The sequence below is a fragment of the Bacteroidia bacterium genome (genome assembly GCA_020852255.1).
In the GTDB taxonomy this organism is placed as follows: Bacteria; Bacteroidota; Bacteroidia; order JADZBD01; family JADZBD01; genus JADZBD01.
Genome location: JADZBD010000004.1, coordinates 1 through 115,343 on the forward strand (window position 1 = coordinate 1; position 115,343 = coordinate 115,343).

The following is a 115,343-nucleotide window of genomic DNA, read 5'->3' on the forward strand; positions in this document are numbered from 1 at the left end:
ATTGCCCAGAATAAACCCACCGCTGCAAGATGGGGCTGTATTTGCTTTTGAATAAAGAGAGGAAAACAGCATCACCAAGCTACTAATTAGGTAGAGCGCTGATTTTCTGATAATTACACAGGGGGGGGGTGAATTTTACATTTCCCATGACCTGAAGATTTAAGCAATGATACAAAATGAGAATGAAAATCAAAAGCGAATCTACTTTGAACCTTAACCTATCTTTGACTGGTATGAGGCACCTGCTTCTCTGTTACATTTTTCTGAGTTCTGCCCTATCCTTTTCCCAGAATCACTCCCTTATTGACTCTCTTCAGCAAATTCTCAAAACCGCAGGACAAGACACCGTGCGTGTGAACGCCTGGAACACTATCGGGTATGAATACCGGAGAATGAGCTGGGATTCTACCTTTCAATATGCCTCCAAAGCGCTGAAGCTTGCACGGAAGATCAAAGACCGAAAGGGAGAAGCGCTGGCGCTGAACAATATCGGAATCTCCTTTCACTTCCGGGCTCTCTATGATTCTGCCTTAAGCTATTATGGACGTGCCCTGAAGATCCGAACCGAAATTAAGGAGATGAAAGGCATTGCCTCCTGTCATACAAACATGGGAATCATTCAGTATCTCAAAGGCAATTATGATACTGCCATGGGAAGGCACCGTAAAGCGTTCCAGATTCAAAAACAACTGAAAGATACTAACGGGTTGGCCAATACTTCCAATAACATGGCCAGTGTGTACCGCTACCAGGGGAATTATGAAAAAGCACTTGAGCTCTTTATTCAGGCTTTGCATTTCTACGAGCGTTCAGGTGATCAGGCCGGAAGATTATATGCCCTGAATAATATCGGAATTATCTATGCCTCACTGGATCAACATGAAAAAGCAATTGCTACTTACAAAGAAGGTATTGTTGTGGCAGAAAAAACAAGCGATAATTTTATCCTTGCTGTTCTCTACACCAATCTCGGAATCGAATTACTGGATCTGAAAAGAACCGGGGAAGCTATCGTTTACTTTGAAAAAGGCTATAGGCTGGCCAAAGAAATAAATACACATCAGGGGATGGCTACCTGCGCCACGAATCTGGGGCGGGCGTATCTCGATATGAATCAATTGCCTAGGGCAGCTGCATACGTAAAGGAAGCCCTGACTTATTATAATAAGAGCGGCGAGAAACAAGGACAGGTAAGTGCTATGAACCTGCTTGCACAGGTATATATCGCAGGCAAAGATCGCGGCAGCGCCGAACAACTTCTGAACCAGTCCCTGAAGATCTGTAAGGAGGTAGGATTAATGGATCATCTGGAAACCGTTTATTTTCATTTGTATACCATTGCAAAAGAGCGGAACGATTCTAAAACAGCACTCACCTGGTTCAAGCTTCACTGCCATCTTAAAGACTCTTTGCTCAACAGTAACAATTCCAATTCCATTACAGAGCTGCAGGCAAGATTTGAGACGGAGAAAAAAGAAAAACAGATCCTGCTTTTAGAAAAGGAGCAGACACTGCTTGGTACTCAATTGGAAGAACAAAAAAGTTCACTGATCACAACCAACATCACACTTCTGGCTCTGGGCCTCCTGATTGCGTTGAGTGCCCTTCTGGTAGCAGTAGTAATACGTACACTGAAACGAAGAAAAAAGATCAACGAAGAACTTACGCACTTAAATATTTCCATTCTTTCCAAAAAAGAAGTGATTGAACAACACAACGAGGAAATTCAGCGTAATTTGGTTCTCGCCGGTGAGATCCAGGCCGGCATCCTCCCCCGCACGGACGTATTACAAAAACACCTGAAGGAGTATTTTCTGCTCTTTCAGCCCAAAGAAGCTGTAAGCGGCGATTTCTACTGGGTGAAAGAGGTTACCGATGGTATTCTTGCGGCTGTGGTAGACTGCACCGGTCATGGAGTTCCGGGAGCATATATGTCGGTTATGGCCTATGAGTTTCTGGAGGATATTTGCAGAAAAAATAATAACCTATCCCCGGCCGGTATCCTGAATGCTTTAAACAAGAGGTTGTTTGAACAGCAAAAGGAAAGCAGTTTTTCGGAAAACCCCGGGCTGGACATAGGTATTGTTCTTATTCGTCCGGGAAGAAAAGAAATTATCTACAGCGGCAGCCGGCAGCCCCTTTGGCACCTAAAACAAGGAAGTACAGAACTGAAAGAGGTGAAGGCAGACAAGAAGTTTATGGGACTACATCCCGACACGAATTTCAGCGAAATACTAATTAAAACCGAATCGGGCGATGTATTGTATCTGTTCTCTGACGGATACGCAGATCAGATTGGTGAACAGAGTAAAAAAAAGATGCTGGCACAGGTGTTCAGAGAGAAGATAATCCAGGGCGCGGGAGAGTTGGCGGATATGAAATGGCAGGAAAAATTACTTGCTGAGTTCTTTGAACAATGGAAAGGAAACAGGGAGCAGGTAGATGATGTAACTATTTTAGGAATTCGTCTGTGAAAAAACTATTTCTTTTTCTTCTGTGCGTTTCAATCTCATCTCTGTGGGCAGGGGAAAGTATTGTCGATTCATTACTGAGAGTCATTCCTCAAACTGCGAATACACAAAAAGTAGATTTGATTGCTGATCTCGTATACGAATACGAAAATCTTGGAAACTACAGTGAGGCGGTGCGAATGGGAGACTGGGGTCTCCGGCTGGCCGATTCACTCGGGTATGCACCCGGAAAAGGAATGCTGTATAACCATCTCGGAGCTGTATATAAAGCCAGAGGGGACTTTCAAAAAGCGCTGAAATATTTTCAAAATGCCGAACGCATACTTACTGAAATCAGGAGTGAGAGAGGCCTCGCCTCTTTACGTCTGAACCTCGGTAATCTGTATAATTCCCTGGGGAAAAAAGATAAAGCAGAAGCGTATTACCTAAAATCACTGGAATTTGGAAAAAAGGCAAATGATCCCCGGATAATGGCAGTGTGCTATTCCAATATTGGTGCCCTGAAGCACATGGCAAATAAGCTCAATGAAGCTGAATATTTTTATAACCTTTCGTTAAAATTAAAAGAATCAATAGGCGATTCGGCCGGAGCGGCAACATTGTACAACAATTTAGGAATTGTTTATTTCGATAAGGGGGATTTTAAAAAAGCGGAATCGTACTACCAAAAATACTATAATCTGGCCGTTCAATTCGGGATGAAGATTGATGCCGTAACTGGCAAACTCAATCTCGGCGAGATTTATACATATCTCGGAAAATTCGATGAAGGAATTCGTATTCTGGAAGAAGGACTGCAGGATGCCGTTAACTTACATGCCCGGGAGCTTGAACAAGCGGCCTATGAAACGTTACAGATTGTCTGGGAACAAAAGGAAAATGCCGGCAAAGCACTGTTCTATGCTGAACAATTACGTAATCTGAAAGATTCCCTGCTCAACGAAGAAAACGCTCAGACCATGGCCGAACTGGAAACCCTGTTCGAGACGGAGAAAAAAGAGCAGGAGATTAACCTGCTGACCAAAGAAAACACCATCCGTGATCTGGAATCTAAAAAAGCAGATGCCGAACTGACCCGAAAGAACACCTTGAAGTATGGTTCTATCGCCGGTGTTGTGCTGCTTTTCTCTTTGCTTTTCTTCTTCCTGAAAAGTTCAGCGGATCAAAAAAAGAGCAATCAGCTGATGGAAGAGAAAAATAAAGAGCTGGAATTCCAGAACACAATCCTGGAACAGAAAAACGCGCTGATACACGACAGCATAGAGTATGCAGGGATCATTCAACGAACGCTTTTCCCATCTGATGAAGTGCTTCTGAAAGAATTTGGCGGCATTCGCCTGGAAAGAAAACCCGATCAGCCGATCGCGAACTATGCCTGCGCCATTGAACGTACAAACACCTCGCCGGTTCTCTTCTTTGTGCAAAGTCATTTACACGGCGTGTCGGGATCTCTGCACGCCTTGAGGGTGTATCACGAACTGCGCAACTATTGCTTTACAAATCTGACATTCGATCCGAAAAAAGTGATGGATTATATTCGAAAGCACGGTTCCGCTCAATGGAAAGCCGTGGCGGCGTATAAGCAATCTGGATCGCCTGAATTGAGATTAAAGGGCCACCAAGACTTAGAGGATAAATTGCGGACATTGTAATATATTGATTTTCAATATACTTGCCTACCTGTTGACTAATCCGTACCTTTGTACTCTTCCCCTATGAGCGACGAGATCAAACACGAGTGCGGGATTGCGGTGATACGGTTGCTCAAACCCCTGCACTATTACCAGGAAAAATACGGAACCCCGTTCTATGGTTTAAAAAAGCTGTACCTGCTTATGCAGAAACAGCATAATCGCGGGCAAGACGGAGCCGGAATGGCTACCATAAAACTGGACGTAGCTCCCGGCCGGCAATACATACACCGTCTGCGCGCTACCGGTTCCGGTGCCATCCAGGATATTTTTTCAAAGATCAATGGCAAACTGGATGAAATCAAAAAAGCCAAACCGGAAAAATTCAAGAATACAGATTGGATTAAAAAACATGCTCCCTTTGCCGGAGAAGTGATGCTCGGGCATCTACGTTACGGCACATATGGCAAAAACAGCATGGATACCTGTCATCCTTTTCTGAGGCAGAATAACTGGCAGACCAGAAACCTGGTAGTGGCCGGAAATTTTAACCTCACCAACGTGGATGAACTTTTTGAAAAGCTGGTTGAGCTCGGTCAGCATCCGCGTGAAAAAGCCGATACGATCACCGTTATGGAAAAGATCGGACATTTTTTAGATGAGGAAAATGAACTTCTCTTTCAGAAATTCAAAAAAGCCGGTCATACCAATGCCGAAATCTCCGGACTGATTGCTTCTAATCTGGATGTTGCCGAAGTGCTGCGCAATGCTTCCCGTAAATTCGACGGAGGATATGCCATGGCAGGACTGATGGGGCATGGTGATGCGTTTGTACTCCGTGATCCGAACGGCATTCGCCCCGTGTACTGGCACCAGGACGACGAGGTAGCCGTGATCGCCTCCGAACGCGCCGCCATACAAACCTGTTTCAACCTGCCATTTGAAGACATCAAAGAAATAGAACCCGGACATGCCATCATCATCCGGGCCAATGGAAATGTTACGCAGGAACTGATCAACGATCCCGGTGAAAAACGCTCCTGCTCTTTCGAAAGGATCTATTTCTCTCGTGGGAACGATAAGAACATTTACCAGGAGCGGAAAGCACTGGGAAGATACCTGACCCCGGCGGTGGTGAAAGCCATTGACAACGATATTGACAACACTGTATTCTCCTTCATTCCCAATACCGCCGAAACCGCCTTCATTGGTTTAGTGGATGGGATCAATATGCATCTCGATACCATCAAACGGCATGAGTTCATACAGCTTGGCGGGAAGGTAGCGGATGAAAAGATGATGGCACTCTTGAACCGTCGGCCACGCGTAGAGAAAATAGCTGTAAAAGATATTAAGCTGCGCACCTTCATTACCGATGATTCACACCGTGAAGATCTGGTGGCGCACGTATATGATACCACCTACGGCGTGGTGCGTGCAACGGATAACCTGGTGGTGATCGATGATTCTATAGTGCGCGGAACCACACTTAAGAACAGTATTTTAAGAATTCTGGACCGCCTGGGGCCAAAGCGCATCATTATAGTTTCTTCAGCTCCCCAGATCCGTTATCCCGATTGTTACGGCATTGACATGGCCAAGATGGGCGACTTCGTAGCTTTCCAGGCTGTTATAGAACTTATCCGGGAAAGAAACATGGATGAACTACTGGATGAGGTTTATGAAAAAGCGAAAGCGCAAATGGCAAAGCCCCGGGAGAAATCCCAAAATGTGGTGAAAGCCATTTACGAACCGTTCACTCCCGAAGAAATTTCTGCCAAAGTTGCTCAGCTGCTTACTCCAAAAGAGATGAAAGCGGATGTAAGTGTAATTTATCAATCCATTGAAGGCTTACATCATTCTTGTCATAAGCATACCGGTGACTGGTATTTCACCGGCAACTACCCTACTCCCGGCGGCCATCGCGTGGCGAACCGGGCCTTCATCAATTATATGGAAGGGAAGAATGTGAGGGCGTATTAATCACTTCCCTCTGAAATCTATTCTGTAATAAAAGATCGGCATAAAGCCCAACTGGTATTCTTTAATAATGGGATTCTGAGGATCCCCGGAATACGTTAAGCCCAATTCATTTTCTACACCGAATGCATTCACAAGATCTACGCCAATTTCATGCGTTAGCTTTGACCGGTTGATTTTCAGGCCAAGTTTAAAATCAAAACGGAAATAATCATTAAAGCGCTGAGAATTTCTCAATGAATCATATTCCACAATTTCCCCCCAGAAAATGGAAGCTGCAGTATCCGCAGGGGTAAAGCGCTTGCCTCCGGAATAGGTAGATTTTATGGCAGTAGTTAAGGTGGTGTTCTTACTCTTCCCAAATTTAAATTCCTTCCCAATCAGAAAATTAGTACCCCAACTTCCATCAAAATCTGAGTTGCGCTCCTTTCCATCACTCCCTTTATATAACGCCTGGTAAACAGACGCATTCACCATCATGTACCACTTATCTGCAAATCCTTTTTCATAGGTTATTTCAAATCCAATATTATCCGCTGTGCCTTCATTTACGAGATAACCGGGGAAAAAACGGGAAAATGTACTGCCCTGGTTTACCAAAGAGAAAGAGGAAGGGAAAGTATCTATAGGCACATCAAAAAGATGTTGATAGTAGCATTCTGCCTTCAGGGTAGCGGATTTACCAATAAAACGCTGATATCCTAAAACCGCATGATGACTGTTGGTGAATTGCAGTTCTTTGTTATGCAAATAGTATTTCCCCGCTGAATCAGTGATCTGTGAAAGCGTAATATATGCGGGAATAACCTGGCTATGCAGCCCATATCCCAACGTGAGCGTATTCACCTTTGCAAACGAATATTTCATTCCCGCACGGGGCTCAAGAGCAAAATCTCCATTAAGTGAATAGTACGTCCCATGCAATCCTGCCGTGAAGGAGAGATGATCTGTGCGCTTATATTTCCACTGAAAATAGGGCTGTGCCATGATCCCCGTCTCCTTTGCATCATTTCTGCGTATCCAATAGCCTGCCTGTTCAATAAACAGGGAATCATACATATCATGCACCCAATGATCTGCAATCACCCCTGCTTTAATACTGTGGCTGGCGTTGAACTTCTTGTTGTAGGAAACATTCAGAGATATTTTATCTGATAAGTATTTGTAATCCAGTTTGTCAACCATGGTATCCATTACACCTGTGAGCGAATCGCGCGTGAATATTGTATGAATGGCGCCGGAATACGATTTGTAGTACGACAGAACTCCCTTGAAGTATGTTTTTTCGTTCAGCGATTTGGAATAGGACATACCTATCAACCCCATGCCTGTAGTAAAATACTGATCACGGTTATTATCACCGTATGTCTCTACCTCATCTCTGTTTTTATCACTCAGGATAATATCAATGTCGCTGTATCCCCCTACTCCAAAAAGGGAAAAATTATTGTTTTTCTTTCCGGGGAAATTCAATTTAAACGAAAGGTCCTGGTACTTCGGGGTAGCATTGGTGCCAAGATTGATATTCAGGGCGTCAAAAAAAACAAATGTAGAGTACCGATATGCCAGGAGATAAGTGGATCCGGATTTCTTCGAAATGGGTCCCTCTAAGAATAATTCAGTGCCCAGCAGTCCGAACTGAGCGGAGATCTCGTGCTTTTCATTATTCCCATTACGCATTTTGATATCAAATACCCCGGCATTCGCATTGCCGTATTCAGCCGGAAAAGCACCCATATAAAAGTCGGAAGCTCCGAAAACTTTATTATTCAAAATGGAGATAGCACCTCCTGCAGTTCCGGCCACGGCAAAGTGATTGGGATTGGGAACGTCCACCCCCTCGATACGCCAAAGTAAACCCATAGGAGAATTTCCGCGAATGGTAATATCATTACGGGAATCATCAGATCCGCCGACACCGGCAAAATTAGAAGCCATCCGCCCGGGATCACCCCGGCTGCCCGCATAGCGGTTGGTTTGCTCAATGTCAAATACTTTCACGCTCACAAATCCCATTTCATTGTTGGCGTCTTCCTTTTGTGTCCCTGTGATCTCAACTTCGCCGAGGTTGGTCACGCTTTCCTCCATTTCAATATTCAGAATGGTTTCCTTCCCTGCATCTACAATAACATTCTGGATCAACCGATCCTGGTAACCGATAAAAGAAATGCGTATCACATAGCGACCCAGCGGAACCTTTTCCAGCCGGAAGTTGCCGTTTATATCCGTATTTGCAGAAATCTTCAATGTTGAATCCCCCACAATTTTCACTGCTGCTCCCGGAATACCCATTTGCGACTCCTTATCTACCACTGTTCCCCGAATCGTTTGCGTGATCTGAGAATAAAAAGTCTGCTGGAAGGCAAGAAGGCAGGAAAGGAATAGAACTATTTTCATGGAGTGGTTTTTTCAAATATACATCAGCTATTAAAATAAAAAAGGGCCCGAAAGCCCTATTCTTACTCTGTGAGGTCAAATCCCTCCAAAAACTTGGTGGTATAATTGCCTTTTAAGAAATTTTCGTCCTTCATCAGGCGTAAATGGAAGGGGATGGTGGTTTTAACTCCTTCCACCACAAATTCCGACAGTGCTCTGTACATTTTACTGATGGCTTCATCCCGAGTCTGCGCCATGGTAATGAGCTTCGCGATCATACTGTCGTAATTGGGCGGGATGGTATAGCCTGCGTAAATATGGGAATCTACACGAACACCGTGTCCGCCTGGTACATGCAGGGTAGTGATTTTACCGGGGCAGGGGCGAAAATTATTGAAAGGATCCTCTGCGTTGATGCGGCATTCGATCGCATGCAACTGAGGATAGTAATTTTTTCCCGAAATGGGGACCCCGGCTGCGATCATGATCTGTTCACGGATGAGGTCATAGTCAATCACTTCTTCTGTGATGGGATGTTCCACCTGGATGCGGGTATTCATCTCCATAAAATAGAAATTCCGGTGCTTATCCACGAGAAATTCGACGGTGCCTACTCCTTCATAATTCACGGCCTGACCGGCTCTGATCGCAGATTCTCCCATTTTGTCTCGCAATTCAGGGATCATGAATGGAGATGGTGTTTCTTCCACCAATTTCTGGTGACGGCGCTGAATGGAACAATCTCTTTCCGAGAGATGGCAGACCTTTCCGTATTGATCTCCGGCGATCTGTATCTCTATGTGCCGCGGTTCTTCGATATACTTTTCCATATACATGGCACCGTTGCCAAAAGCGGCTTCGGCTTCCTTGCTGGCGGATTCAAAGTGAGCGGAAAATTCCTCTTCCTTCCAGATAATCCGCATTCCTCTTCCACCGCCACCGGCGGTGGCTTTAATGATCACAGGATATCCGATATCTGCGGCAAGGCGTTTCCCTTCTTCTGCATCTGTCAGCAATCCTTCAGAGCCGGGCACGCAAGGAACGCCGGCTTTTATCATTGTTGCCTTGGCATTCGACTTATCCCCCATTCCATCTATCTGTTCGGGAGTTGCACCGATGAATTTGATCTTATGTTCTGCACAGATCCTGGAGAACTTTGAGTTTTCACTCAGGAATCCGTAACCCGGGTGAATAGCATCTGCATTGGTAATTTCTGCTGCCGAAATAATGCTTGGAATATCGAGGTAAGATTCCTTGCTGGGAGGAGGTCCTATACAAACTGCTTCGTCTGCAAACTTCACATGGAGAGATTCCTTATCCGCCGTGGAATAAACCGCAACCGTTTTGATTCCCATCTCACGGCAGGAACGGATGATACGCATAGCGATCTCACCCCTGTTTGCTATTAAAATCTTTTTAAACATCGTTTCGTCTTCTAAACTCAGTTACGCCACATCCGTCCGCTCCATTCACAGCCTGTTAATTCGGCTCAACCAGGAATAGTGGCTGATCGTATTCCACTGGAGTAGCATCATCTACCAGCACCTTCACGATTCTTCCGGAGATCTCCGCTTCAATTTCGTTGAAAAGTTTCATGGCTTCAATAATACATACCACTTTCCCGGGTTTGATCTCATCCCCTACATTCACAAAGGCAGGTTTATCAGGGCCTGCCTGGCGGTAGAAAGTGCCGATCATGGGAGATTTAATAGTGATCAGCTTGCTGTCGGCTTTCGGAACCGTTTCTTTCTTTGATTCTGCCTGTTTGTTATCCGCAACCGGCGTTGCTGTTGCAGGAGCCACCTGTTGCACGGGTGCAGCAGTCATAACCGGTGCTGCCTGCATAAAAACAGGAGCGTCCTGACCCTTATTTTTTCCATTACCGGTTTTAATGATGATCTTGAAATCTTTGTTCTGCAGCTCCACTTCGCTTACGCCTGACTTGGCTACAAACTTGATCAGATCCTGGATCTCGCTTAGTTTCATTGGATATTGGTCTTTGGTGTGTGACATATTCAGTAGGCCCATTTTAAATAAATGGCACCCCATGTGAAACCTCCTCCGAACGCAGAGAAAATGAGTTTATCTCCTTTCTTCAGCTGTTTCTCATAATCCCATAAAAGCAGTGGAATGGTTCCTGCTGTGGTATTTCCGTATTTCTCAATATTCATCATTACTTTTTCCGGTCCGATTCCCATCCTTTCGGCGGTGGCATCAATGATCCGCTTATTAGCCTGGTGCGCCACCAACCAGGCGATGTCGTTCCCGGTGAGTTTATTTCGCTCCAGAATTTCTGCCGAGATATCGGCCATTCCCTTCACAGCATACTTAAACACAGCCTGCCCCTCCTGATAAATGTAATGAAGCTTTTTGTCGACAGTTTCATGGGAAGGAGGCAAAACAGAGCCCCCCGCTTTCTGATGGAGATGCACGCGCCCCGATCCATCCACTTTCATCACCGAATCCATAATTCCGTATTCTCCGGTAGTTGGCTCCAGCAACACCGCACCGGCGCCGTCTCCGAAAATGATGCAGGTAGCACGGTCGGTATAATCAACAATCGCTGACATTTTATCGGCACCTACCACGAGCACTTTCTTATACCTTCCGGTTTCAATAAATTGTGTGCCGGTAGTAAGCGCGAAGAGAAAACCCGAACAAGCAGCAGCCAGATCGAATCCCCATGCGTTTTTCATCCCGAGTTTATCGCAGATCACGTTAGAGGTAGAAGGAAATACATAGTCCGGTGTTACAGTTGCTACAATAACCAGATCAATCTCCATCGGGTCAAGGTTCTTTTTCCGGAGCAGGTCGCTGATTGCGCCTACTGCCAGATCCGATGCACCTTTTCCCTCACCCTTAAGAATTCGCCTCTCCTTTATGCCAGTTCTTGTTTGAATCCACTCATCATTGGTAGCAACCATTTTCTCCAGTTCCTTGTTGGTCAGCACATAGTCGGGGACATATCCTCCAACGGCAGTGATTGCGGCTCTAATTCTGGTCATATTACTGAAAAGCTTTACTGATGAGTCCTGTTAAACCCGCTTCCGCCACTTCATAGGTTAGTTTCACCATATTCTTAATGGTTTTGGCGTTGGATATGCCATGACCGATAATCACTGTGGAATTAATTCCCAGAATGGGTGTACCACCGTAATTCTCGTAATTGAATCTTTTGAAATAATCGTTGAGAAGCTTATGCTTTGCCATCAGCGTAAAAATGGCTTCTGCTTCCTTGAGTACGATGTTTCCTGTAAATCCTTCACAAACGATCACATCTGCTTTGTCATTGAACAGATCCCTTCCCTCCACATTGCCGATAAAGCAGAAATCCTTTGATTCCTTCATCAAATGGTGGGCCGCCTGCGTTACCAGGTTACCTTTTTCAGCTTCCTCACCAATGTTGAGAAGAGCCACCTTTGGATTTTTGATCTTATAGACGTGTTCCGCGTAAATAGATCCCAGGATACCGAACTGATAGAGTACATCGGGTTTGCAATCGGCATTAATTCCCACATCGAGTATAAGGCCAAATCCGCCGTTTTCTTTGGGAAGCACAGAGGTGATGCTTGGGCGAATTACTCCGGGGATCGTTTTCACGGAAAACATGGAACCCACCAGCATTGCACCGGTGTTGCCTGCAGAAGCAAAACCATCCAGTTTCTTTTCTTTCAGCAGACGGAAGCCAACAGCGATAGACGAGTTTGGTTTTTGTGAAAAGGCTTTAGTCGGATGCTCCCCCATCCCGATCTGGTCAGGAGCGTGTACAATTTCTAACGCAGAAACATCGGCATTCTCCTTTGCCAGGCGCGAGCGGATATCTGCCTCATCACCGATCAGCACCAGCTTTACCGACGGAGGCAGTTCCTTCAGAGCCAATGCTGCACCCCCGATTGTAGCATCAGGTGCGAAGTCGCCTCCGAAAATGTCAAGACCGATTCTCATACCGGGGGATAAGGAGAGCCTTTAAGCTTTCTCCATTACCACTTTCCCTTTATAGTAGAGTTTTCCCTCGTGCCAGTAGGCGCGATGGTAAAGGTGTGTTTCTCCGGTTGCAGGACACACCGCCAGTGTAGGCGCAGTAGCGGTATAGTGCGTTCTGCGCTTGCGGCTACGACTCTTGGATAATCTTCGTTTTGGATTTGGCATGACTTTGTTTTTACGCTACGCGTTATTTAATTTTTATTGACTTCAGTTTATCCCAGCGCTCATCTCTCCCTTCGTCATCTCTTGCGCCGAACTCTTCCAGTTTACTGATCATTTCCCTGTCGCAAAGCGACTCGTCATTCAACACTTCACACGCTACCTTGCGCACCGGCAATGAGAGTTGCACATACTCATTCAGGTAGGGTGCCAGGTCGATCTCCGATTCGGAAGCCGGAAGGGCAATAATCTCCCCATCCTCTTCACGTGTTTCGTCTCCGCCCAGTTTAACAACCAGCTGATGTTCTCCATTCACCGGGAGTGTGCAGGGAATGCCGCAACGGTCGCACTGTGTCCGGAAAGTTCCGCTGATGGTAAAATTGAGCACCAGCATCGTACTTTGCCTTATCAGTTCCAGATCCGCAACAAGTTCCCCTTCCCTTATTTCTGGTGTATGGAAGGCTTCAAAGAACGAATTTCCTAACTCAAACTCAAAGCGGTGGGTTCCAGGCTTTAATCCCGCAAATGGGAGAACATATTTCTTTCCTAATCCCACGCCGCTTCATTTTAAAGGGTCGCAAAAATAGCCTAATCTTTTCAGACCCCAAAAGGGGGCATTCAAAAACCTGGCACGTGAAATTCGGTAAAAAAACGGCAGAAATGGCCATTTTTAACGAAAAAATGGTGCATTTTCGACGAAAATCGCTAAAAATCAGAGATAAATCTTGAAAAGAAGGATAAGTCCCACTCCCAGTGCCATAAGAAAAATATAGAAACCGAGGTATCCGCTTTGCACATAACGGATGATCCCGGAACTCCAACGGACCAGAGAGCCCATGCCGTTTACGATGCCGTCGAAAAACTGGGGATCGGCAACGAGGGAAAGAAATCTTGAAATCTTGTCTAAGGGTCTGGTAATTATAGCGTTATAAATTTCATCTACATAATACTTATTAAACACCACTCTGCTCATAACACCCATTTCCTTTTCGGAGGCAGGAGGAATGATTTCCTTTTTCCGGAATGCCTGGAAAGCAAGATAAATAGCCAGGCCGGCGCAAGAAAGCGTAATTGCAAGAATCGTCCATTCTGTAGTATGGCTTAGGGAAAGTGGAATCATCCTGGAAACCGAATCGCTGAATACGGGTTGCAGGAAATCACCGAGCAGGTGAGGCGCTCCAAAAAGATGGGGAATGCCTACCAGTCCGCCAAGCACAGAAAGAACAGCCAGAATTATAAGCGGGATGGTCATTGATGGCGGCGATTCGTGAATAGGATGTTTGGGGTCTTCATGTCCTCGGAACTTTCCAAAGAAAGTCAGGTAGAACAGGCGGAACATATAGAAGGCGGTGAGCATACTGCCAATCACTCCGAGCAGCCAGTAAATAGGGCTGTGATTAAAAGCATGTGCGAGGATCTCGTCTTTCGAGAAAAATCCGGAGAAAGGAGGAATTCCGGAGATCGCGATGGTTCCAATGGCAAAGACCATGAAGGTAGTGCGGATCCTTCCTTTGAGTCCTCCCATTTTACGAATGTCCTGTTCATGATGCAGGGCATGAATCACACTGCCGGCGGCAAGGAAGAGAAGCGCTTTAAAAAAGGCATGTGTCATCACATGAAATACTGCGCCGGTATAGGCGCCCACGCCGAGTCCGAGGAACATATATCCCAACTGCGACACGGTGGAGTAAGCCAAAACCTTTTTGATATCATTCTGGAATACACCTATAGTTGCGGCAAACAGCGCGGTGATGAGTCCAACCACTGCTACGAATTCCATTCCGGTTGGAGCCAGTGTATACAAGATATTGGAACGAGCTACCATATAGATACCTGCGGTAACCATGGTGGCGGCGTGAATGAGCGCGGAAACCGGTGTAGGGCCGGCCATGGCGTCGGGGAGCCAGGTATAGAGGGGAATCTGCGCACTTTTTCCCATAGCGCCGATGAACAAAAACACGGTAATGGCGATCAGGGTGGGATCATCTGTTCGCATTCCTTTAAGTCCGGCAAAAACTTCAGAATATGTTATCGAATTGAAGTTCACCCAAATCATAAGTATACCGATAATGAATCCCAGGTCACCGATACGATTCATTACAAATGCTTTTCGGGCGGCGTTGTTATATTCCCGGTTTTTGAACCAGAAGCCGATCAGGAGATAAGAACAAAGACCTACTCCCTCCCACCCCACAAACATCAGCAGGTAATTGTCTCCCATCACCAGGAGAAGCATGAAGAAAATGAACAGGTTGAGGTAAGCGAAGAAGCGGTTATGTCCCTCATCCTCCTTCATATACCCGGTTGAATAAACATGGATCAGGAATCCGATTCCGGTGATCACAAGGAGAAAGAGAGAAGAAAGCGGATCAATGAGGAATGAAAAATTACTGACAAAGTTGCCCGCCTCTATCCACGAAAAGAGGTGAACCGTGTGCGCATGTTCTCCGGCGTCCAGCAGTTCAAAAAACACACCCAGTGAAACGGCAAAGGAAGCCAGCACCGCCAGGCAGGCTACCGCACCTGAAATTCCCTTACTCATCTTTCCTCCGAAAAATGCGTTTACTGCCCATCCGAGGAGGGGAAACACAGGAATAAGCCAGGCGAGTGCGATCATGCGGTGAAAGAGTAGTTACAGAACTGATTTACCATTTAAGTTTATTGAGAAAGCTGATATCAGTGGTGCCGATACTGCGGTAGACCATCATCAGTATCGCTAGTCCTACGGCTACTTCCGCCGCGGCCACCACCAGAACAAAAAATACGAAGACTTGCCCGGCCGCATCACCCAGGTAATTGGAGAAGGCCACCATAAGAAGATTCACGGCGTTCAGCATCAGCTCCACGCACATAAAGACAATAATGGCATTGCGGCGGATGAGTACGCCCAACACGCCTATACAAAAAAGTACCACACTCAGGGTGATGTACCAGTTGACCGGCAGTGCGATCTTTGCAATTACAGGTTCCATACGTTCTATTTCACTTCCCGTTTTCCCAACAAAACAGCTCCTACCATTCCGGCGAGGAAAAGTACAGAGGATATCTCGAAGGGAAGAAGAAATTGCTTGAATAACACATCGCCCAGGTTCTCGACCAATCCAATTTGCTGCCCGCCCTGTATTGTCATTTCCGCATTGGCTCCCACGGCTCCGGATAAAACCAGTACCAGAAGTCCGGCCGGCAGTGCGAATAACAACTTGGTCATGAATTCCCGCCTGGGTTCACTTTCTTTATTCAGATTCAGCATCATAATCACATAGAGGAACAAGACCATAATAGCTCCCGCATACACCATAATATGCACAGCAAAGAGGAATTGTGCATTGAGGAGAAGATAATGTCCCCCTATGCAGAAAAAGGTCATGATCAGGTAAAGCACGCTGTGCACCGGATTACGTGAAAGCACCACCATAAGCGCGCAGGCGATGGCCAGAAACGAGAGTCCGTAAAAAGCGTATTCCGTAAGCAGGTCGGCGTTCATCAGCGGTTATGTGCGTATCGGTTATTTTTTTTGAATTCAAGAACATTGGCCGTTTGTCGTTTTGTTACATCCGTCCGTTTGTCGGCAGAAACACCTTCCACCAGGATATTTTTCCCGAACACCAGGACTCCTCTCTTATAGAGGGCGGGAGGCATACGGTCCGTCAGAAAGATGGCTTCTTTGGGACAGGCTTCCTCACAATCGCCGCAGAAGATACACCGGAGCATATTTATCTCATAAACGGCGGCGTACTTTTCTTCCCTGTAAAGGTTTTCTTCACCGGGCTTACGTTCCGCCGCGGTCATGGTAATGGCTTCAGCCGGACAGGCTACGGCGCAGAGGCCGCATGCGGTACAACGCTCTCTTCCCATTTCATCCCGTTTTAGCACATGCTGTCCGCGGTAAGTAGCTGCGAATGGACGCTTTACTTCCGGGTAACTCACGGTAGCTTTCCGCCTGAAAAAGTGGCTCAGTGTAATTAGCATACCGCTGAAAATAGCCGGGAGGTAGATGCGCTCCAAAAGCGTCATTTCCTTTTTCACCACTATTATCGATCGGTTGGTCAGGTTTGCCATCACAATTGCCTTAATAGTATTATTGCCCCCGTAATAAGAATATTCAGAACAGCGAGCGGAAGCAGCACCTTCCATCCGAGGTTCATCAGCTGATCGTAACGGAACCGGGGAAGTGTCCAACGCACCCAGAGGAAAAGGAAAATAAAGAAACAGACCTTCATCATCATCACTCCGAAACTCACCACGCTGATCCACAAAGGATCGGTCACATAATTGTAGATAACCGGGAAGTTGTATCCGCCGAAGTAGAGCGTACTGATCACCGCAGCGGAAATAAACATATTAATATATTCCGCGAACAGGTAGAAGCCCAGTTTCATGGAGGAGTATTCTGTATGATATCCTCCGACCAACTCCGATTCGCATTCAGGAAGATCAAAGGGGGCGCGGTTAGTTTCCGCAAAGGCGCAAATAATAAAGATCAGGCAACCAAGGGGCTGATAGAGAACGTTCCAGTGCCATCCCAGCTGTTGCTCTGCGATTTGCCCTACACTGAGCGTGCCGGTGATCATGATCAGCGCGATGAGCGAAAGCCCCATGGCTAATTCGTAGGAAATCATCTGTGAAGAAGCGCGCAACGCACCGAGCAGTGAATATTTGTTATTGGAAGCCCATCCGCCGATCATAATTCCGTATACGCCCACAGATACCACGCCCAGTAAATAGAGTATTCCAATATTTACGTCTGTTGTCTGGATAGGATAATGAGTTCCGTCCGTGGCAACATAATCCTTTCCCCATGGTATAACCGCTCCGGTCATCAGGCATGTAAACATGGCGATTCCCGGACCGAGAATGAATAAAAACAAATTCGCCCGGTTGGGAATAAACTCTTCCTTCATAAACATTTTCACTCCGTCGGCCATGGGCTGCAGAATACCAAAAGGGCCTGCGCGATTCGGACCAAGACGATCCTGGAGGAAGGCGGCTACTTTTCGCTCCGCATACGTAGTATACATTGCAATCACCAGAGAGAGCGTGAAAACTCCCAGCACCAGCAACACCTTGTATATTAAAAAACTCAGTTCCATTCCTATTTGTTATTGGGATCCAGAGCGCCCTCACCCAATTGAATCCTTTTCCCTTCCAGGTTTTTGCGCGGTTTATCTGTCTTTTTGTGGCCCTCTTTCAACTCGTAATGATTTGCGGAGATCACGGAGTGGCGGTCTATGTGGCTGGGACCTTCAATGACCCAATCCGAGGTAAGCTTGTGTTCGAAGCGGCAGGAATTGCAGATCCAGCCCGGTTTGCCGTCAAAGGTCTGCACTTCGCCCCACTGATCTTTACGCGCGGTAACGCGCAAAACTTCCTCTCCTTTGTACCATAGGCGAACTTTACCGCAGCACTTATCACAACTTCTGTGCGCATCCACCGGTTTTGTAAACCAAACCCTGTTCTTGAAGCGGAATGTCATGTCGGTAAGTGCGCCCACCGGACACACATCAATCATATTTCCGCACATTTCGTGTTCCACTGCATTTTTAATGTAAGTTGAGATCTCCGCTACGTCCCCGCGGTACATTACACCGTGAACCCTTCCCGGGCACAGCTGATCGGCCACTTTAACACAGCGGTAGCAAAGGATGCAGCGGTTAACGTGCAGCTTGATATATTTTCCGATATCCGTCATTGGAAATGTCCGGCGCTTGAACTCATAGCGTGTACGGGCCTTTCCGTGTTCATACCCCAGGTCCTGCAAGTGACATTCGCCGGCCTGATCGCAAATCGGGCAATCCAGTGGGTGATTGATCAGCAGAAATTCCACCACACCGGCTCTTGCCTCCTGAAGGTCGGGTGCGGTCATGTTCTGCACTTCCATTCCGTCCATCACCGTTGTACGGCAGGAAGCCACCGGCTTGGGCATTGGGCGCGGGTCTTTTTCAGATCCCTTCGTCACTTTCACCAGGCAGGTACGGCAGTAGCCTCCGGAAGTTTTCAGATGAGAGTAATAACACATGGCCGGCGGTACTACATTTCCTCCGATCATGCGTGCCGCATTCAGGATGGTGGTACCATCCGGAACCTCTATGGTTTTGCCGTCTATTGTAACTTTTGCCATCAGGCTTCCTGTAACTTATGAATGCGGTAATAATGTTTCACGTCCTTTATTCCTTTAGGGTTCTTCACGTATTCTTCAAATTCTGCTCTGAAATGGCGGATAGCGGAGGCTACGGGCCACGCGGCGGCATCGCCCAGCGGACAAATGGTTTTGCCTTCGATCTTACTTTGAATGTCCCACAGCAGATCAATATCCTCCAGAGTACCGTGCCCGTCAAGGATCTTATGCAGGATTTTCTCCATCCATCCTGTTCCCTCGCGGCAGGGTGAACACTGTCCGCAGGATTCATGATGATAAAAGCGGGAAAAATTCCACAAATTCTTTACGATGCTGGTATCCTCGTCCATTACAATAAATCCTCCGGAACCCAGCATGGTGCCGGTGGCGAAACCTCCGTCGGCCATAGATTCATACGTCATCAGGCGCGGTTCTCCCTTTGCTGTTTTCAGGATCAGATCCGCGGGCAGTATGGGAACAGAAGATCCTCCGGCAACCACCGCCTTCAGTTTCTTTCCGTTTCTGATTCCACCGCAATATTTTTCTGAGTAGATGAATTCTTCCACGGGCACACCCATTTCAATTTCATACACTCCCGGTTTGTTGATATGACCACTGGCAGAGATGAGCTTCGTGCCTGTGGATTTTCCAACTCCGATCTTCGCATATTCATCACCGCCCTGCATTACGATAGGAACCACTGCTGCAATAGTTTCCACATTATTCACCACGGTAGGGCATCCGTATAATCCTGCCACTGCAGGGAAGGGTGGTTTGATACGCGGATTGCCTCTTTTACCTTCGAGTGATTCAAGCAATGCCGTTTCTTCCCCGCAGATATATGCGCCGGCTCCTACCTGAACATACAAATCGAGCGAATAATCAGTTCCCAGAATATTCCTGCCCAGCCAGCCGGCGGCGTACGCTTCTTCGATCGCCTTTTCAAGAATACGCGAAACATAAAAATATTCCCCGCGGATATAAATGAAAGAGGTATTTGCACCCAGCGCGTAGCTGGCAGTAATCATTCCTTCCACCAGCAGGTGAGGGATTCGTTCCATGAGGTACCGATCCTTGAAAGTACCCGGTTCTGATTCGTCTGCGTTGCAGACAAGATAGCGCGCCACTCCCGGAGGTTTGGCCAGGAAACTCCATTTCATTCCTGTTGGGAAGCCCGCTCCTCCTCTTCCGCGAAGCCCGGATTTCTTCACCTCTTCAGTGACGGCGTCGGGCGCCATCGTTTTCAGGGCTTTTTCCACAGAAGCATATCCCCCCTGTTGCCGGTATACTTCGTAACTCTGTATACCCGGCACATCGTTGTGTGTAAGAAGCAGTTTGCGGCTCATTGGTTCCGGGGTTCAGGAGTATCAGTATACGATTTTCTTTTTCCGTCCTTTTTAAAACGATCCATCAGCTGATCCACTTTGTCCAGGGTAAGATTTTCATAATAATCTGCTCCTACCTGCATCATCGGCGCGGTTCCGCAGGAACCCAGGCATTCTACGGTTTTAAGGGTGAACATCCCGTCCTTGCTGGTTTCACCTGGTTTGATGCCATATTTCTTGCCGAAATGAGCCACTACATCCTCAGCACCCAACATCCAGCACGAAGAAGTACGACACACCTCTATTACACACTTCCCGACCGGTTTCAGGTTAAACATAGAATAAAAGGAGGCCACTTCGTACACCTCCACCGGCTGGATGCGTAACAATGAAGCCACATAGTCCATCACTTCCGGGCTCAGCCAACCGTCGAATTCCGCCTGCGCGATATGCAGTACAGGAATCAGCGCTGATTTCTGCTTCCCTTCCGGATACCTCCGGATGATCTTCTGTACGAGCTCGAGTGTCTCGGAATTGAAAGCTATATTTCTGTTACTCATTTTCCAGTATTCGTATCCTGCTCTATATTCATCTGTATCCTTCCCTGAAGACAGGGGTCAGGCATCCAGCTCGCCTGCGATTACATTCATTGAACTCATGGTAAGGATGGCATCGCTCAGCATACCTCCTTTAATCATCTCCGGATATGCCTGGTAGTAAATGAAGCAGGGTCTCCGGATATGCATACGGTACGGGGTTCTTCCCCCGTCGCTTACCAGATAAAAACCTAACTCACCGTTACCGGCTTCAACAGAGTGATAGACTTCCCCTTTCGGCACCTCGTTCTCTCCCATCACAATCTTAAAGTGATAGATGAGCGCCTCCATGCTGTTATAAACTTCTTCTTTCGGAGGAAGGTAAAATTCGGGCAGAACCGCGTGAAAATCTCCATCAGGCATATTTTTGATCGCCTGTTCTATGATGCTGTAGGATTCCCACATTTCCTGCTGGCGTACCATAAACCGGTCGTACACATCGCCGTTGGTTCCTACCGGTATTTTAAAATTAAAATCGCTGTAGGAGGAATACGGATTCATAACACGTACATCGTAATCCACACCTGCGGCACGAAGGTTAGGGCCTGTAAATCCATAGTTCAGCGCACGTTCGCCGGAGATCGGTCCCGCACCGATAGTCCGGTCCATAAAAATACGGTTCCGTTCCACCAGGTTGCTGAACTCCTTCATTTTAGCAGGGAAATCCTTCATGAAGCGATGGATTTTTTCCCAGGCCTTGGGAGAGAAATCCCGCTCCATTCCGCCGATACGGCCAATGTTTGTAGTAAGCCGTGCTCCGCAGATCTCTTCAAAGATCTCATAGATCTGTTCTCTGCTCTGGAAGAAATAAAGAAACCCTGTCATGGCACCGGTATCAACTGCGATCACGGTATTACAAATGATGTGATCTGCAATGCGGGACAGTTCCATAATAATAACACGCAGGTATTCTGCACGTTTAGGAATTTCCGCTCCGATCAGTTTCTCCACCGTCATGTGCCATCCCATATTATTTATTGGAGAGGAGCAATAATTCAAACGATCCGTAAGTACCGTAATCTGGTAATAGGGTTTCCGTTCTGCGATTTTTTCAAATGCGCGGTGTATATATCCTACGGTTGGTTCCGCATCGAGAATAATCTCGCCGTCCATTTTCAGCACATTCTGGAAAATCCCGTGCGTAGCCGGATGTGTGGGGCCAAGATTAAGAATGGTGTATTCTCTTTCCTCTCCCGTACGAGGATCAATGAATGTATTCCTGTTTGTATAAACCTCCTCGCTCATCGTCCGAACATTGCATCATTTTTATCTGACCGACCGCCGTCCTCTACTCGGTATTCCTTACGCATTGGATAATAATTCATTTCATCCATGTTCAGAATCCGCTTCAGGTTGGGATGTCCGGTAAAGCGTATGCCGAAAAAGTCGTATTCCTGTCGCTCCTGCCAGTTGGCAGAGGCAAAAATACCGGTGAGGGAAGGTACGGTAGGATCCGAAACCGGAAAAAATGTTTTGATCCTGATCCGGTGGTTTTTCGGAAGGTTATGAAACTGGTACATTACACCTAATTCCTTTCCTTTCTGTTCAGGAAAATGCAAACCGCAAAGGGTAGTGAGAAACCGGAAGCCCATATCGGGGTCATCGTATAGGAAACGGGCGATCTCCTCTATTTTATCCCGCTTCACTTCAAAGACCGGAAAGTCATAATCCATTGATGAGGCCAGAATGGCATCGCCAAACGTTGCTTTCAGTCTATCGCCTACCGATACAAGAAGTTCGCTCATTATTCCAATCCGTATTTTGACATCAATTGCCTGTAGGCCTCTGAATTTCTTCTGCGGAGGGATTCCTTTCCCACCAGATCCTGAATACGCAGCAGTCCTTCGATCACCTGTTCCGGACGCGGAGGACAACCGGGGATATAGACATCTACCGGGATGATCCGGTCAATTCCCTGCAACACACTATACGAGTCAAAAACGCCTCCGCTGCAAGCGCAGGCACCCATGGATAAAACCCATTTGGGTTCTGCCATTTGTTCATAAACCTGTCGCAGGATAGGAGCCATTTTTTTTGCAATCGTTCCCATCACCATCAGAAGATCCGCCTGGCGCGGTGAAAAACTCAATCGCTCCGAACCGAATCTTCCAAGATCATAGGTAGAAGCCATGGTTGCCATAAATTCAATTCCGCAACAGGAAGTAGCAAACGGCAGAGGCCAGATCGAATTTTTGCGGGCCAGGCCCACCGCACGGTCAAGAGAGGTAGCAAAGAATCCGGTTCCTTCAACACCTTCCGGTGCCGTTACAACATTATAATCCGCTGGTTTAGAAAGCATCGTCATAAACTACTCCCACTTTAAAGCACCCTTTTTCAAAATATAAAAGAAACCGACCATAAAAAAGAGGATGAAGGTGGCCATTTCAATGAATCCCAACCAGCCCAAATCTTTGAATTTCACCGCCCAGGGATACATAAAGATGACTTCCACATCAAACAATACGAAGAGGATGGCTACTAAAAAATATTTGATAGAAAAAGGGATTCGGGCATTTCCATGCACAGGAATACCACATTCAAAAGTGTCATTCTTTACCTCTGTTTTACGTTTCGGACCCAGCACATGAGTTGCAAAAAGGGCGACCACCACGAAGCCGGCGGCAACAATTGCTGTAATGACAATAGGGAGGTAAGCCGTTAGTGAATTTCCTTCCATAAAGGAGTGAAATAGAGCTACAAGTTTAATGATTACTCCGCTTGGATTGACAGGGGGGAAGGTTTTTTAGACCAGGTGGCTCCTGATTAGGATAAATCCTTGTAAAATAGGGGGTTAACCTACGTTTTTCCCATTCATCTGCATGATCTCCGTCAGGTTCTTACGAACGAGGTCGGGAACCTTGCAACCGGAGGCCGGATAGCCGACAGGAATGAGCAAAAACGGCTTCTCATTTTCCGGTCTCTGAAGGATACGTGCGAGAAAATTCATCGGACTTGGAGTGTGTGTAAGGGCCACAAGTCCTGCCTGATGAACAGCCATGAGTAAAAAGCCGCAAGCGAGCCCCACACTTTCCTGAACATAATAATTCTGTCGTTTCTTTCCTTCAATGATCTCATAGGGTCTTTTAAATACCACGATCAGGGCAGGAGCGATTTCGAGGAACGGCTTTCTGAAATCAGTTCCCAGGGGTTCCAGATCTTCCAGCCACTCCTCGCTCATGCGGTTTTCATAGGATGCCTTTTCTTCCCTTTCCGCTTCCTCCCTTATTTGCCTTTTGATTTCCGGATCGGTGACCAGGTGAAAATTCCATGGTTGTTTATGCGCGCCGGAAGGAGCGGTTGATGCGGTACGGATGATATCTTCAAGAACCGAAAGAGGCACCGGCCGGTCGGAATAATCCCGCACTGTTCTTCGCGTATCGGCCCATTGATAAAATTCGCGTGCCCGGTGTATCATTTCATCCTCGGGATATTCACGGTGTACAAAGGGGATCAGGGGAAGTTTGTGAGAGCTCATGCTCAAAGGAACTGCAATTAAGTTAAATTTACAATCTTTGTCCTGTGAAACGGCTGATCATCTTCGCTTCCGGTGAAGGAACGAATGCGGAACAACTCATTCAGCATTTCCGGAAGAATAAAAAAGCGGAAGTGCTATGGGTGATAACCAACCGGCTTTGCGGTGCGGTTAAGCGTGCATTACAGGCAGATGTACCGGTACTGATTCTGGACCGGCGAGATTTTTTCAGGGATCCGAAATTTATCCGGTTTATTCAGAAACAGCAGCCGGATCTGATCGTGCTTGCAGGATTTCTATTGCTTGTGCCGAAAGAGCTGATCGCTGCATTTCCCGGAAAAATCATCAACATCCATCCTGCCTTGCTTCCGAAGTACGGGGGGAAAGGCATGTACGGTGAGAATGTTCACAAAGCCGTGATCGCCGCAGGAGAAAAAGAGAGCGGGATCAGTATTCACGAAGTAAACGAAAAATTTGACGAAGGCAGAATACTGTTTCAGGCCGCGTGTGCTGTTGAGCCGGCCGACACCCCGGAGACCCTCGGGGCCCGCATTCACGCGCTGGAGTATCTTCATTTCCCTGCTCAGATCGGCAAAATTCTCGGCGTTTAATCCATCCCTTTCTTTATTAGCTCTTTCCCGAAATATCCCGGGAAGAATTGATCGTACCATTGTCCGGTATGAAAAACACAATACGCTTTGGTATTTTCTCTGTTAGCTATTAAAGGACCCGGTGGCGCTGTGCGGACCTAAAACAGGTAGTAAAAGCAGATAGTTCTCAGTTTTCTATTTGATCACTGCCCCATCCACCGCTCCATCACCCGGCGTTACAAAACGCAGACTTCCGTCCGGATTTTCCGCCATCAGGATCATACCCTTCGACTCAATACCGCGTATCTTCCTTGGCGCCAAATTCACAAGAACACTTACCTTCTTCCCAACAATTTCTTCCGGTTTAAAGAACATTGCTATTCCGGAAACCACGGTACGCTGATCCAGACCGGTATCCAGTTTAAGCTTCAGCAACTTGTCGGCACCCGATACTTTTTCTGCTTCGAGTATTACTCCTGTACGAATGTCCATTTTAGAAAAATCATCATACGTGATTTCCTGCTTTCCGGGAAGGATTCCCTCCGGTGCGGCGCTGGTTTCGTTCATTCTTTTTGTTTCGAGTAGTTTGTTCACCTGTTCCACAATCGCAGGATCTTCTATTTTTTCGAAAAGCAACTTGGCTTCTGCTATCCGGTGCCCTTTGAGCAGCAGATCGGTACGGGCAGCATCCGACCACCGGTAACCTTTCAATTTCAGCATTTCTCTCAACTTGTGTGCGGAGAAAGGCATAAACGGCTCCATCAGCAGTGACAATCCGGCGCAGATCTGTAGTGATATGTTCATAACCGTTCGCACTCTTTTCTCGTCTGAGGACTGTAACTTCCATGGTTCGTTATCGGCCAGGTATTTATTTCCGGCACGCGCCAGATTCATGAATTCAGTGAGTGCTTCGCGAAATCGAAACGCCTCCAGTGAGGCGGATATCCGTGACGGAAAGGCGGCGATATCCTCCAACAACAAGAGATCGTTCCGGGTGTATTCCTCCGCTCCGGGAACCTCTCCACTGTAGAATTTATGTGTAAGTACGAGCGTTCTGTTCACAAAATTTCCGAGAATAGCAACCAGTTCACTGTTGTTTCTCGATTGGAAATCCTTCCAGGTAAAATCATTGTCCTTCGTTTCCGGTGCATTGGCGCACAGGACGTAACGCAGCACATCCTGCTTGCCGGGAAAATCCCTGAGGTATTCGTGCAGCCAGACCGCCCAGTTACGGGAGGTAGAAATCTTATCGCCTTCCAGGTTGAGAAATTCATTGGCCGGAACATTGTCGGCCCACCGGTATTCGCCGTGTGCCATCAGCATAGCGGGGAAAATAATACAGTGAAATACAATATTATCCTTCCCGATAAAATGGATGATCCGCGAATCTTCTCTTTTCCAGTATTTTTCCCAATCAGCAGTAAGTTCCCGGGTTGCAGATATGTATCCGATAGGTGCATCAAACCACACATACAGCACCTTGCCTTCGGCTCCAGGTAACGGAACTTTCACTCCCCAATCAAGATCACGGGTCATAGCGCGAGGCTGAAGTCCGGCGTTTAACCATGATTTGCACTGGCCAAAAACATTACTCTTCCATTCCGGATGACTATTAATATACTCCCCGATCCGAGTCTGCATTTTATCCAGCGGAAGAAACCAGTTCTTTGTCTTTCTCATCACCGGTTTTTCCCCACTCAATGTAGACCTGGGGTTCAGAAGTTCCGTAGGGCTCAGGGATGTTCCGCACTTTTCACACTGATCTCCGTACGCGTTGTCGTTACTGCACTTCGGACAGGTTCCCACAATGTAACGGTCTGCAAGAAACTGTTGTGCCTTTTCATCATAGTACTGTTCGGTTACCTCTTCGGTAAAAACTTTTTTATCATACAGTGTTTTAAAGAAGGAAGATGCCGTTTCATGATGGGTCTTACCGGACGTTCGGGAATAAATATCGAAGGCAATGCCGAATTCGCTGAACGAATCCTTCATCATCTGGTGGTATTTATTCACTACCTCTTGCGGAGTAATATTCTCCTTACGTGCTTTGATTGTGATGGGAACGCCATGTTCATCGGAACCACAGATAAATTTTACATCCTCCCCTTTCAGGCGCAGGTAGCGCACGTAGATATCCGCAGGCAGATAACAACCGGCCAGATGACCAATATGCACCGGACCATTTGCGTACGGTAATGCTGCAGTTATCAGATGTCTCTGAAATTTCACACCGCAAAGTTAAGAATTTCAGTGTGTTATGATAAGTTCAGGCAGGAATATCCTTGGTAAACGGAAGATTCATACTGGTAAAATCAGGCGGGAGCGGTCTCGTCGTGTTCAAAGCAATCCAGCAATATCTCCTGATTCATTATCTCCTTCTTGAGTTTTTCACAATAAAGACTTTGCTGCCGGGGCGAATAATGTGTGCATGTGGTACACATACGCTGACGTCGGATCACCCCGTCCTTACGGAGTCCGGTTAACGCTTTAACCAGACAATCGAACATGCGAGACTTCTCTTCAGTGGAATGACCGGCGAGTAAATTATGAAGCGGTGATGAAAAATGTTCCAGCTGGCCGGCCATATGTTTACCCTGCCTGGTCAGTTTAATATAAAAACTTCTGGAGTCTGCAGAGGTGGGCTCCTTTTGGATCAGTTTCTTTTTTACCAGCGTTTTCACCACTTCGGAGATGGTGGGTTTGCTCATGGCGAACTCCTCTGAAAGACACGTAATGGTGCAGTGGCCGCGATCATGGTAATTGAGAAAAATCAATAGCTGTACCTGGATCGGACTGAGCTTGTGCTTTTTCCCGGCTTCCCAAAGCATCACCCGAAAGGATTCCGAGATGCGCTCCAGTGCTACTACAATGCGCGCATCGAGATCGCGGAACTGCAGAGAGGGATCATAGGGGGAGGTCATGCGGGAATAAATTTATAATAATCGGCGGAATATCTGAAGACCTGCTTACTTTTGATTATGATTTTGCCACCATACCTCACCAGGGGAGATACGGTACATCTGGTAGCTCCGGCGAGGAAAGTCACTGAAACTGAGATAGCCGGAGGGATTTTACGACTTGTGGATGAAGGATTTAATGTTGTAACATCGAAAAATTTCTACAAAGAATCACACCAGTATGCGGGTACCGATGAGGAGCGGACGGCGGATCTGCAGAACGCGCTCGACGATCCCGGGGTGAAGGCCATTATATGTGCACGGGGAGGATATGGAACACTGCGGGTCCTCGACACGCTTGATTTCGGAAAATTTAACAAACATCCGAAGTGGCTGGCGGGTTTCAGTGACATTACGGTGCTTCATGCCCGTCTGCAGAGATTAGGATACGCCAGTATTCACGGACCACTGCTTATCAATTTTTCTAAAGATGAGTATGCAGCGGATCTGCTGATGGAGATGTTGAAAGGCGGGAACACAACGATCAGTTCCCCACCCCATGACCTCTCGATACCCGGTAAGGTGAACGGAGTAATCACCGGAGGAAATCTATCCCTTCTTTACGCCCTTCAGGGCAGTGCCGACATGCCGGATCTGAGGGGAAAAATTCTTTTCATTGAAGACCTGGACGAATACTTGTATCACATGGATCGCATGATGCGTTCTCTTTGGCGTTCAGGTACCTTTAAGGGTGTTGCAGCGGTAATCATAGGAGGGATGAGCGATATGAAAGACAATCCGGTGCCATTCGGTAAACCCGCAGAAGAAATCATCAGGGAAATGTTGGAACCCTTAGGTGTTCCTCTTTGTTTCGGATTTCCTTCAGGTCATATTTTACCGAACACACCCATTAAGTTCGGCGTTGAAGCTGAACTTTCAGTTTCGGAAAAGGGCGGAATCCTTCGGTTTATGAAATAAAAAAAACCCGGAATCTCTCCCGGGGTCTGTCTGATGTTCGAATAGCTTACTTGTCAAATTTTGTATATCCGGCGGGGATGCTAAACAAACCGGCATCAACCGCTTTCTTTTCCACCTTCGTGGCATCCATAGTCTCAGTTACTTTGCCATCCATGGCGCTCAGTGTGGAGTACATCGGAAACATGCCGTCCATTCCGGGAATCTGCTGGAAATAAACCGAAAACTTGTCTTTACGATTAAGCACCTTCAGCATTTTTGAGAAAAAGTTGAATTTGCCTGCCGCCACCCAGTGGCTAACGATCGTATTCTCCGTGGAATTAGTCACTTTATATTCCACGCACTTGTACCCATTGATGGTCTTGGTATTCTTGGTCTTTTCTACCTTACACTCTCCTGCCGGCTTGGAAGGCGCCGGTGTTTTCTGTTCCAGGTACATTTTACGCTCGTGGCTCAGAGAGGTCATGGTTCCCGCCTTCAGGTCGATCAGAAAAGTACCTTCTACTTTTCCTGTCTTACTGTTCAATTCGTCAATACGTACCTTATCACCCTTAATGTAGTACAGGTAGTTAATGGTATCGTAGGCCGTTTTCTTGCTGAAGGCGATGGTACCTTCGAACTGGGCAAATGCTCCTAACGTAAAGGCAGTGAGGAGCAGAATGGAAAAGATCTTTTTCATGAATTTTTTCTGTTTGGGGTTACTAAAGTACTATTTTTTTCAGTGGTGGCAAGAACCGTACCAGCCGGCGGAAAGAGGCCCGGCTTTAAACCCTGCATGTCTCATAAGTGTTTAGTAATCCGACAGTTATTTGGCTCGGAGAAGGGTTCTCAGAACCAGACGGATTTGAAATGAGATGACTTCCTTATTTCGAAGAAAAAACATGACAGAACATCTGGAACTGGGAAAGCAGGGAGAAGATCTTGCCTGTGCCTGGTATGAAAAAAGGGGCTACAAAGTGATGGCCCGGAACTGGCGGCTGAAAAAACTGGAATGTGACCTCATCCTGAGCAATGATCTGTTTGTGGTATTTGCCGAGGTAAAAACACGGAGCAACATCTCATTCGGGGAACCTCAGGTATTTGTGACACATGAAAAGCAGCTCAATCTTCTTCGTCTTGCCAATTTCTATATGCAGATTCACGCTATTGACAAAGAAGCGCGGTTCGACATCGTTTCCGTTGTGCTGGGGTGTGGAATCGAAAAAACCGAGGTTTTCGAAGACGCTTTTAATGCTGTTAGCGTCAATATGAGGGGAAAGCGGAGGAATTAAAAGTTACCTTTGCCGAATGGAAAAAGATGAAAACAGATCGGAAGGCAAAGGCCGGAGATCAGATGGCGGAAAACGAAAGGGAGCGTTCGGCAGAGATAATAAAAAACCATTCAGGAAAAAATTTGAGAGCGGCGGCGACAGAAAACCTTTCAGGAAAAGCTCTGACCGCGACGGAGATAAAAAACCTTTCAGGAAAAGTTTTGGCCGCGACGGAGATAAAAAACCCTTCAGGAAAAGTTTTGGCCGCGACGGAGATAAAAAACCCTTCAGGAAAAGCTTTGACCGCGATGGAGATAAAAAACCTTTCAGGAAAAGCTTTGACCGCGACGGCGATAAAAAACCCTTCAGGAAAAGTTTTGGCCGCGACGGCGATAAAAAACCCTTCAAGAAAAGCTTTGACCGCGACGGCGATAAAAAACCCTTCAGGAAAAGCTTTGACCGCGACGGAGATAAAAAACCCTTCAGGAAAAGCTTTGACCGCGACGGAGATAAAAAACCTTTCAGGAAAAGCTTTGACCGCGACGGAGATAAAAAACCCTTCAGGAAAAGCTTTGACCGCGATGGAGATAAAAAACCTTTCAGGAAAAGCTTTGACCGCGATGGAGATAAAAAACCTTTCAGGAAAAGCTTTGACCGCGACGGAGATAAAAAACCTTTCAGGAAAAGCTTTGACCGCGATGGAGATAAAAAACCCTTCAGGAAAAGTTTTGACCGCGACGGAGATAAAAAACCCTTTTCAAAATACCAGCAAAATGAGGGATCCTTCAAAAAGAGGTATGAAAAACGAGGGGATAAGGAGACATTCAAGGAACAAAAAAAGGCTTTTCTGAATGAGGAGTATAAAGCAGAGGAAGGGGAGATTCGCCTGAACAAATACATAGCACATGCGGGAGTATGTTCCCGTCGGGAAGCCGATGAATTAATTAAAGCAGGGGCGGTGAAAGTGAACGGCGAAGTGGTTACCGAAATGGGATTCAAGGTAAAAGCCGGGGACGTTGTGAATTTCGGAGGCGAACCGTTAAAATCGGAGCGTAAAGTATACCTTCTGTTGAACAAGCCAAAAGATGTTATAACCACCACCGATGATCCGCAGGGAAGAGACAATGTGATGAACCTGGTGAGGAAAGCCTGCCGGGAGAGGATCTATCCGGTAGGAAGACTGGACAGGGCTACAACCGGGGTCTTACTTTTCACGAATGATGGTGAGCTCACCAAAGTACTTACCCATCCCAAACACCGCGTACCAAAAATGTACCATGTGGTGCTGGATAAAACACTGACCAAATTTGATTTCGAAGCCATTCAGAGCGGGGTAAAACTGGAAGATGGGGTGATCGCTGCAGACGTCATTGACTATATTGGCGACGGCAGCAACAAGCGCGAAATCGGTCTGGAGATCCATTCCGGGCGAAACCGCATTGTACGGAGGCTCTTCGAACATCTTGGTTATAAGGTGACTAAACTGGACAGGGTCATGTTTGCCGGGCTAACCAAAAAAGACACACCCAGAGGAACCTGGAGGTTCCTTACAGAGAAGGAGATAGGCTTTTTAAAGATGTACCGGCCGAAGGAAGAGCGAGCAGGCGGTTAATGGCCGGCAGACTGTAAATGAAACCTTTTGTTGATAATCCCGTTCAAGTTTTACCTGAACCTGCTGTCCGCATGAGCATTATCTACCCCGAAATTTGCCTCTGCATATGCAAACACCCGGAGACCTGCCTCCTCCCCGCTCCTTCAGTTGGTTACGCCTGCTGAGGCGTTTGCTTCTTTGGTTACTTTTTTCATTTCTACTGCTCCTTGTCGCTGCATTCATCCTGCTCAAAGTGTATGAGGATGATATAAAAAACTACGCCATTGGGGTAATGAATGAACGGCTGGCCACGCCCGTGCTAATTCATCCCGAAGATATTGACGTAACCTTATTCTCCTCCTTTCCTTACGCCGCGGTCGACTTCCGCAACATGAGTGCACTGGACGCCTGGGATGGAAAAAAAGATACCCTTTTTCGCGCCGGTCTCATCGCTCTGCGGTTTAATGCCCTGCAGCTGTTCAAGGGTGACCATACGTTCAGGGAACTTGCCATTGAAAACCTGGATTTTAACCTGAAGATTGACTATAAGGGCCGGAATAACTTTTCCATCTTTAAAGAAAGCAGAGATAGTAATGCCGCAGGATCCTTCCGTATTAAACTCGAAACCATCCACCTCAGCAATTCGCGTATCCGGTATACGGATCAAAGAGAAAATTTTCATCTTGACATAAAAACCGGGGTAACTGAAATGTCCGGCGATTTTACCTCTGCTCAATACGAACTAATGGTTCATTCCAATCTGCTGATCCGTGAACTGCGGTCCGACAGCACCAGCTACCTTGAAGATAAACCGGCGGATCTGGAATTTACCTTCGACGCATTACAAAATACCTACACTATCCGCGAAGGATCTGTTAAACTGGCAGATCTGCTGCTGCGTGCAGAAGGATCTTATAGCACAGGAAAAAATACGGATAACATCCGGGTGACCCTGAAAGGAGAAGAAATGGATATTGCATCTGTGTTGTCATTGTTACCATCCCGTCTTACTGAAAAAACAAAAGGTTACGCTTCTGATGGTGATTTTTTCTTCACCGCCGAGATCAGCGGTGATCCCTCTCGTCCCGTGGTCGCCTCCTCCTTTGGTATCCGCAACGGCACCATCACAGAAAGGGAATCTTCTGTAACACTTGATCACGTAGAACTGAACGGGGAATATATAAACAGGGACTTGAAGGATGCGAAAAAGAACCTCACCATTCCCGCCGAGTTGAAGATCAGGTCCTTTTCTGCCGGGATCGGCGGCGGAAAGATCGCCGGCAACCTGCGGATTGGAAATTTTGATCACCCGAACGCTGCATTTACACTGGAGGGCAGCATTGGACTTAAAGATTTGCAGGGCTTGCTCAAAATAGACACCCTGCAGGATATTTCAGGAAATCTAAAACTAAACATACGCTACGAAGGTCCGATGAAATCTGGTGCAGGATTCACAGTGAATGACCTCGATCACATCCGTACTTCCGGAGATATGCAGATCAGCGACGGTGAGATCAGCCTGAAAAATTCAACACTTAAGGTCACCGGCCTGAACGGAGAATTTAAACTTCAGAATGAAGACGTTATAGTGAAGGAGTTCTCCTGCAAAGCTCTCTCGAGCGACATTTTACTCAAGGGTGAATGCCGTAATCTGGTTCGCTATGCCCTGAGTAGTGAACATCCCATGACTGTTGACGCAATTTTCGTATCGCAGTTTCTTGATCTGAATGAACTGCTGGCCAATAAAAATGAAGAAACTATTTCAGATACGGCTTATCACCTCGCGTTTCCGGACCAGGTGAATCTTAAACTGGAGACACGCATTGCCAGGACTGTTTTTCGCCAGTTCGAAGCCACTCAGATCAAAGGTGACCTCCTCATGCGCGACCGCAAGCTGATTATGGATCCGGTGAGTTTTAAAACCATGGACGGAATCATCAATACCATGCTTATGGTAGATGCCGACCGGCCTCACGACATTCTTATCACCCTGGATGCCGACCTTCAAAGCATCAATGTCAATAAACTTTTTGCGCAGATGGAAAATTTCGGTCAGGATTACCTCACAGATAAACACCTCCGGGGTTTCGCTACCGCTGATCTGCAGCTGGCTTCGGTGCTGGGAAAAGATCTGCGCATCGATCCGGACAAAGTGTACGCCAGAGGAACTATCACTATTGAGCGCGGTGAACTGATCGGATTTGGTCCGTTTCTGGAGATCGCGGACGATCTGAAAAAAGATGTACTGATGCGTGAATTCATCGAAACCGACGAATTCAGGAAGAAAATGGAGCATATACGATTCACAACGCTGGAAAATGAGATTGAGATCCGCAAGCAGAAGATCAGTATACCGAAAATGGAGGTGCAGTCGAGCGCGATGAACATCACCTTCTTCGGGTCTCATACGTTTAACAATGAAATTGATTATCATTTCAGCTTTCTGCTAAGTGAGGTAATGACGAAGCAGAAAAAACGGCGGGAAGAGAAAAACAAGGAATTCGGTGTAGAGGAAGATGACGGCACCGGGAAAATCCTCTACTATACTATGGTGGGTACAACCGATAAGTACGAAGTTAAAAAAGACTACACCTCCAAAAAAGAAAAGCGAAAGGAGGATATAAAAAAAGAAAAAGAAAACCTTAAAGAGATCCTTAAGGAGGAGTTCGGATGGTTTAAAAAAGATTCGTCGGGGAAGAAAAGTCCTGATCCTAAAAAGCAGGAGAAATTCATCCTGAAATGGGAGGAGGATCCCAAAAATCCGAAAAAAGACGCTGAGGAAGACGAAGATTTCTAACGCTTTCCGCTTCTGAATTTTCCCTATTTTTACTCTGTGAGCATCTATTCCCGGAAGCAGCGCTGGAAGATTGCGCTTTTCGTTACTGCGGTTGTAATTGTAGGGATCTCCCTGTGGTACACGAACCTGCTCGTAAGGAAAATCGCAGACGAAGAACGCCAAAAAGTGGCACTTTGGGCGGAAGCAATTACACGAAAAGCAAACCTCGTACGTTTTACAAATGATCTGTTTGATAAGATCGAGGAAGAAGAACGCAAGAAAGTAGAACTGTGGGCCCTGGCCAATAAGGAACTCAGTAAAGATCTCCAGGACTTCACGTTTGTGTTTGAAGTGATCAGGAATAACGTCACCATTCCCGTGATCATTACCGATGAGAACGGAAAGGTGACCCTGACTAAAAACCTCGACAGTGCTACAATAAAATCGGACGCTGCCCTATCCCAATCTCTCCTGCGGATGCAGGAACAGCATGTTCCGATAGAGATCGACATTTACAAAGGCCGCAAGCACCGGCTGTATTACATGGATTCACGGATTTTCTCCGAACTGAAAACCGTATTCGATGAACTTATTAAAACATTCATCAGCGAGGTGGCTGTTAATTCTGCTTCTGTTCCCGTAATTTATACCGATTCCACCCGCCGCAAAGTCATTGATTTCGGAAAGCTTGACAGTGCGAAGATGAAAGACACCCTGTTCGTTCATCAGCAGATAGAAAAAATGGCAGCTCAAAATCCTCCCATAGAAATCAACCTGGGAGATAATAACCGCCAGTATATTTTCTATAGCGAATCCTTTCTGCTGACTCAACTGAAATATTATCCGTACGTTATGTTCGGTGTGATCGGACTTTTCCTGCTGGTTTCTTATACTCTCTTCAGTACCGCCCGGAAAAGTGAACAGAATCAGGTATGGGTTGGTATGGCAAAAGAAACGGCTCACCAGTTAGGCACCCCCTTATCCTCGCTGATCGCCTGGATAGAGGTACTAAGGATGAAAGGAGTCGATGAAAGCACGCTTAAGGAACTGAAGAACGACGTAAACCGGCTTGAAACCATTACAGAACGCTTCTCAAAAATCGGTTCCATGCCTGTGCTGGAACGGCATGATATGACTCAGGTTATGGAACGATGTCTGGAATATCTGCGAAACCGTACAAGCCGCAATGTAACGTTTGCTCTGCAGCCTAACGGACCCGGACCTTTCATGGCTGCCGTGAATGTTCCCCTGTTTGACTGGGTTGTTGAAAACATATGCAAGAACGCAGTGGACGCAATGGACGGAACAGGAGCAATACGCATCGAACTGACCGATCAGGTACAATATGTTTATATAGATATCTCGGATACAGGCAAAGGAATTCCTAAATCGAAATACAAAACGGTATTCGAACCCGGATTCACTACCAAACAGCGGGGATGGGGCTTGGGATTGTCGCTGGTAAAGCGCATCATTGAGAATTATCATGACGGCAAGGTGTTTGTAAAAAGCTCTGAGTCAAATAAAGGAACAACCTTCAGGATTGTATTACACAAGTAGGCGGGGAGAATAAAAACACAGAGTTACAGATAAAAACATCCTTCCCATCTCCACGATTTATTTTCATATTCCCTTCTGCAAACAGGCTTGTCAATACTGTGACTTTCATTTTTCTACACAGCTCCGGCAGAAGGAAGAAATGCTCCGGGTGATGCGGCGGGAGCTGCTGAACCGGAAACAGTATCTCAGCGAAAAAAAAATCAGCAGTGTTTACTTCGGAGGTGGCACTCCTTCCCTGCTGCATGCGGGTGAGATCATGGAGCTTCTGGATCTGGTTCAAAAAGAATTTACGCTTGATACCGATGCAGAAATCACGCTGGAAGCCAATCCCGACGATCTTAGTGGTACAAAGATCACCGAACTTAAACAGACTTCCATCAATCGCCTCAGCATCGGCATTCAAAGTTTTTTTGATGAGGATCTGAAATACATGCACCGTTCTCACAACGTTTCCCAGGCAGAGGCTTCGGTAAAGAGGGCGCAGGATGCGGGATTTGAAAACCTTACACTGGATCTCATCTACGGGTTTCCGCTGCTCAGTGATGAGAAATGGAGAAAAAATATGCAAAAGACTGCGGAGCTCGGTGTACCGCATTTATCCTGCTACAGCATGACCGTGGAACCGGGAACAGCCATGGACAAACTGGTCCGTAAAGGAAGAAAGCCACCGATGAATGAAGAACAATCGGCACGGCAGTTTGAACAGCTGATGGATTTTGCCGATACGGCAGGCTTCATTCACTATGAGATCTCCAATTTCGGAAAAGAAGGATATTTTTCGGCACATAATACAGCGTATTGGTCAGGTGTGCATTATTTAGGAATCGGACCCTCCGCACATTCGTTCGACGGTAACTCGAGGCGATGGAACATTGCCGACAACATGAAGTACATACATTCAGAGGGACAGGAATACGGGGAGGAAATGCTCACTGAGAAAGATCAACGCAACGAATATATCTTAACCAGACTCCGGACCAGAGATGGGGTGGATGAATCAGCCGTGGGCCACCTGCCCGAAAAGGTGGAAAATCTGATCGTAACAGGCCGGATGGTTCGTAAGGGAAATCGCTTAACTTTAACAAGGAGAGGTCTGCTTATCGCTGACCGGATCGCCTCTGATTTTTTTGTATGAAACTGAGTGTAACCATTTCGGGAAGAACTTTTCAATTCGATAGTGCCGCCGGCACTGACATTTCCATTCCCCTGCGCGCTGCGGATGATAATATTACTGCCTGGCACGTTTCTCCACCCCGGTTTGAACCGGTACGTATGGGTAACTGGGTGGGCGATGTGAATCACGGGGCCAGCGTGAATTTCAGAGATATTTTCTTTAACCCTCACGGTCACGGAACACATACCGAATGTGTGGGACATATCAGCCGGGAACTATTCACCATCAACCAATGCCTGAAAGAATTCATATTCCTTTGCGAAGTGGTGAGCATTACGCCGGAGAAGAAGGGCGATGATCTTGTAATCACCGAAAGTCAGGTAAAACGCTGCAGGAAAAACAGGCAGGCCCCGGCATTTGCCATTCGCACACGCCCGAATTCTGAACGAAAACTTCGCTTTCAATATACCGGTACCAATCCTGCCTATCTGCATCCTGAGGCCATTGCCCTGCTGGTTGAACAAGGTGTGGAGCATTTGCTCATTGATACACCTTCCGTGGATAAAGAAGAAGACGGAGGACAACTACTGGCACATCGCGCATTTTGGGAATATCCCGCGAATACACAATCGCACCGGACCATTACCGAACTTATTTATATTCCTGATACTGTTCCCGACGGCACTTACCTGCTGCATTTGCATATCGCCTCGTTTGAAAACGATGCCAGTCCGGCCAAACCGGTGCTTTATCACCTGGCACAATGAATATTGAACAGATCAGGCAATACTGTCTTGCCAAAAAAGGCGTAGAAGAATGTTTGCCGTTTGGTCCGGACACGCTGGTAATGAAAGTTGTAGGCAAAATGTTTCTGCTGGCCGGACTCGATGAACACCCAGTTGAGATCAATCTAAAATTTGATGCGGACAAGATGGATGAACTTCGCGCAGCCTATCCATGCATCATTCCAGGCTATCACATGAACAAACGCCATTGGAATACCGTTATCTGTGACGGATCAGTACCTGATGCACTTATCCGCTCCTGGATAGACCGCTCCTATGAGTTGGTGACTGAAGGACTAAGTAAGAAGCTGAAATCTGAACTCCGGAAACTTTAAAAACTCTCCCCCGGCCCCCTCCCTGAGTCCTCAGAAAGGGGTATCCGGAGTGAGTCTGAACACCCTGGATCCCGACTAACCCGGGTGTTTTTCCGCTTTATCAATAACCCCATGTTGATAGCGAATGTCCTCAGTATGACGATAAAGCAGAACGAGGGTTTAACTTCGTACTCATGAAAAAGATAACTGCCTGGTTTATAAATGGCTTACTGATCGTGGTTCCTGTTGGCATCACTGTTCTTGTGGTTACCCGTATCATCTACTGGATAGAAGGCGTGGTGGGAAAGGTGGGAGGGATCATCAACTCTGTGATTGATCCCTGGCTGATTCTCCTGATTTCACTGGTGGTGATCCTGGCAGTTGGTGCCTTAGGGACAACCCTCTTTTTCAAACCCTTGCTCACATTTCTGGATCATGCGCTGGAGAAAACACCTGTCGTAAAAACTGTTTACTCCTCGATCAAGGATATTTTCAGCGCCCTTGTTGGGAGCAAGAAGAAATTCAACAAACCGGTGATGGTGGCGGTGAGTGAGGACAAAACCATCCGGCAAATCGGATTTATTACCAGCGAAGATCTTTCCCACCTTCACATTCCCGGCGCTCTGGTTGCAGTATATCTTCCCACCTCCTACTCCTTTGCCGGCAAGGTGCTTATCGTGCCTAAGGATTATATTGTTCCAGTAAATGCACCCCCAGGCGATGTCATGAAATTCGTGCTCAGCGGCGGGATAACAGAGGCGGATTGAGTTCTGAATTGGCACTGATTTTGTATCTTAGGCAAGACTAAAATCACTCCCATGAAAACTATTATACTACCCCTCTGCCTGTTCGTTGCTGCCGGTGCTTTTGCACAAAAAAACAAAGTGGATGAAAAGAACGAAAAGATCGGCGGCGGGAATAATAACGCCCTTGTAGTTTATATTTATGAGAACACCCCTGATAACATTCTGAAAGAATGGAAATCGCTGATGCGGGATAATGATGCGAAAGTGACCACCAAAGACGGTGAACAGTTCTCCGACAACGCCGTCATCAAGCGCGTCAATGGAAATAATACCATGGATGTTTATGCGCGTGCGGAGACCGGAAAGGACGGTGAGGTAAAGCTCATCGTTGCCTTCAATCTGGGCGGGGCCTTCCTGAATTCAAAGGAGCATAGTCAGCAATATAAGGAAGCGGAAAAAATGCTGCAGGAATTTGCCAATAAACTTACCAAAGAAGCCATTGAGGCGCAACTGAAAGCAGCGGAAAAACTGCTTGGCAACATGACAGATGATCAGGAAGATCTGGTGAAGAAAAATAAAAATCTGAAAGAAGATATTGAAGAATACAAAGAAAAGATCAAAAAAGCTGAAGGAGAGGTCGTAACGAACGAAGAGATGCAGAAGAAGAAACTTGCTGAGATCGAAGTGCAGAAAAAAGTAGTGGAGGACATTAAAAAGAAGAAAGCGGCGGTGGATTAAGTCACTCCGGTGTTATTTCACCAGCGCACTGATAAAAGAACTAACCTGTTCTTCCGTATTCAGTTCCCCGAATGAAATCCGGACCGAATGCTGTATCTCTTCGTCCGGTACCCCCATGGCCTGAAGAACATGCGAAGGCTCCGGGTTAGCGGAAGTGCAGGCGGAACCAGAGGAGAAAGCGAATTCTGGCAATTTTACGATCAGCCTGCTGGCCTTTTCCGGAGCATAAACCAGATTGGAGGTATTGGGGAGCCTCACACCGGAAGCATTTACACTTCCTTTACCGGAGGCAATGAGCTCCTTTTCCATCCGGTCGCGCCACTTTTCATATACCGCCGCATGCTGAAGCATCTCCGGCAGGCGTTCCACAGCAGCGCCTAACCCTACAATCCCGGGTACGTTCAGTGTGCCGCTTCGTAATCCTCGTTCATGTCCGCCTCCGAAGATCAAGGGCGATAGGGTCACCCTGGGGTTCTTCCTCCTGGCATAGATCATTCCCACACCCTTCGGCCCGTAAATTTTATGTCCCGACATACAGCAGATATCTATTCCCAGTTCATGAATATCCACAGGTATCTTTCCCCAAGCCTGTGTGGTATCGCTCATCAGTATGCTGCCCTTGCTGTGAACAATTTCAGCGATCTTCTTCAAGTCCTGAATCACCCCGGTTTCGTTATTGGCCAGCATGATGCAAACCAATAGGGTCTTATCCGATACTGCTTGTTCCAGCTCATCGGGATTAATCCTTCCACTACGATCAACGCCGAGGCGGGTTATTTTCGCGCCCTTTTCGCCCAGGTACCGGCAGGTATCCAGCACGGCTTTGTGCTCCGAACCCACCGTAACAATCTCCCGGCCTTTGGAAGCATACGCTTCGTAAACACCGCGAATCCCCAGGTTGATCGCCTCGGTGGACCCGGAGGTAAAAATGATCTCCTGCGAGGAACATCCTATACTTGCTGCAATCGTTTCCCGTGCCTGTTTCACCGCCCTTTCCGCGTGCAATCCATAGGCGTGAGTGCCACTGGAGGCATTACCGAAATGAACGGAAAAAAAAGGAAGCATCTTCTCCAGCACCCGCGCATGAACGGGTGTGGAGGCGTTATGATCAAAATAGGCGATACTATTCAATGATAAGTCTTCGCGAATCGGATCCGTAATCTGAGATCAATGTCACCAGATACATTCCCGGAGTCATTCCGTGCAGACTCAGCACATCAGTTCCGCTGCGGATTTCGTGAACAAATAAAGTTCTTCCGGAAAGATCACTGATCAGCAGTTTTCCTTCGGCTGTGGTTCCCGGAATCCATGAAGTATAGAGCCAACTGCGAGCCGGATTGGGATAAATATGAAAATTGTTGCTGTTTACCCATTCATTCATCCCGGGATTGCAACTGATAAATACAATGTTGATGGTATCTTCTGAGGTGCAATTCAGCATATCGGAAGTTGTACAGATATATTGGCCCGGTGCTGTCACATCAATAAACTGTGTGGTGTCGCCTGTGTTCCAGGAATAGGATGCTCCGGGCATTAAGGGACCAACGGAAACGGTATCTCCCCAGCAGGCGGTATCGTTGGGAAGTGCCTGAAGGGAATTAAGGAATGCGCTCTGTGTAACGAAAATGGTATTGGGACTATTGTTACTGGTATCCACCGGATTGGTGGCAATGATGCGCACACGGTAAAAAAATCCGAAGTTCACGTTTTGAGGAAGGGTGGCGAAAATAATGCCGCTGGTAAACCAGGTCATCTGGCCGATCTGGACCGGGTTGCCCCAGTTTCCCCATTGATCCGAGAGTTGTACTTTAAACTGGTTTCCAAAGCTGAAACTACCCCCGGTGACCGTGAAAGGAACGATCACCTGGCTTCCCGCACAGGTTCCCAACTGAAGGACAGAGTCGCAGGTAACACTTGGCTGAGCGCCAGCGAAGATGCTGAGCATGATGGCAATAGAGAGCAGACGGATTTTCATAGCATATTTATAGAGGGCTAAAAGTAATAAGATTCCTTATCTTTAATTCACAAAATTCAGGCGTATGAAAAGTTCTCTATTTGCGGTGCTGCTCCTGTCCGTCAGCCTGCAGTCGCAAACGCTTACCTATGAACAGGTAAAAGCGGAGATGGAAAGCTATTTTCTTGAAAATCCCGGTGCCAAAGGCCAAAAACAGTTCGATCGCTGGAAGTATTTTACCGAAAACCGGTTAAACGAGGACGGAACCTTTCCCGATCCGGAAATTCTGCTGAGGGAATGGACACTTTACAAGGCGGAACATGCCCGCGTGATGAGTACCCAAAGCACAGCAAACTGGCAGCAGTGGGGTCCCAATCCTTCCTTCAGGGTGGGAAGAACCCAGTGCTTACGCCAGGATCCCGGCAACCCCCTTACCTGGTACCTGGGAACACCTGCTTCCGGTTTATGGAAAACAACCGACGGGGGCATAAACTGGACCGCACTCACGGAAAACATGCCCATCCTGGGTGTTTCGGATGTGGCCATACACCCTCTTACTTCTTCCACCCTCTATATGGCTTGCGGTGATGCCGATGCCGGAACACTGAACAACGTGTACAGCACCGGAGTCATGAAAAGCACAGACGGGGGATTAAACTGGAGCACCACCGGTTTGAATTGGAATTTTTCAGCCTCCCGGAGGATCGGAAGATTGATCATCAATCCTGATTCCGCGAACGTGCTGCTCGCAGCAACCTCCAACGGAATTTACAGAACCCGCGATGGAGGAATCACCTGGACTCAGGTTCGCACCGGAAATCATGAGGACATTGAATTTCATCCCCTCAACAGCGGGATTGTGTATGCCGGCTCCTCCAGTCAGTTTCTTCGTTCGGCGGACGGCGGATACACCTGGACAGCTATTACCTCCGGTGTGCCTGCCACAGGAAACCGGGTAATCGTAGCCGTAACCCCCGATAATCCGCTCGCTGTTTACTGCATTTTTGCGAGCTCCTCGGCCTTCACCGGCCTGTATAAATCCACGGACGAGGGTCTGAACTTTTCCACCCTTCCAAGTACAGGTGTCTCCAGCACCGTAGGGCCGTTTCCCTGGTACGCGCTTACACTGGCTGTTTCTCCAAGGGATGAAGATATGATTGCCATCGGGGGCGTACTGGCAACCCGAACAATTAATGGAGGAACCAACTGGAGTAGCTGCGGAAGCGAAAACGACTACCACGATATGATGTTCTGGAAAAACAGTAAAGATTCCATGTTTATCTGCAATGATAAGGGAATCTATCGCATCAATAACCTTACGTCCACACCTACCGGAGTAACAAATTTCAATGCCGATCTGAATCTGATCATGGCTTATAAGATGTGTATCTCTCCGGCACAGCCTGATTGGGCTTTTTGCGGAACACAGGATAACGCAACGTATAAACTTAATACTGGTACCTCATCATTTTCCGGTGTCATTTTCAATGCAGACGGAGGTTACTGCGTAACAGATGCCGCCACAGGAAATTTTGTACTTGCGCAAAAAGAATATGGCCAGCTCTTTAAATCCACCACCGGCGGCGATGCCTTCAGCTATTCTGCATGCTCTCCTCCCTCGATGGCCAACCAGGGTTATTTTGTTACACCCGTGGGTCTTCATACTCAGAATGCACAAATCGTTTACGCCGGATATGATGAGGTATGGAAAAGTACAGACGGAGCAAGTACCTGGGCTACCGTTTCTTCTTTCCCGGGCAGTACCGATCTGCGCGAGATGACGGTTGCACCTTCGAACGGAAATGTGGTGTACGTTTCCACTGGATCCAATCTATGGAAAACGCCCGATGGCGGAACCACCTGGATTGATCTGACCGGTACTTTGCCCTTCACCTCCTCCCTTTTGGATATTTGCATTCACAGCACGGATACCTCCAGGATCTGGATTCTACGCGGAGGATTTACCGCAGGTGGAAAAGTATACTACTCTTCCAATGGCGGATTGAACTGGACCAACGTAAGCGGAACACTGCCGAATGTTCCTGCCAACTGCCTCGTACATGAGAATAACTCGGTAGACGGCTTATACCTGGGAACGGATCTTGGCGTTTATTACCGCGACAATACCATGAGCGACTGGGTTTCCTATTCGACCGGATTGCCCGTGGTAATTGTTAATCAATTGGAAATCCAGTACAGTACAAATAAAATCGTGGCAGGCACGATGGGAAGAGGAATCTGGATCTCTTATTTGTATCAATTTACCGTTGGCCAGGAACAGGAGAAGGACTCAAAATTCATAGTTTTTCCCAATCCGTCCGACGGAATATTCACCGTTGAAAAAGAAGGCTTAGCTACTGTGTATAGTATGGATGGCAAGATTGCTGCTCAACTATTGCTTACTAAAAATCAAAATAAAATCAATCTGCAGTCGCATCCCGCGGGTGTCTATCTTCTCGAAGTGCTCTCGAATGGTCATATCTACCGGGAAAGGTTAGTGCTGCACTAACCCTACTTGCCGACCTGAACACGTATTCCTTCGGAGTGAGACGTAAACTCCGGCGCGTACATACACTGGATGGTGGTGATACCATTGCTGAAATCGCCGGAATGAGAAACTACCAGCGGATATTCAAATACGTACGTTCCTTTGCTCAGGCGGTGGAAGAAAAAATTCGTAGCCGCATCGCGTGTGCTCTCGTAATAGTATAAACCATCCTGCCAGCGTGTTCCGCTGAAAACATTGGTAGGTTCAAAACCTGAAGCGCGCATATCTTTCATGTGCACATATTCCATGTCTCTGTCTACCCGCAACTCAATCCGCACCTTGATTTTATCCCCGATCTTCAATATAGTTTTTTCGGTAACAGGTGTAATCACCGGACCGGAAGCCGTATTTCTCTCCACAAATAACTTTTTATTCAGTTTGAGCGGTGTTTCGTGAGGGGTGATTTTATCCAGCTGCTCGAAATATTGCCAGTATACTGCGCCCCAACTCACCCCTTCATCTTTTTTGGTGATTTTAATGGTGCCCATATCCCGCTTGATATCTCCTCCTGTCCAGGAATGCTTGAAATAATTGCTGCCTTCCTCTACTTTCAGGTCGGGTATGGATTGCTTATCCACTTTCATATTTCCGAGCATTATTTCTACACCTGATTCTGTGCTCAGCCAGTCGGTGCCTCTTAATAGAAGCGCATAAACCGCCTCGGTGGTGGCCTTGGTTGTTTGCCAGTTCTGCGTTTGTTTGCTTTTCAGCAGCCATACTTTGAGATCATCTACTGCCTTCTGGTCTTTAGCCACTTCGTCAAAGGCTTCTATGAGTAAGGCCTGGCATTCAATCGGGGCCTCATACCAATAGAATCCGGAATAATTCTCCTTCCAGTACATTCCCATCTCCTCGCTGACAATAGCGTTATCTTTCAGTGATTTCATGATATCCTTTGGCACCATGCTCTTCTCGTCGAACCGGTACAGGCCGAGGGCGATCATTCCCTGCATATAACGACCCTTGTTCAGCCAGTATTTCGCCGCCTGGCCTTTGTAGTAATCAAAAGCCGCTTTGTTACCTGAGGATACTTCAACGTCCATGAAATAAGACCGGGCATACAGATACTGAATTGCGAAATAATTCAGATGATCCTCGTGCATGTGTGCCTTGTCGTGCTTCAGTATCCAGCGGTAATCCTCTGCAATCCGGTTATCAAGGTAGCGAACACCGTCTTTAATCATATTCCAGGTCTTGTAATCACTACGCATACTTTTAACTCCAAGATGATCCAGGTGACCAAAGCCGGTGATAATGTGCTGCGTGATGTAGCGGTCGTCGGGAAATCCTTCAAACCAGGGCCAGCCGCCGTTGCTCATCTGCATTTTCTTCAGTTTTGTAAAGGCCTTATTCAATTCGGCCGACATGCGGTTCAGATCGAAAAGCAGGCCCACTCTTTTTTTCCTTTCACTTTCGTCTTTAGCATCCAGCACCCAGGGAGTTTCTTCGAGAATAGCCGACTTCAGTTCCTGATTCTTCTGAAGATTCGAAAGAAATGCGTCCGGAGATTTTGACTTCCACGCATCGAATACTGCTTTTACTTTTGGATGAGAATTCGCAATATGCGAAGCAATGCTGTTTGAATAGAATCGGGAAAAGGTTTGCTCCGCACACTCGTAAGGATATTCCATCAGGTATGGCAGGGATTGTACAGCATACCATGCCGGGTTGGATGTAAACTCCAGAGTAAAGCGGTGATCTCTGAGAGTGGTACTTCCTCCGTTACGGTTCATGAATTTCTCAAAGGTGAAGGTTTTACTTTGCTTGCTTCTTACAGGGAGTGGCATAGATTCGGTAACCAGCATCCGGTTGGTGAGTACAGGCACTGCCATTTCCTCTCCGTCAGTAAACTTTCCGGCTTTTGCTACCACTTTGTATGTGATCGCTCCATATCCTTCGGGGATCTCGAGATCCCAGGAAACAGATGTACTCTTTCCCTTCCCGGCGGTAAATGGCCGCTCGCCAATGGTAGAGAAATTCCCGTGGATGGCCATCATTACTTTCGGAGTAATTTCCTTCATACTGAGGGCATCGTACAGGATGAGATCTGCCGTACCACTCATATCCCCGGCAGAAAGATTCGTGATCTTCGCTGTAAAAGTGATCCGGTCGTTCTCCCTGAAGAAACGAGGTGCGTTGGGTACTACCATTAACTCTTTCTGAGTGACCAGTTCCTTTGTAATTTGTCCGAACTTAAGGTCCTTCGTATGGGCAAAACTCATCACTTTCCACTTTGTCAGTGACTCGGGAACAGTAAATTTCACAACCAGGCTTCCGTTTTCATCCGTTTGCAGATCAGGGTAGAAAAAGGCTGTTTCGGCAAAATTGGAACGCGCTTTCACTTCGGTATTCTCGCCTCCTGATGTTTCCGGTGTGTCATTTGCAAATGTTGCGGTTACACTTCCCAGCGTCACTTTGCTTCTTTCTTCCTCCATCTCCTTCTTCTCACTGGGCGCCGGTGCACCCCCCGTGGATTTATCGGCCTTGTAAAATCCATTCTTTCGCGGAGCGCTGTCTTTGGTGTTAATGCTAACCTCATCCATTTGACGCAGGTCATTGTCGCCCTCGTATGAATCATAGTAGTAATAATCATAATATCCGTAAACGGAATAACCGAACCAGTTGAGTTTGTCATAATACCGCACCGGATAATACGGATGATAGTTCCATTCCTGGCTGTACTGATTCCAGTCGTTGGACCCATAGCTGCCGGATACGTTCCACATTTTGGTTCCGCTCATGGATGCATAGACTGAAAAATACCAGTAATTCGGCCGGAAGGCATCCAGGGAAGCGTCGTACATAGCCGTTACCATCTCCGCCATAGCCTTTTCACCCTTCGGTCCTTTAATACGGATCTTCCACTCTTCTTTTTCCCCTGGTAACAATTTGTTCCTGAAAGTTTCATACTCAATGGACAATTCCTTGTTCGTCCACGGCACATTTATATTAAAACTGCGGGAGTAGATCCTGTTGTTATACATCGTATAAAAATGTACCGCAATATTCCCACGGTACTTTTCCAGAATGGGAATTTCCAGCCTGCGCTGTCCTTTCGGAAGTTTCATCCACTCGTTCCGGATTATTTTCCCATCCTGCTCCACCTCTGCACGAAGCAGAATCGTTGCTTCGGCTGTTCCCAGCAGGATTACTGCCTTCTCTCCCGGCTCCACTGTCTCCTCCGTAAGATGAGCCCAAAAGACTGCGTTCGTCGGGATCTGGTTCACCCCGGGATTCACTACAGTGATCACCCTTTCCTCCTTGACCACTTCTCCGAATTTATCCGTTGAACTGAGTTCAAAAAGATAAGTGCCCGGACTCTGCAGAACATAATTCAGGAAATTCTGAACTTTTGCTGTTACGAAACCGGTGTCTTTCCCGTCTTTCTTTCCCATAAACGACTGGAATCCGGCCTGGGTGATGTACTGCACCTGCCTTGATCTCAATTCATTCTCACTCCCATAAGCGTCTAAGGGAAAATCCCGTTCAAACTCACCCGAAGTGATTAGCTGTTGGTCCGGTACGGGCCAGTAGCGGTCGCGGTATGTTCGCCCCGGAGTTACAATACGACTGACTTTTACAATTCCTGAGGCTGCAACAGGATCCCCGCTCCGGTTGGTGGTGAGCACATTCAAATGACTCACCGACTTCCCGGTAACCAGTAAATCGGGAATATGCAGCGAAAGCATCAGGCTCGAATAGGACGCATCCACCCAGGTGCTGGTGCTTTGGGTCTCTCCGTTTATATCCGTTATGTCTGCATACACTTTATAAGAATAAGTGGGAGAATATTTTCGCAGAACCGAAGGATCCGGAATAAGTTCAAAGGGGATTACGAACCCACCCGTGTCATTGGAGGTAGTAAAACCACTGGTAATCTCCATTTCAGGAGAGCTGGGAGCGTATCCACGCCAGTAACACCACGAAGGGAACCGGGCCGATCTTACAACACGGTATTTCACATTAGCACCATCTATCCTGGCTCCTGAATACGCTTTTGCCAGTCCCTCGATCGTTACTTTATCGTTCAGACGGTACTCTCCCTTCAGTTTGTTGATGCTCACTTCGAACTTTGGCCGCTTATATTCCTCCACGGATACACTTTTAGCGCTGTATCCGTCCTTGATCTGCATCGTGCCGTTAAGAACGCCCATAGGAGCCGTAAAAGAACCGGAATATGAACCGTACTCATTCGTGGTTAACTGCAGCGTGGCCGCTATCTGATAATTCACATCATAGAGTGAAACACTCACGGTTCGGTTGGGAAGAATGCGGTTGGTATCACCATCCGATTCCAACATAATACCTTTAAAATAGATGATCTGTCCCGGCCGGTAAATTCCGCGGTCGGTGAAAATAAAAGACCGCGTATAGAAATGCTTCTTTTCGGGATAATGCTTATACTGATAATAGGTGTGTTCCGTCTGGATCATATCCGTTCCGTTTCGGAACTCCATATAAAAACTTCTTCCATTCTCTGTTTTCGGGGGAACCAGGAAATAACCGTTTGAATCGGTTGTGTATTTTTCTCCTTTGATCCATTCGTAATTCCGGGTAACATTATTATATCGCTCATACATCAGCTGTCCTGAAGCTCCCTTCATCACTTCCCCGCTCATGCGCTGCTGCACCGTAAACTCAACCGAATAATCTTCCCGTGTGCGCGACACGTAGGCTATATTCGACACCCAGCAGGTACCGTACGATATCGCTTCGCCTTTGTAACTGAAATTTTTGGATGAAGATGCGAGCAGCAGATAATATCCTTCCTTAAGTGCCGGAATCCGGATCTCTGCAGTATGGATCTGGAAATCACTATCGTTCGGCACCGTTTGCTCCCATGCATTCAACACCGGAAGTTTTACCAGCTGATCCATCAGTTCTTCGCTGTAGTACTTATCGCGGAGACGATCGAATTTCTGCGGATCAATCTGTACCACCCGCAAGTAAATTTTGTTCATATTGCGGTGAGTGAACAGCGCACGGAAAGGTGCCAGCGGTGTGTTGACTTTTTCAGTCCGAAGATCCATTTCTTTGCGCAAAATAGTTTGCTCAAGGGCAGTGCAAAGACCAGCCCCGTGGGAGTTCGGATGCCTTTTTGCCGCCGAACGGGCTATATCCAGCGCCTTCCTGCGATCCCAGCGATACTGGTCGCCCTCCAGGGGTTTGTATTTAGCACTTCTGTTGCCAAACCAAATAGCAATTTGATATGCAACTTCCGAAGAAGACGGATCATTGTATACCCGCTTCTCGAGCTCGTACAATGCCTCCAGATACAGCGAATCACGAAACTCTGAGGTGTGATGATCGCGGACAAATTGCAGGCGTTTTAAATCCACATCCACCCGCTGTTCGGGTGTGCTGTCGGCTGCATGAAAGTTCAGCAATTGCTGGAAAAGTATCATGGCGTCATACTTCCTCGACAACGAATCGGTGTTTTCCAGCCTGAAACGGGGAAATTCATCCGACGGACGAAAATAATCTTCAGAACTCAACTCAAAAGTCTGTGCCGGCTTAGTGATATCTGCTTCCTTGTTAATGTAAAAGTCGAGTGCCCGGTGTGCGAGAAAATCGTAGAGGGTAGGACGCATCTTTCGTCCTCCGGAATCGTAATTATAAAGAACCGGTTCAAAATATCCCACCGGTGTGCGCTTAAGTGAATCTGTGTTTTCAAGCGATGCCCGGTGGTGTTTGAAAACCTGATCAACCAGATGACTGAGATCCCAGGTGGCTACATCCTCTGGCTTAAAATTAACCGTAACACTTCGCTCAATAAATTTCCACCGGTTCGACTGATAATAGTTCCAATATGTTTCAGCAATGATCGAATGCAGCATATTTTTCAGCGGAAACTTCGATCCGTTTAACTCTTTCTGCAGATCATTGAGTGCCCTTTCCTGGTCAAACTCCTCCACATACCGTTCAAACTTCATGCGATGCATGATGGATTTTATAACCTGTGGATCGTTTTTATCCTTTTTGGCCTGACTGTAAATCATTTCCACACGTTCAAGCGCTTTCCGGTAAAGTCCCTTGGTGGTGAGAGAATCTACCCGTTTCCACTCCTTTTCGTAACTGCTTCCTTTCGGAAACTTGAGTGGTTCATCCCCCGGGTGGCGCGGACCCACGAGTCCGATGGAGGCAAATACAGTGGAAACAAACAGGGCGTAGAGATAGAAGATCTTAGGAAAGCGCATAGGATCAATACATTAGGTAAGTGAGTGTGTGTTTACCCTTTAGATGCAAAGAACGGGGTTATTCCATAAAAAAAGGGTGCCGGAGCACCCCCATTTGTACATTTATTAAAAGGTCTTACTGAAGAATCCATCTTTTCCCGCTGGTTAACCCGTTTTCGCCTCGCACCATTACATAATACTGACCCTTAGGAAGGGTGCTAAGGTCAAGCGAAACACTAGATCCCTGTTTCATTTCTTTCCAAACCGACCTTCCCAGTACGTCGATCAGTTCGATCTCATGATTTCCCAGGTCAGAAAAATTCATCGTCAGTGAGCCGTTAGACGGGTTCGGACCCATGCTCCATTCACCCGCAGCGAATTCCAACAATCCGGTCGGAGGAGTGGCACAGCAGTTCCCGCCCTGGCTCAGGTAATAAGGGCCTCCCCAGCATCCATATTGCGTAAGGTGATAACGCATCAGCCCGTTAAACTTGGTTTGGAAAAAATGTACGATCTGGTCCGGTGTATTGCATCCGCCCTGATTCACATTGGTAGTGCAGCTGTAATTGCAAATGATCGAAGCAGAACCGAAGGGGTTGTTATAAGTAGCCGGGGGATAAATGGTGATGGTATCAATGGGATTCGCCACCCCGGTGATCACGGTGTTAAAAGGCGGATTCAAACTGCAATGGTTGTTGCCGGCATCAAACCCTGCGTACCACACACCGGTTACATTTCCTGCATAGGTTCCGGTGATGTTGATGCGGGAAAACTCATAGGAGACGATACCGATCTTGAGGTTAGGAATATTCTGATCCACGTTGATGTTCAGTATGCCACCATCATAGTTAGAATAAATGGCAATGTTTCCGTTGGGATTGCAGATGGAAGTGGTTTGGGCGAAGGCAAATCCACTCAAAATTGTAAGTAGGAAAGTAGAGATTTTTCTCATGGCTTGGGCTTTAAAGTAAAGATACAAAAAGTGCCGGGGATCCGCTTCAGTCTCTCTTTTTCCGGAAGAAGTCTTTCAACAGCTGCGTGCATTCTTCCGCTTCCACTCCTTTGATGACCTTTGTTTTGGGATGGAGAACCGGATGATGAAGTAGAGTATATCCCTTTTTAGGATCAGCGGCACCGTAAACAATTGCTCCCACCTGGCTCCAGGCCAGCGCACCGGCACACATCACGCAAGGTTCCAGTGTGATATAAATCGTGCATTCATTGAGGTATTTTCCTCCCAAATGATTGGCCGCAGCCGTAATGGCTTGCATTTCAGCATGCGCCGTTACATCATTTAGTCTTTCCGTGAGATTATGACACCGCGCAATGATCTGTCCATGGCACACCACCACAGCACCCACGGGCACCTCATCCGCATCGAAGGCCTTCTGAGCCTCCCGAAGGGCTTCCTTCATAAATCGCCTGTCATCCGTTTGCGAAAGTATGCCCATGATTTCCTTGGTTATCGTTTCGTTTCACTTCTTCGGAATCCTAACCAAGGAAGCTGAATCATCCGGTCTATTTCTTCCATATTATCCCGGGATGAAAGTTTGGGTCTCAAAGTTAAAATCGTTTTAGAAACGCAAAGTGAACAAATAATTTGCCGGAGAATCCGTATTTTCTTACATTAGTGTAAAGCTACGCTATTTACCAAAGACCCTCCCCTATGCCTGCAGCAGAAAAACAATGCACCATTGTTCCCAAGGAAAAGATTCCTTACCTGGAATTCCCCAATGCTGAAATACTGCAGAACCCTGAGGAAATTAAAAAACGCCGTTCAGATCTGGAACGCGCCTTATCGCTGGGCAACCTGGAATATGTGAAGGTGAAAATTACATTTCAGGATAACATCGGGTGCAAGGCTGTAGAAACCACGGTATGGGGGCTTACTGATAAAAGAGTGATCCTCAAGAGTGGAGCAGTCATTCCAATTCACCGGGTGATTGCCATCACCTGATCTATACACTCGTTATTGTGTATACGTAAGATATTACAATCTATTATTCTGATTTTCAATAATTTAAATGATATTCACTCATTTGACCGGATAAGAATCCGGATAATTAAATTAGAGGATCCTGTGCTGAGCATCTAGGTTTGTGTTATAAAACCAAGCACATGAAAAAAGCCGTTCTTACTTGCATCACCGCATACACCCTGTTGATCCTCACCTCCTGTTTCAAGGAACCAAACAAAGTCCCCGGCGGTGATCGCCCTGCGGGATGGTTTGAATCAGTAGATGAGTTTTGTGACCATGTAAAACCCCGCCCGTACATCTTTTCTGTAAACAACCAGAATGGCGGAAGCTTCACCACACCAAAAGGAACGGTGGTGACAATTCCGTCAAATGTATTTGTTACACAAACTAACGGACCGGTTACCGGCGATGTACTGGTTGAATTCCTGGATGTATTTAAGAAGAGTGACATGCTGTTACTAGACATGGGAACGGAGTGGGCTAACGGCGGCGCCTTGGAATCTACCGGAGAATTTTTCGTCCGGGCCACGCAAAATAATGTTCCGGTTATTCTCAACGGAGTTAATCCTATACAGGTTGAACTACCTGCCTTTAACAATCCCATTGATACCGGAATGACTGCCTTCGACGCGGCTCCTGACACAACTGGTCAGAACCTGGTGTGGTGGAATTCGGGACAAAATTCGCTTGTTGCAACACAAAGCAGTTACATTTTTTATCTGTATCAATTCTCGTCTCCGGCTTCCAACGGAACCATGTGCAACAGTGATCAGCCCTGCTTCCAAAATGTACCCATGGCTACCCTTACTATGGTTCCCACAAATAGTCCTGCTGAATTCGGGACGGAGGTGTTTCTGTGTTTTACCGGGGTAAACGCCATGGTTCATGTTTATGGCGCGCAAAACTTTCCATACAGTTTCGCTCCGGTTGGTTACCAGGCTACCCTCATTGCAATTGGGGCGAAGGATGGAAAACTGTATTCTTCTTTCACGCCGCTTACCATCACAAACAATATGACGGTGAATTTCACTCTAACAGAAACCACCGAAACAGCTTTCAAAGCAGCTATAGACGCGCTCAACTAATTACCTCTGCATTTTCGGAGGCGGCCCGGGGAAAAGATGGGGATCTTCCCGGGCTTTTTTTACCGTATCTTTGCAAAAATCACATTCATGAAACCCGTATTATTCTCTGCTTTTTGTTTTCTGCTAACTGCTTCATACAGCCAGGGAAGCTGGATTCAGAAAACGAACATTCCCCCTTCCGCACGGAACGAAGCGACTGCTTTTTCAATTGGAAATCTGGGATATGTAACGCTCGGGTCTACTACAGGGCTGGCAACCGATATTTGGGAATACGATCCCTCCGCCAATACTTGGACCCAGAAAGCTAATTTTCCGGGCGCCGGACGCAACAGCCCGGTTTCCTTTTCCATCTCCGGAAAAGGTTATGTGGGTACCGGCGGCACCTACAATGATTTCTGGGAGTTTGATGCTGCCGCTAATGCCTGGACCGTACGAACCAATTTTGGCGGAGCCGGCCGGGAGGGTGCAGTAGGATTTTCCGTGAACGGCAAAGGATACATCGGTACCGGAGGAAGCTATCAGAATGATTTGTGGGAATATGACCCTGCTTCCAATGCCTGGACTCAGCGTGCCAATTTACCGGCCAGTGCGCGTTATCACGCCATTGGATTCGGCATTGGTAATTATGGATACATCGGAACCGGCTTCGGCGGAACATTTTATTCTGACCTCTGGCAGTTCAATCCGGTGGCCAATACCTGGTCTCCCCGTTCGCCGTTTCCATTGGCCGGAGTGGATCGTTCAGAAGTTTTCGTAATTGGTATGGCTGCATACCTATGTGCAGGATGGAACGGCTCCAGTGCGCAGAATTATCTCTATGAATACAATTCGCTTACAGATACCTGGTCTGTACAAACTTCACTTCCCGCCAATGCCCGTTACAACGCCATTGGTACGGCCATAGGAAATAAAGGATATGTGGGCGCAGGTTACAGCAACTTAAATGATTTCTGGGAGTTCACACCATCCGTTATTGTAGGACTGGATAACGAGGAGTCACTCATCACTTCTCTGACACTTTTTCCAAATCCTGCTTCTTCGTCTCTTCATGTGGTCCTGAATCTCAGAGAGCCGGGTAGTTGTAATCTGGCGGTATCTGACCTCAGCGGAAAGCTGATTGACCGTGTTGCATCCGGTAAAACATGCGGAGCAGGCGAGCATACGTTTACTATTTCCGTAGAGTCTCTTCCGGCCGGGGTTTACTTTCTTTCAGTGCAGGCCGGGAATTCATCTGAACAAAGAAAGTTTATTGTAAGATGAAGACGTTACTGCTGCTGCTCTCCGGAGTCATTTTATTATGCCCGGAACTGCTTTCCCAAACTTCCGGTCCGGCCGGCCCTGGCTCCGCAGTCAACACGATGTGTAGTTTTTCGTACAGCAGCATGGTGGGATATACTCCTGCCACCAATGTAATGAGTTCAGACAATGTGTATGCAACCGCGTCACATTGCGATTGCTGTGATCAGAATACCCAGTGTTTGTTTGCCACTAATTTCGGATTCAGCATTCCCCTTTCTGCCACCATCAATGGCATCGTTGCGGAAGTAGAGAAGCGGTCCGGACCGAACGGACAGATGCAGGATAACCCGGTAATGATTCTGAAGAACGGAACCGAGACCGGCACCAGTCATTCCCTTCCCGGCAACTGGGGTTACACAGATCAGTATTACACCTACGGCAGTTCCACAGATCTGTGGGGTGCCACATGGTCGCCGGCTGACATCAATAACTCAGGATTTGGCCTGGGATTTGCCTCCATCAGTTACACCTGCTTCGGAAACAATCAGCCGCTGGTTTCTTATATTGATCATGTACGGATAACCATTCATTACACGGATTTAAGTACCGGTATCCATTCTTCCCAAAGCAGCGATGAGATACGTGCCGGAGCCGACCGAGATGGCTTTTTCGTTTACCTTCCGGCTGAAGGAATTATTAAGCTGGTTATTACCGACCTGTCAGGCAGGCAGCGAATGCAACAGGATATCTCAGGTAAAGGATATCATCCTGTGTTTTGTGAGGAACATGGCATGTTTCTTTTGCAGGTCATCGGCACGAACGGTGTTGCTGCCTTTCGTGTATTTCGCTGATTTCACTATCTTTACGTCCCTTTAAAAGGGTCCTGTAGTCCGCCGTGGCGGATGGGCAGAGCAGTAAAGCTCTCTAAAAAATCTCAAATATTGGTCCTGTAGCCGAGAGGTTAGGCAGAGCTCTGCAAAAGCTCCTACACCAGTTCGAATCTGGTCGGGACCTCAATATATCAATGAACGATGAAAGCGCTTTTGGGCGCTTTTATCATTTTTGTATCTTTATACTGTTCCAGGCATCCCCCTCTGTTTCTCAGATTACGAACCTGTGCATGAAATAAGCACTTTAAGTTCGCCTTTGGTTCACGCCATAAGAAGGATCTTTTCCGTTAACGTGCGGCATCATACCTTTTTGCTTATTCTTTGGGCCTCCAACGCCAACTGGAGTTTTTCCCAAACCACCGGCGTAAACCAATATGCGTGGATCACTAACGGTCCGGTGTATTGCATTGAACCCTCTCTGAATGGTGTGTATGTTGGGGGAAACTTCACCGATGTGGGTCCACCCACCGGCCACTTCGTTTTTCTTGATTCCACATCCGGTTCGGTGCTTCCCGGCCATCCGAAAATCTCCGGCAACATTTATTCCTGCATTGAAGATTCCCTGGGCGGCTGGATCATTGGTGGTGAGTTCCTCTATAAGAATGTTAGAAATCTTGCCCGGATCAGCTCAACCGGTCAGGTGGATACGAATTGGTTTCCGAATCCTGACGGACCAGTGTACTGCATCTCCAGAGGGAAAAAACGCATTTACTTCGGCGGAATCTTCGCCAACGTGGAGGGTGAATCCCGTACCAATATCGCCGCCATTGATACCAATGGCACACTTGACCTCAACTGGATACCTCAGTCTGATGGCCCAGTTTATGCACTCATCGCTGACACAGCAAATGATCTTGTTTACGCAGGAGGTGATTTTTCACAGATCGGGGGTGCGGCCCGAAGCAATATTGCACGGCTTGATACCATCACCGGATCTATACTTGGACCTGCTTTTCCATACATTGATTATTCCTTTTTGGTGAACGGTGTCATTCACTGTCTGGCGTTAAGGAATGATACCTTATTTGCCGGCGGCGATTTTACAGAAGTAAACAATTCTCCCCGTCAAAGGTTTGCCGCCTTCTCCACAGCCAATACCCTGCTCGGGATCTCGGTGTCCTGTAACGCAACGGTGTATGCACTCGCGTTGCATGATGGTAATCTGATCCTCGGAGGTGCCTTCAGTACCGTCAACAGCACCATGCGTAACCGCATCTGTATGTTAGATATTGGGTCCGGAATGCTTACCTCCTTCAATCCATACTTCGATGGCCGGATTATGACGCTTCAATGCAATGATTCACTGATTTATGCGGGTGGAATCTTCGAAACGATAAACAATATTCCCCGGAAAAATCTTGCCGCGATCGGAATGAATTCCGGTACACTTTCTCCCTGGAATCCTCATATGAGTAATGCGGTACGATGCCTGCTGGTGCAAAACGATACGATCATTTGCGGTGGAGAATTCTCCAGTGCCGGAGGACTTTCGGTACAGTACATCTTTGAATTTGATCCGGTTACCGGGCAACCTACGTCTTTCAGCCCCGGAACAAATGGTCCCGTAAATACTGCTTTTCTCAAAGATTCCATGCTGTTCCTTGGGGGACAATTCTTCGAAGCATCCGGCCAATCCAGGATGAATCTCGCCATCTACAATGTTAACACCGGCGCACTATCCACGCAAGAGTTCCCGGTTAATGGTCCTGTCAGAAAAATTACGGCATCGGGAAATGAGTTATTTCTGGGCGGAAATTTCACCATGGTAAACAACTTACCCAGAAGCAATGCAGCTTCCATTGATCTTAATCTAAATCAGGTTACAATGTGGGCACCGGATCCTAATGGAACGGTGAATGATATTATTGTATCCGGCGACCGGATCTACATCGCAGGATATTTTTTGCAAGTAAAGGGTTATCCGAAAAAAAGGATAGCCTGCGTGAGCAGAACCACATCCTATCCGTTGATGAACTGGAGTGCTGATTTCAATGACGGCGTATACGACATTGTAATCCATAATGGTCACTTATATGCCGGAGGATTTTACACGCTGATTAATGGTCAATCCAGAAACTATCTGGCTCGCCTGGATACCTCCAATGGCGCCTTGAGCACCTGGAACCCTAACCCAAACCAGATCGTTCATTGCCTGTTTTTGCATGGAGATAGCCTTTTAGTGGGAGGAAGATTCAACTCCATCCTGAACACCTGGAGACCGGGTAGTGCGGAGATCGATCTGAACTCTGATCAACTTACTGCTTTTTTCACTCCAACGGATAAATATATATATAGTATGTTGTATAAGAACGGGAATCATTACCTCGGTGGCAATTACGCTGAAATATGCAGCATGTATCATCCGCATTTTGCCGTTCACTACAACGCATTGCTCACGTCGGCTCCTCTGTCAGCCGGGAATGAAAATGATATTCTTGTTTATCCGAATCCAAGCCAGGGTGTGGTGGTGGTAACACTTTCAGGACCTGTACCCGATCATGCAACAATCAGCATTTCGGATCTTTCCGGACGCCTTATCGTGAAACAGGGTATTTCTCCCGATAAAACCTCTCCTGAATTCAGGTTAGACTTAAGTGCATTCAGCAACGGAGTCTATTTCTGCACGATTGAAGGCGATTCACTTCGGAAGGTGTGTAAATTGATCATCCGCAAAGATTAAAGACAAAGAGACGCGGCATCACCCCAAAAATAACAGTACGCACTGGCACTGCATTTATTCCTTCACGATGAATTTCATGATCTGTTTACCCTCTGTGAGGATACGGATGGTATAAATGCCTGCAGGTAGGCCGCTGAGGTCAGCGCTGAAAACTCCGGTAGCGTTTTGATATTCCTGAACACCCTGTCCGAATACATTTAAAACCTCTATATCCACACCGGCAGGAAATGAACTGAGGTCAATTGAAAACAGACCCTTGCTCGGGTTGGGGAACACGATTAGATCCTTCGGATAAATATCTGCGGCCACCTCGGTACTGAGATTACCCGTGATTAAAATATTATCAATGGCAAATGAAGGATTGGTACCATACCCAGAGCTTGTGAATCCGAAGCGCAGGCGTAAATCCGTTTGATTTAAAATTCCGGGAACCTGTGCAGAACTAATCGTCTGTGCTGCCCAGTTCGGATTACCACTATATCTTGCAACAGGCGATGTAATATTGGTCCAGCTGTTACCCCCGTCCGTGCTGTAATCCACAAACCCGTAACTTGCCAATAAGGGACCCGTTTGTCCCTGACACAGCCAATCAAACTGAATTGTTACTGCCGGCTGCCCAACAGTACTGAATCCGGAGGTCATGGTAGCATATACCGTTTCACCTGAACCACTTCCAAGGATCACATATACCGCACAATAATCTCCCGACAGATCGTCATACACATGCAGGTAATTGCCTCCTCCCTGATTGGGGGTATTGTCTACACAGGTGTAGACATTGTTCACCACCCAGGTGTTGAATGCATTGCCCATCTGTAAATTCCATCCGGCATTGCCGTTGGTGAAATTATTCTGGTAAAGAGTGGTTTGAGAAACTCCTGCCAAAGACAGGAACAAAAGGGCGGAGAAAAGAGTCTTCATGAGAACGGGCGTATGCGGTGGAACATGTAAAGTTAATGAAGTAGAGCAATATATGCAAACCGGGAGCTTGTCATCTGTCAGAATGAGTAAGATCATATCCAAAGAGTATACGTGCAATACATTTGCATTAAAATATATACCATGAAAACGCTCTTTACAGTATCCTTGTTTTTGATCGGGATGACCGGAGTTTCCCAAACTATTCCGAACGGTGGTTTTGAAAGTTGGAATACCGTCACGTTTCTGAATCCCTCAAACTACCCTCAGACCTCTAATTACGACGGATACCGGTACGGATTGCCTGTTAACACCACGCGCGTTACAGATGCTCAGCTTGGAACCTATGCCGTGAATATGGTTACGGTCTCCAACAGCACGGATACTATGTTCGGGTACTTTGTGAACGGAGATCCCGGTACACTGGAAGGTGGAATTCCAATGAATCAGATTCCTACTTCCCTGACCGGATATTACAAGTGTTCGGTTCCGGCCGGAGATACCGCTATCTTTTTGCTTGTATTTAAGCAGGCCGGCAATCCCATCGGCCAATACATCTATAAATTCACTGGCACCCAAAGCACCTATGCTCCCTTTTCTATTCCTGTTTCGCTACCGGGCAATCCGGATTCTGTTATTGTTGGGGCAGCCTCCAGCAACGCGTTTCAATGGCAGGGTATTCCTGGAAGCATGCTGCAACTCGACAATCTTTCTTTTACCGGGGTTAGCAACCAGCCCCCACTGCTCAACGGAAGTTTTGAAAACTGGGCCAATCAGAACATGCATTTCCCCTCGCAGCTTACAGTGGGAGGTGATACAGCAGTGAGAACTACGGATGCCTATGCGGGAACGTATGCCATCAAACTTACAACGATGGATTACGGAAATAATAACTACGGACAATCTGCGGTAACAAACGGGCTTTTTACTGACAACGGCGTACAAGGAGGCCGGCCATTTTCTTTAATGACGGATACCATTTGCGGGTACTATAAATACCTGGTGAACGGAATCGACAGCGCTGCGTTGTGGGTCAACATCACCTCCGGAGGAAACCCGGTGGGTGGAATATATACAGGTCTGCCGCCCGTCTCAGTGTATACCTATTTTGAATTTCCGCTGATATCCGGCTCAATGCCTGATACCCTGCTCTTCTTCGCCGGCTCTTCTTCTAATAATACCACACAGGCCAATGTAGGCAGTCGGCTTTATCTGGATGATGTGCGTCTGAAAAGCCAGCCTGTTTCAGTTACTTCCACAACGCATTGGAGAAAACAGCTCCGGCTTTCTCCGAATCCCGCAACGGATCATACCCGTATAGAATGGAACACCGGATCGTCCGAACCTGTGGTAATCACCCTTTCAGACATTCAGGGAAAGGTGATCTCTGTATTTTCATTGCCCGGGAATACCCCCCACATGCTGCTAGACCTGAATGGATTTGAAGCCGGAGCATATCTCGTAAATGTAAAAACTCAAAGCACCAGCCTGAGTAAAAAACTAATCGTGAACGGACACTAAACCGTTCGGTTTCTTTAAGGAACAGATTGTACCTTTGGGATGCTATGCCGTTCCGGGTACTTCTGTTTCTTTTTCTTTCTTCCCCCCTTCTCTTTTCCCAAACCATACCGGATTCTCTGTACCGGCAGATCAAAGGAGGCACAGATTCTGTACGTCTGAAAGCGCTGCTTCAACTCAGCAAAACACATTCGTCCATTTTCCACGATTCCGGACTTTGGTATGGCAAGAAAGCCCTGGAACTTGCGACCGATCTGGAGGACCTCAAAAATCAGGCCTGGGCATTGAATTACATCGGGAGTACTTTTTATTACCATGGCAATTACGACAGCGCCCGTAAATACCACGAGGAAGCACTGGACATTCGTTTAATCATCGGAGATAAAAAAGGATTAGGTGCCTCCTACAACAACCTGGGAAATATCTATGACGATGAAGGTAATTCTTCCGTTGCACTGGAATATTATCAAAAGGCCCAGCGCTATTTTGAAGAGATCGGTTTCCTGACCGGGATGGCCATCACTTATAACAGTATTGGGAATCTCTACTATTACCGTAAAGAATTCGTGAAAGCCCTGGACTACTTTAAACGCTCTTATGCAATCCATGAAAAGGGCGGAGATACACTCGGGTTGATCCATACCTGGAATAACATGGCCATCATCTATGACGACCTGAATGAAAAGAATAAGGCACTGGATTGCTACCTCCGCTCTTTGAGCATGGCTGAAAAATCCGGTTATACGGACGCCATCCTGACCTGCTATTCGAATCTGGCTCAGATCTACATGAATAATGGTGATTACAAGGTTTCGGAAGAATATACCCGAAAAGCCCTGAAAGCTAATGAGTCGTATGGTGACTCCACCCAACTGATCTCTCTGTATACCAATTTTGCAATACTCCACCGAAAGAAGGGAAATCTGGATTCTGCCATCTATTATTGCCAGTTGTCACAATCTATTGCCCTGCGGAATAAACTTCGCTCCTCTGTTGCCTACAATTACCAGTTTATGGCTGAGGTATTGGCCAAACAGGGCAAGTTTAAAGCGGCGTACGATATGCACAAGCTCTTTTCGCTGACAAACGATACCGTACTGAACGAGGAGAACAGCCGGCAGGTCAGCGAAATGGAAACACGGTTTGAAACGGCCAAAAAGGACAAGGAAATCATAAAAAAGAATGCGGAAATAAAAAAAGCAGAAGCCGAAAGTGCCAGCAACACCCTTCAACGGAATGCACTCCTTGGAGGGTTGCTCGTACTATTAGCTTTCACCATCTATATTGCGAACAGCTACATAAAGAAAAAACGGGTACACCGGATTATGGCAGAACAAAAACATATTATTGAAGAAAAGCAGCGCGACATTCTCGACAGCATTTACTATGCCCGGAAGATCCAGCGCTCTCTTCTGCCAAATGAGCACTACATGTTCCAAACTTTAAAACGGCTGAAACCATGAAACGTTTGGGTCTGTTGTTGATCATGATTGCTCATGTGTTCTGCTGCTACAGCAACAACGAACATAGAACAGATAGTCTGTTAAAAAGACTGGAAACGGAACAGGTTGACAGCAATAAGGCAGATATTTTCAGAAGGCTGTATCGGTTAACGGTGAATTCTGAACCTGAAAAGGCTAAATACTTTCTTGAGCAGGGACTTACCCTTTCCCGGAAAGCCGGGTTGCTAAAGCGGGAAGCCATCTTCCTGAACGGCTTGGGAGAATATTACAGGAGGAAGGGTGATTTTAAACAAGCAGTCAGCTTTTACATGCAGTCGCTGGCATTATGCCAAACACATAAATTCAGGCTGGAAGAATCCTGGGCATTCAACAATCTGGGAGAAGTGGCCCGGATGAAAGGAGATTATACCACTGCCTTGAAGCAATATCAACAGAGCCTGCGTATCAAAGAAGAGCTGAATGATCAAAAAGCTGTTTCGAGCACACTGAACAACATCGGATTAATCTTTCTGGAGCAAAAGAAATATAAGGAAGCACTATTGTATTTTGAACGAAGCTTAGAAACCCGGGCCAAGCTTGGTCTGCGTGATCAGTTAGCCACTAATTACACGAATATCGGAAGAATCTATTATGAAAGCGGAAACTACCTTCTTGCCCTCCAGTACTTTCAAAAAAGTCTGGAGTTAGACAGGGAATTCAACATGCCGGATGAGGTGATGATGGATTTGAATAATATCAGTGAGATGTATGTGCATTTGGGAAAAAGGGATTCCGCATTGATCATTATCCGGGAGGCGTTAAAAATTGCCATAGAACTCGGAGATACCTACACGGAAACCCTGATCCGCGTGAATGTTGGAGATCAGCTGATGGAACGTGGAGATGATAAAGAGGCCATCGTGCACTATGAACGGGCTATTTCACTCGGGGAGCATTCCGGCTTCCGGGAGTTGCTGAAAGATGCCTATCGCGCACTCTCCGAATTATATTACAAGTGGGGCGATCACGAGAAGGCTTTCACCCTGCATCAGCAGTATACTATTCTGAAAGATTCCATTTATAATGCAGAAAATCTGCGCATCGGGAACGAGATGCAGGTCAAATATGAGACGGAAAAGAAGAACAAGGCTTTAACAGCTAAAAAAGCAGATGCCGAAGTAGCAGTGGCCGAAAATAAGAAACGCAGTCTTGAGCGGAACATGATGCTGGGAGGGGTAGGATTAGGTATTGCTTTGGCCATTTTTGTTTTCCGAAGTTTCCGGCAACAGCAAAGAAACAATAAAATGCTTCAGGAGCAAAAGGAGATCATTGAAGAAAAACAAAGGGAGATATTGGACAGCATTCGTTATGCCAGGAGGATACAGCAGAGCCTGATGCCTACGGAAAAGAATATATCCAGGCACATAAGCAGAACGAAATCCTGAATAACGGGTTCAGAAAAAGAAATACTTACTGCACCACCACCCTTTTAAGGGCCACTTCCTTGTTTCCTTCCATGATCTTACAGAGGTAAATACCTGAAGGAACATCTTTACGGTACAAGGTGAAGTGGGTTGCACCTGAAGGAATGATTTCTTCAGTGAGCTTACGTCCATCGGAACTATACACGGATAGAAGACCATTCTTCAAAGGCTGTGAGAAGGTGAATAGCGCCTCTGTTTCCATGGGGTTAGGGAAAATATTAACCTGCAGGCCTGATAATTCATTCAGTGCGGATGGCCCAGGCGTATATTCCCAGAACATCTGAGAGCCTCCGTTCGCGTATCCTGTTCCTACATAACCCTTATTTCCGATCACGAAAGTTGCCTGACAACAACTGGGAGGACCGCCAAAATTGGCTACCTGTGTCCAGGTATTCCCTGCAGGATCATATTCCCACCAGTCGTTCATGTATGTGTTCGGATATCCCGTTCCGATATATCCTTTCCCTGCTAAAGCAAACCCTACCGCTGCCCTCCTGGCATCAAAGAAATTTGCACGCTGGGTCCAGATGTTAGTTGCCTGATCCCACTCCCAGAAATCCTGACGGTTTAAGTTTCCATCGAATCCTGTTCCATAATATCCTTTGGTGCCAATAGAAAATCCAACACCCCAATGCGAAGCAGCACCTCCGAAATTCTGCCGCTGCGTCCAGCTATCTGTTACAGAATTATACTCCCAAAAGTCGTTTCCACCCGCATTACCCATTCCCACATATGCCAGACTTCCGATCACAAACGCTTGTGCTCCCGTACAAGACGGCCCGCCGTAAGGTGCCTTCACTGTCCAGGTATTGGTGCTTTGATCCCACTCATAAGTATCAGGTGCAGAGCCGGTGGTAACATATCCTTTGGTGCCAATAGCAAAAGCCACATGAAAATATTTTGAGACCGGGCAGTTAGCGCGTTGTGTCCAGCTATCCAGGGTCTGATCCCACTCCCACAACTCATTCCCGGAAACATTCCCACCCATGATATACCCTTTGGTGCCAATAGAAAATCCGGCAGCCTTTTCACGGGCAGCTCCGGCAAAGTTACTCCGCGCAACCCAGGACCCCTGGGCTAATACAGATGCTGACATAAACAGGGATGTAAGAATGGATAGCACTTTCATAACGGGACTTTTTTTTCAAAGGTACTCCTTTTCCTTTGATTCTTTCATGGTTTGTACCTTTGTGGTATGAATCAACCGGATCTCATCACGCGAAAGCTGCGAAAAGCCGTTTGGGAGGCACAGGAAACCTTTTCCCTCATTTCTCCAAGCGACAAAGTGATGGTATGCCTCTCCGGTGGAAAAGATAGTTTCACCCTGCTTGACATGATCCTGCATATGCAGCTGGTCATGAAACACTCCTTTGAAATTGTGGCCGTAAATCTGGATCAGAAACAACCCGGCTTTCCGGCTCATATTCTTCCGGAATATCTCCGTCAAAAGAAAGTATCCTTCCGGATCCTGGAACGCGATACCTATTCCATAGTCAGAGAAAAAATACCTGAAGGAAAAACCATGTGCAGCCTCTGTTCCCGGCTACGGCGCGGAACACTTTATTCCGCTGCAGAAGAAATGGGTGCTACCAAGATTGCACTTGGACATCACCGTGAAGATGTCCTCGAAACATTCTTCCTGAATCTGTTCTTCTCCGGAAAACTGGAAGCCATGCCGGCAAAATACCGGACAGATGACGGAAAACACGTGGTCATTCGTCCATTGGCTTATTGTAAGGAAGAGGAGATTATCGCTTATGCTGCACAACAACAATTTCCCATTATTCCCTGTAATCTTTGCGGTTCACAGGAAAACCTGCAACGCAAAGTGGTAAAGAAAATGATGCAGGAATGGGAAGAGGAATATCCGGACAGGAAAGAAGTGATGATGACTGCGTTGATGAACGTTCACTCATCACATCTCTATGACAGTTCCAGGTATGATTTTGAAAAACTGAAAGAAATGATCAGCGGCTGAGCACTATCTTCTGCACGTAAGGCCGCTCCGCTCCCTCGATCACCACAAGATAAGTTCCTGCCGGCATTCCGCCCGAGAAAATCTCCAGACTACCGTTTCCTTTCCACCCCGATGACCATACCTTGCTGCCGCCCGTACTCATAAGGCTGACTTTTAGAGACGTGCCGGGAACGAGACTTCCGGAGTTGACCTGAATTTTATCCGGCGTCACCGCCACGGAAAATCCGAATGGCGACGCATACTGGGTGCAGCATTCTCCCGTGGTGAGCGTATAATCTACCCGTAACTGAATATGATCTATACAAATGGTGGGCGAAAGTGCCGAGGAGTTATTTTTAATAATATAGGCCAGACCGAAATCCGGGCTGTTCACCTCATTTACTGTAAAAGGATAACCCCAGAGATCGGTTGCACCACCGTAAGTAACCACTGAATCCGTGCTGCCAAATACGTTGGGAACTGCATAATTATTTCCCACCACAGCCCAATTCATGGGAACCAACCGCATGACAGAGTCGGATGCAATGCCGGGAATATCGGCGCTGCGCTCCACCTCCACTGTTATGCCGGTGATGAGTGCGTTCAGGGGGATGCTGAAACCGAAACCATGTGCATAAAAATAGCGGGTATAAAAACAACTATCGTTCTGACAATCAGGGCGCAGCTCCAGTACCGCGTTCACACACTGATCATCACTGGCATTCGCATTCTGGATAGTAGCATAGTATTCACCGGGGTAGCAGGAACAGGGTGGCCGGTTCTCTGTGATGGTAGGAGCGGCCGGTCCAACGGTCTGTCCAAACGTAGGGGCCATACCCAGAAGGAAAAAAGATGTAAAGATCACTTTCATACTGGAACGTTTTGCGACATCTAATATACAACAATTACCTTTGCCCTCCTTATGAACCTTCTGTCGGTAGAAAAGCTTTACAGGAATATGAGCGAAAAGATCCTCTTCGAGGATATAAGCTTTGGCGTTGAGAGCGGGGAACGTATTGCTATGGTAGCCAGAAACGGGGCCGGAAAAACAACCTTGCTGAAGATCCTTCAGGGAAAGGAAACGGCCGACCGGGGCAAAGTGGTTTTCCGGAACAATCTGAAGGTCTCCTTTTTGGAACAGGATCCCGTTTTCCCCGCACAGTGCAGTGCGTATGATGCCCTGTTCCGTTCGGATAATGCTTTGCACCGTGTAGTGAGCGCTTATGAGAAAGCCCTGGCGCTACACGAAGCGGATCCCTCCGATAAGAACAGCACACTGCTGGAATCTGCACTCAATGAAATGGAATCAGCCAATGCCTGGGATTACGAAGCGCGTGTGAAGCAGGTTTTATCGCATCTGAAACTTCTGCAGCTCGATCAGCCGGCGGCTTCGCTTTCAGGAGGAGAACAAAAACGGCTCGCACTGGCTAGAGTGTTGCTCGAGGAACCGGAGTTGCTTATTATGGATGAACCGACCAACCATCTTGATCTGGAAATGATCGAATGGCTGGAAGAGTACTTCAGGAGAAACGATGTTTCCCTGCTGGTTGTTACCCACGACCGCTATTTTCTGGACAATGTATGTACCGCCATCCTGGAACTGGACCGTGGACAGCTGTACCGCTACGATGGCAACTATGAATATTTCATTCAGAAAAAAGCAGAGCGTGAGAGCAACGAAGCATCCGCACGTGCCAAAGCGGAGAACCTATACCGGAGGGAACTTGAATGGATCCGCAAATCTCCGCGGGCCAGAACCACGAAATCACGCTCTCGCATTAACGCTTTCGGAGAACTGGAAGAACGGCTGGCAGAGTATAAAGAGGAAGAAGAACTGGCGCTCAGCGTAAAAATGACCCGCATCGGGGGAAAGATCCTGGAGTTGAAAAGCGTGACGAAAGCATTCGGTGACAAAAAGGTGCTGGCCGGATTCGACCATGTATTCAAAAAAGGAGAGCGTATCGGTATTGTGGGAAAGAACGGTGTAGGGAAAACCACTCTCCTGAATCTCATCACCGGTAGCGAAACACCGGACACCGGCACGGTCAGTGTAGGGGAAACCATCACGTTCGGCTATTACTCTCAGAAGGGGATGGTGCTGAAGGAGGAAAAGCGCGTTATTGAGGTGGTGAAAGACGTAGCTGACCACATTCCAATGGCCGACGGCAGCTCCCTGACTGCTTCCCAGCTTTTACAACACTTTTTATTCTCTCCCGAAATGCAGTACACATTCGTTTCCAAGCTCAGCGGAGGAGAAAAGAAAAGGCTGTACCTGCTTACAGTGCTTATGAAGAATCCGAACTTCCTGATACTGGATGAACCAACCAATGATCTGGATCTGGCGACCCTGAGTACGCTGGAAAACTTTCTTTCAGATTACAATGGATGCCTGATGATCGTTTCTCACGACCGGTACTTTATGGATAAACTCTGCGATACACTTTTTATCATGGAAGGAGAAGGCCGGATCACTCATTTCAACGGTACCTATTCTGAATGGCGGGCGAGGGAAAAAAAGGAAGAACGGACGACACCGGTTTTGGAAAAAGAAAAAAGAGCGGTGCCAGCGACTAAAAAAGGTTTGTCCTACAAAGAAAAATTCGAGATGGAAACACTCGAAAAGGAAATGCCGGTGCTGGAGCAGAAAAGAAAAGAGCTGGAAGTTAGGCTCGGCTCCGGAATCACGGATCATGCCGAACTGCAGAAGTTATCAGCTGAGATCGGGAAGATCAGTGAGGCGCTGGACCGCCAGCAACTCCGCTGGCTTGAACTTGCAGACCGCACCGCCTGACCTTCTCCGATCCGGGGGATGTTCCCTTACATCTTTGAATAGATGATTCGCACGGTATATACATGATCGCGGGATACATCGGAAGGAATCACCCTTTTTCCGTTCAGCCGTTCCATTATCTGCGCATTAAAATCCTTATCTCCGCCCTGGATCTCCAGAATTTCAATCAGGTCTTTTTCATTTACCCGGAAAAGAACCGTAGCTGCTGTTTTTCCGGTTTCCAGATCATAGCGTTCACCAGAGAGCTTCTTAAGGATCTGATCGCTCATGCGAATCGCCTTACTTCCGAGTTTTCCTTCGCCGCCGGCATAGGAAACCAGGCTAAAAGATATGGCCAGCAGCAGTGACATTAGTGTTTTCATGGTATTGATTTTTGGGATGTTTAACTCATTCACACCCATAGGACGTATACCCCCCCTGAAATGTTACACCCGAGAAATATTCTGATTTACCCGTTTTTCTTTTCCAGCACCTCTACCCGCTTAACCAGGTCATCCAGGTTCCTGAAATGGATATAGGACTTACGGTACCGGGTTACCTCAAATGCGGGCGATCCCATGAACGCCTCTCCCGGCTTATTTATGCTCTTTGAAATACCCGACTGGGCGGCGATAACGGTATTATCGGCCACTTTCAAATGGCCAACAATACCCACCTGTCCGCTGAACATACAGTTCTTCCCGATCTTGGTGGATCCCGCGATCACACCTGCAGCAGCGATAAAAGTATTCTCTCCCACCTCTACGTTGTGGGCAATATGGATCAGGTTATCAAACTTGACTCCCTTGCGCAGAATGGTGGACCCCAGGGTAGCCCGGTCAATGGCACAGTTGGCCCCGATCTCAACATCATCTTCAATAATCACATTACCGATCTGGGGAATTTTTTTCTGTTCGCCGAGAGCAAAGCGGAAACCGTCACTTCCGATCACGGTCCCGGAATGAATAATGCAGTTCTTCCCAACCACACAATCAGCATAAATCTGTACCCCGGAAAAAATCGTAGTGTTGTCGCCTATATGTACTCCCTCTCCTATATAGGTGTTGGGATAAATTTTCACGTTGTTACCTATGACCGCTCCGTCGCTAATTACGGCGAATTCACCCGCATAGAGATCCTTACCCGTTTTGGCGCTACCGGCAATATGTGCTTTCGGAGAAATACCCTTCTTATTCAGTTTGATCTGCGAATACACTTCCAGAAGCTTCGCAAAAGCAGATTCCGGGCTTTCTACCCTTACCAGCGTACAGGAAACAGGACCGGTTAGCTCATAGGCTTTAGCGACAATCACCAGGGAGGCTTTGGTTGAATACAGGTACTGGTTGTAGAGGGGATTCGCCAAAAACGAGATGGTTCCCGGCCTCCCTTCTTCAATTTTTGCCACTCCTGATATCTTTACCCCATGATCGCCCTCCACGGTACCGTCAACGAGTTCAGCGATTTGTTTCGCAGTGAATTCCATGTATTAAAGGTAGCGCTTTTAAACGGTATTCAGCGCACGATCATCAGCCGGCGACTGATCCCGGTATCTGTTCTGATAAAATAGAGTCCGTCGGGAAGTCCCGAAATGTCCAGCGAGGCAGAATTCATTTTTCCTGACCGGATAACATTCATCTGCTCTCCCGAAACATTGAGGATCTCCAGCACCTGAAATTCTTTTCCGGCAATAAAGGTCACATGCGACTGCGCGGGATTTGGAAAGACCTGTATTAAAGTATTCTCGCCGGTCTCCGCTATTCCTACCGAACAGTTGGAAGTACCAATAGTGGGCGATGTGGATATGCTGAAAGGTCCGTTGCCGTTCGGACAGCGATGAAATGAAACATCCGCAACAAGATTACCGAATGAAAGGGAATCAATGATCGTTCCGCTGGCATAGGAAAGCATCAGCTGTTCCCCGGACGACATGAGTTTGAAATTCGCATGTAGTCCCTGCTCGTTTCCTTCCTCATCGCACCAGATAATAAGGTAGCCACCGGCAGGAATCACTGCATTCACAGGAAAAGCCCACTTGGCAGGCGTAGTAAAGATATCCGTCATATATAGTCCGTCGAGCCCAATATTCGAAGGAGTGTTATTATACAATTCAACCCAGTCCTCATAATCACCATCGGGATCCGTAGTGTAGGTTACGTTCTGGCTCATGAATTCATTGATCGTAACTTGTCCGGGCAAAGCGGCGGGTACGGTGATCAGTATGGTGTGCCAATTGTGTTCCGCCCGTTCCGGAGAGAACAAACCGGCCGTGTTGTTTTCAGCATAAATATAATACTGTATCTCCCCACCCTGTGCCATCACAAAGGCACCATAAATACCATCATTGGCGGCACCATCCTGGTGTAACCCATCATCCATCATATTCACGTAAGTGAATTTGTCCGGTGTAGCATACCTGTAACCCAGGTGCGCATAGGTGGGATTATTCAGCGAAGCGGTAATCCAAACCGTATCATTGGAGGCCGGTGCTCCGGGAGAATAATTAATGTTGCTGATAGAAGGCGGTACAGCAGAAAAATCTGCCAGGCCGCTGATATAAGATGAACGGGCATTCATCAGCCAGGAGATACCGGGAATGGACGAAGGAAAAGACGTGATAGTTGTGGTCAGGTTATTAATAAAGTCGTTATAGGTATAGAATTTATAAGGATCATTGGTATAATATGGTCCAATGATTCCCTGTAGCGTTTGACCCGTAGTGTAATAGGAGTTATTCACGAAATTCTCATTATTCAGCGTCCGCATATGCGCGATGTACATTCTCTTATACTTCGGGTTCTGAAGAATTTTCTGGATCAGGGGCCTGTTGGAATTGGTGCTGTGCAGGAGGTGATTCATGGTTTGCATCTGGGTGGGAGACAAGCTTCCGCTTCCCGTATTTGAAAAAACCCCGAAGGCCATATTCAGATCCCACACCACAGAATTCATCCGGCCGTTATTATCCCTCACCAGGTAATAATTCTGGGCAAAGGCTCCGCTGTAACTGTCGAGATGAACCAGCAGATTACTAAAGGCCAGCATCCAGATCGCCCGGTCTACATCCAGGTTCTTATGCATGTTAGCCGCGTTATTCTGCAGCGTATCGCACAAACGCGTCAGATCCTTCCAGGCATAAGAGGATTTGAGTTCATAATAGGGATAATAGAGCGTGCTGTCGGATCCAAGATATTTCAGATTGGGTCCTGAGGTACTGGAAACCTGCTGCGGGTTGCACTTTACGATGGTATTCCCGGAAACATAAAAATGATCGCTCACCCAGTCTTTGTTTACCGCTTCAGCATTCACATACACTCCCCGTAATCCTCCATTGATATATACCTGGGCAAAATTAGCCCTCGGGCAGTGCATATAATTTTTCAGAATGTCATAGGACAACACCTCACGGACGATGGAAGGGTCGCGGTAACAATTGTTCAGCTTAATATCCTGGATGCCCTGGTAGTTTTGTGATAAAACAGAATTCAGCTCTATATGTAAAGGGTTTTTATTGTTATTTGAATTATACGAGCTGTTGCCTTTGTATTTTACCCCGCAGGAATCAAAACGAGTTCCGTTCACCACCACTGAATCTGCTATGATATATCCTTCGGCACCCGCCTTAGCCGTATCCATCCGGTAATCCCAGTTGCTGAATCCAAAATAGATGCGGATATCCTGCACATTGTTGAGATCATAAAATGTGGTTTGCGCCCCTGCCGGCAAAATACCAGCAAACAAGGATAACAAGGAGAAGATCCGCAGCATTCGCTTTCGTTTACCCAAATTTAACTATTACGCTTCAATTCCATGTTTCTTCTTACAGCGTGATAATCAGCCATATATAATAATCTCGCATACCCTTCCGGGTAGTAAAAGCCGGCCGGCTTCGTCTAAAATTCCCCTCAATCTCAGTATCTTTGCTTTTTACCAGCATCTAAACCTAAACCAATGAGAAAACTCTTTACAACACTTACCGTTCTTGCCTGTGCGGGGCTTTCCGCGCAGACCTCCTTCTGGACAGAAAACTTCGGATCCGGCTGCAACCGGGGAACGATTGTTACTTCCTATACCGGAAGTAACGGAGCCTGGACCCTTACCAACGGAACAAACCAGACTTATGCAAACCAGTGGTTTGTAAGCGCTACAGCCGGAGGAACGGCGGTGAACCAATGCGCATCGTCCTGTTTGCTTACCAGCAACACCAATCCCACACTTCATGTAGGCAATCCGGCAGTATCCATTCCCAACGTAATTAATATCGGTGCGGATACCACCTCAACCTATCTCACAGGGCTTTTCTGCGGTATGGGAATTTGTTCCACTACTGACCGCCGTGCAGAATCGCCCACGATCAATTGCACCAACCGTACAGGGATAAGCGTTACATTTCTCTACTATGAGAACGGAGAAACCACGAACGATGATGCGACATTCTGGTATTACAACGGCTCTTCCTGGGCACAGCAGAATGCACTTGCAAAAACCACACTTGGAAATTGTGTACCGATGGGACAGTGGACTACGATAACTATTAATCTTCCCGCTTCCGCCAACAACAATCCGAACGTGAAGATCGGATTCCGTTGGGTGAATAACGATGATGGGCTGGGAAATGATCCTTCCTTTGCTGTGGATGACATCAGCGTATCCGGCATGTCTACTATCGGAATGATTCAGACAGATCTGTCACATGTGAATGTATTCGCCGCAGGAAACGAAATTTATGTGGAAAATGCAGGCAACTTTGAGGTGAAAGGTGTTTATGATCTTGTTGGTAAAGAGATTTCTTTCAACAGGAACGGCAATATCCTGAGCGTAAACGCTCCCTTGGGGATTTACTTTGTTGAACTTTACACTGAAGGACAGCGTTTGGTTCGCAAGATCATGATCCGTTGATCCCTTCTCTCTTTATGTATCAACCCCGGCCTCATCCGCCGGGGTTTTTTATTGCGCTTTTTACTTCTAAAGCAATGGAAACTGCCGCAGGAAGCGGATGTCATTCTCGGAAAACAGACGCAGGTCGTTCACTCGGTACTTCAACATCGTAATGCGCTCAATACCCATTCCGAAAGCATAACCCGAATAAACGGCTGGATCAATCCTACAATTCTCCAGTACTGCCGGATCAACCATCCCACATCCAAGGATCTCCACCCAACCGCTGTGTTTACAGATGTTGCATCCCTTCCCACCACAGAAAGGACAGGAGATGTCCATTTCCGCACTGGGTTCGGTAAACGGGAAAAAACTGGGACGCAACCGAATCCTGGTCTCAGCACCGAACATCTCGCGTGAAAAGAAGAGCAAGGTTTGTTTGAGGTCGGCGAAAGAAACATTCTTATCTACATACAATCCTTCCACCTGATGAAAGAAACAATGGGCTCGCGCGGAAATGGCCTCATTACGAAAAACTCTTCCGGGAGAGATCGTGCGAATGGGTGGCTTTTGCTTTTCCATTACCCGCACCTGCACTGAAGAGGTGTGGGTTCTCAGAGCAATATCCTTCTCAATGAAAAAGGTATCCTGCATATCGCGCGCGGGGTGATCTTCCGGGAAATTCAGTGCGGAAAAATTATGCCAATCGTCTTCGATCTCGGGTCCTTCGGAAACATTAAAACCAATGCGCGAAAAAATGCGAATGATCTCTTCCCGGATCAGTGAGATGGGATGGCGGGTTCCGGTTTCACGAGGCTCTCCAGGAAGAGTGAGATCATGCTCCTTTCCTTCTTCGCCTCCCTGTGTATCAAACTTCTCCTTCCATTGGTTGAGTTTCTCCTGCGCCTTGTTCTTCAGGTCGTTCAGCTTCACTCCCACTTCACGTTTAAGTTCCGGCGATACATGTTTAAACTCATCGAAGAGCTGCGACAATTTTCCTTTGCGGCTCAGCATCTTCAGGCGAAATTCTTCCAGGTGCTCTTTGGATTCCACCCGGAAGTTATCCACTTCAGACATCAGCTCTTTAATGCGTTCAAGCATGGGACAAAACTACGGTTTCTTAAGAATTTCCGCCTTCAGGATACGGATATCGGTCAGCGGCCGGTTGTTATCGTCCGTTGCGGCCTGCGCCATGAGATCCACGATCTCCATTCCCTCTACCACTTCTCCGAAAACTGTATAGGATCCGTCCAGGTGCGGGGTTCCTCCAAGCGTCTGGTAAAACTTCTTCTGCTCCGTCGTATACATGTGGGGAGGAATCTGTTTCAACTCCTCCGCTATGAGTTTCTCCAGTTCCGCATTCAGCGCCTTCATACTGTCAGGAATGCTCATGTTCTTTTTATATCGCTCAACAAAAAGTTTGTTCGCCGGATCACGGATAATATTATTGGTTGCCAGAAAACGATCATTGCGTTTGCTCTGTACACCCAATAAACTATCGTTCCACGTTTTTCCGATCACAATGTAGAACTGACAGCCTGAGGACTCCCGGTTCGGGCTGATAAAGTCGCTCTCCCTCGCTGCTCCCACCGCGCCTCGTTTATGATATAGCTGCGGAAGAATTTCTGCCGGCACTGTGTATCCCACATCCCCGTCTCCCAGCAGCACTCCGGGTTTTGCATTTTTCGATACGGGATCACCGGCCTGGGCAACAAAATTACGGATCACACGATGAAAAAGCAGACTGTCGTAATGTCCCTTCTCCACCAGCTTAATAAAATTATCCCGGTGAAAAGGGGTTTCCTTAAACAACCTGATCTTAATATCACCCTTGGTTGTTTTGATGAGAACAAGCGCCTCTCCGTCATTTATAACAATTTCATTTACAATGGGTTGAGGGTTACTTACAGGTGTTTTTAAATCCTGCCTTGTGCGGCAACCTGGCCCGGCCAGAAGCGTCATATAGAGCAGAAGCTTAAGCAGCTTGTTCATTACCGGTTAATTTTATTAAATTTGTTGTACAAAGCTAACATTTACAGGACATTAGAATAATACAAAGGATCATGAAAAATATCTTTACATCCTTCCGCACGCTGACTCTTTCCGGTCTTCTGTTGCTATTTGCCACGGCCAACATCGGGTGTTTACGTGAGACAGACTGTACGGCCGTTATAACAGTTGTGTATGCTTCTACAGGGCAACCGGTGGTGGGTGCCACGGTTAAGCTGGATTGTAACAGTTGTCAGCAGACAGGCACATTACAGGAAGACACACAGATCACGGATGGTTCCGGGAAAACGAACCATGTATTCCGCTACCCTGCCGTACTGGATGTCACCATTACTTCTCCTGCCGGAGGAGCTACTGGTGTAATCAAACTGGAGGAGGGAGAAACAGTAGAGAAATCATTTCAGATCTAAGACGGATCTCGTTCCCTGAAGTAATCAAGAACAGCCTTTTTTAATAAATCAGATTGCTGCCCCGGTGATAGCCGGGGCAATTTCTTTTTCGTTTTATAGTGAGGCCAGCCGTCCTGATCCACCTTCTCCAGTTCATAATATCCGTACTTCGCAAGAATCCGGCATGTAGCAACGTGTAGCATATCCATCTTCTCCTCCTTGCTGAGGGTGCGCTGTGCTGCGCCCATTTCCTGCACTCCTATCAGGAAGAGAATGCCATTCAGATCGAGGTCCGCGTTGAACCGGAGGTTCAACTTTTCAACAAGAAGGGTCCAGTGGTCTGTTAAGTTTTCGCTCATGCCCCGCTAAGTTACAAAAGGAATTTGCCCTAATTTTCCGTCGTGAATTATCTTGATATTCTTTTCGTTGTTCCTCTGCTATGGGGACTTTACAAAGGCATCACCCGCGGGCTGATTGTAGAAGCCGCTACGCTGGCTGCATTCTTTCTCGCGGTTTGGGTAGCAATACATTTCTGCGACTGGCTAACGGGATTGCTCAGCGCGAAATTCGGAGCCGTAACTGAATACCTGCCCCTCATAGCTTTTGCCGTTTTGTTTCTCGGCGTGCTGGTGCTGGTGTTTTTTGTTGCGAAAATGGCGGAACGAACCGCAAAGTCCGGCGGACTCAGTGTGATCAATAAACTCTTTGGAGCTGTATTCGGGATGCTGAAATTCGCACTCATTATTTCCCTTTTCATATTCATTTTTGAAGCAGTTGAGCGCAGTTATCCCATGATAAATCTTGAAACAAAGCAGGGATCACTGCTGTATGAACCCATTTCGAAAGTTGCTCCTGCTGTTATCCCGGGGTTAAAAGAAACAGAGATAACCCGGTATATTCCGGTGATGCCTGATACGCTCCGGGTGAACGTGCCGGTTACTCCGCCGTAACCGCGTCAATTCCAGGAAGGGAACCCGATTCAATATATTCCAATAGTGCCCCCCCGCCTGTGGAAACATAGCTCACTTGCTTCCCCAACCCGTATTTATTAACGGCCGCCACGGAATCTCCGCCGCCGATAAGTGAGTAGGCTCCTCCGGCGGTAGCTTTTACAATTGCGTCCGCCATGCTTCTCGTTCCGCTTTCAAATGCACTCATTTCAAAAACGCCCATCGGTCCGTTCCATAAAATAGTTTTAGATGCAGCAATTGCCGATGCAAACTGAAGGATACTCTCAGGACCTATATCCAGCCCCATCCATCCTTCTGGGATATTCAGTACCGGAAACGTTTTCACTGCTGCGTCGTTCGAGAATTTGTCGGCACACACAGCATCCACAGGCAGGTGAATGTGAACACCTTTTTCTTTGGCCCGGTTCAGGATCTCCCTTGCCGTATCAAGGCGATCGTCCTCCACAAGCGATTTTCCTATATTGCCTCCCATGGCTTTTGCAAAGGTGAATGCCATTCCGCCGCCGATGATAATGTGATCCGCCTTGGTCATGAGTTGCTCAAGGATCAGGATTTTATCCGATACTTTTGCCCCTCCCATAACAGCAGTGAAGGGCTTTGCGTTTCCATTCAACACATGTGCGATAGAACTGATCTCCCCGTTCATGACGTAGCCGAAACATTTGCGACCGGGGAAAAACTTCGCAATCACTGCGGTACTGGCATGCGCCCGGTGCGCCGTACCGAAGGCATCGTTCACGTAAATATCTCCCAACGCTGAGAGTTCCCGTGCGAAGGTTTCGTCGCCCTTTTCCTCCTCCTTATGAAAACGTAGGTTCTCAAGCAACAGCACCTCTCCTGCCTTCATTGCGCCGGCCGCTTTCCTTGCCACTTCACCTGTGCAATCAGCCACAAAGGTTACATTCGCACCCAGCAAACGAGCAGCAGCATTCACAATATGTTTAAGAGAATATTTCTCCTCCGGCCCGTTTTTGGGCCGGCCCAGGTGCGACATAAGGATGGCACTTCCCCCGTCAGCCAGAATCTTACGGATCGTGGGAACAGCAGCGCGAATACGGGTGTCGTCGGTTACTTCGAACTTTTCATTCAGGGGTACATTGAAATCCACGCGGATCAGTGCTTTCTTCCCGCCGAAGTTAAAATGGTCAACGGTAATCATTGGTCTTGGTCTTGGTCGGGCAAAAGTATCAAAAGTATTGGCAAAAAGAAGCTGATCTATTTCAGGGAAATGTATCTTTGAAAATGCGTTTTCGGGATGTAACAGGACAGGAAGAACTCAAACAGATTCTCCGCCGATCGGCAGGGTCGGAGCGCATTGCCCATGCACAATTATTCCAGGGACCAGAAGGGAGCGGTATGCTTCCACTGGCGCTCGCATTCGCTTCATATCTCTTGTGTGAACGTCCGGACGTCAATGACTCCTGCGGTGAGTGTGCTTCCTGCCGGATGACTTCAAAGCTGGCACATCCCGATCTGCATCTTTCCTTTCCGTTTTCCGTTAAAAAGGAATTTCCGGATTGCGACGCTCTGCTCAGGGAATTCAGGGATGCGGTACTTGCCCAACCCTACATGGCATACCATGACTGGATGGAGCTCCTCGACGGCGAGAATAAACAGGGAATTATTCCGGTAAAGGAAAGCGAAAATATTCTGCGTAAACTTTCGCTGAAAAGTTTTGCAGGCCGGTATAAGATCCAGGTAATCTGGCTTCCGGAGAAAATGAACACGCAGGCTGCTAATAAACTGCTGAAGCTCCTGGAAGAACCTCCGGAATCAACGCTTTTTCTGCTGGTAACAGAACATGAAGAACAATTGCTGCGCACCATCGTATCCCGCACACAAAGCATTAAGGGTGACCGCCTTCCGGATGAAGAAGTTAAAAACTACCTGCTGACACGCACCTCGCTTTCCGAAAAGGAAGCAGAAAATATTTCACGCCTTGCTGCCGGAAACCTTCGCGATGCTCTATTCATTGCCTCAGAAGGAAATGCAGGCGAAGACAACCCGTTTGCCCGCTTCCGCGACTGGATGCGGCTCTGTTACAAGGGTGACGTACCTGGAATTCAGAAATGGGTTCTCCGGGGATCTGAATTTAGCAGGGAATCATTAAAGGGATTCCTCGTGTACTCACTTCACATGATACGTGAGTCTCTTGTACTGAATTACGGCGATGAAAAGCTCGTTCACCTGAGCGGAGAAGAAATGGATTTTCTACGGAAATTTTCCGCCTTTATCCATAAAGGGAATTGCCGGAAAATGATGGAAGACCTGAATGAAGCAGCCGTACAACTGGAATGGAATGCCAACGCCAAAATCCTCCTTACTGACCTGTCGCTCCGGCTGCGCGACCTGCTAAAAGTTCCCGACCCGGGAACTAAAATCAAGGCCTAAGGCATGCCTGCCCTCTCTTTTTTTTATGTATTTTCGCTATCCCTGAAGAAAAAGGAAGGAAATCATGGGATGCGGTGGATGTGCCGGAAGCAGAGGATGCTCAACTGTAACTAACGGATTACCAAAGGCTTGCGGTACCTGCGGAAGCGGGAGCTGTAACAAGCTGAACGTGTATGACTGGCTGGCAAACATGGAATTGCCTGCCGGGCAGAAAGCATTTGATGTAGTAGAAGTCCGCTTTAAAAACAGCCGAAAGGAATTTTTCCGAAACGTGAATAACCTGCCTTTGTCCATGGGTGAAGTTATAGCAGTAGAAGGAACCAGCGGGCATGACATCGGAACTGTTTCGGCTTCCGGAGAAATCGTTAAACTTTTGTTGAAGCGTAAAGGAATTAATTTTGATTCCTCGGAGATCAGGAAGGTATACCGGATAGCAAAACCAGCAGATCTGGAGAAGTGGAAAGAAGTGCAGGCGCTGGAGGTAAAAACGATGTACCATGCAAGAACCATTGCGGTCAAACTGGGTCTGCAGATGAAAATTTCTGATGTAGAGTATCAGGGTGATGGGATGAAGGCCACGTTTTATTACACAGCTGACGACCGTGTGGATTTCAGGGAACTCATTAAAGTACTGGCATCTGAATTCAGGGTGCGAATAGAAATGCGTCAGATCGGGGCACGGCAGGAAGCATCCCGCCTGGGGGGCATCGGTTCCTGCGGACGAGAACTCTGCTGCTCCACCTGGTTAACCGATTTCCGGACGGTTAATACCGGTGCGGCCCGTTACCAGCAACTTTCTCTCAATCCGCTTAAGCTTGCCGGTCAGTGCGGAAAACTCAAATGTTGCCTGAATTATGAACTGGATGCTTACATGGATGCGCTGAAGCATATTCCGGAGAGCAACATTAAACTGCAGACACAGAAAGGACCTGCCTTCCACCAGAAAACAGATATTTTCCGCGGCATGATGTGGTATTCCTATGAAAGTGAACCCTCCCGGTTCATTGCGCTGAGTGCCGTTACTGTAAAAGGAATCATTGAAATGAACAAGGGCGGACAATCTCCTGCGGAACTGGTAGATGAAATACAGGCTTTCCGCGCAGTAGAAAAATCAGCCTTACCTGATTTTGAAAATGTAGTGGGGCAGGATAGTCTGACTCGCTTTGATCACAAGAGAAAAAAACACAAGGGCGGTAAAAACCGTCATAGAGGCGGGCAGGAAAAACAAGCAAAGTCCAAAGGCGGACAGGCACAAGAACAGAATAAAAATCAGGGCAACAGGAATCACCGAAATCGCCGCAATAACCCGAACCGCAACAAACCTCCAGGCAAGTGACCAGGAAATTGTCTCTCCTTCTCACTGTTTCCCTGCTGATCCTGAGTTCCTGTGATCCGCTGAGGGTTTATGAAGAAAATAAAGAAATTGAAGGGGATTCATGGAAAGCTTCAGACAAAAAGATTTTTGAATTCCGGATGGAGGATACGGTGAGCCCCTTCAACGTTTTTATCAATGTACGCCATCGCGGCGATTACCCCTACTCCAACCTGTACTTGTTTATTACTACGCACAGACCCGACGGAAAAATGTCTGTTGATACAGTTGAATGTATGTTGCAGGGTAATGAAGGAAAATGGCTGGGAGACGGCATTGGAGATTTGTACCATAATCGTTTGTTTTTTCGCTCCGGTGTGCGTTTCCCTGTAAAAGGAGACTACTCTTTTACCTTTGAGCAGGCGATGCGCACAGATGAACTTCCGCATATTACAGACATCGGCATGCGGGTTGAAAAAATGCCATAGCCCGTTAGAAAAAACGACGGACATCTGTTTCCCCGGGCAATGTTGCCACCCCCCTGAGATATTTCAGAAATAGTTCTGAATAATAAGGAGAAATCAAGGCTCCCTTCGTTCCCAAGCCATTGAATATGTGCAACTGTGAATGTGCAGGATGCGAGCCGAGCATAGGTGTGCGACCCACCGCTGCCGGCCGTACACCGGCTTCGTGTTTGAGAACAGTGAACTCACGTGTAACAAGATATCGCAGTTTTTCCAGCAATTCTTCCTTCGCCTTTTCCTCCGGTTCATCATCCAAACGGTGCCATGAAAACGTAGCGCCCACTTTATAAACATCCTTCCCTTTCGGAATAATGTATACCCCCTTATTGATGACCTCATTCAGGTTAAGTCCGGGAATATGAACGGTGAGTATCTCGCCTTTTACGGGAGCGAATCCCGCCTCCGTAAACCAAGGATTTAAAAATCCCTTGTGTCCTTCACAGAAGATCACGCCGCTGTATTCTTCTCCCTTCCAGCGAACGCCCCCCGAAATCAATTCCATCTCTTCATGCCGGAAAGGGCATTCTAAAAGTATTCCGGCCTGTCGCCACTGTTCTCCCGCACATTCTATCAATCCCCTCATATCAAGTATACCGCCTGACAACACACGTGCATATCCGAATGGAGTGCGGATACCGGAGTCATGTTCAGTTCGGAGACATGCCTCTTCAGCAAATCCTTGCAGTTCCGATACACGCTTTTCTTCCCAGAACGCACGATCTCTTTGATCGCCAAATATCTTTACCAGCGGTGTCGGGTTGTAAAAAGTTTTACCAAACTGGCTTTCACACCATAAATAGAATTCCCGGGCCTTCTGCAACATGTCGCCGGCCTGCTGAGGTAAGGCAAGGCGTTTCAGCACCACGGGATTGACAATCCCACCCGCAATTCGGGAGCAGGAACTCAAGGAAGGGTCATCTGCCACACGAAAATCAATGCCTTCCTGAAACAGCCTGCATCCTACCACCGTACCGGCCAGCCCCCTGCCAACCACCAAGTATCTTTCCCCGTTCATTTTCATTGGCGAAATTACGCTATCTTTAGTTCCCCTGATGAGCAGTGAAAGAACAAAGCAGGTACTTGGAAAACGGGAATATGTGGACTTTCCGGACCTGGATCTTTTTGGGATTAACGCCAAAATAGATACCGGGGCCTATACCACGGCCTTGCATTGCCACGGGGTCCGGTTGAAGAAGGCGGGTGAAAAAGAGTTACTATGTTTTACACCCCTGGGCAAAGGTGAGGATGCGGGAGCCCGTGAGTTCTGTGTTACTGAATTTCACACCAAGTTAGTGCGTAACTCTTTCGGCGACAGTGAAGAACGTTACATGATTAAAACACGGATCCGCATCGGCAGAAAAACCATTCGTGCACTGATCTCACTCTCCGACCGGAGCGGGATGCGTTATCCTGTACTCATTGGCCGTAAGCTGTTAAAAAAACGCTTCCTCGTGGACGTAGAACTGGAACACGCGGGGCGTAAACTGAAAAAGAAAAAATCACGGTTATGAATATTGCCGTTCTCTCCCGAAATCCAAACTTGTACAGTACCCGCCGCATTGTGGAAGCAGGAAAAAAGCGTGGACACTCCATGCATGTACTGGATCACACCAAATGTGTTCTCGTTTTGGAAAAAGGACATCCGCATGTTTTCTACAAAGGCGAAGAGGTTAAGAGCGTTCAGGCCATTATTCCCCGCATAGGCGCCTCCGTTACTTTCTATGGTTCTGCGGTGGTGCGTCAATTTGAACAGATGCATATTTTCTCTTCGGTGGAATCCCAGGCCCTGGTCCGTTCGCGTGATAAACTGCGTTCACTGCAGTTGCTTGCCAAGGCCGGTATTGATATGCCCAAAACGGCGTTTGCCTCCAGTCCGAAAAATATTGACAACGTGATTCAGCAGGTAGGCGGCGCACCCTGTGTTATTAAATTGCTGGAAGGAACACAGGGTATCGGAGTGATTCTGGCGGAGACACATAATTCCGCAAAGTCAGTGATCGAAGCATTCCTGGACGTAAAGGTGAATATTCTTGTTCAGGAATTTATCGCCGAAGCGAAAGGGGCCGACATCCGTGCGTTTGTAGTAGATGGCCAGGTAGTAGGCGCCATGCGCCGCAAAGGTGCACCGGGTGATTTCAGAAGTAACCTTCACAGGGGAGGAAGTGCAGAAGTGATTAATCTGAGTGCTGAAGAAAAAGCTACAGCTATTAAATCGGTGAAGAAACTGGGACTGGCGATTGCCGGTGTTGATATGCTTCAGAGTAAACGCGGTCCGTTGGTAATGGAGGTGAATTCATCTCCCGGATTGGAAGGTATTGAGGGCGCCACTAAAGTGGACATCGCGGGAAAGATCATTGAATACGTAGAACGCAACGAATTTCATCCTCATCTCTGATACATGCCGGCCGTAATTATTATCAATAAGCAGGCGATCGCACCCGGTGAAAACAAAGAGGTTACTCTGAATATTTACCGTCTTCCCACACGCACAGTGATGGAAATTCCGGTACACGTATTCAGGTCAAGTGAAGAGGGCCCCTGTGTGCTGATCTCCGCGGGTTTGCATGGCGATGAGATCAACGGCATTGAGATTATACGTACTCTTCTCCGTGAGGGGCATTTTACCAGGCTGAAAAAAGGCAGCGTGCTTGCCATGCCCATCATCAATATTATATCTTTTCTAAGTGGTTCACGGGAATTGCCGGACGGAAAAGATCTGAATCGCTGCTTTCCCGGCTCGGTTAGCGGATCACTTGGCAGCCGGATCGCGTATGATCTCATGCAACAGGTTATTCCGCAGATTGATCTCGGAATTGACTTTCATACAGGCGGCGCCAAGATCAATAACTTTCCGCAGGTACGGTGTACGTTCGATGAAGAGAAGAATCTGGAATACGGAAAATTATTCGGAGCACCTTTCGTAATCAATTCGGCCCTCCGTGAAAAATCGCTGCGGGCGGAAGCTGCGCGGCTGGGGAAACCTATCCTGGTTTACGAGGCAGGAGAATCCATGCGTTTCAATTCGCTGGCTATCGGCGAAGGGGTGAGCGGATGTCTGCGGCTGCTTCATGGGTTGGGAATGTTGGATGCTGAAACTGCACCAAACAACACCCGGATCCTTATGGAATCCCGATGGATTCGTGCGGGAATGTCAGGGCTTTTTCGTACCCGTAAAAAATATGGAGCTCCGGTAAAAAAAAATGAAGTGGTAGGGTGGATCTCCGATCCCTTCGGCGAAACTGAACTCGAACTGCTCGCTCCTTCCAACGGTTACATCGTGGGTATCAATAACCAACCGGTGGTGAATGAAGGAGATGCCCTTATCCATATCGGAGTAGAGTAAAGAATACCGGCTGAAAAACTGAAAAATGCTTGAAAATAAAAACAGCAGAACCGAATTAAGTGCACTGGGAGAGTTCGGACTCATTCACGAACTCAGCAAACACGTCACAATAAAAAACCAGAGCACGCTCAAGGGTATCGGCGACGATTGCGCGGTGCTGGATCATGGCGGGAAGAAGCTTTTACTCACAACGGACATGCTGCTAGAGGGAATACACTTCGATCTGGCCTATGTTCCGTTAAAACATCTTGGTTATAAGGCCATCGCAGTGAATGTATCCGACATCTGCGCCATGAACGGCACACCAGCCCAGGTGCTCGTGGCACTGGGTATTTCCAACCGTTTCTCACTGGAGGCAGTAGAAGAGCTTTACAGCGGCATGCTGCTGGCCTGCGAAAAATACGGAGTGGATCTGGCCGGCGGTGACACCAGCGCGTCCCGCAGCGGACTCACGATTGCAGTCACTGCGATCGGAACAGGGGAGGAAGGAAAGATCGTTTACCGGAGCGGGGCCTGTGAAACCGACCTGATCTGTGTAACCGGGGATCTTGGTGGCGCGTATATGGGACTGCAACTGCTGGAGCGGGAAAAATCCGTTTTTCTCGATAACCCGAAAGTACAGCCGGATCTGGACGGGAACGATTACATACTTGAACGACAACTGAAACCTGAAGCCAGAACAGACATGATCACTCTGTTCCGTGAGCGGGGTATTCTACCTACTTCCATGATAGATATCTCCGACGGTCTGGCCTCTGAACTACTTCACCTCTGTCATGCCTCAGGGAAAGGTTGCCAGGTATATGAGGAAAAGTTTCCCCTAGATCATCTGACTTCGGAGCGTGCGAAAGAATTCGGACTGGATCCCACTCTTTGCGCGCTCAGCGGCGGTGAGGATTATGAATTACTGTTCACACTCCCTTTAAAACAATTCGACTTTATCAAGAATGATCCCAATATAACAGTCATCGGCCACGTCACTTCACAGGAAAGCGGCTGCAACATGGTTACACGGGGCGGAAGTCTGGCAGAGATTACCGCGCAGGGCTGGGATGCTTTTCTCAGGAAATAATCAGGCCGGCTGTTGTTCGGCAACCACATCCCGGAAGCGCCGGCGGGCAGTTTTACTCTTTGCCCAGGACAGAATATCAAAGTACTCAAAAACCGTACGCTCGAAAGGGTCCGCTTTCAATTGTTCCAGCGCTAATACAAAATCATGGTAAAGTTCTGTATTCTGACTTCCGTTGCCATCCTTCATCAGGCGGTTCATAAACTCAAGGAACACCGTCTCAAATTTATATACCCGCTTGCGGGTTTTCAGATAACGTTGCGCTGACTTGTAGGAATACGGGATGAGATCGTCATTGCCCAGCTCCAGATGTATCACCAGATCCATAATTCTGGCAAAACAATGAATATCCTGACTCTCTGCAATGTCCTGATCATTCAGCAGGGTGTTCACAAACCGAAGTGCCTTGTTATACTCTTCAATGCCAAAATAAGAAACGGCCATATTTAGTAAAAAATAGCCCCGGCGCGTAGGATTGATTTTCCCCCGATATTTTTCCAGTCCTTCCTCAATTTTCGGAATCAATGCAATGGATTTTTCAAATTCTCCCATTGAGTTGTGCAATGTAATGGCGATACTGTTGGCAGAAGAAAAAAGTTTTATCTCCAAATCCTCGTTGTGGGAAAGATCGAACGTTTCCGGAACCGCATTCAGCTTGGCCAGATTGGCAAATGCTTCCGGGTAATGTTTCAGCTGTGTTCCGACATAGATGGCATTGGTAAGAATAGAAAAATAAATATTGGGTTCTTCCCTGAAAATATCCGGATTCTGCTCGATCAGGGCGATATTCTTCTTCAGATGCTCATAACAGGCCGGATGATCGTCTATCCCAAAATAATAGGCCGAAAAAATATGATGAAACAGGTACTTGGTCTCCTGCGTAAGCGCCTGCCCTTCCGATTGAAGGAGGGGGTGAGAAATAATCGCACGAAACTTTTTGAGATCTTCCGTGCTGCGTGCCTTTCCCGCCTTATGAAGCAGCATGAAAAAGCGGCTCTTGATATTCCAGAAATCGTTGAAGTTTTTGATCTTCCGGGCAATGTCCTCGTCCTCACCCATAAGGTTATTGATATCATCGTCTGTTTTTCCCGAATAATTTTCGGTCTCAATCAGGCGCTTCTCCCAAAGACGGATCGCCGGCAGGGACTCATACCGCTCATATTTTAATGCCGTTTTTCTGGCACCCGACAGTACACGGGCACACTGGTCATACAGCGTTTTCTTAAATAGTATCTCTGCGTAATGAAGATCACGTTTCAGCCGTGCGTCAATAGAACTCTGTGTATGGAATGCATCCAGACTCCGGAGTACACTTTCATAGAGCCGGTTTTTCGCAATAGAAAAATTATTCAGGACGGGATCATGCTCCAGTTTTTCAAAAATGGCCGCTTCATCATATATGTTTTGCTCTGAAATGAGATCAAAAAGCAGGGCGTATTTGTTTTCCTCCGCTGAAACATGGCGTGATGCGAATAACTTGAAGTTCCGCTTTTCAGCTTTGGTAAGGGAACGGATAAGTTTGTGCAGATGATCGCTTGCTTTGTTAGACATGTTAAAATATACGTTAATTTATGAATACAATATGAAAATGCCCGGAAAAATGCCACTACCAAGTAATATGAGAACTCACGCTGTTTTATGGCATTTATGCTTCATTATTTAGACTTTTGCATTGATTTTATCTTGTTTTTGCCAATTACTTTCAAATAAGGTACGAAACAATTTCTTTAAAAGCCACCAATTTCCTTAAAATACGGACACGTGCGATTGAATTTAAACATGTTAATTTAATGAACATTTCGATCAATTGAAAGCAAATCAATATATCTAATTGTTTATCAATGATTTAAATGTTTCCAGATACGTCGGATATGTTAAACTACCTGAAAAGTGCACTTGGAAGCCGGAGAGGACGGGTAATAGATTTGAAGTAAGAGTCGCAGAAAGGTTCACCGGAAACAATATGGGGATGTTGTTAAACCGGTGAATCGAGCGGCTCGCCTGAACATCCTCCCAACTAATTAATTGCAATATGAAAATCTTAACGACATTGCTTTCGTGCGTAGCTCTAAGCGGCTTTTCACAATCCTTTGCTACCGACTATCTTGATATTGCCAATATTAAGGCCATGTTTGGAAGCTCGGGCGTTCTTTTCTGGAATGGCTCTACCTATTCTTTCGAGGTACCCAAAGACAGCGGGAAGCATACCTTGTTTGCCGGCAATCTCTGGATGGGCGGTATTGATGCACAAGGCGCTCTTCATGTAGCAGCACAAACCTACCGGCAAATGGGCGCTGACTATTTTCAGGGACCAGTAATGAATAATTCAGCCTATTCCCCCTCTCAGGATCTGCTGTGGGATAAAGTATGGAAGATCAATAAAAGTATGATAGATAGTTTTAAGCTGGGATTATATACAAACTTACCTCCGGTGCTGCAAAACTGGCCCGGAAACGGAAATGTTTCTCTCGGTCAGGCTGCTCAACTGGCACCGTACAAAGACGTCAACGGAGATGGAATTTACAATCCTTCCAACGGTGATTACCCCTGCATCAAAGGAGACCAGGCAGTATATTTTATTTTTAATGACGACAGAAATAACCATACCGAAAGTAACGGCCAGAAGATTAAGGTTGAGGTACACGGAATGGCATATGCGTTTAACGATACAGTCTATCCGCATCTGAAAAATACGGTATTTCTAAACTACCGAATCATTAACAGATCCGCTCAGCCTTACTATTCCTTTTATATCGGAATGTGGAATGACTTTGACATAGGAGATTCTTCTGACGACTTCATAGGCAGCGATGTAAAAGGGAATTACTTCTTCGGATATAATGGAGACAATAATGATGGGACCAGTATCGGATACGGGGCGTCGCCACCGGCTCAGGGAACCGTGTTTCTGAAAGGCCCCGGAGCAGATTTAGGTGATGGTCTGGACAACAATCACAACTGCCTCATTGATGAACCATTCGAACAATGTATGATGAACTATTTCACTTACTATAACAATGATTTCTCCGCAATTGGGAATCCAACATCGGATACTGCATACTATCGCTTCACCCACGGGATCTGGAAGGATGGATCGAATATGACCTATGGAGGAAATGCCTACGGGGGCGTCACCGTCTGTTCCTACATGTTTCCGGGAAGTTCCGATCAATCCATCGGCTGGGGAACCGGCGGATCCTGCACGAATCCATCCGTACAGCCTCCCTGGGATGAAACCTCCAGCGGAAACATGCCTGCTGACCGGAGAGGAATTGGCTCCTGCGGGCCCTTTACCTTCAACGCGGGAGAAGAATTATGTCTTGATTTCGCTTTTGTATTTGCCCGAGGTCCCAATGGTAATCTTTCGAACATAACGCTACTTTCTTCGGCCGTTGATACCATTCGCTATTTCTATACAACTAACAACCTTGACACCTGCGGATGCTATAGTGGTCCTCTTTCAGTCGTTGAGACCGACCAGCCCATTCAGTTGCGATTGGCCCCGAATCCTGCCGGTGATCTATTAACAATTGAAACAGATCATGTGCTCTCTTCGCTCCTTTACATTTATGATCTCCAGGGAAATATCCTTTTGAAAAAAACAACAGAGACTCCGGTAACCAATATTGATATCCGCCACCTCTCACCGGGTGTGTATTTCATCAGCATTCAAAACAGCAAAGGCACCGTTGCAAAGAAATTTATCAAAGAATGAGATCAAGCCCGCTAAAAATCTGTTCGTCTCACCCTCCTGATAAAATAGAACAGAGGTATCAGGAACCAGGCCAGCATGGCAGTCATTGACAGGATCATTCCGCTGGTTTCTCCAAAAAAGCTGTTGATCACTGCACCGGTATAACCCATCAGAGCAGATATATCCAGCTGAAGGAGAATAAAAACCCTGGAAAGGTCAATAGGATTCAGTAAGGTGAGCACCACTGCAGGTGTTTCCAGCGGGTATTCACTGAACGCTACAAAAAACAAAAGGATCAGTCCATCGTAGATCACTGCAGTATACAGCCAGAACAGAATCGCCAGACCGAAACCCTTTACCCTGTTCTCATTCAGCAGGGCAATACAGAAAGCCACGGCAGAATAGATCATCGTCAGCATCACACCGGAGAGGATAAGCGCGAGGAAATTCCATACCTCCCCCGAAACCAGCAGCCCGTACACGGTAAAAGGTATGAATACCCCCAGAAAAAAACCCGCTGCCAGTGAAACTGACATCCCGAAAAACTGTCCCAGAAAAATATCTGTTCTCTTCAGCGGTTGCGCCAGCAACAATTCGATGAAATCTCTTGAATGATAATAATACATCACCGAAAACACCGTACTCACCATTGGCGTAATGATGATAGTAATCTGCATAAGGTTCACAATCGCCTTTGATAAACTCCCTGAAAAGCCCAGCAGTCCGGTTGCGGACAACAAAAAAAACAGAAAATACATCAGGGTCCACCGACTCCTGAGGCCGTCATAAAAGGTATATTTAAATATTCTTCTCAATGGTTCTGCGTTTCTCTGGCGCTCAGCATGCGGGCGATCGCCCTTTCCAGGGTAGATTCCTTCTGAGTAATCTTTAACTCTTCCGGACTACCACGGTAATACACTTTTCCGTCCAGCAGAAAGATGATTTCCTGCGACAGCTCTTCCACTTCATTCATCAGATGGGTAGTAAGTAATATCGTTTTCCCCCTGTCACGCTCCTTCAAAACATAGTCCCTGAAAATGATTCTTGAAACGGGATCAAGTCCGGCTGTCGGTTCATCAAATATATACAGGTCGGGATTGAACATTAACGCCATCACCATATTTACCTTCTGACGTGTTCCGCCGGACAAGTGTCCCAGCTTTTTTGACAAAAAGGGAAGCAGTTTCAAGGCTTCCGTGATCTCCTCTCCCCTCGCTTCTGAGTTCCTGAGGTCCGCCACCATTCTGAAAAGTTCACTTACCGTCAGATTCTCCGGAAAACGTGCCACCTGAGGCAAATAACCAATGTTTTTTCTGTAATCCCACCTGCCGGCGATCTGCTCCCCGTTAACAAAAATGCCTCCTCCGTCCGGCTTAACCATTCCCAATATAGACTTGATCAGCGTTGTTTTACCGGAGCCATTTGGTCCCAGGATGGCGACTGATTTCCCTCCTTCCACACTGAAACTGACATCCTTTAAAACATGCAGCTTCCCAAAACGTTTGCTGACATGACTGATCTCTACCATTTTATTTCCTTCATTCGTGGTGCTTGATCCAGCAACAGCTCCGGGGTGAGAACGGGGGTGATCTTCTCTGAAACATCCAGCAGATTAACAAACAGGCTTCTCATGAGTATAACCGATGCAGGCACTTCCTCAACAAGATAAGTAAATAACTTTACCGGTCGGTGCGGAATATCACCCACTCCGTCCTTATTCATATCATATCCGGAATAATCCGACCAGTAATTTTCCGCGAAATTATTCCGGTTATGCGCACTATTCGTTACCACTTCAAACGTATTGCTCATAAAATTATTCAGGCGGATAGCATTCTCCTCACAGTTCCCGAGAATCTTCAGCGCCCAACCGTTATTGATAAAATAATTATTCGTGATTGAAGTCCGCAAAACTCCCTCGGAGTAAATTCCGACCGGGTTACGCCGGAATATATTGTACCCGATATAACTATCTGAAATGTCCTTTAGCAGAATTCCATTGGAGATGGAGCTCCAGTTGTCCGCAAAAACATTTTCCTTCATGACAATCTTCTTTGAATACATTACAGCCACCCCTGCCCCATTATCGGAAAAACTATTTCTTCTGTATTCATTCTCCCCTGAGAACATGAAATGGAGTCCGTAACGAACATTCTGACGGCTGATATTTCCTGAAAAACTATTTTTCTCTGAAAATTCAATGTAAATCCCATCGCGGTGGCGCGTGATATAATTTCCGGATACTACAATCCCGTTACAGGTAAATATCTGTATTCCATTGCCATTTCTTGTTTCGCTCTTCGCTGAACCTCTGATAATATTTCCGGTCAGCCGGCTTTTCTGTACATGACTGAGGTAAATGCCGAAAAAGCAATTCAGCAGAATACAATTCTTAACCACACAGGATTCCGACTTTTTGATAAGGATCCCTGCCCTGTCTTCCGTGTAACTGACACCGGTATTCCGGATCACCAGGTTTTCCAGAGTTACTGAATCAGAGAATACCTTGAGTATAGTTCCTCCATTATTTCCGTCCAGGTACACCCGGCCTTCTCCGCGAATGGTGATGGGCCGGATAATTTCCGTGCCAAGCAGCTGATATACGCCGGGTAAGAGGGTAATCACATCACCCCCGGAAGAAGCATTAAGCGCATTCAGAAATGCCCTGGTGTTGTCTGCTTTCCACTCACGGGCATTTAAACATGCCGAGAGCAAAGTTCCGACTATCCAAAAAGCGATCTTCTTCATGATCCGTGATGCTTTTCCGGATGATCATTCTGAGAAGCGCTCTCTTAAATTTACCCAGTCCAGTTTCTCGCCCTCTCCCCGCACATCTATTTTGTCGCGCTCATGAGAATTTTCATATGCTGATAAAAAAGCGCCCATAGGACTGGGAACATCCTTACTGATAAGATAACTCGCACGGGAAGCATCAATCCATTCACCGGGCCTGGTACAATCCGTGGTCAGGATATACTTAAAATCCATATTTCCCTTATTATACCCGCTATTCAGAAACCAAATCATACACTCCACCGAGTCAAATTTATAAATCTTCCCCTTCATTGTGACCAGTTCGCTTCCGAACTTATGATCACTAATAATCATGGAACAATGGGCACACTGATCGTGGCCGTAACGTATAGCTTGCGGCTCAGCAGTACACCCATAAAGGAAAAACAGCGAAATACATCCCATAAACTTTATCCATGCAGGTAGGTGAAACAGCTTCCCCATACGCGTCGCAGGAAGCGAGAGAGCGGAAAGACGCCCCTTTTCCTGCATGGAGATATCCTTTTGTTGGTGTTCTGAACCAGTGTCTACCGGTGCGGATGATTCCTCGTGGGTAGGTGTACGATACGCCATAAATACAGACAATCCGGAAATAAAAATGGCGAAAGCGAAACAAACTCCTCCCGTATAAGGGTAGGATCTGGCGGTAATATTCAGCAACTGTTTCTCTCCGAAAAGGGGTGGCTTATATGTTGCCCCCTCTATACGAATAGGAGCACGCGGATCAAGGTCACGTCCATAATCACTTTCCCAACGGTTCAGGTCATAGATTCCCGCAACTCCCAACACAACCGAGACCGTGAACCACACAGCCATTCCACTTCGCTTTCCAACAAGGGCGGAAATCGCGCCCAGCACCAACAATGCGATCAGAATGTATTTCATGTACTGAAGTTCCGGAATGGAGTCAGGTTCAATACGTTTCATCCCGATATAGTGGTTGAGCAGATTTATATTTTCCAGGTCGTTCTCACCTGCACCGGTAACGGTATTGTAGTGAATAAACATCGTAAGCCCTTCCGGATATTGCGGTGCCTCCAGCTCAATCTGCCAAATAGGTGTGATAAACACCGGGAGGATAAAAAACAAGGAAAGAATAAAAAATGCCCTTGAAATAAAATTGGCCTTTTTCTCCGCAATGATTTCCATAAATTTCTCTATTTAAAAAAAGAAGCAGGAGTTTTCTCTCCTGCTTCTAACCCAACCTCTATTGCCCCTCGTTCAGGCTCCATTTCAGGGGAGTGTTTGCGCTCTGATCAGACACTCTGATATATCCCTGCATTTCCTGGTGAAGAGCCGAACAAAAATCTGTACAGTAGAAAGGATACACGCCCGGAGTCTTCGGCTCCCAACGGAGCGTGGATGTTTCTCCCGGCATAATCAGCAATTCCGAATTACCGGCTCCCTTGACGGCAAAGCCGTGAGGAATATCCCAGTCCTGCTCCAGGTTGGTTATATGCCAGTAAACAACATCACCCACCTTGATTCCCTCGATATTATCCGGGGAGAAGTGCGAACGTATGCAAGTCATATAAATATGAACTTCATTACCCTTCCGCACCACTTTGGATTCCTTCTCAGTTTTGGTTACATATTCGTGATGATTCTCCTCCAGCTTATAAATCTTTGTGCTATTTTTCATGATAAGATCTGCCGCACAAGCCTGCGCGTAATGCGGTTCTCCCACGGTCGGAAAATCAAGCAACAGTTTCATTTTTTCCCCAGAAATGTCAATCAGTTGTGCCGACTGCGTTAATTCAGGACCGGTGGGGAGGTAGCGGTCTTTTGTGATCTTATTCAGCGCGATCACATATTTCCCCTTTGGATTTTTGCTGTCACCCTCAGGAATACAAAGGTGTCCTATAGAATAATATGTAGGAATGCGATCTACAACTTCCCAGGTGCCCAGTTTCCACTTCACAATCTCTGAAGAAAGGAACATGGACGTATAACCGTAGCCCTGGTCATCAAACTCGGTGTGCAATGGTCCGAGCCCGGGCTTCTGAACTTCTCCGGCAATTACCGCATCGTATTTCAGTACAGGTATACCATTCACTTCCCCATCGAATGCTTTGCTGTCTATCGCTTTGATCATCTTTTCGAAAGAATATACCGGAATCATGGCTGCGAGTTTACCGCCGGCGCAGATGAATTCTCCGGTTGGACTCACATCTACGCCATGCGGCGATTTCGGACAGGGCATAAAATAAACTACACCCGGGCACTCCTTCGGATCAAGCAATTTCTGATTCTTCAGCAGCTCCGATACCACCAGGTGCTTATCCTCCTGCAGCACATTATGGCAATAAGGCGTATTCATATCCTTCACCTTCCCGGCCTCCAGATACTCAATCGCTTTTTTCCAGTTTACAGCCAGGATAAAATCCTTGTCATTCTGGCTGGCATTGGCCTCGAGCATGGTATTGGCCTGCTCGCTGTTATAGCAGGTGAAAAAGGTCCAGTCTTTGGAAACACCCTTGCCCGCGCGATTTTTATCATAATCGAATGGCGGAGCCAGGATCTGAACCGCAAGACTCATATTCCCTGTCTTATCATCCACTTTAATCAGAGAAATCAATCCGTTGAAATTCTCCTTGTAAGTGGAAATAGGCACATCCCGGTTATCCGGCACAGGTACGCTGAAACGTCCGCCGGCCACCAGGTACTCCGTGTTCTCCGTGCAATAGGGAGATGGGTGGTTTCCTCCACTATTAGGAATTTCAATAATCTCTGCCGTTTTAAAAGTTTTCAAATCAATCCGTGCAATCCGCGGGGTGTTGTTTTCATTAATAAACAGCCAGCGTCCATCGGCATTCCCTCCGGTTTTGGAAAGTACAGGATGGTGTGCATCACCCCAGGGAACAAATCCATGCGAAGTCATCAACATGGGCTTGGTTTCTTCGCTGTAACCATATCCCTTTTCTGCATCCTGCGAAAAAACAGGTATTACGCGGAACAGGCGTCCGGACGGTAGCCCGTAAACGCTCACCTGACCGCTGAATCCCCCGGAAGCGAACATATAAAAGTCGTCGTATTTCCCCGGTGCTACATACACTGCATCTGCAGCATTACCGGCACCAGCGGCCAGATTAGTTTCTTTCTCACCGCATGCCCCGATCAGTACCGAGGCGAAGGCAAAGATTAAAGCAATTTTTCCTGTTGATCTCATAATGATATGTATTTATTTATAATTTTTATTTATCCAACGATCTGAAATATTCCAGAATGTTTCTCGCCTCCTCTTCCGTAAGACTTTGATTGGCCATTGGAGCCATGTATTGGGCGAGCAACTCTTTAGCCACAGGATCTTTTTCTGTCATCTCCACCGGGTTCAGGATCATATTCATCACCCACTCCGGCGTGCGCCGTTTTGTTACACCCTGCAACGGAGGGCCAACGTGTTTGGCATCCCATTTATGGCAAGCCGTACATTTATTCTCATATAATGCCTTCCCCTTTTCGCTCATTTCTGTGCTGATATCCCCAAGCGAAACAGTTTTAACAGGTCCGATCCCCTTGTTTGACATAGGATCAGTGTTCGTCGGAGTTTCGCCAGACACTGTTGTTTCTGTGGTATTGACCGGTGCCGGGGTTCCCGCGTTTTCACCACAGGATGAAAATAAATATACTGCCAGTCCGAAGACTCCCCCCACTACTAAATGCGCTTTGCTTTTCATAATCACTCCGTTTTTACGGTACGAAGTACGCAACAGCGCGATAACTGAAAGATGACTGATGTCAGCCGGAAAAATACTTTTTCGTAGGATACCCGAAACGTGAGTTCAGACAGAAGACCTTGCCACCAGTTCCTCCGGATTCATTATGCGAATCTTTTTCCCCGAAAGCTCTATGAGTCCGTCCTTCTGAAAATCAGACAGAACTTTAGATACTTGTTCTTTTGTTGTGGCTGCATACTCCGCCCATTCGGTACGACTCAGCATCGCGCCCAGGTGGCCGGTCGGATCCACCCCAAACTTCTTCCTCAGCTGTAACAGCGCCTGGGCCATTTTTTCCGGAACCCTCATCTGAGCCAAATTCATCTCCCTTTCTTCCGAATCCTTTAATTCGTTAGCCATGAATAATAATAAAGTGTGAGACAGCTGGAAATTATTCATGAGTAACCGCATAAAATCTTCCCGTTTGAAACCACACACCATACTATCCTCCAATACAATCCCCGAAACAGGATAGCTTTCACCATAAATTCCGCGATGTCCGAAAATATCGCCCGGAGCAGAAAATCTCAGTATAGTATGCCTGCCCTCATTACTTACCTTTATCACCTTGGCCTTGCCGGAAAGAATAAAATAGATTTGCGAGGACGGGTCGCCCTGTGTAAAAACAGCCTGTCCCTTACTAAAGAACTCTGTCCGGCGGGATGCGTCCATTTTCCGCAGCTGCTCATCATCTGAAATTTCCCGTACAAGGCATTTATTCCTGCACCGGAGGCAGGAAACCGTTCCGGCAACTTCCTTCTGGGCGATCATCTCGGGTGGGTAAACTTTCATGCTTGATCATTTATCTTTCACGCCGTTTATAGAGAATCATGATTAAAAGCAGAAACCTTCATGACCAAAGTTACCTGCCCTACTCCTCTCCGGCATACATCAAAGGTATTTCTGGGCGTTTTTTCGTCAACTGACAATGGTCATGGTACAGTCTACCATTCGTCAGGTACTTTGCACCCATCAACAATAAAATCTGTTATGGAAACTGAGGTTACAGGCAAGGCGCACCGCATGTTGTTTTTAAATACTCTGGCATTCACACTGTGTTTTGCAGTATGGATGTTTAATGGGGTTATGGTAACATTTTTGGTAGACAAAGGGATCTTTTCCTGGGGCCCGATAGAAATAGGCTGGTTGCTGGGAATACCCGTGCTCACAGGTTCAATATTCCGGCTACCTGTAGGAATACTCACTGATAAGTTTGGAGGAAAATGGGTTTTTATCGGCACCCTGCTGATATGCGCACTACCGATGTTTCTCATGAGTTTCGCGACCACGTATCTCCATTTTGTCTTGCTTAGTTTCGGCATTGGCCTGGCGGGAACAGGATTTGCGGTGGGAATCGCTTACACTTCCGTTTGGTATCCGAAAAAATGGCAAGGTACTGCACTGGGAACCTTTGGAGCCGGAAATGCAGGTGCAGCCATCACCACACTGCTGGCTCCTACATTACTTTTACAATTTACCTCCAACGGAACAGACCTTGAAGGGTGGCGGCTTTTACCTAAAATATATGCACTTGGCCTTGTAGCTATGGCAGTGGTAATGATCATTTTCGCGATCAACCGGAAACCTGAGACCAAATCACAAACGCTGACGGAGATTTTACAGCCGCTGAAGAGCATCAGAATGTGGCGGTTTGGTCTGTACTATTTCCTTGTATTCGGTTGTTTTGTTGCATTTGCTCAGTGGCTGGTGCCATATTATGTGAATGTATATGGTACCTCACTGGTTGTTGCCGGACTTTTCGCCTCGCTGTTCAGTTTGCCGTCCGGGGTGATAAGGGCTTTGGGCGGATGGATGAGTGATAAATGGGGAGCACGCATTGTAATGGTACGCGTATTTATGTTTTCCATTGCCCTGAGTGCCCTGCTTGTTTTCCCGCGTATGGATATTTTCACACCTGGTAAAGGGATTATCGCAGGGCAGAACGCCACCGTAGTTTCGGTTTCTGATACGCTGATCATTACAGATAACCTGCATTACCCCGTAAGTAAGAAAAAGGAGGTGTTGGATGAAAAAGCTGCCAGCACTTATTTCTTCCCCCATAAGATCAGCTGGCAGGAACCCGTGGTGAAGGAAGGAGATGCCGTAAAGAAAAAACAGTTGCTGGCCAGGGGAACTTCACATATCCATTTCAGCGCCAATATGTGGGTGTATTCCGTACTGGTGCTGATTATTGGTATTGTATGGGGTATTGGAAAAGCCGGTGTTTATAAGTTTATTCCGGATTATTTCCCCGGGCAGGTGGGTACCGTGGGAGGAATGGTGGGGGTTATCGGTGGTTTGGGAGGATTTGTATGTCCTATTGTTTTCGGATATCTGCTGGAATGGACCGGGATCTGGACCAGTTGCTGGATCCTCATGCTCCTGGTTTCCCTCCTTTGCTTTATCTGGATGCGGAGAGTGGTGGCTTCCGTTGTGCGCAAACACGCCCCATCCATCGCAGAGGACATGGAGCATCGCTCGCACTAATCGCTGACACGGGGCTTAACAGAGAGCTGATTCTGCACTATCTTTACTTTTATTACAGAATCAGTGCACACAATGCTTTCGGGGGTTCATAACGTATACCGGTGTGTCATCTGCGCATTTTGCATTTGCGCCTGGCTTCCTGTTACCGGACAATCCTTTTACTTCCGGTACTATAACGTAAATGACGGAATGCCCTTTGCGCAAGTGAATGCCATCCATCAGGGGATGCAAGGATATCTCTGGACCGGTGCCTACGGCGGACTAAGTCGTTTCGACGGAAGAAAATTTGTTAATTACAGCCCGAAGAACGGACTCATCACTTACTCTGTAAATTCCATCACAGCAGATGATGCCGATAATATCTGGATCGCCACGATTGCAGGAGTAAGCCGTTTTAGCAACAACCTGTTCAAAAATTATACGAAAGACCAAGGCCTTCCCAACGTATATGTGAATGTAATCATAAAGGATCAGAAAAACAGGATATGGGCCGGAACGCAGGGGGGGCTTGCCTATTTCGACGGAAAACGGTTTGTGACCTACTCTGATAAACTCCTCAGAGCAAATGCCCGTATTCTTTCTCTTCATGTGAACGGAAGCGGAGAGTTGTGGGTAGGCACCGGCCAAGGGGTTTTTCGTATCAACACGCTCACTTTAACAACGGAGGAAATGTTCAGAATGTCCGACGGCCTTTGTGATTCGGTTATTACCGCCATTACTTCGGATCAGACCGGAAGTATCTATCTCGGGACACCAAATGGTATCAGCATTCTTCGCGACGGAAAAATTCAGTCTATTCCTGCCGCCCCGGGCTTTCCGGACAACTCGGTTTCATCACTTGTTTACGACCCGAGAGGAGGTGTTTGGATAGGAACCGCAGAAGGGCTGTGCCGGTTAGAAAAGAACATCTTTATCCCGTATCACATTGAAGGACCTTTTGGCGCCAACCGGATCCTTTCGCTTTTTACGGATCGAGAAGGAAATCTCTGGGTGGGAACATCCAATGGCTTGTATAAACACTCCGGTGCATTGTTCTCTACCTGGTCGGTTAAAGATGGCTTATCCGGCGCGTATGTTTTTCCTATTCGTAGAGATGCACGAGGCGCGCTCTGGATCGGTTCCGATGATGGGTTGAACTGTCTGGAAAATGGTAAACTCAGGGTGTATAAAAAACAAGACGGACTGGCCGGTAATGCGGTGAATGACCTTGCGTTGGGGACAGATGGTAAAATATATGCGGGAACCAATCAGGGTCTTAGTGTGTACAATGGAACCGGGTTCCGGAATTATTTCGGAAAAAAAGACGGGTTGATCAGTGATTCGGTGAGTGCCGTCCGGTTTGACCATCTGGGCCGTCTCTGGTTAGGTGGTCACTGCGGGTACACATTAATGGAAAATGGAAAATTCTCACGGTATCCGCTGCCGGTTAAAAAAAACCGTTTCGATATCTGGTTCCTGTTCGAAGATTCTAAAAACCGGATGTGGATCGGAACATTTCAGGGCGGATTGTTCATGTACGACGGTGCGATACATGACATGGCTGAAGAGCTTAGTATTTCAGACGAATCCTGTCTCGCGGTAAGTGAGGACGAAAACGGAAATATCTGGATCGGTTCACTGCGCGGGCTGTACATGTGGGATGGAAAGAGTATCCGGCATATTGACGAATCGAAAGGGCTGAATTCCGATCTGATATATGTTCTGGGTGCTGATAAGGATCCGGCCTATCTGTGGATCGGCACCAACCAGGGTATGAATAAACTGAACCTCAAAAAATACCTGGAGGATGGTAAAGTGGAGATCACCGATTACGGAAAGGAAGACGGATTCATTTTCAGCGAAACCAACAGCAACGGATTCTGGAAAGATGAGGACGGGAGTATCTGGTACGGTACGGTGGGAGGAGTGATCCGCTACGATCCGAAATATTTGCCGCAGAAGGAACTGGAGCCGATCACACATATTACATCTGTACAATTATTCTATAAGGATACAGCGCTGACGGCTAATTCCGAACTATCCTACGATCAGAATCACCTCGCATTCAGCTTTATCGGCATCCATTTTGCGAATCCTTCAAAAGTGAGATACCGCTACCGTTTGCACGGTTTTGAAACAGACTGGTCACCGGTAACGGCCATGAACGCGGCCAATTACAGCAGTCTGCCCCCGGGCGAATACCGCTTTGAAGTGATGAGCCGAAACAATAACGGACTCTGGAATACATCACCAGTAACTTATTCCTTTACCATTCTTTCACCCTGGTGGAAAACATTATGGTTCCAGACTTCCCTCATCCTCTCCGTACTTCTGGCAGGTTACTCTGCTATACGTTTCCGGATCCGGCAGGTTCGACAGCGTGAACAAAACAGAACACGCCTGGCCGCGATGGAACTCAAAGCCCTGCGAGCTCAGATGAATCCTCATTTTATTTTCAATGCACTGAATTCCATTCAGCATTTCATCATGCACAGTAATGAGGAAGGCGCCACAAAGTATCTGAACAAATTCGCGCGTCTCATCCGCACGATCCTGAATAATTCCGAACGCTCTACTGTAACGCTGGAAGAAGAAGTAGAATCGCTACGTTTGTATCTTGACCTGGAGGTGCTGCGCTTTGAGAATAAATTTACCTGGGAAATTGTTGTAGACCCTGAGCTGAATCTCGACTTCTATGAAATTCCCACCATGCTTATCCAGCCGTATGTGGAAAATGCTATTTTGCACGGACTGGTTCCCAAACCCACCATAGGGCACCTGCGCATTGAACTCCGCCTGGATGAACACCATATAGTCTGCGTCATCACCGATGACGGTATTGGAAGAAAAGCATCCCGAACGCTGAAAGAGCGCTCCATGAAACAAAAACATCAGAGCTTCGGCATGAAGATCACCCACGATCGCCTGGAGCTTCTCAACAATGTTCAGCAATCCAACCTGAGCGTTAATATTACCGACCTGGAAAATGATTTCGGAGAAGCTACCGGAACACGGGTGGAGATATTCACGCCAATTGCCTAACTTTAACGCATGATCCGTACCGTTGTTGTTGAAGACGAAAAAAAATCGCGGGAGGTAATCCTCTCTCTGATACAGAAATATTGCCCTGAACTGCATGTAACCGGGGAAGCATCCTCCGTTAAAGAAGCCGTGGAAGTGATTAAAAAAGAAAAACCTGAACTGGTATTCATGGACATTCAGCTGGCCGACGGCACCGGATTTGATATACTTCAGCAGGTACAGGGAATTGATTTCTACCTCATTTTTGCAACTGCCTTCGACCAGTACGCCATCAAAGCCATCAAATATTCGGCGATTGATTACCTGCTCAAGCCGATTGATGGCGACGAGTTGAAAAATGCCGTAAAGAAGGTCATTGAAAAAAAGAGCAGCTCCTCAAATGTGGATAACCTTAGATTTCTTATCAGTAATCTTAAAAAAGGAGAAGACGAGTTTTCGCGAATTACCCTTCCCACCGGCAATGCTTACGAGATTGTAAATATCAAAGATATTATCCGCTGCGAGGCCTCCGAATCCTACACGTATTTCTTCCTGTCCGGTAAGAGAAAATTTCTGGTCACACAAGGTCTGAAGCATTATGAAGATATTTTGCCCGGAGACGCTTTCATTCGAGTACATCATTCCCACCTGATCAATATGAATCACGTTGTCCGTTATCTGAAAGAAGACGGAGGATACGCTGTAATGAGCGACGATTCCCGTATTGAGATCTCCCGCCGTAAACGGGAAGCATTCCTGGAAAGGCTTAATAAGGCCTGATATTCAGTTAGTTACAGTGTAGTGAGTAGCAACGGGTTCCAGTTATTCCGTGCGCTTTACCACTTATTGGATTTTCCCTGCCACTTATTAGAAACCATAAACTATACCCTGAAAGGCGCCGTAATATTGTGTAAGGTTAATTTGTTTGTGATTTCAATACAAAAGGAAATGTTCAGAACCGAAGCCATAATAAAAAACGAAAGGAAGGGCAGCCGATCGTTTGGGGTTTGCGCCGGGGTACTGAACAAGAGCGAAAGTTCTCGGAATTGGCCGGCCACACATGGGGATGTGGTTAACAGGCCGGCCAACCCGTTCCTTTTTTCATCGCCCCTTCAGTTAAACGCAATATAAAGTAACATGGAACAGAAAGTAAGAAACGCGTACGATGACTCAAGGAGTCGCCGTATTGCAAGACACGAGAGACACATCATGAGGGTGAAAGCCTTGAAGGAAGGGCATTACCGTTCTACTGAAAAGAACGCTCATGACGGTGTAGACACCATTATCGGGATCCTTGGCGTAGCCACAGCAGGACTCGTAATGTATGCCGTTCTCAATGTGATCTTCTGAACATTGATGGCAGGGAGGACAGGCTGGTAGGTTTAAGGGGATGTTGCTTATCATGCCGGTCCTCCCGCATCAGTAACACAGACCGAGGTACAAGCGTTACCTCGGTCTTTTTATTTTTTCCCAAAACACTTTCGAAGAAATCCCCTGATCCCTTTCTCTGAGGTAACCGGACTTTCAAAGAAACCCATGTGCCCGGCATTTTCCAGCAACAACACCTCCCCTTCACGGCATTTTTTAGCCTGAGCCTGTATTGAAGTACACGGAATAATCACATCCTTTTTGCCTGCGATAAAAAGAACGGGGAATTCCAGCTCCGGAAGCATAGCGATATAATCCGTACGGATCTTCATTCCCTCCAGGGCGGCAACGATGGCCTGCGGCGAGGTATTTCCGGCGATTCTTTTCAGCTGTTCGAGTGGCTCTGTCATCAGCGGTAGATTTTCTGGAGCAAACAACCGCTCGAGAAGCTGAAAAACGAACGCCCTTTTATCTGCCTTAACTGCCGCAATCGCCCTGTCGCGATCGGTCCTCTTTTCCGGAGCATCTGCAGCAGCCGTAGAATGAAACAGGATCAACCCACTCAGATGATTCCTGAACCGTGCGGCAAAAGCCAGCGCTACATAACCTCCCATACTGTGCCCGCAGATCACATATTTCCTCAAACTCAGTTCATCCAACAGCATTTTCACGTGGTCTGCCATGGCATCCATGGAATGCACATATCCGATGCACTCTGAATCTCCGAAGCCGGGTAAATCTATCGTGATAATGCGGTAAGAACCTGATAATGCCTTCGTCAGCGGCTCCCATATCACCCTTGATTCCGGAAAACCATGTAAAAAGACCAGCACCCGCCCCTTTCCTGAGTCAGAATAGCCGATTTTTCTACCAAAAAGTTCGATCATTACGGGTATAATTCTCCTGCTGTAATTACGGTACAATTTATGTATTTTTGGTCGATAAAACCATCCCGTTCCATGCGATCTGTTTTACGCTCCTTCCTCTGCTCGCTGATTCTGCTGAGTGCCACCCTGTCCGTTCAGGCTCAGACGGCCAAGAAATACTATTCTGCCGGAAAGAAATTTATGGAAATGGGTAATTGCCAGGAGGCTGTGAACAATTTCACGAAAGCCCTCGAAATGGATCCCCAGATGGAAGATGTGTATATCTCCCGTGCTGAATGTTATGAAAAGATGGACAAAAAGACGGAGGCGGCGGAGGATTACCGCCTGGCAACCACCTTTGCCCCAAAAGAGGAAAAATACTTCTATAACGCCGGCAGGCTTTATTTCGAAATCCGTCAGTTCGAAAAAGCAGACGAAATGCTTAAGAAAGCCCTCTCCCTTAACAAGAACTATCTTGATGCAATAGAGTACAGTATTTACACCTTGCTCCAGCTGAAAAAATTCACACAGGCCCTTACGCTGGCGGAACAGGCAGTAGATCTTAAGAAGAGTGGACTCACCTATCTGAACAATGCCATTGTTCTTGACAGTATGCAACTGTATGCAGAAGCAGAAAAAAAGTATAAAGACGCCAAATATTACGATTCTAAACTGGTGATGGCCTATGTGGGATTAAGTAACACTCAGGTTAAATTAAAAAAGCTGGATGATGCGATGAAAACCTGCCAGACAGGAATGGAAAAATTTGTTCCTGCCCGGAAAGAGATTCTTTTCGCCCGAAGTCAGGTGTATGCCGCCAAAGGAGATTATCTTGCCGCTGTAAACGATCTTACACAAGTCATCCTGGCCGATGATAAAAGTGTAATCGCCTTTATGACACGTGGTGATTACTACCTTAAACTGGCCATGTATCCCAATGCTGTAAACGATTACACCAAGGTGATTCTGATCCAGGAAAAAAACGCGAACGCTTATTTCAAGCGCGCTCAGGCCTACGAGCAGATGCAGAATTACAAGGAAGCGGTGAAGGATTATAATAAGATCAAGGAGATTGCGCCAAACGATCAAAATGCCATGAATTATCTTGTGGCAGCAAAGCAAAAACTCTTTGAGCTCAACAGGGAAAAGAATAAGCCTGAGATCGTCATGATCAGTCCGAAGGCCGACAAAAAATTTGTAGTTAAGATCGGAGGAGATAAAAAAGAAATGATGGTGAAGGGTACCATCACCGATGAAAGCAATATCAAAAGCATTACCGTGAACGGTAAGGAAGCCAATTTCCGGAACGATACCAACGTTACTGATTTCATTGTAACAATGGATGTCACAAAGCTCGAACAGCTGACTGTAATTGTTACGGATGTTTATAACAACGTACTTGAACAGCTGTTCGCCGTTGAATACACTGAAACCGGGAAGCCGATTGTTGCCCTGGTTGCTCCCTACACTTCATTCGACAAAGAAATTTATCTCGACAACTCAAACTCGGAACTTTATATCGAAGGTCAGGTAAAAGACGAAAGCAAGATCGAATCCATTCGCATCGAAGGACAGAATGCAAGCTTTGACCCTTCCGCACAGGATCCCAAATTTTCCGCCACCATCAGCATCTCCAATAAAATGAAGATCACCGTTTGGGTAAAAGATGTCTACGGGAATGAAACCATTGAAGATTTTAAACTGAACCGCGAAGGTGCCACCATCTCTGCCAATAACCCCATGGGTGTAACCTGGCTCATCTTCATCGAGAACAGCAATTACAAAAACTTCGCCTCGCTCGACGGCCCCTCAAAGGATGTTACACTAATGAAAACGGCCCTGGCCAACTATAAATTCAGCAATATTGTACATAAAAAAGATATGACCAAAGCCGAGTTGGATAAATTCCTGTCCATTGAGCTTCGTGACCTGATCAAGGCCAATAAGGTCAATTCACTGATGATCTGGTATGCAGGGCATGGAAAATTCCAGAATAATACCGGATACTGGATTCCGGTAGACGCTAAGGTTGATGAGGAATATTCCTATTTCAGTATTGCCACGCTTAAATCCTATATGCAGTCCTACTCACTCGTTCATACCCTGGTGGTAACGGATGCCTGCGAATCAGGACCTACCTTCCTGGTTGCCATGCGGGCGGGCACTGAACAGAAGATGTGCGACGACTGGACAAAAACAAAATTCAAGTCCGCTCAGGTATTCACTTCCGCCGGATTTGAGCTGGCAGCCGATAATTCCCAGTTTACCAAAACCTTCGCAAACACCCTGATTAATAATCCCGACGGGTGTATCGCTATAGACAAGATCGTTGAAAAGGTGAAACTCGCTGTAAAAGCGAAAGGTATGCAGGAACCCAAATTCGGTAAGATTTCCGGACTGGAAGATGAAGGGGGCACTTTCTTCTTTATGAAAAAATAAACGTAGCTTCATGGCCTGATGAGGCTATTTGGATCATACCTGCTGCTTTTATTTTTTACCTCCCTCTGTTTTGCCCAGACCTATTCCTTCACGAATTATACTGTTCAGGATGGATTAGCCCAGTCCAATATTCTTGGACTTGTACAGGATAAGAACGGATACCTCTGGATGGGAACCGAAAGCGGAGTATCGCGGTTCGACGGGAAAACATTTCTTAATTATACGGCGGATGAAGGATTAGCGGAGAATAATATCAGCAGCATGCTGATGGATCGCAGCGGAGCGATCTGGTATGGTCACAATACCGGTTCCATCACACGCCAGGCCGGCCGGACATTTACTAAAATCGAGAATCCATCCTTCCCTGATGAGAAGAGCGTCTATACCTTCTTTCAGGACAAGCAGGGGCAATTGTGGATTTCCTTCATTCCCTACGGTGTCGTGGTGATTAAGGATCCGGCCGGAGATCTGTCTTCTCCATCTAATGTGATTGTTTACCAGGATAAAGACCTCGGAGAACAGGTTTACGCCATTGCCCAGGATCCGAAGGGCATAATGTGGTTTCACACACGTTATGGCATCAAACACCTTAATCCAAAGAACGGCAAGTTTGAATATTATCCGTCTGCCGAACTCTCCGGAGCGCAAACAACAGCGTTCATGATCGACCGGAAAGGAAATTTCTGGATGGGACAGCCTTACGGCACACTGAAAAAATTCGATCCTGCCACCGGAACGATGACACATTACACTCAGGAACACGGTTTACCACCTATGTCGGTAAGCGAGGGAATGGTCGGAAATTTTGTAAACCTACTTTTCGAAGATTCAAGAGGTGATATCTGGATTGCGGCCTGGGACAGGGGAATCAGCCGCTTCCGGCCTGCAGCACCCGATGGCCGTCCTGCATTTACCAACTTCAGTACCGCAAACGGTCTTCCTATTAATAAAATCCGCAGCATCACAGAGGACCGCGAAGGGAATATTCTTATGGGAACTTTCGGCAATGGACTATCTGTTTTTAAAGGCGAGAAATTCATTTCCTACACTACGGTAAATGGCCTGGTGAATAACCAGGTTTGGGGAATACTAAAGGACAATAAGGGAAGATACTGGTTCAGCACGAATGAAGGTCTATCTATCTATGACCCCGGAGCTACGGAGGAAAAAATATTCACGAATTATAAGAATATCGAAGGGGCGTCCAGCAGCAGCATCCGCCCTATTGATATTGACAAAAACGGAAATATCTGGATGGGAACCTGGGGAAGCCGGATTATTAAGTATGATATGTCGCGAAACGCATTCACCCGTAACTTCCCGCTGAATGAAGTGGTATTCAATCATATCACGTGCCTGAAAGTGGATTCAAAAAACCGTGTGTGGGTGGGAACTCCCGTGGGACTCACTGTACTTGATCAGCAAAGCGGAGAGATTCGCAGTTACACAAAAAAAGATGGTCTTTCCGAAGAGGACATCACCTGTATCTACGAAGATGCCAAAGGAATTCTCTGGATAGGTACGCGTCAGAGGGGCGTGAATCGTTTCGACGAAAAATCTTTCTATTTCTACGGAAAGGAAGAAGGGTTGAGCAACGGAAGCATCACATCCATCACCGAAGACAAAAACGGCAGCATCTGGCTGGGCACAGCAGGGGGTGGGATATTTACTTACCGCGAAGGGAGATTTTCCGGATACAGGATGAAAGACGGTCTGATTTCAGACTATGTTTCCTCCGTTATTTCCGATAATAATGGAAATATCTGGGCCGGTACCAATAACGGACTCTGCCGGTTCGATCCCAAGGCAAGTACTTTTACTACCTACGGTAAAATGGATGGCTTCACAGGCGTGGAAACCAAAGCAAACGCCCGTTATAAAGATCAGGAAGGCAATTTATGGTTTGGAACTGCTAATGGCGTATTCCGCTTTGCCCCTGCCTTTGATACACCCAATACCGTTGAACCACTCCTGAATCTACAATCTGTTAAAGTGAACAATAAAGAACAGGAAATAACCGGAATGGAACTTTCGCATAAAGAAAATTCCCTTCTTTTTGAATTTACAGGTATCAGCCTTAGCAATCCGGACGGAGTTCGTTATAAGGTAAAACTGGAAGGTTTTGACGACGACTGGAAAACCACCTCTAAGAATTATATCGAATATCCGAATCTTGATCCCGGCAACTATTCCCTGTTACTGAAAGCCGTAAACAGCTCCGGCATGGAGAATGCTGAAGCACTAACGCTCAGCTTTCATATCACTCCGCCCATTTGGAAACGCTGGTGGTTCTACGTATTGGTAACCCTTGCTGGTCTCAGTATTCTTTTCGCCTACATCAAAATTCGGGAACGGGCACTGATCCAGGAAAAAAGAGTGCTGGAAACTAAGGTTGCAGAACGCACTACCGAAGTGATGGAGAAGAACAAAGAACTGGCCGAGAAGAATAAAGATATCATGGACAGTATCCATTATGCTAAACGGATACAGGATGCTATTCTTCCACCGAATGAACTGGTCCGTCAGTACTTGCCTCAGACCTTCATTCTTTTCAAGCCGAAAGATATCGTCAGCGGTGATTTTTACTGGCTGGCCGATAAAAAAGATAAAGTGTTGTTTGCCGCGGTGGACTGCACAGGACACGGCGTTCCGGGAGCTTTCATGAGTATTGTGGGACACAATATGCTGGAGAAAATCGTGAATGAGTATGATATCACACTGCCTAATGAGATCCTGGAAGCGCTGAATAAAAATGTGAGTGATACCCTGCGCCAATCCAATACAGAAGAGCACGAAGTAAAAGATGGCATGGATGCTTCGGTATGCATGTTTGACCGCAAAACCAACGAATTTCATTTCGCCGGCGCCATGAATCCGCTCTACTTCATCCGCGGAGGAGTGCTGAAAGAGATCAAAGGAGATAAGATGCCTATCGGTAATTTAAAAGTAGGAGAGAGCCGGAAATACACCAATCACCTGATTAAACTGGAAAAGGGTGACAGCCTGTACATCTTTACGGACGGGTATGCAGACCAGTTTGGGGGTCCGTCCGGGAAAAAATTCAAATATCAGCAACTGAAAGACACGCTCTTGAAGATCCAGGATCTTTCACTCGAAGAGCAGGGAAGTTATTTGCAACGCACCATTCATGAGTGGATGGGGCATTTGGATCAGGTGGATGACATTCTGGTGATCGGGACGAGGCTCTAGTGTTCATTCATTAACTCCTCAATCTCGTCTGCCTCTACCGGAATATTACTCATCAGATCAACTGGGCCTTTTTTAGTAATGAGAATGTCGTTTTCGAGCCGGATGCCGAGGTTCTCCTGCGGAATATAGATACCAGGTTCACAGGTAAAGACCATGCCCTCTTCGAACTTACGCCAGCGCTCGCCTACATCGTGCACATCCAGTCCGAGGTAGTGTGATGTACCGTGCATAAAGTACTTTTTGTAGGCTGGTCGTTCCGGATCCTGCTTGCGAACATCCGATATCCGTAACAGACGGAGTTTTAAGAGTTGCTCCGTCATCAGCTCTCCTACTGCTTTATTGTAATCTTCCAGGTTATTGCCTACCCTGAGCATTTTGATAGCTTTCTTCATTATGTGCAGCACAGAATTATACACGTTTTTCTGACGCCGGGTAAACTTTCCGCTAACGGGCAGGCAGCGGGTAAGGTCCGAGGCGTAGTTGCCGTATTCTGCTGCCACATCCAGCAATACTACATCTCCAGCCTTACACGGCTTGTTGTTTTCAACATAATGCAGTACACAGGCGGAAGCGCCGCTGGCAATAATCGGCGAGTAGGCAAATCCGCGGGAACGGTTGCGAATGAACTCGTGGATCAGCTCCGCTTCGATTTCAAATTCCCACACACCCGGCTTTACGAAGGGGAGCAGTCTGCGGAATCCCTTCTCCGTTATATCACATGCCTTTTGGATCAGGTCAATTTCATGCCTGGATTTAACTGCACGCACTTGATGCATTAAAGGGGCTGACCGTTCAAAATCATGTAAGGGATACCGGCTTTGGCACCATTTGATAAAACGTGCATCACGGGTTTCGGTTTCCACCACTGCACGGAGGTGCTCGTTAGAATTCAGGTACACCTCGTCCGCTTCCGCCATCAGGGAATGGAAAACCTGCGTGAAAGAGGACAGCCACATTATCGTTTTGATGCCAGAGGCTCTGGTTGCCTCTTCCTTGGTGTACTTATGTCCTTCCCAGACAGCGATCAGCTCACTGGTCTCCTTTAAAAACAGGATTTCTCTTTGCTGTGGATTTTTGGCGTCCGGAAACAGAAGCAGAATCGTCTCTTCCTGGTCTATTCCGCATAGCCAGAAAAGGTCCGAGTTCTGAATGAAAGCCATGTGCCCGTCGGCATTGGTAGGCAGCACATCATTGGAATTGAATACCGCCAGTGCTCCTTTATCGAGGAGTTTGGAAAAACGTTTCCGGTTTTCTGTAAAAAGCCGGGAAGAGATAGGTGCATACTTCATATTATTTGCTTTTCTTAAGTGCCTGTTCTATATCTGCGATGATATCTTCTATGTGCTCGAGTCCGCAGGAGATCCGGACCAGCCCCGGCGTAATACCAGTAGCCTGCCGTTCTGCTTCCGACAGTTTCGCATGGGTGGTACTTGCCGGGTGCGATGCGATTGTTCGTGTATCACCGAGATTGGCTGTGAGCGACGCCATTTTCAATGCATCCATAAAACGTGCACCTTGCCGAATTCCCCCCTTTAGCGTGAAAACTACGAGACCGCCGCCGCTGCTCATTTGCCTTTTTGCGATCTGATGCTGCGGATGAGAAGGAAGAAAAGGATACCTCACCGACTCAACTCCGCTTTGCTTTTCCAGCCATTTTGCCAGTTCCAGAGCGTTTGCCGCATGTCGTTCCATACGCACTTCGAGTGTTTCCATACTCTTGGCCAATACCCAGGCATTGAAAGGAGACAATGCGGGTCCGGTGGCACGGCAAAAAAGATAAATCTCCCGGATCAGTTCCTTTCTACCGACTACCGCTCCACCCAGTACCCTTCCCTGTCCGTCAAGCCACTTTGTAGCACTGTGCGAGACAAGGTCTGCGCCGTATTCAACCGGACGCTGAAAAACAGGAGTAGCAAAACAGTTGTCTACATGAAAGATCAGTTTATGCTTTTTCGCGATCTTTCCCACTTTCTCCAGGTCAACAATCTCCAGCCCCGGGTTGGTAGGTGTTTCAAGAAAAATCATTTTTGTGTTTTTCCTGATCAGCTTTTCGATCTGCTCCGGCCTTGCTGCATCGAAACAGGAATGCGCTATACCCCATTTTGGAAGATACTTACTCAATACGGTATGCGTGGAACCAAATACGGACCGGCAGGATATCAGATGATCGTCCTTATTAAGGAATGTTACGAAGCTCGCAAATATGGCCGCCATTCCCGAGGCGGTGGCATATCCTTCTTCCGCTCCTTCCCACGCACAAAGCTTATCGGTAAACTCCCTGACATTCGGATTTGAAAAGCGGGAATAAATATTGGCATCACGTTCATCCGCAAAAGTGGCACGCATTTCTTCTGCTGTATCATAGGTAAAGCTGGAAGTAAGGTACAGCGGCGAAGAATGCTCCTTCTGTGCCGTTTGCTTTGATCTGATCCTTACTGCTTTAGAACTTCTCTTTTTCACTTAACAATTCCTTTATTTTCCAAGAGGATAAAGTTATTAAATTTGGCTTTGAACAACGATCTTTAATACCATGAATAAACGATCCGCTCTTTTCCTCACCCCCCTGCTGTTACTCCTGCTCCCGTTTTCCATTGCCTCCCAGCATGTGCTTATTGCCGGACAGGATTTTGACACTATAGTTACACCCGCCTGGACTTATACCAGTAACGGACTGACATATATCAACGGGTTAAGCGCTTCCAACGACGCGCCTTCCAATTCTCCCTGGGGAATCGGAGGTTCCTGGGCCTGGGAAACCACAGCTACAGCAGATACAATGATTTTCAGCAATCTCAGCTTAGTCAATCATGATTCCGTTTACATTACATTCCGGCTTGCCGGCTTTTCTCTTAGCACCATTTCAAACGGTCCGGATCAGTTAGATCAGGTGCGGGTTTGGGTGAGCGTGAACGGCGGCACTACCTGGTATTCAAGCATTGAAGTTCACGGGTTTAACAATGCTACCTGGTCGTATGCCGCCGGCACAGGCATGGCTCTGGATACTCTTCAATTGAACAACAACACAAATATTTACGAGCCAACGGCCGGAGGCCCGCAGACCACCGAAGGCTACAGCACCGTGAAGATCTTTATTCCCGATGCCTACAACCAGGTGATGATACGCATTCGTTCCCGGGAAAGCACCGCACAGGAACGTTGGTGCATTGATAATGTCGAGGCCTGGGGAATTCCGATTGTTACCGGCATGAATGAAATGGGCGATGCCTTGTTCACGATATATCCCAATCCTTCCGACGGTTCCGTTTTTATTAGTAATCCGGGGGAAGAGTCAACGATCAAAATTCTAGGCGTTAAGGGCGATATGGTTACCGTATTAAAAATGAACAGCAACGAAACGAAAATGCTGATGCTTTCAGCGGGTATATATATCGTAGAAAGAACAGGACCCGAAGGAACCTTCTATCAGAAGCTCATTATCCGTTAAGCTTCACTTCCCAGGTGATCTTAGCGCCGGCACGGCGCAGAGTTTCCGCAACGGAACAGTATTTTTCCATAGAAAGATTTACGGCGCGTTGCGCTTTATCGGGATCTATGCTGCCTTTCAAAAAGAACGTGAGGTGAACCGCCTTCCATAAAGCCGGCTCTACTCCTTTTTCCCGCTCTCCATCCACTTCGATACGGATATCCTCCACCTTCTGCCTTTGCTTTTTCAGGATAAGCAACACATCAATGGCACTGCAGCCTCCCGCCCCGGCCAGCAACAACTGCATAGGGCGCAGTCCGCAGTCTTCTCCGCCGATATCTCTGGTTCCGTCAAGATGGGAAACTACTCCGTCTTCATTCTTTGCTTCAAAGTGAAAGGCGGCATTTTTGCGCATGAGGCTTATCTTCATAAGACAAATTTAGTAGATAAGACTTAATTACCTTTGTCCGGTGCCGAAAGAACTGTATAAATATCAAGGGATCCTTTCTCTGGAATCCGGAGATCGCCTGGTAAATCCCGAGATCGCATACCACACCTATGGGAAACTCAACCCGGAGCGGAGCAATGTTGTCTGGATCTGCCATGCCCTGACTGCGAATTCCGACGCAGCGGATTGGTGGCACGGGATTGTGGGGAGAGGGAAAGCCTTCGACCCGGAAAAACATTTTATTGTCTGTGCCAATATCCTGGGGTCGTGTTACGGAACTACCGGACCCCTAAGTATTAATCCGGAAACCGGAAAAAAATACTATCACTCGTTCCCATTAATCACCATCCGCGATATGGTACAGGCCCATATCCTGCTGCGCAAGCATTTGGGGATTGAGAAGATCGCCGTGTGTGCCGGTGGAAGCATGGGTGGTTATCAATGCCTGGAGTGGGCGGTGATGGAACCCGGAGTGATCCGGAAGCTGTTTCTGACCACTACTGCTGCAAGGGAAAGTGCCTGGGGCATTGCCATACATGAAGCCCAAAGATTAGCGATACAGGCCGATCAGACATTTCGTGAAGAACGGGATGACGCAGGCACTACGGGCCTGAAAGCAGCCCGCGCGATCGGAATGCTTACCTACCGGAATTATGAGGCCTTTGTGAAAACCCAAACGGATGAGGAGGCAAACAAATTGGAGAACTACAGGGCCGCTTCTTATATTCAGCACCAGGGAAATAAGCTTGTTGAACGCTTCAATGCACACTCCTATTTTACGCTTACAAAGTCCATGGATTCCCATCACCTGGCAAGAAGAAGATTCAGTGATCAGGAGTTAAAGAATCAGAAGGGACTTGAGCGGGTATTGAAATCCATTCCCTGCCCGGCCTTTGTGGTAGGAATCTCAACAGATCATCTGTGTCCGAATGAGGAACAAAAGTTCCTGGCTCAACATCTTGGGAACGGTAAATATATTCAGATCGATTCTTCCTTCGGACATGATGGGTTTTTGGTGGAAGGGGAGAAACTATGCAGTCTGGCTACTGATCTGCTGACTTGCTGATCAAATTACGTACGGTTCATCACCCTTTCCTGCCCGGGTAATTAAATAACACTGAAGTCAGCACCGGAACAAAGAAAATTCCTACCGTTATAATGGAGAACCAGAAATCCGTTTCATGACTTTCGATCATCAGTGAAAAGGCTTCTTTGGGATAATAGTGGGTGTAAAGTGAAATCATCAGTTTAAGCCCCAGGATGCCAACAACCAAAAAGGCAGCGGTACCCAGAAAAACGAATTTCTTCATCAGGTTCACAAATCCCTGGGCCACAAACCGCATAGCCAGGATTCCGATAAACACCCCCGTGCAAATGAGATAAATATTATCAGTATAAGCGACCGCCGCCAGCACATTATCAATAGAAAAAGCCATATCCATCACCTCCACCAGGAACACCGTAGCCCAGAATTGCCCGAATAATCCAAGGGTATATTTATAAAGAACGCTCCCACTTTTATTCAGTGTATCATCGTCCGTCTGCGGAGTGGCTTTGGTTCTGAAATAATTCAGACTGAGATAAACCAGGTACGCACCACCCACTGGTTTGAGCCACCAGATCTCCACCAGCCACGAAGCAAAAAGCAGAGCCAGTCCCCTGAAAACATATGCGCCGATGATACCATATTTTAACGCTTTACCCCGCTGCTTTTCCGGCAGATCCATTACCATGGTTGCCAGTACTGCAGCGTTGTCCACAGAAAGCAGGCTTTCGATCAGGACCAGATTGAGAATGACAAATAATCCGGCCCTGGGATCACTGCCTAAAAAAGTATGTAAGAAGTCGTTAAACCATTCCACAGGCGCAAAGTTAAAGATAAAACCCGGCGGATCGTTCCAAGAGAATTTTGTATCTTGGTCTTACCTAAAGCCCCGTTCATGAAAAACATTCCGCTCCTTTTTCTTCTGCTTCCATTCTTTGGTGCAGCGCAATTCACCAATATTCAGATTGACCCCTCCAATACCTATGGAGAAACATCCATCCTGGTAAATCCCAAAAACACCAATGAACTGGTGGCCGGATGCAACATCAATAACATTTATTATTCTTCCAACGGAGGTTTGACATGGGGTACCGTACTGCTTACATCACAATGGGGTCACCAGGGCGATCCATGCGGAGCGGTAGATACCAATGGTAACTGGTATTTTTCTCACCTGACTCCGTCGCAGGATCGTATTGTAATCGCCAAATCCACAAACGGCGGGGCCACCTGGCCGTCGGAAAGTTATACCGGATTTACGGTGAAGGATACCGACAAAGAATGGATCAAAGTGGACTGGTCGCCTAACTCACCCTATAAAAACGACTTGTACTGCACCTGGGCAGAAATGGATGCTTATTCCAGCAGCTCTCCTACCGATTCCAGCATTATTCTAATGTCCAAATCAACGGATGATGGTGCCACGTGGACGTCGCCCGTGCGTGTAAGTACCCAGGCCGGAAATTGCGGATTCAATGCGATCAAAGCGTCCATCCAGGCCTTTGGTCCGAACGGGGAGGTGTATGTTGTATGGTGTGGAAACGGAGTTTCCTTTCAGCGTTCACTGGACGGGGGTCAAACCTGGCTGATGAATGATATCACCATTGATTCTCAAACACCCACATGGTACTTTACCATTCCCGGATTCACCTGGGGTACCGGTTTCCCCGGAATTGCCACGGATGTCAGCGGAGGAGCATACAATGGAAATATTTATGTCAGCTGGTGTGATCAGCGAAACGGAACCAACAACACAGATGTGTTTCTGGCCCGCTCTTCTGATGGTGGAAATACCTGGACCACCTCGCGCATCAATAACGATGCTACCGTTACCCACCAGTGCCATCCCTATGTAACGGTGGATCAAACCACGGGTATCGTCTACATG

97 protein-coding genes and 1 tRNA gene (1 of these 98 running past the window's edge) are annotated in these 115,343 nt (G+C 47.0%); 46 read left to right on the forward strand and 52 right to left on the reverse strand.

Annotated elements, in window-relative coordinates; all coding sequences use genetic code 11:
- Positions 1–233: 233 nt before the first annotated feature.
- The 3 genes from IT233_03555 to IT233_03565 all read left to right on the forward strand — a co-directional run bounded on the left by IT233_03555 (position 234) and on the right by IT233_03565 (position 6,085).
- Positions 234–2,474: a tetratricopeptide repeat protein gene (locus IT233_03555; protein ID MCC7301698.1), complete on the forward strand. Its 2,241-nt coding sequence runs from the start codon at positions 234–236 to the stop codon at positions 2,472–2,474.
- Positions 2,471–4,123, forward strand: a complete 1,653-nt coding sequence (locus tag IT233_03560; protein MCC7301699.1) for a tetratricopeptide repeat protein — start codon at positions 2,471–2,473, stop codon at positions 4,121–4,123. The genes IT233_03555 and IT233_03560 overlap by 4 nt, the downstream gene beginning before the upstream one ends.
- Positions 4,124–4,186: 63 nt before the next feature.
- Entirely contained in the window at positions 4,187–6,085 is a 1,899-nt protein-coding gene (locus IT233_03565; GenBank protein MCC7301700.1) for an amidophosphoribosyltransferase, read from the forward strand.
- Here the strand turns inward: IT233_03565 and IT233_03570 are convergent, their stop codons facing one another.
- From IT233_03570 to IT233_03665, 20 genes are all read right to left on the reverse strand, one after another.
- Entirely contained in the window at positions 6,086–8,479 is a 2,394-nt protein-coding gene (locus IT233_03570) for a TonB-dependent receptor (protein MCC7301701.1), read from the reverse strand.
- Positions 8,480–8,541: 62 nt separating this feature from the next.
- Positions 8,542–9,882: an acetyl-CoA carboxylase biotin carboxylase subunit gene (gene accC, locus IT233_03575; GenBank protein ID MCC7301702.1), complete on the reverse strand. Its 1,341-nt coding sequence runs from the start codon at positions 9,880–9,882 to the stop codon at positions 8,542–8,544.
- A gap of 55 nt (positions 9,883–9,937) precedes the next feature.
- Complete coding sequence (gene accB, locus IT233_03580; GenBank protein MCC7301703.1) at positions 9,938–10,444, reverse strand: acetyl-CoA carboxylase biotin carboxyl carrier protein; 507 nt, start codon at positions 10,442–10,444, stop codon at positions 9,938–9,940.
- Positions 10,445–10,473: 29 nt separating this feature from the next.
- On the reverse strand, positions 10,474–11,463 hold the full coding sequence (locus IT233_03585; GenBank protein MCC7301704.1) for a ketoacyl-ACP synthase III: 990 nt from the start codon (positions 11,461–11,463) through the stop codon (positions 10,474–10,476).
- A 1-nt stretch (position 11,464) separates the two neighbouring features.
- Positions 11,465–12,403 carry a phosphate acyltransferase PlsX gene (plsX, locus tag IT233_03590; GenBank protein ID MCC7301705.1) on the reverse strand — a complete coding sequence of 313 codons (939 nt, stop codon included), beginning with the start codon at positions 12,401–12,403 and terminating at the stop codon, positions 11,465–11,467.
- A gap of 21 nt (positions 12,404–12,424) precedes the next feature.
- Entirely contained in the window at positions 12,425–12,607 is a 183-nt protein-coding gene (rpmF, locus tag IT233_03595) for a 50S ribosomal protein L32 (protein MCC7301706.1), read from the reverse strand.
- Positions 12,608–12,629: 22 nt separating this feature from the next.
- Positions 12,630–13,157, reverse strand: coding sequence for a DUF177 domain-containing protein (locus tag IT233_03600; GenBank protein ID MCC7301707.1), 528 nt, complete (start codon positions 13,155–13,157; stop codon positions 12,630–12,632).
- A 156-nt stretch (positions 13,158–13,313) separates the two neighbouring features.
- The gene (gene nuoL / locus IT233_03605) at positions 13,314–15,218 is read right to left on the reverse strand and encodes an NADH-quinone oxidoreductase subunit L (GenBank protein MCC7301708.1); all 1,905 of its coding nucleotides are present in this window, start codon (positions 15,216–15,218) and stop codon (positions 13,314–13,316) included.
- Positions 15,219–15,246: 28 nt separating this feature from the next.
- Positions 15,247–15,573: an NADH-quinone oxidoreductase subunit NuoK gene (nuoK, locus tag IT233_03610; protein ID MCC7301709.1), complete on the reverse strand. Its 327-nt coding sequence runs from the start codon at positions 15,571–15,573 to the stop codon at positions 15,247–15,249.
- Between the two features lie 5 nt (positions 15,574–15,578).
- Positions 15,579–16,085, reverse strand: coding sequence for an NADH-quinone oxidoreductase subunit J (locus IT233_03615; GenBank protein ID MCC7301710.1), 507 nt, complete (start codon positions 16,083–16,085; stop codon positions 15,579–15,581).
- Positions 16,085–16,660: an NADH-quinone oxidoreductase subunit I gene (locus tag IT233_03620; GenBank protein MCC7301711.1), complete on the reverse strand. Its 576-nt coding sequence runs from the start codon at positions 16,658–16,660 to the stop codon at positions 16,085–16,087. Before IT233_03620 ends, IT233_03615 begins: the two co-directional genes overlap by 1 nt.
- Entirely contained in the window at positions 16,660–17,691 is a 1,032-nt protein-coding gene (nuoH, locus tag IT233_03625; GenBank protein ID MCC7301712.1) for an NADH-quinone oxidoreductase subunit NuoH, read from the reverse strand. The genes IT233_03620 and nuoH overlap by 1 nt, the downstream gene beginning before the upstream one ends.
- A gap of 2 nt (positions 17,692–17,693) precedes the next feature.
- A complete protein-coding gene (locus IT233_03630; protein ID MCC7301713.1) occupies positions 17,694–18,719 on the reverse strand; it encodes a (2Fe-2S)-binding protein in 1,026 nt (341 codons plus the stop codon).
- Positions 18,719–20,062: an NADH-quinone oxidoreductase subunit NuoF gene (nuoF, locus tag IT233_03635; GenBank protein MCC7301714.1), complete on the reverse strand. Its 1,344-nt coding sequence runs from the start codon at positions 20,060–20,062 to the stop codon at positions 18,719–18,721. Before nuoF ends, IT233_03630 begins: the two co-directional genes overlap by 1 nt.
- Complete coding sequence (nuoE, locus tag IT233_03640) at positions 20,059–20,601, reverse strand: NADH-quinone oxidoreductase subunit NuoE (GenBank protein ID MCC7301715.1); 543 nt, start codon at positions 20,599–20,601, stop codon at positions 20,059–20,061. The genes nuoF and nuoE overlap by 4 nt, the downstream gene beginning before the upstream one ends.
- Positions 20,602–20,658: 57 nt before the next feature.
- Positions 20,659–21,882: an NADH-quinone oxidoreductase subunit D gene (locus IT233_03645; protein ID MCC7301716.1), complete on the reverse strand. Its 1,224-nt coding sequence runs from the start codon at positions 21,880–21,882 to the stop codon at positions 20,659–20,661.
- Complete coding sequence (locus IT233_03650) at positions 21,879–22,382, reverse strand: NADH-quinone oxidoreductase subunit C (GenBank protein MCC7301717.1); 504 nt, start codon at positions 22,380–22,382, stop codon at positions 21,879–21,881. The genes IT233_03645 and IT233_03650 overlap by 4 nt, the downstream gene beginning before the upstream one ends.
- Positions 22,382–22,936 carry an NADH-quinone oxidoreductase subunit B gene (locus IT233_03655; protein MCC7301718.1) on the reverse strand — a complete coding sequence of 185 codons (555 nt, stop codon included), beginning with the start codon at positions 22,934–22,936 and terminating at the stop codon, positions 22,382–22,384. The genes IT233_03650 and IT233_03655 overlap by 1 nt, the downstream gene beginning before the upstream one ends.
- A 9-nt stretch (positions 22,937–22,945) precedes the next feature.
- Positions 22,946–23,314 (reverse strand): NADH-quinone oxidoreductase subunit A, encoded by a 369-nt coding sequence (gene ndhC / locus IT233_03660; protein ID MCC7301719.1) that lies wholly within the window; start codon positions 23,312–23,314, stop codon positions 22,946–22,948.
- Between the two features lie 114 nt (positions 23,315–23,428).
- A complete protein-coding gene (locus IT233_03665) occupies positions 23,429–24,112 on the reverse strand; it encodes a nitroreductase family protein (GenBank protein ID MCC7301720.1) in 684 nt (227 codons plus the stop codon).
- A gap of 44 nt (positions 24,113–24,156) precedes the next feature.
- Here IT233_03665 and IT233_03670 point away from each other — a divergent pair, with 44 nt between their 5' ends.
- Positions 24,157–24,720, forward strand: coding sequence for a phosphoribosylglycinamide formyltransferase (locus IT233_03670; GenBank protein ID MCC7301721.1), 564 nt, complete (start codon positions 24,157–24,159; stop codon positions 24,718–24,720).
- Between the two features lie 174 nt (positions 24,721–24,894).
- Here the strand turns inward: IT233_03670 and metG are convergent, their stop codons facing one another.
- Positions 24,895–26,928, reverse strand: a complete 2,034-nt coding sequence (gene metG / locus IT233_03675) for a methionine--tRNA ligase (protein ID MCC7301722.1) — start codon at positions 26,926–26,928, stop codon at positions 24,895–24,897.
- 83 nt (positions 26,929–27,011) lie between these two features.
- On the reverse strand, positions 27,012–27,620 hold the full coding sequence (locus IT233_03680; protein MCC7301723.1) for a winged helix-turn-helix transcriptional regulator: 609 nt from the start codon (positions 27,618–27,620) through the stop codon (positions 27,012–27,014).
- Positions 27,621–27,677: 57 nt separating this feature from the next.
- On the opposite strand from IT233_03680, the gene IT233_03685 reads away from it, so the two are divergent.
- Positions 27,678–28,574, forward strand: coding sequence for an LD-carboxypeptidase (locus tag IT233_03685; protein ID MCC7301724.1), 897 nt, complete (start codon positions 27,678–27,680; stop codon positions 28,572–28,574).
- 46 nt (positions 28,575–28,620) lie between these two features.
- On the opposite strand, the gene IT233_03690 is transcribed toward IT233_03685, so the two are convergent.
- The gene (locus tag IT233_03690; GenBank protein MCC7301725.1) at positions 28,621–29,250 is read right to left on the reverse strand and encodes a DUF4412 domain-containing protein; all 630 of its coding nucleotides are present in this window, start codon (positions 29,248–29,250) and stop codon (positions 28,621–28,623) included.
- Positions 29,251–29,452: 202 nt separating this feature from the next.
- Here IT233_03690 and IT233_03695 point away from each other — a divergent pair, with 202 nt between their 5' ends.
- The 9 genes from IT233_03695 (at position 29,453) to IT233_03735 (ending at position 39,445) form a co-directional block, all read left to right on the forward strand.
- Entirely contained in the window at positions 29,453–29,842 is a 390-nt protein-coding gene (locus IT233_03695; GenBank protein ID MCC7301726.1) for a YraN family protein, read from the forward strand.
- A 16-nt stretch (positions 29,843–29,858) separates the two neighbouring features.
- Positions 29,859–31,433 (forward strand): RNA-binding S4 domain-containing protein, encoded by a 1,575-nt coding sequence (locus IT233_03700; protein ID MCC7301727.1) that lies wholly within the window; start codon positions 29,859–29,861, stop codon positions 31,431–31,433.
- A 106-nt stretch (positions 31,434–31,539) separates the two neighbouring features.
- Entirely contained in the window at positions 31,540–34,209 is a 2,670-nt protein-coding gene (locus IT233_03705; GenBank protein MCC7301728.1) for a hypothetical protein, read from the forward strand.
- Positions 34,210–34,245: 36 nt separating this feature from the next.
- Complete coding sequence (locus tag IT233_03710; GenBank protein MCC7301729.1) at positions 34,246–35,748, forward strand: HAMP domain-containing histidine kinase; 1,503 nt, start codon at positions 34,246–34,248, stop codon at positions 35,746–35,748.
- A 46-nt stretch (positions 35,749–35,794) separates the two neighbouring features.
- Complete coding sequence (gene hemW, locus IT233_03715; protein MCC7301730.1) at positions 35,795–36,883, forward strand: radical SAM family heme chaperone HemW; 1,089 nt, start codon at positions 35,795–35,797, stop codon at positions 36,881–36,883.
- Complete coding sequence (locus tag IT233_03720; GenBank protein MCC7301731.1) at positions 36,880–37,629, forward strand: cyclase family protein; 750 nt, start codon at positions 36,880–36,882, stop codon at positions 37,627–37,629. The genes hemW and IT233_03720 overlap by 4 nt, the downstream gene beginning before the upstream one ends.
- Complete coding sequence (locus IT233_03725; GenBank protein ID MCC7301732.1) at positions 37,626–37,982, forward strand: MmcQ/YjbR family DNA-binding protein; 357 nt, start codon at positions 37,626–37,628, stop codon at positions 37,980–37,982. The genes IT233_03720 and IT233_03725 overlap by 4 nt, the downstream gene beginning before the upstream one ends.
- Positions 37,983–38,155: 173 nt before the next feature.
- Positions 38,156–38,728, forward strand: coding sequence for a DUF502 domain-containing protein (locus IT233_03730; GenBank protein ID MCC7301733.1), 573 nt, complete (start codon positions 38,156–38,158; stop codon positions 38,726–38,728).
- 51 nt (positions 38,729–38,779) lie between these two features.
- On the forward strand, positions 38,780–39,445 hold the full coding sequence (locus tag IT233_03735) for a hypothetical protein (GenBank protein ID MCC7301734.1): 666 nt from the start codon (positions 38,780–38,782) through the stop codon (positions 39,443–39,445).
- A gap of 12 nt (positions 39,446–39,457) precedes the next feature.
- Here the strand turns inward: IT233_03735 and IT233_03740 are convergent, their stop codons facing one another.
- Entirely contained in the window at positions 39,458–40,576 is a 1,119-nt protein-coding gene (locus IT233_03740; GenBank protein MCC7301735.1) for a cysteine desulfurase, read from the reverse strand.
- On the reverse strand, positions 40,569–41,420 hold the full coding sequence (locus tag IT233_03745; protein MCC7301736.1) for a T9SS type A sorting domain-containing protein: 852 nt from the start codon (positions 41,418–41,420) through the stop codon (positions 40,569–40,571). The genes IT233_03740 and IT233_03745 overlap by 8 nt, the downstream gene beginning before the upstream one ends.
- 64 nt (positions 41,421–41,484) lie before the next feature.
- Between IT233_03745 and IT233_03750 the strand changes: the two genes are divergently transcribed.
- On the forward strand, positions 41,485–43,908 hold the full coding sequence (locus IT233_03750; protein MCC7301737.1) for a T9SS type A sorting domain-containing protein: 2,424 nt from the start codon (positions 41,485–41,487) through the stop codon (positions 43,906–43,908).
- 2 nt (positions 43,909–43,910) lie between these two features.
- On the opposite strand, the gene IT233_03755 is transcribed toward IT233_03750, so the two are convergent.
- The 3 genes from IT233_03755 to IT233_03765 form a co-directional block, all read right to left on the reverse strand.
- Complete coding sequence (locus IT233_03755; GenBank protein MCC7301738.1) at positions 43,911–50,144, reverse strand: hypothetical protein; 6,234 nt, start codon at positions 50,142–50,144, stop codon at positions 43,911–43,913.
- 115 nt (positions 50,145–50,259) lie between these two features.
- Positions 50,260–51,075 (reverse strand): T9SS type A sorting domain-containing protein, encoded by an 816-nt coding sequence (locus IT233_03760; protein ID MCC7301739.1) that lies wholly within the window; start codon positions 51,073–51,075, stop codon positions 50,260–50,262.
- Positions 51,076–51,121: 46 nt separating this feature from the next.
- Positions 51,122–51,574: a nucleoside deaminase gene (locus IT233_03765; GenBank protein ID MCC7301740.1), complete on the reverse strand. Its 453-nt coding sequence runs from the start codon at positions 51,572–51,574 to the stop codon at positions 51,122–51,124.
- Between the two features lie 215 nt (positions 51,575–51,789).
- Between IT233_03765 and IT233_03770 the strand changes: the two genes are divergently transcribed.
- From IT233_03770 to IT233_03795, 6 genes are all read left to right on the forward strand, one after another.
- Positions 51,790–52,080, forward strand: coding sequence for a hypothetical protein (locus IT233_03770; GenBank protein MCC7301741.1), 291 nt, complete (start codon positions 51,790–51,792; stop codon positions 52,078–52,080).
- 161 nt (positions 52,081–52,241) lie between these two features.
- Positions 52,242–53,186, forward strand: a complete 945-nt coding sequence (locus tag IT233_03775; GenBank protein ID MCC7301742.1) for a hypothetical protein — start codon at positions 52,242–52,244, stop codon at positions 53,184–53,186.
- Positions 53,187–53,273: 87 nt separating this feature from the next.
- Positions 53,274–54,446: a T9SS type A sorting domain-containing protein gene (locus tag IT233_03780; protein MCC7301743.1), complete on the forward strand. Its 1,173-nt coding sequence runs from the start codon at positions 53,274–53,276 to the stop codon at positions 54,444–54,446.
- Positions 54,443–55,276 carry a hypothetical protein gene (locus IT233_03785; protein ID MCC7301744.1) on the forward strand — a complete coding sequence of 278 codons (834 nt, stop codon included), beginning with the start codon at positions 54,443–54,445 and terminating at the stop codon, positions 55,274–55,276. The genes IT233_03780 and IT233_03785 overlap by 4 nt, the downstream gene beginning before the upstream one ends.
- A gap of 92 nt (positions 55,277–55,368) precedes the next feature.
- Positions 55,369–55,439: transfer RNA gene (locus IT233_03790), tRNA-Cys, on the forward strand.
- Positions 55,440–55,625: 186 nt separating this feature from the next.
- Positions 55,626–57,995 (forward strand): T9SS type A sorting domain-containing protein, encoded by a 2,370-nt coding sequence (locus tag IT233_03795; GenBank protein ID MCC7301745.1) that lies wholly within the window; start codon positions 55,626–55,628, stop codon positions 57,993–57,995.
- A gap of 54 nt (positions 57,996–58,049) precedes the next feature.
- Here IT233_03795 and IT233_03800 read toward each other — a convergent pair whose 3' ends face one another.
- Positions 58,050–58,916 carry a T9SS type A sorting domain-containing protein gene (locus tag IT233_03800; protein ID MCC7301746.1) on the reverse strand — a complete coding sequence of 289 codons (867 nt, stop codon included), beginning with the start codon at positions 58,914–58,916 and terminating at the stop codon, positions 58,050–58,052.
- Between the two features lie 141 nt (positions 58,917–59,057).
- Between IT233_03800 and IT233_03805 the strand changes: the two genes are divergently transcribed.
- Genes IT233_03805 through IT233_03815 form a run of 3 tightly spaced genes read left to right on the forward strand, consistent with a single transcriptional unit; the run spans position 59,058 to position 63,318 of the window.
- Positions 59,058–60,434, forward strand: a complete 1,377-nt coding sequence (locus tag IT233_03805; GenBank protein MCC7301747.1) for a T9SS type A sorting domain-containing protein — start codon at positions 59,058–59,060, stop codon at positions 60,432–60,434.
- 44 nt (positions 60,435–60,478) lie between these two features.
- The gene (locus IT233_03810) at positions 60,479–61,894 is read left to right on the forward strand and encodes a tetratricopeptide repeat protein (protein ID MCC7301748.1); all 1,416 of its coding nucleotides are present in this window, start codon (positions 60,479–60,481) and stop codon (positions 61,892–61,894) included.
- Entirely contained in the window at positions 61,891–63,318 is a 1,428-nt protein-coding gene (locus tag IT233_03815; protein MCC7301749.1) for a tetratricopeptide repeat protein, read from the forward strand. Before IT233_03810 ends, IT233_03815 begins: the two co-directional genes overlap by 4 nt.
- Before the next feature lie 25 nt (positions 63,319–63,343).
- Here IT233_03815 and IT233_03820 read toward each other — a convergent pair whose 3' ends face one another.
- Complete coding sequence (locus tag IT233_03820; GenBank protein MCC7301750.1) at positions 63,344–64,453, reverse strand: T9SS type A sorting domain-containing protein; 1,110 nt, start codon at positions 64,451–64,453, stop codon at positions 63,344–63,346.
- Between the two features lie 99 nt (positions 64,454–64,552).
- Between IT233_03820 and ttcA the strand changes: the two genes are divergently transcribed.
- Positions 64,553–65,335, forward strand: a complete 783-nt coding sequence (gene ttcA / locus IT233_03825) for a tRNA 2-thiocytidine(32) synthetase TtcA (GenBank protein ID MCC7301751.1) — start codon at positions 64,553–64,555, stop codon at positions 65,333–65,335.
- On the opposite strand, the gene IT233_03830 is transcribed toward ttcA, so the two are convergent.
- On the reverse strand, positions 65,325–66,185 hold the full coding sequence (locus IT233_03830) for a T9SS type A sorting domain-containing protein (GenBank protein MCC7301752.1): 861 nt from the start codon (positions 66,183–66,185) through the stop codon (positions 65,325–65,327). The two genes, ttcA and IT233_03830, sit on opposite strands and share 11 nt — an antisense overlap.
- 51 nt (positions 66,186–66,236) lie before the next feature.
- Here IT233_03830 and IT233_03835 point away from each other — a divergent pair, with 51 nt between their 5' ends.
- Positions 66,237–68,105, forward strand: a complete 1,869-nt coding sequence (locus IT233_03835; protein ID MCC7301753.1) for an ABC-F family ATP-binding cassette domain-containing protein — start codon at positions 66,237–66,239, stop codon at positions 68,103–68,105.
- Between the two features lie 26 nt (positions 68,106–68,131).
- Here IT233_03835 and IT233_03840 read toward each other — a convergent pair whose 3' ends face one another.
- The 3 genes from IT233_03840 to IT233_03850 form a co-directional block, all read right to left on the reverse strand.
- On the reverse strand, positions 68,132–68,467 hold the full coding sequence (locus tag IT233_03840) for a hypothetical protein (GenBank protein MCC7301754.1): 336 nt from the start codon (positions 68,465–68,467) through the stop codon (positions 68,132–68,134).
- Positions 68,468–68,553: 86 nt separating this feature from the next.
- Positions 68,554–69,567 carry a UDP-3-O-(3-hydroxymyristoyl)glucosamine N-acyltransferase gene (lpxD, locus tag IT233_03845; protein ID MCC7301755.1) on the reverse strand — a complete coding sequence of 338 codons (1,014 nt, stop codon included), beginning with the start codon at positions 69,565–69,567 and terminating at the stop codon, positions 68,554–68,556.
- A gap of 29 nt (positions 69,568–69,596) precedes the next feature.
- On the reverse strand, positions 69,597–71,846 hold the full coding sequence (locus IT233_03850) for a CotH kinase family protein (protein MCC7301756.1): 2,250 nt from the start codon (positions 71,844–71,846) through the stop codon (positions 69,597–69,599).
- A gap of 183 nt (positions 71,847–72,029) precedes the next feature.
- Between IT233_03850 and IT233_03855 the strand changes: the two genes are divergently transcribed.
- On the forward strand, positions 72,030–72,977 hold the full coding sequence (locus IT233_03855) for a T9SS type A sorting domain-containing protein (protein ID MCC7301757.1): 948 nt from the start codon (positions 72,030–72,032) through the stop codon (positions 72,975–72,977).
- 66 nt (positions 72,978–73,043) lie between these two features.
- On the opposite strand, the gene pheS is transcribed toward IT233_03855, so the two are convergent.
- Complete coding sequence (pheS, locus tag IT233_03860; protein ID MCC7301758.1) at positions 73,044–74,057, reverse strand: phenylalanine--tRNA ligase subunit alpha; 1,014 nt, start codon at positions 74,055–74,057, stop codon at positions 73,044–73,046.
- Between the two features lie 9 nt (positions 74,058–74,066).
- The gene (locus tag IT233_03865; GenBank protein MCC7301759.1) at positions 74,067–74,948 is read right to left on the reverse strand and encodes a peptidylprolyl isomerase; all 882 of its coding nucleotides are present in this window, start codon (positions 74,946–74,948) and stop codon (positions 74,067–74,069) included.
- A gap of 71 nt (positions 74,949–75,019) precedes the next feature.
- On the opposite strand from IT233_03865, the gene IT233_03870 reads away from it, so the two are divergent.
- A complete protein-coding gene (locus IT233_03870) occupies positions 75,020–75,376 on the forward strand; it encodes a hypothetical protein (protein MCC7301760.1) in 357 nt (118 codons plus the stop codon).
- Here the strand turns inward: IT233_03870 and IT233_03875 are convergent.
- Positions 75,373–75,714, reverse strand: coding sequence for a hypothetical protein (locus tag IT233_03875; GenBank protein ID MCC7301761.1), 342 nt, complete (start codon positions 75,712–75,714; stop codon positions 75,373–75,375). The genes IT233_03870 and IT233_03875 overlap by 4 nt on opposite strands.
- 42 nt (positions 75,715–75,756) lie before the next feature.
- Between IT233_03875 and IT233_03880 the strand changes: the two genes are divergently transcribed.
- Positions 75,757–76,305 carry a CvpA family protein gene (locus IT233_03880; GenBank protein MCC7301762.1) on the forward strand — a complete coding sequence of 183 codons (549 nt, stop codon included), beginning with the start codon at positions 75,757–75,759 and terminating at the stop codon, positions 76,303–76,305.
- On the opposite strand, the gene IT233_03885 is transcribed toward IT233_03880, so the two are convergent.
- Positions 76,292–77,485 carry a phosphoglycerate kinase gene (locus IT233_03885; GenBank protein ID MCC7301763.1) on the reverse strand — a complete coding sequence of 398 codons (1,194 nt, stop codon included), beginning with the start codon at positions 77,483–77,485 and terminating at the stop codon, positions 76,292–76,294. The two genes, IT233_03880 and IT233_03885, sit on opposite strands and share 14 nt — an antisense overlap.
- A gap of 83 nt (positions 77,486–77,568) precedes the next feature.
- On the opposite strand from IT233_03885, the gene IT233_03890 reads away from it, so the two are divergent.
- The 3 genes from IT233_03890 to IT233_03900 all read left to right on the forward strand — a co-directional run bounded on the left by IT233_03890 (position 77,569) and on the right by IT233_03900 (position 80,517).
- Positions 77,569–78,717, forward strand: a complete 1,149-nt coding sequence (locus IT233_03890) for a hypothetical protein (protein ID MCC7301764.1) — start codon at positions 77,569–77,571, stop codon at positions 78,715–78,717.
- A gap of 64 nt (positions 78,718–78,781) precedes the next feature.
- The gene (locus IT233_03895; GenBank protein MCC7301765.1) at positions 78,782–80,053 is read left to right on the forward strand and encodes a hypothetical protein; all 1,272 of its coding nucleotides are present in this window, start codon (positions 78,782–78,784) and stop codon (positions 80,051–80,053) included.
- A complete protein-coding gene (locus tag IT233_03900) occupies positions 80,050–80,517 on the forward strand; it encodes a gliding motility lipoprotein GldH (protein MCC7301766.1) in 468 nt (155 codons plus the stop codon). Before IT233_03895 ends, IT233_03900 begins: the two co-directional genes overlap by 4 nt.
- A 4-nt stretch (positions 80,518–80,521) precedes the next feature.
- On the opposite strand, the gene IT233_03905 is transcribed toward IT233_03900, so the two are convergent.
- Complete coding sequence (locus tag IT233_03905) at positions 80,522–81,568, reverse strand: FAD-dependent oxidoreductase (protein MCC7301767.1); 1,047 nt, start codon at positions 81,566–81,568, stop codon at positions 80,522–80,524.
- 37 nt (positions 81,569–81,605) lie between these two features.
- Between IT233_03905 and IT233_03910 the strand changes: the two genes are divergently transcribed.
- From IT233_03910 to thiL, 4 genes are read left to right on the forward strand one after another with little or no spacing between them, the layout of a single operon-like run.
- Complete coding sequence (locus IT233_03910) at positions 81,606–82,064, forward strand: ATP-dependent zinc protease (GenBank protein ID MCC7301768.1); 459 nt, start codon at positions 81,606–81,608, stop codon at positions 82,062–82,064.
- A complete protein-coding gene (gene rimK / locus IT233_03915; GenBank protein ID MCC7301769.1) occupies positions 82,061–82,948 on the forward strand; it encodes a 30S ribosomal protein S6--L-glutamate ligase in 888 nt (295 codons plus the stop codon). Before IT233_03910 ends, rimK begins: the two co-directional genes overlap by 4 nt.
- Before the next feature lie 3 nt (positions 82,949–82,951).
- Positions 82,952–83,896 carry a succinylglutamate desuccinylase/aspartoacylase family protein gene (locus tag IT233_03920; GenBank protein ID MCC7301770.1) on the forward strand — a complete coding sequence of 315 codons (945 nt, stop codon included), beginning with the start codon at positions 82,952–82,954 and terminating at the stop codon, positions 83,894–83,896.
- Positions 83,897–83,921: 25 nt separating this feature from the next.
- On the forward strand, positions 83,922–84,968 hold the full coding sequence (thiL, locus tag IT233_03925) for a thiamine-phosphate kinase (GenBank protein MCC7301771.1): 1,047 nt from the start codon (positions 83,922–83,924) through the stop codon (positions 84,966–84,968).
- Here thiL and IT233_03930 read toward each other — a convergent pair whose 3' ends face one another.
- On the reverse strand, positions 84,969–86,516 hold the full coding sequence (locus IT233_03930) for a hypothetical protein (protein ID MCC7301772.1): 1,548 nt from the start codon (positions 86,514–86,516) through the stop codon (positions 84,969–84,971). It lies immediately after the preceding gene.
- A gap of 481 nt (positions 86,517–86,997) precedes the next feature.
- Between IT233_03930 and IT233_03935 the strand changes: the two genes are divergently transcribed.
- On the forward strand, positions 86,998–88,680 hold the full coding sequence (locus IT233_03935) for a T9SS type A sorting domain-containing protein (GenBank protein MCC7301773.1): 1,683 nt from the start codon (positions 86,998–87,000) through the stop codon (positions 88,678–88,680).
- A gap of 11 nt (positions 88,681–88,691) precedes the next feature.
- On the opposite strand, the gene IT233_03940 is transcribed toward IT233_03935, so the two are convergent.
- The 7 genes from IT233_03940 to IT233_03970 form a co-directional block, all read right to left on the reverse strand.
- Entirely contained in the window at positions 88,692–89,474 is a 783-nt protein-coding gene (locus IT233_03940; GenBank protein MCC7301774.1) for an ABC transporter permease, read from the reverse strand.
- The gene (locus tag IT233_03945; GenBank protein MCC7301775.1) at positions 89,471–90,187 is read right to left on the reverse strand and encodes an ABC transporter ATP-binding protein; all 717 of its coding nucleotides are present in this window, start codon (positions 90,185–90,187) and stop codon (positions 89,471–89,473) included. The genes IT233_03940 and IT233_03945 overlap by 4 nt, the downstream gene beginning before the upstream one ends.
- On the reverse strand, positions 90,181–91,407 hold the full coding sequence (nosD, locus tag IT233_03950; protein MCC7301776.1) for a nitrous oxide reductase family maturation protein NosD: 1,227 nt from the start codon (positions 91,405–91,407) through the stop codon (positions 90,181–90,183). The genes IT233_03945 and nosD overlap by 7 nt, the downstream gene beginning before the upstream one ends.
- Before the next feature lie 24 nt (positions 91,408–91,431).
- Positions 91,432–92,601 (reverse strand): nitrous oxide reductase accessory protein NosL, encoded by a 1,170-nt coding sequence (locus IT233_03955; protein ID MCC7301777.1) that lies wholly within the window; start codon positions 92,599–92,601, stop codon positions 91,432–91,434.
- Positions 92,602–92,659: 58 nt separating this feature from the next.
- A complete protein-coding gene (gene nosZ, locus IT233_03960; GenBank protein ID MCC7301778.1) occupies positions 92,660–94,621 on the reverse strand; it encodes a Sec-dependent nitrous-oxide reductase in 1,962 nt (653 codons plus the stop codon).
- A 25-nt stretch (positions 94,622–94,646) separates the two neighbouring features.
- Complete coding sequence (locus IT233_03965; protein MCC7301779.1) at positions 94,647–95,129, reverse strand: cytochrome c; 483 nt, start codon at positions 95,127–95,129, stop codon at positions 94,647–94,649.
- A 105-nt stretch (positions 95,130–95,234) separates the two neighbouring features.
- The gene (locus IT233_03970; GenBank protein ID MCC7301780.1) at positions 95,235–95,960 is read right to left on the reverse strand and encodes a Crp/Fnr family transcriptional regulator; all 726 of its coding nucleotides are present in this window, start codon (positions 95,958–95,960) and stop codon (positions 95,235–95,237) included.
- 198 nt (positions 95,961–96,158) lie between these two features.
- On the opposite strand from IT233_03970, the gene IT233_03975 reads away from it, so the two are divergent.
- The 4 genes from IT233_03975 (at position 96,159) to IT233_03990 (ending at position 102,005) form a co-directional block, all read left to right on the forward strand.
- Positions 96,159–97,655 (forward strand): NarK/NasA family nitrate transporter, encoded by a 1,497-nt coding sequence (locus IT233_03975; GenBank protein ID MCC7301781.1) that lies wholly within the window; start codon positions 96,159–96,161, stop codon positions 97,653–97,655.
- 72 nt (positions 97,656–97,727) lie between these two features.
- Positions 97,728–100,676: a histidine kinase gene (locus IT233_03980; protein ID MCC7301782.1), complete on the forward strand. Its 2,949-nt coding sequence runs from the start codon at positions 97,728–97,730 to the stop codon at positions 100,674–100,676.
- 9 nt (positions 100,677–100,685) lie between these two features.
- Entirely contained in the window at positions 100,686–101,435 is a 750-nt protein-coding gene (locus IT233_03985; GenBank protein MCC7301783.1) for a response regulator transcription factor, read from the forward strand.
- Positions 101,436–101,792: 357 nt separating this feature from the next.
- On the forward strand, positions 101,793–102,005 hold the full coding sequence (locus tag IT233_03990; GenBank protein MCC7301784.1) for a hypothetical protein: 213 nt from the start codon (positions 101,793–101,795) through the stop codon (positions 102,003–102,005).
- Positions 102,006–102,115: 110 nt separating this feature from the next.
- On the opposite strand, the gene IT233_03995 is transcribed toward IT233_03990, so the two are convergent.
- Entirely contained in the window at positions 102,116–102,910 is a 795-nt protein-coding gene (locus IT233_03995) for an alpha/beta hydrolase (protein ID MCC7301785.1), read from the reverse strand.
- Positions 102,911–102,982: 72 nt separating this feature from the next.
- On the opposite strand from IT233_03995, the gene IT233_04000 reads away from it, so the two are divergent.
- On the forward strand, positions 102,983–105,328 hold the full coding sequence (locus IT233_04000) for a tetratricopeptide repeat protein (protein ID MCC7301786.1): 2,346 nt from the start codon (positions 102,983–102,985) through the stop codon (positions 105,326–105,328).
- A gap of 18 nt (positions 105,329–105,346) precedes the next feature.
- Positions 105,347–108,538 (forward strand): SpoIIE family protein phosphatase, encoded by a 3,192-nt coding sequence (locus IT233_04005; protein MCC7301787.1) that lies wholly within the window; start codon positions 105,347–105,349, stop codon positions 108,536–108,538.
- Here IT233_04005 and IT233_04010 read toward each other — a convergent pair.
- On the reverse strand, positions 108,535–109,827 hold the full coding sequence (locus IT233_04010; GenBank protein ID MCC7301788.1) for an aminopeptidase P family protein: 1,293 nt from the start codon (positions 109,825–109,827) through the stop codon (positions 108,535–108,537). The two genes, IT233_04005 and IT233_04010, sit on opposite strands and share 4 nt — an antisense overlap.
- 1 nt (position 109,828) lies before the next feature.
- A complete protein-coding gene (locus tag IT233_04015) occupies positions 109,829–110,998 on the reverse strand; it encodes an aminotransferase class I/II-fold pyridoxal phosphate-dependent enzyme (GenBank protein MCC7301789.1) in 1,170 nt (389 codons plus the stop codon).
- Between the two features lie 70 nt (positions 110,999–111,068).
- On the opposite strand from IT233_04015, the gene IT233_04020 reads away from it, so the two are divergent.
- A complete protein-coding gene (locus IT233_04020; GenBank protein ID MCC7301790.1) occupies positions 111,069–111,983 on the forward strand; it encodes a T9SS type A sorting domain-containing protein in 915 nt (304 codons plus the stop codon).
- Here the strand turns inward: IT233_04020 and IT233_04025 are convergent.
- Positions 111,973–112,392: an OsmC family protein gene (locus tag IT233_04025; protein MCC7301791.1), complete on the reverse strand. Its 420-nt coding sequence runs from the start codon at positions 112,390–112,392 to the stop codon at positions 111,973–111,975. The two genes, IT233_04020 and IT233_04025, sit on opposite strands and share 11 nt — an antisense overlap.
- Positions 112,393–112,444: 52 nt before the next feature.
- On the opposite strand from IT233_04025, the gene metX reads away from it, so the two are divergent.
- Complete coding sequence (gene metX / locus IT233_04030; protein MCC7301792.1) at positions 112,445–113,476, forward strand: homoserine O-acetyltransferase; 1,032 nt, start codon at positions 112,445–112,447, stop codon at positions 113,474–113,476.
- Between the two features lie 19 nt (positions 113,477–113,495).
- Here the strand turns inward: metX and IT233_04035 are convergent, their stop codons facing one another.
- Positions 113,496–114,272: a TerC family protein gene (locus tag IT233_04035; protein MCC7301793.1), complete on the reverse strand. Its 777-nt coding sequence runs from the start codon at positions 114,270–114,272 to the stop codon at positions 113,496–113,498.
- Positions 114,273–114,350: 78 nt separating this feature from the next.
- Between IT233_04035 and IT233_04040 the strand changes: the two genes are divergently transcribed.
- Positions 114,351–115,343, forward strand: the 5' portion of a protein-coding gene (locus IT233_04040; GenBank protein ID MCC7301794.1) for an exo-alpha-sialidase. The gene runs 534 nt beyond the window's last position; 993 of the gene's 1,527 nt are visible here — the first part of the coding sequence; the start codon lies at positions 114,351–114,353; its stop codon lies off the right edge, out of view.

What these genes read in the sequence shown, in the direction of transcription:
- accB (MCC7301703.1), bottom strand. Translation starts at nt 10,444, where the DNA reads ATGAAACTAAGCGAGATCCAGGATCTGATCAAGTTTGTAGCCAAGTCA.
- IT233_03980 (MCC7301782.1), top strand. Translation starts at nt 97,728, where the DNA reads ATGCTTTCGGGGGTTCATAACGTATACCGGTGTGTCATCTGCGCATTT.
- IT233_03650 (MCC7301717.1), bottom strand. Translation starts at nt 22,382, where the DNA reads ATGAGCGAACTTCTTGTATCGGTAGGCGATAGACTGAAAGCAACGTTT.
- IT233_03885 (MCC7301763.1), bottom strand. Translation starts at nt 77,485, where the DNA reads ATGATTACCGTTGACCATTTTAACTTCGGCGGGAAGAAAGCACTGATC.
- IT233_04000 (MCC7301786.1), top strand. Translation starts at nt 102,983, where the DNA reads ATGCGATCTGTTTTACGCTCCTTCCTCTGCTCGCTGATTCTGCTGAGT.
- IT233_03800 (MCC7301746.1), bottom strand. Translation starts at nt 58,916, where the DNA reads ATGAAGACTCTTTTCTCCGCCCTTTTGTTCCTGTCTTTGGCAGGAGTT.
- nuoE (MCC7301715.1), bottom strand. Translation starts at nt 20,601, where the DNA reads ATGAGTAACAGAAATATAGCTTTCAATTCCGAGACACTCGAGCTCGTA.
- IT233_03995 (MCC7301785.1), bottom strand. Translation starts at nt 102,910, where the DNA reads ATGATCGAACTTTTTGGTAGAAAAATCGGCTATTCTGACTCAGGAAAG.
- IT233_03665 (MCC7301720.1), bottom strand. Translation starts at nt 24,112, where the DNA reads ATGAGCTCTCACAAACTTCCCCTGATCCCCTTTGTACACCGTGAATAT.
- IT233_03735 (MCC7301734.1), top strand. Translation starts at nt 38,780, where the DNA reads ATGAAAACTATTATACTACCCCTCTGCCTGTTCGTTGCTGCCGGTGCT.
- IT233_03855 (MCC7301757.1), top strand. Translation starts at nt 72,030, where the DNA reads ATGAGAAAACTCTTTACAACACTTACCGTTCTTGCCTGTGCGGGGCTT.
- IT233_03695 (MCC7301726.1), top strand. Translation starts at nt 29,453, where the DNA reads ATGACAGAACATCTGGAACTGGGAAAGCAGGGAGAAGATCTTGCCTGT.
- nuoL (MCC7301708.1), bottom strand. Translation starts at nt 15,218, where the DNA reads ATGATCGCACTCGCCTGGCTTATTCCTGTGTTTCCCCTCCTCGGATGG.
- IT233_03895 (MCC7301765.1), top strand. Translation starts at nt 78,782, where the DNA reads ATGGGATGCGGTGGATGTGCCGGAAGCAGAGGATGCTCAACTGTAACT.
- IT233_04005 (MCC7301787.1), top strand. Translation starts at nt 105,347, where the DNA reads ATGAGGCTATTTGGATCATACCTGCTGCTTTTATTTTTTACCTCCCTC.
- IT233_03705 (MCC7301728.1), top strand. Translation starts at nt 31,540, where the DNA reads ATGCAAACACCCGGAGACCTGCCTCCTCCCCGCTCCTTCAGTTGGTTA.
- IT233_03920 (MCC7301770.1), top strand. Translation starts at nt 82,952, where the DNA reads ATGCCGGCCGTAATTATTATCAATAAGCAGGCGATCGCACCCGGTGAA.
- rimK (MCC7301769.1), top strand. Translation starts at nt 82,061, where the DNA reads ATGAATATTGCCGTTCTCTCCCGAAATCCAAACTTGTACAGTACCCGC.
- IT233_03745 (MCC7301736.1), bottom strand. Translation starts at nt 41,420, where the DNA reads ATGAAAATCCGTCTGCTCTCTATTGCCATCATGCTCAGCATCTTCGCT.
- IT233_03585 (MCC7301704.1), bottom strand. Translation starts at nt 11,463, where the DNA reads ATGACCAGAATTAGAGCCGCAATCACTGCCGTTGGAGGATATGTCCCC.
- IT233_03690 (MCC7301725.1), bottom strand. Translation starts at nt 29,250, where the DNA reads ATGAAAAAGATCTTTTCCATTCTGCTCCTCACTGCCTTTACGTTAGGA.
- IT233_03935 (MCC7301773.1), top strand. Translation starts at nt 86,998, where the DNA reads ATGAAAATCTTAACGACATTGCTTTCGTGCGTAGCTCTAAGCGGCTTT.
- IT233_03975 (MCC7301781.1), top strand. Translation starts at nt 96,159, where the DNA reads ATGGAAACTGAGGTTACAGGCAAGGCGCACCGCATGTTGTTTTTAAAT.
- IT233_03730 (MCC7301733.1), top strand. Translation starts at nt 38,156, where the DNA reads ATGAAAAAGATAACTGCCTGGTTTATAAATGGCTTACTGATCGTGGTT.
- IT233_03990 (MCC7301784.1), top strand. Translation starts at nt 101,793, where the DNA reads ATGGAACAGAAAGTAAGAAACGCGTACGATGACTCAAGGAGTCGCCGT.
- IT233_03750 (MCC7301737.1), top strand. Translation starts at nt 41,485, where the DNA reads ATGAAAAGTTCTCTATTTGCGGTGCTGCTCCTGTCCGTCAGCCTGCAG.
- pheS (MCC7301758.1), bottom strand. Translation starts at nt 74,057, where the DNA reads ATGCTTGAACGCATTAAAGAGCTGATGTCTGAAGTGGATAACTTCCGG.
- IT233_03815 (MCC7301749.1), top strand. Translation starts at nt 61,891, where the DNA reads ATGAAACGTTTGGGTCTGTTGTTGATCATGATTGCTCATGTGTTCTGC.
- IT233_03620 (MCC7301711.1), bottom strand. Translation starts at nt 16,660, where the DNA reads ATGGCAAACCTGACCAACCGATCGATAATAGTGGTGAAAAAGGAAATG.
- IT233_03910 (MCC7301768.1), top strand. Translation starts at nt 81,606, where the DNA reads ATGAGCAGTGAAAGAACAAAGCAGGTACTTGGAAAACGGGAATATGTG.
- IT233_03700 (MCC7301727.1), top strand. Translation starts at nt 29,859, where the DNA reads ATGGAAAAAGATGAAAACAGATCGGAAGGCAAAGGCCGGAGATCAGAT.
- IT233_03565 (MCC7301700.1), top strand. Translation starts at nt 4,187, where the DNA reads ATGAGCGACGAGATCAAACACGAGTGCGGGATTGCGGTGATACGGTTG.
- thiL (MCC7301771.1), top strand. Translation starts at nt 83,922, where the DNA reads ATGCTTGAAAATAAAAACAGCAGAACCGAATTAAGTGCACTGGGAGAG.
- IT233_03890 (MCC7301764.1), top strand. Translation starts at nt 77,569, where the DNA reads ATGCGTTTTCGGGATGTAACAGGACAGGAAGAACTCAAACAGATTCTC.
- IT233_03850 (MCC7301756.1), bottom strand. Translation starts at nt 71,846, where the DNA reads ATGCTGCGGATCTTCTCCTTGTTATCCTTGTTTGCTGGTATTTTGCCG.
- IT233_03780 (MCC7301743.1), top strand. Translation starts at nt 53,274, where the DNA reads ATGAAACCCGTATTATTCTCTGCTTTTTGTTTTCTGCTAACTGCTTCA.
- plsX (MCC7301705.1), bottom strand. Translation starts at nt 12,403, where the DNA reads ATGAGAATCGGTCTTGACATTTTCGGAGGCGACTTCGCACCTGATGCT.
- IT233_03555 (MCC7301698.1), top strand. Translation starts at nt 234, where the DNA reads ATGAGGCACCTGCTTCTCTGTTACATTTTTCTGAGTTCTGCCCTATCC.
- nosD (MCC7301776.1), bottom strand. Translation starts at nt 91,407, where the DNA reads ATGAAGAAGATCGCTTTTTGGATAGTCGGAACTTTGCTCTCGGCATGT.
- IT233_03875 (MCC7301761.1), bottom strand. Translation starts at nt 75,714, where the DNA reads ATGAGCGAAAACTTAACAGACCACTGGACCCTTCTTGTTGAAAAGTTG.
- IT233_03570 (MCC7301701.1), bottom strand. Translation starts at nt 8,479, where the DNA reads ATGAAAATAGTTCTATTCCTTTCCTGCCTTCTTGCCTTCCAGCAGACT.
- IT233_03725 (MCC7301732.1), top strand. Translation starts at nt 37,626, where the DNA reads ATGAATATTGAACAGATCAGGCAATACTGTCTTGCCAAAAAAGGCGTA.
- IT233_03755 (MCC7301738.1), bottom strand. Translation starts at nt 50,144, where the DNA reads ATGCGCTTTCCTAAGATCTTCTATCTCTACGCCCTGTTTGTTTCCACT.
- IT233_03685 (MCC7301724.1), top strand. Translation starts at nt 27,678, where the DNA reads ATGATTTTGCCACCATACCTCACCAGGGGAGATACGGTACATCTGGTA.
- IT233_03830 (MCC7301752.1), bottom strand. Translation starts at nt 66,185, where the DNA reads ATGAAAGTGATCTTTACATCTTTTTTCCTTCTGGGTATGGCCCCTACG.
- IT233_03655 (MCC7301718.1), bottom strand. Translation starts at nt 22,936, where the DNA reads ATGCTTTCTAAACCAGCGGATTATAATGTTGTAACGGCACCGGAAGGT.
- IT233_03765 (MCC7301740.1), bottom strand. Translation starts at nt 51,574, where the DNA reads ATGGGCATACTTTCGCAAACGGATGACAGGCGATTTATGAAGGAAGCC.
- IT233_03930 (MCC7301772.1), bottom strand. Translation starts at nt 86,516, where the DNA reads ATGTCTAACAAAGCAAGCGATCATCTGCACAAACTTATCCGTTCCCTT.
- IT233_03905 (MCC7301767.1), bottom strand. Translation starts at nt 81,568, where the DNA reads ATGAACGGGGAAAGATACTTGGTGGTTGGCAGGGGGCTGGCCGGTACG.
- nuoF (MCC7301714.1), bottom strand. Translation starts at nt 20,062, where the DNA reads ATGAGCCGCAAACTGCTTCTTACACACAACGATGTGCCGGGTATACAG.
- ndhC (MCC7301719.1), bottom strand. Translation starts at nt 23,314, where the DNA reads ATGGAAGGAAATTCACTAACGGCTTACCTCCCTATTGTCATTACAGCA.
- IT233_03805 (MCC7301747.1), top strand. Translation starts at nt 59,058, where the DNA reads ATGAAAACGCTCTTTACAGTATCCTTGTTTTTGATCGGGATGACCGGA.
- IT233_03835 (MCC7301753.1), top strand. Translation starts at nt 66,237, where the DNA reads ATGAACCTTCTGTCGGTAGAAAAGCTTTACAGGAATATGAGCGAAAAG.
- IT233_03970 (MCC7301780.1), bottom strand. Translation starts at nt 95,960, where the DNA reads ATGAAAGTTTACCCACCCGAGATGATCGCCCAGAAGGAAGTTGCCGGA.
- nuoH (MCC7301712.1), bottom strand. Translation starts at nt 17,691, where the DNA reads ATGGAACTGAGTTTTTTAATATACAAGGTGTTGCTGGTGCTGGGAGTT.
- IT233_04025 (MCC7301791.1), bottom strand. Translation starts at nt 112,392, where the DNA reads ATGAAGATAAGCCTCATGCGCAAAAATGCCGCCTTTCACTTTGAAGCA.
- ttcA (MCC7301751.1), top strand. Translation starts at nt 64,553, where the DNA reads ATGAATCAACCGGATCTCATCACGCGAAAGCTGCGAAAAGCCGTTTGG.
- IT233_04010 (MCC7301788.1), bottom strand. Translation starts at nt 109,827, where the DNA reads ATGAAGTATGCACCTATCTCTTCCCGGCTTTTTACAGAAAACCGGAAA.
- IT233_03760 (MCC7301739.1), bottom strand. Translation starts at nt 51,075, where the DNA reads ATGAGAAAAATCTCTACTTTCCTACTTACAATTTTGAGTGGATTTGCC.
- IT233_03865 (MCC7301759.1), bottom strand. Translation starts at nt 74,948, where the DNA reads ATGAACAAGCTGCTTAAGCTTCTGCTCTATATGACGCTTCTGGCCGGG.
- accC (MCC7301702.1), bottom strand. Translation starts at nt 9,882, where the DNA reads ATGTTTAAAAAGATTTTAATAGCAAACAGGGGTGAGATCGCTATGCGT.
- IT233_03770 (MCC7301741.1), top strand. Translation starts at nt 51,790, where the DNA reads ATGCCTGCAGCAGAAAAACAATGCACCATTGTTCCCAAGGAAAAGATT.
- IT233_03870 (MCC7301760.1), top strand. Translation starts at nt 75,020, where the DNA reads ATGAAAAATATCTTTACATCCTTCCGCACGCTGACTCTTTCCGGTCTT.
- IT233_03945 (MCC7301775.1), bottom strand. Translation starts at nt 90,187, where the DNA reads ATGGTAGAGATCAGTCATGTCAGCAAACGTTTTGGGAAGCTGCATGTT.
- IT233_03955 (MCC7301777.1), bottom strand. Translation starts at nt 92,601, where the DNA reads ATGGAAATCATTGCGGAGAAAAAGGCCAATTTTATTTCAAGGGCATTT.
- lpxD (MCC7301755.1), bottom strand. Translation starts at nt 69,567, where the DNA reads ATGGAATTCACTGCGAAACAAATCGCTGAACTCGTTGACGGTACCGTG.
- IT233_03680 (MCC7301723.1), bottom strand. Translation starts at nt 27,620, where the DNA reads ATGACCTCCCCCTATGATCCCTCTCTGCAGTTCCGCGATCTCGATGCG.
- nosZ (MCC7301778.1), bottom strand. Translation starts at nt 94,621, where the DNA reads ATGAGATCAACAGGAAAAATTGCTTTAATCTTTGCCTTCGCCTCGGTA.
- IT233_03820 (MCC7301750.1), bottom strand. Translation starts at nt 64,453, where the DNA reads ATGTCAGCATCTGTATTAGCCCAGGGGTCCTGGGTTGCGCGGAGTAAC.
- IT233_03720 (MCC7301731.1), top strand. Translation starts at nt 36,880, where the DNA reads ATGAAACTGAGTGTAACCATTTCGGGAAGAACTTTTCAATTCGATAGT.
- nuoK (MCC7301709.1), bottom strand. Translation starts at nt 15,573, where the DNA reads ATGGAACCTGTAATTGCAAAGATCGCACTGCCGGTCAACTGGTACATC.
- IT233_03965 (MCC7301779.1), bottom strand. Translation starts at nt 95,129, where the DNA reads ATGAAAAGCAAAGCGCATTTAGTAGTGGGGGGAGTCTTCGGACTGGCA.
- IT233_04020 (MCC7301790.1), top strand. Translation starts at nt 111,069, where the DNA reads ATGAATAAACGATCCGCTCTTTTCCTCACCCCCCTGCTGTTACTCCTG.
- IT233_03630 (MCC7301713.1), bottom strand. Translation starts at nt 18,719, where the DNA reads ATGGCAAAAGTTACAATAGACGGCAAAACCATAGAGGTTCCGGATGGT.
- IT233_03775 (MCC7301742.1), top strand. Translation starts at nt 52,242, where the DNA reads ATGAAAAAAGCCGTTCTTACTTGCATCACCGCATACACCCTGTTGATC.
- rpmF (MCC7301706.1), bottom strand. Translation starts at nt 12,607, where the DNA reads ATGCCAAATCCAAAACGAAGATTATCCAAGAGTCGTAGCCGCAAGCGC.
- IT233_03645 (MCC7301716.1), bottom strand. Translation starts at nt 21,882, where the DNA reads ATGAGCGAGGAGGTTTATACAAACAGGAATACATTCATTGATCCTCGT.
- IT233_03840 (MCC7301754.1), bottom strand. Translation starts at nt 68,467, where the DNA reads ATGAAAACACTAATGTCACTGCTGCTGGCCATATCTTTTAGCCTGGTT.
- IT233_03810 (MCC7301748.1), top strand. Translation starts at nt 60,479, where the DNA reads ATGCCGTTCCGGGTACTTCTGTTTCTTTTTCTTTCTTCCCCCCTTCTC.
- IT233_03615 (MCC7301710.1), bottom strand. Translation starts at nt 16,085, where the DNA reads ATGAACGCCGACCTGCTTACGGAATACGCTTTTTACGGACTCTCGTTT.
- IT233_03985 (MCC7301783.1), top strand. Translation starts at nt 100,686, where the DNA reads ATGATCCGTACCGTTGTTGTTGAAGACGAAAAAAAATCGCGGGAGGTA.
- IT233_03785 (MCC7301744.1), top strand. Translation starts at nt 54,443, where the DNA reads ATGAAGACGTTACTGCTGCTGCTCTCCGGAGTCATTTTATTATGCCCG.